The organism is Pseudoxanthomonas sp. F37 (assembly GCF_022965755.1).
GTDB lineage: Bacteria > Pseudomonadota > Gammaproteobacteria > Xanthomonadales > Xanthomonadaceae > Pseudoxanthomonas_A.
In genome coordinates this window covers 57,672-171,648 of record NZ_CP095187.1, presented here as the reverse complement: position 1 = coordinate 171,648, position 113,977 = coordinate 57,672, and the positions used below count along the sequence as shown (strand labels likewise).

Sequence of the window (113,977 nt, the reverse complement as noted above, 5' to 3'; positions counted from 1 at the left end):
CGTGCGCGACGGACTGGGCGTGCTGGTGCTCGCCGACGGCCCCCTGCCCCCGCCGCTGCAACGCCTGCTGGGCGTACCCGCTGTCGGCAACGACGAGACCGGGTTGCGCCTGTCCCGTCCCGCCCCGGATGACGACGCATGGCGCGCCCGGCGCGGCGCGGGCACCGCCGACCTGCCCGTGGATGCCGACGCCGTGCCGGCCGGCCTGCCGCTGCTCACTCGGCGGACGGTGCGGATGCCCGCGGGTGATGGGGTCGCGTTGCTGCGCGACGCCGCCGGCACACCGGTCGCGTGGTGGCACGCGATGGGGCGCGGCCGCGTGGGTCTATGGACGCCGCGCGATACCTACACGCTGGTGCTGGCAGGCCATGCCGACGTGCACGCCACCCTGTGGTCGCAGGCCTTCGCCACGCTGGCGCGCGCTGGCGCACCCACCCTGGCTGCGACTGCCGACGGCGCGCGCGTGGACGAACGCGCGGCGCTGTGCGGCATTGCCGACGATGCACGGGTCGTCGCGCCCGACGGCACCATCACGCAGGTCCTGCGCGATCCTGTCACCGGTAGCGCGCGCTGCGCGGGTTTCTGGCCGCGCAGCGCGGGCTGGCATCAGCTGAGGATGGGCGACGCCGTGGCGCCGTTCTTCGTGCGTGCCGGAGACGACGCGCCCTCGCTGCACCGCGCCGAGCTCCAGGCCCAGACGCGCGCGCGCGCGGGCGCCACGAGCACCGCAGCGGCATCGCCATCGGCTGCGGAAGGCGCGCGCGGCCCCGCGTGGCCATGGTTCCTGGCGTGGCTTTCCGCCAGCGCGCTGCTATGGTGGCTGGAACGCAGGCGCGCGCCGGCCGGTTAACGACTCCCGAATGTCCGGTGCGCAATGCTTGCGGTCATCTCACCATTCCGGAGTTCCGCATGATCCGAACGGCGATTCCTGCCCTGCTGCTGACCCTCTCGCTGGCCGCCTGCTCCTCGCCCGAGGCCGACGAACAGACCGCCGCCGCCGAGCAGTCCCAGGCCGCGGCCAGCGAAGCGGCCACCCCGCCCGCCGCCGAGCCTGCCCCGGCCGAACTCGCCGGCAGCTGCGACGACACCCAGGCGCAGTGGATCGTCGGCAAGACGCCGACCGGGAAGGACATCGAACAGGCCAAGAGCGACAGCAAGTCGGAATCCGTGCGTGCCCTGAAGCCGGGCGACGCCGCGACGATGGACTTCAACCCGAACCGCCTGAACATCATCCTGGACGAGAAGGGCGCGGTGGCCTCGGTCAACTGCGGCTGACGCCTCGCGACAGCCTCGCGGGACCTTGAACCGCTCGCGGCGACGCGGGCGGTTTTTCGTTGTCCGGCGCGCACGTTCTTGTCGCGAAAAAAGTTGCTTCTGCAACCAACAAGTGGTGCGCGAGAGGTGTTGTTGCGGCGTCGCAACATCTATGGTCTAGTCGGATTTCCGGTGACATTTCGAAGTGCCGCTGCGCGGGCAGGGCACGGTGTCGCCGTCAGTCCGGTTTGAGGCACTACATGGCCCCTCGCAATCGCCAAGGCGGCTTTGATCAGGGTCTGTACGACCCCAACGACGAACGCGACGCCTGCGGCTTCGGCATGATCGCGCAGCTCGACGACCAGCCCTCGCGCGCACTCGTCGATACCGCCATCGCCGCGCTCTCGCGCATGACCCATCGCGGCGGTGTCGCCGCCGACGGACTGACCGGCGACGGCTGCGGCCTGCTGATCCGCAAACCGGATGCCTTCCTCCGCGCGCTCGCCGCCGAATCCGGCATCGACCCGGGCGCGCGCTTCGCCGCCGGCCTGGTGTTCCTGCCGCACGACGAAGCGCAGGCCGCGCAGTGCCGCGCCACCCTGGAAGCGGAGCTGTTCCGCGCCGGCGTGGCGGTGAAGGGCTGGCGCGTGCCGCCGACCGACGCCGCGGTATGCGGGCAGCTGGCCAAGGACACCCTGCCGCGCATCGAGCAGTTGTTCGTGGAGGCGGGCACCGAACAGAGCGCGGACGCATTCACGCTGGCGCTGTTCCTTGCCCGCCGCCGCGCCGAGCAGCAGCTGCGCGCCACCGCGCCGGACTTCTACGTGGTCACGCTGTCGCCGCACGCCATCGGCTACAAGGGCATGGTGCTGCCGGACAAGCTGGCCAGGTTCTACCCGGACCTGCAGCGCGCCGAGCTGGCCAGCAGCGCGGTGGTCTTCCACCAGCGCTTCTCCACCAACACGCTGCCGCGCTGGCCGCTGGCGCATCCGTTCCGCCTGCTGGCGCACAACGGCGAGATCAACACCATCGAGGGCAACCGCCGCTGGGCGCAGGCGCGCAGCAAGGTATGGCAGACGCCGCGCTTCGACATCGGCGAATTCGACCCGGTCATCTCCATGCACGGCTCCGATTCGCAGAGCCTGGACAACATGCTGGAGCTGCTGGTCGCCGGGGGCATGGAGCTGATCCAGGCGCTGCGCATCCTGGTGCCGCCGGCCACCCAGTCGCTGGAGTTCAAGGACGCCGACCTGGCCGCGTTCTACGAGTTCTACGGGCTCAACACCGAACCATGGGACGGGCCGGCCGGCATCGTCTCGATGGACGCGCGTTACGCGGCGTGCACGCTGGATCGCAACGGCCTGCGCCCCGCGCGCTGGATGCTGACCAGCGACCGCCACTTCATCGTCGCCAGCGAAGCCGGCGTGTGGGAAGTGCCGGCCGAACGCGTCACCCGCAAGGGCAAGCTGGGCCCGGGCGAGATGATGGCCATCGACCTCAAGCGCGGCGACCTGCTGGACAGCGAGGCGGTGGACCGCATCAACCGCGGCCGCGCGCCCTACAAGCAGTGGCTGCACCAGGGCGTCACCTACCTGCAGACCGAGCTGATCGATCCGTCGCTGGTGGAGGAACCCTTCGACGAGCGCACGTTGCGCGGCTACCACAAGCTGTTCCAGCTCTCGACCGAGGAAGTGGAGCAGGTCCTGCGACCGCTGGCCGAGACCGAGCAGGAAGCGACCGGCTCGATGGGCGACGACACGCCGATGGCGGTGCTGAGCCGGCAGACGCGCCCGCTGTACGACTATTTCCGCCAGGCGTTCGCGCAGGTGACCAACCCGCCGATCGATCCGCTGCGCGAAGACTGCGTGATGTCGCTGACCACCCAGCTGGGCCGGGAGACCAACATCTTCCACGCCGGCCCGGAGACGGTGAACCACGTCATCCTCAATTCGCCGGTGCTGAGCCAGCGCAAGCTGCGGCAGCTGTTGAAGATGCCGCAGTACGTCGAGAAGAACCGCCTGATCGACCTGTCCTACGCGCCGGAGGAAGGCCTCAAGGCCGGCCTGGAACGGATCTGCCGCCAGGCCGAGCAGGCCGCTCGCGATGGCGTGGTCATGCTGCTGCTGTCGGACCGCTACCCGCAGCCGGGCCGGCCGATGGCGCATGCGTTGCTCGCCACCGGTGCGGTGCACCACCACCTGTGCCGCGTGGGCCTGCGCTGCGACGCCAACCTGATCGTCGAGACCGGCACCGCCCGCGATCCGCACCACATGGCCTGCCTGATCGGCGTGGGCGCCACCGCGGTGTATCCGTACCTGGCCTACCAGACCCTGTTCGACCTGGGCCGGCGCGGCATCCTGCAGATCAAGAAGGGCGGCGAGCAGGCGCAGATCGGCCGCAGCTACCGCAAGGGCATCTACAAGGGCCTGTCGAAGATCATCTCGAAGATGGGCATCTGCACCATCAGCAGCTACCGCGGCGCGCAGCTGTTCGAGATCGTCGGCCTGGACCCGGACGTGGTCGAGCTGTGCTTCGCCGAGACGCCCTCGCGCATCGGCGGCGTAGGCTTCGAGCGCCTGGACCTGGAGGCGCGCCAGCTGGATGCGCGCGCCTGGAACGATCGCGAATCGCCCGAAGTCGGCGGCCTGCTGAAGTACGTGCACGGCGGCGAGTACCACATGTACAACCCGGACGTGGTGATGACGCTGCAGCGCGCCACGCGCACCGGCGACGCCCGCGACTGGCAGGCCTACGCGGATGCGGTGAACTCGCGGCCGCCGTCGGCGCTGCGCGATCTGCTGCAGCTGAAGAAGGCCCACACGCCGACGCCGCTGCACGAGGTGGCCGACGCCTCCGACCTGCTGCGCCGCTTCGACACCGCGGCGATCTCGCTGGGCGCGCTGTCGCCCGAGGCGCACGAGGCGCTCGCCATCGCGATGAACCGCCTCGGCGGCCGCAGCAACTCCGGCGAAGGCGGCGAAGACCCCGTCCGCTACGGCACCGAGAAGCGCAGCAAGATCAAGCAGGTCGCCTCCGGCCGCTTCGGCGTGACCCCCGAGTACCTGGTCAACGCCGAAGTGCTGCAGATCAAGGTCGCGCAGGGCGCCAAGCCCGGCGAAGGCGGCCAGCTGCCGGGCCACAAGGTCAACGAACTGATCGCGCGCCTGCGCTACGCCAGGCCCGGCATCGGCCTGATCTCGCCGCCGCCGCACCACGACATCTATTCGATCGAAGACCTCGCCCAGCTGATCTACGACCTCAAGCAGGTCAACCCGACCGCGCTGGTGTCGGTGAAGCTGGTCAGCCATGCGGGCGTGGGCACGATCGCCGCCGGCGTGGTGAAGGCGGGCGCGGACCTGATCACCATCTCCGGCCACGACGGCGGCACCGGCGCCAGCCCGGTCAGTTCGATCCGCTATGCCGGCGTGCCGTGGGAACTCGGCGTGGCCGAGGCCCACCACGCGCTGGTGGTGAACCAGCTGCGCGACCGCACCGTGCTGCAGACCGACGGCGGCCTGAAGACCGGCCTGGACGTGGTGAAGGCCGCGCTGCTGGGCGCAGACAGCTTCGGCTTCGGCACCGGCCCGATGATCGTGCTGGGCTGCAAGTACCTGCGCATCTGCCACCTCAACAACTGCGCCACCGGCGTGGCCACCCAGGACGAGCGCCTGCGCACGCAGTACTTCACCGGACTGCCCGAGCGCGTGGAGAACTTCTTCCGCCTGCTGTCCGAGGAGGTGCGGCAGTGGTTGTCGTACCTGGGCGCGCGTTCGCTGGACGAGATCGTCGGCCGCACCGACCTGCTGCAGCAACTGGACGTATCGCCGCGCGAAGGCGTGAACGTCGATCTGTCGCGCCTGCTGAAGGGCGCGCAGGTCGACGGCGGCGGCTGTGCGGCGCAACGCCTGTACGAATCGCCGGACAGCCTGGCCACGCAGCTCGACGGCCTGCTCGCCGAGCCGATCCGTCACAAGCGCGGAGGCGACCATCGGTTCCTGATCCACAACACCGACCGCAGCATCGGCACCCGCCTGTCGGGCGCCATCGCGCGCCAGCACGGCAACCAGGGCATGGCCGATGCCCCGCTGACCCTGCGCTTCCGCGGCACCGCCGGGCAGAGCTTCGGCGCCTTCAACGCCGGCGGCCTGCACATGGAACTGGAAGGCGAAGCCAACGACTACGTGGGCAAGGGCATGGCGGGCGGCCGGCTGGTGGTGCGACCGCCGCGCGGCGCGCGCTTCGAAGCGCGCAACACGCCGATCATCGGCAACACCTGCCTGTACGGCGCGACGGGCGGCGAGCTGTTCGCCGCCGGCCGCGCGGGCGAACGCTTCGCGGTGCGCAACTCCGGCGCGCTGGCCGTCATCGAAGGCGCGGGCGACCACTGCTGCGAATACATGACCGACGGCATCGTGCTGGTGCTGGGCAAGGTGGGCCTGAATTTCGGCGCCGGCTTCACCGGCGGCCTGGCCTATGTCCTGGACCTGGACCGCGACTTCGTGGACCGCTACAACCACGAGTTGATCGACATCCACCGCATCAGTCCGGAAGGCTTCGAGAGCCATCGCCAGCACCTGCATACGCTGGTCACCCGCCATCGCGAACTGACCGGCAGCATCTGGGCACAGCAGATCCTCGACGAGTTCCGCGACTACGTCGGCAAGTTCTGGCTGGTGAAGCCGAAGGCGGCGAGCATCGATTCGTTGACCGAGACCTTGCGGAGGGCCGCGTGAAGCGGGGAACGGGTGTGGAGAAACGAGGAACGAGTGAAAGCGGAATGCTCATCTCGCCCTCCCATCCGCCGCGCCCGTCGTTGCCGTTGCCCTTACTCGTTCCTCGTTCCTCCCCACTCGTTGCTGACCCGACCTTATGAGCAAGAAGCAGGTATTCCAGTTCCTCGACCTGCCGCGGACCATGCCGCAACGCATTCCGCTGGAGCTGCGCACGTCCGGCGACTGGGGCGAGCTGTACGGCAGGTTCGGCAAGGAGGAAGCGCAGTACCAGGCCGGCCGTTGCCTGGACTGCGGCAATCCCTACTGCAGCTGGAAGTGCCCGGTGCACAACGCCATCCCGCAGTGGCTGCAGCTGGTGCAGGAGAACCGCATCGAGGAGGCCGCCGCGCTCTGCCATTCCACCAATCCGCTGCCGGAAGTCTGCGGCCGCGTGTGTCCGCAGGACCGGCTGTGCGAAGGCAGCTGCACGCTGGAGGAGTTCGGCGCGGTCACCATCGGCGCGGTGGAGAAGTACATCGTCGATACCGCCCTGGCCCAGGGCTGGCGCCCCGACCTGAGCGCCGTGCAGCCGACCGGCAGGCGCGTCGCCGTCGTCGGTGCCGGACCGGCGGGCCTGGGTTGCGCCGACCGCCTGGCGCGCGCCGGCATCCAGGCCGTGGTCTACGACCGCTACGAACAGATCGGCGGCCTGCTCCAGTTCGGCATCCCCAGCTTCAAGCTGGACAAGGGCGTCATCGCACAGCGACGGGAGGTGCTGGAGGGGATGGGCGTGGAGTTCCGCCTGGGCGTGGAGGTCGGCCGCGACATCACGCTCGCACAGCTGCTGGACGACTACGACGCCGTGTTCCTGGGCACCGGTGCCTACCGGTACACCGACGGCGGCCTGCCCGGCCAGGACCTGGACGGCGTGCTGCCCGCCCTGCCCTTCCTGGTGCAGAACGGCCGCATCATCAGCGGCAACGATCCCTGGGGCCGGCCCATCGCCGGCTGGGAAGACCAGCTGCAACTGCCGGACCTGCAGGGCAAGCGCGTGGTCGTGCTCGGCGGCGGCGATACCGGCATGGACTGCGTGCGCAGTGCCATCCGCCTGGGGGCGGCCAAGGTCACCTGTGCCTACCGCCGCGACGAGGCCAACATGCCCGGCTCGGCGCGCGAGGTGGCGAACGCCCGCGAGGAAGGCGTGCGCTTCCTGTTCAACCGCCAGCCGCTGGGCATCGTGGCCGGCGTGGACGGCAAGGTCGCGGGCGTGCAGGTGGTGGAGACCACGCTCGGCGAACCGGACGACCGCGGCCGGCAAAGCGCCGTGCCGATCGAAGGCAGCGAGTCGGTGCTGGAGGCGGACGTGGTGATCATCGCGTTCGGCTTTTCCCCCACCGTGCCGGCGTGGCTGGCGGACGTGGGCGTGGAGGGTACGCCGAACGGCCGCATCGTCGCCGGCGGCGGCGACCGCCTGCCGTTCCAGACCACGCACCCGAAGCTGTTCGCCGGCGGCGACGCCGTGCGCGGTGCGGACCTGGTGGTCACCGCGGTGGCCGAAGGGCGCGACGCGGCCGCCAGCATCGCGACGCTGCTGCTGGCGTAGCGCGCGACCCGCCCCGCTGCTGTCGCTCCCGCCGGCTCGCTGGGTCGGGCCGACCGGGCCCGGCTCTACGCTAGACTCGCGGCTCCTCTCCCCTCCTCATCGATCATGCGCCTGGGCCTGGCCGCCAACCGCCTGCACCACCACACCGAGGACGCGGCGCTGTTCCGCTGGCTGCGCGCCTGCGAACCCGGCATCCGCGACCTGCACTTGGCGCTGCATGCGGTCGGCCGCACGCATGATGCGATCGCCGCCGCCGGCATGCTGCGCGGATACGACGGGCTGAAGCGCTATCCCTACGGCCGCGATGGCGGGCTGATGAAGCTGGTGGCCGAGGTCGTCGGCCTGGAAGGTGCGGAGCGCAGCCTCGACGGCGCGATCTACTTCATCGATCCTGTCGATCCGTCGTCGATCTTCCCCGAAGCCACGGCGCTGAAGCGCCAGTGCGTGATCCACGGCAAGCCGTTCCTGTCGACGGTCGCCTCGGCCCGCGACTGGGTCGAGATGGAGCGCATCCATGCGGGCCTGGCGCCCGATCCGGACGCGGACCGCTTCCATGCGCTGGAATCCCAGACCCTGGCGCTGATCGCGCACGACGCGATGAAGCCGCAGATGCTGGCCTTCGCCGACGCCCACTTCGACGTGCTGTCGCGCTTCGCCCACCGCATGGCGACCGGCACCACCGGCCTGCGCCTCAACGAACTGGCGTGGAGCCGCGGCTGGCCGCAGGACACGCCGTGGGTGGAGCGCTTCCAGAGCGGACCGCTCGGCGGCGACGCGCAGATCGCCGACCGCGTGCTGGAGCACCGGTGCCAGCGGGTGATCTTCTTCGAGGATCCGCACGTGGCGCGCCAGCACGAGGCCGACATCCAGCTGCTGGAGCGCGCCGTCACCACCGTCACCGACGAGGCCGTGTGCACCACCTCGCTGGCGGTGGCCAAGCGCTGGTGCGAGGCGGTGATCAAGCGTGGGATTCTTGTAGGAGCGACGTAAGTCGCGACCGTACGCCCGGACTACCTTCGGACCCGAACCACACGCATCGACAGGACGAGATAGTTCAGTCATTACGGTCGCGACTTGCGTCGCTCCTACAGGTACGGCAGCAGCAATGAGTTCCCCACCCCGCCATCTGCTGAAAGACCTTTCCCTGTCCGCCATCGCGGCCGGCTTCGTCACCGTCCTGGTCGGCTTTGCCAGTTCCGCGGTGATCGTGTTCCAGGCGGCGCAGTCGCTGGGCGCCTCGCCGGAGGAGATCTCGTCGTGGATGTGGGCGCTCGGCCTGGGCATGGGGCTGACGTGCATCGGCCTGTCGGTGCGCTACCGCATGCCGGTGGTGACGGCATGGTCCACGCCCGGCGCGGCCATGCTGATCGGCAGCGCGGCGGGCCTGCCGCTATCCGATGCGATCGGTGCGTTCCTGCTGTCGGCATTGCTGATTGTGGTGTCGGGCTTCTCCGGCTTCTTCGAACGCATGATCAGCCGCATCCCGGTCCCGCTGGCATCGGGCATGCTGGCCGGCGTGCTGCTGCGCTTCGGCATCGACGCCTTCGCCGCCATGAAGACGCAACTGGGCATGGTGCTGACGATGTTCGCGGTGTACCTGCTGACGCGCCGGCTGCTGCCCCGTTACGCGGTGATCCTCACGCTGCTGGTGGGCATCGCCTTCGCCGGCGGACTGGGGTTGCTGCGCGTGGACGGCCTGTCCCTGCAGTTGGCCAAGCCGATCTTCACGCCGCCGACGGTCTCGCTGGCCGCCGTCGTCGGCATCGCCTTGCCACTCTTCGTCGTGACGATGGCCTCGCAGAACGTCCCCGGCGTGGCGGTGATCCGCGCGTCCGGCTATGCGATCCCCATCTCGCCCGTCGTCGGATGGACCGGCGTGGCCAACCTGCTGCTGGCGCCTTTCGGCGCGTTCGCCCTGAACCTGGCCGCGATCACCGCGGCGATCTGCATGGGGCGCGAGGCGCACGAGGATGCCTCGCGGCGCTATGTGGCGGCCATCGCGGCGGGCGTGTTCTATGTCGTGGTCGGCCTGTTCGGCGCAACGGTGGCGGCGCTGTTCGCCGCGTTCCCGAAGGAGCTGGTGCTGGCCATCGCCGGCATCGCCTTGCTGGGCACCATCGGCAACAGCCTGGCGGCGGCATTGCGCGAGGAGGCCGAGCGCGAGCCGGCGCTGGTGACGTTCCTCGTCACGGCCTCGGGCCTGTCGCTTGCAGGCATCGGCTCGGCGTTCTGGGGCCTGCTGGCCGGCGTGACGACCTGGTGTGTGTTCCGGCGCCGGTAACGCCGTTCGCGTTCCGCTCACGCGCGTGAATGCGGCGTGGAAGGTTCAGTTTCGCGCGCGGGGATTCACTCCGGAGTGATGGGGGCCGGGGCAGGATCGGACCCACCATCCCCACAGGAGAACTCCATGACGACCGTTCGCCCCCGCCATCGCCTGCTTGCCCTGGCCACGCTGGCCGCGCTCTCGGGCGCCGTCTTCGCGCAGGCCCCCGCGCCGACCGCCGGCAAGGACGCCCTGAAGGAGCCGCAGGTCCGCGCGCTGCTGACCGAGAAGGGCTACACCCACATCGACGACCTGGATTTCGAGGACGGCATGTGGGAGACCGACGCCACCAGCGCCAACGGCGACCGGGTGGACGTGCGCATCAATCCGGCGACCGGCGAGGTGATGGCCGAGAAGCTGGTGTCCGATCTCAGCGAGAACGACGTGAAAGCCAGGCTGACGGCCGCCGGCTATTCCAAGATCCACGACGTCGACTTCGATGATGGCGTCTGGAAGGCGGAGGCCGAGCGCGCGGATGGCAATGACGTGGAGATCCACCTGGCTGCCAACACCGGCGAGATCATCCACGTCGAGAACGATTGATCCATCGCGCGTGTCGCGCCATGAAGAAGGCCGCCCTTGGGCGGCCTTCTTCGTTTCAGTGCGGCGATGGCGAAGGCGATCTCGCGAATCGCCAACCCACCAGCCAGCCGATGGCGAGCAGCAGCGCCGCCAGCAGCCACGGAGCGCCCGGCAGGTGCGCGGGCGCCGTCTTGCCGATGAACAGGGCGAACGTGCCCGCGAACATCATCGGCCCCACGATGCCGGCCAGGCTGACCAGACTCATCAGCGCGCCCTGCACCCGGCCCTGCACGTCGGCCCCGACCTGTTGGGTGATCAACGCCTGCGTGGCCGGGCCCGCCAGGCCCCACAGCGCGCTGATGGGCAGACCGATCAGGAACATCCAGCCCAGGTCGGCCATCCCGTAGATGCAGAAGCCGACCACGCCGCATGCCAGGCCGAACAGCAGCGTGCGGCGTTCGCCGAACTTGGGCACGACGCGGCCCACCAGCCCGGCCTGCACGATGACACTGCACACACCGACGGCGGCCAGGACCCATGCGACCTGCTGCTCGTTCCAGCGGTACTGGTACTCGGCGAACAGCACGAACACGCTGGGGTACACGTAATGCGCCAGGTTGGCGATCAGCACCACCGCGGCCAGGCCGAAGACCTGGGGGTAGCGCTTCAGCAACACCATCGAGCCGACCGGATTGGCGTGCGACCAGTCGAACTTCGCGCTGCGGCGCTCCTTCGGCAGCGACTCCGGCAGCACGAACACGCCATACAGGAAGTTCAGCAGCGCCAATCCGGCCGCGAACCAGAACGGCAGGCGCAGGTCGATGGCGCCCAGCTGGCCCCCGATGATGGGGCCGATGATGAAGCCCACGCCGAACGCCGCACCGATCATGCCGAACGCCTGGGCACGCTTCTCCGGCGCGGTGATATCGGCGATGTAGGCATTGGCGGTGGTGAAGCTGGCCGAGAACACGCCGGAGAAGATGCGCGCCACCAGCAACCACGGCAGCGACTGCGCCAGCGCCATCAGCACGAAGTCGATGCCCAGGCCCAGGCAGGACAACAGGATGACAGGGCGGCGGCCGAAGCGGTCCGACAGCGCGCCCTGGATCGGCGTGCAGACGAACTGGATGGCGGCGAACAGCATGCCGAAGGTGCCCACCCACCACGCGGCCTGCGCGAAATCGCCACCGGTGAACTGGCGGACCAGACCGGGCAGGACGGGAATGATCACGCCGAAGGACAGGATGTCGATCAGCACGGTGATGAAGATGAAGACCAGGGCGGCACGGCGGCCGGGGACGGCGGGAATCTCGGCGCTCACAGGCGTGCTACTGCGGAAAAGGTGCGCAAGTGTAGGGCATCGGACCGCCGCCCATCGCCCCGCACCCGTAGGAGCGCCCTCGGGCGCGATGCTTCTGCTTTCCAGCCATGGCGAAAAGCATCGCGCCCGAGGGCGCTCCTACAGGGAACTTGCCGAAACCACGTGGCTCAGGCGGTGGCGCTGTCCCGGCTCCAGTTCGATGGCGTCCTCGCCCGCGTTCGCGGCCTCCAGGCAGACGAAGGTGCGCCAGCCGTCGTCCGGCATGTCGGCAATGGCCGCCGTCCCGGCCTGGCCCGGGTTCCACACCACCAGCGACCGGCTGCCGAAGGTGTCCAGCCGGATGCGTCGTCCACCGGCCGGATCGAGCAGGTCGAAACGATGGCCAGTGCCGCTGTAGATCCGGTCGCTGCGGCCGGGATCGCGCGCGTCGTCCAGCGACCACTCGCCGGACTGCACATGGGTTTCGCCGTCGTACTTGTCCGCGTAATGCAGACCCTCCAGGCCCTTGACCCGCACCTGCGTCGCATCGCCGACACGGAAGTAGGTATGCAACGCCTGTGTCAGCATGAGCGGGGCATCACCGCGGTGGAGGGTGTCCAGGCTCTGCCGCAGTTCGCGCCCGACCTGCACGGTCTGGACCAGCTCCAGCGGTACGCCGTCGCGCAGCGGCAGCGCGAGCTTGAGCACGACGCTGCCATCGGCTTCGCGCTTCACCTCCGTCAGCGGCCAGCGAGAGAGGCGTGCATGACCGTGCTGCGGCGCGTCGTCGGCTTGTCCCTGGCGGCCGAAGTAGGGCCAGCACACCGGCACGCCGCCGCGCATCGCCTTCGGTGGCAGGGCCGTGGTGGGCGACAGCCACAGCAGATCGTCGAAGCCCGCGGGCACGAACGAAATCACCTGTCCGCCATGCAGGCTGATGCGGGCGACGGACCACGGCGTCTCGATGCGCAGCACATCGATCTGTTGCCAGACCTCACGGGTAACCCCTTCGGGGAGTGCGCTCATGGCGTTCGCGGCTCCGGCAGAGCGACGGGCGGTCCTTCCGCCTTCAGCGCGGCGAGTATCTTCGCGCCGGCGCGGCCATCGGCGGGCTGCAGGCCCAGGCGCTGCTGTTCCAGGACGATCGCGCGCCGCGTCTGCGTGCCGATCATGCCGTCCGCGCTACCGATCGCATGCCCACGCGCCAGCAGCAGCGTCTGCAGTTCGCGGCGCTGCGGACGGCCCAGGCCCGGGTCGTCCGTAGGCCAGGCGGTCACCAGGCCGGTGCCGCCGCGCAGGCGGTCGGCCAGCAGCGCGATGGCCAGCGCGTAGCTTTCGGCGGCGTTGTAGGAATAGATCGCGTCGTAGTTCTTGAACACCAGGAAGGCCGGCCCCGCGATGCCGGTCGGCACCAGTACCGCCGCATTGCGGTCGTCGGCCGGCAACGGCTGGCCGTCGATGCGGGCGATGCCCTGCGCAACCCATTGGGTCAGCGGCTTGCGGTGGGTGCGCCCGGCCTGTGCGAGGTCGAGGCCTGCAGGCAACTTCACTTCGTAGCCCCAGGGCTCACCGGTGCGCCAGCCGGAGTTCACCAGGTAGTGGGCGGTGGATGCCAGCGCATCGGGAATGCTCTCGGTCAGGTCGCGTCGTCCGTCGCCATCGAAGTCGACCGCGATCCGTTCGTACGTACTGGGCATGAACTGCGTGTGGCCGAACGCGCCGGCCCACGATCCGGTCAGGCCCTCGGCGCGGATGTCGCCGGCCTGCAGCAGCTTCAGCGTGGTGAGGAATTCGCCACGGAAGAACGCCTGCCGCCGACCGAAGCACGCCAACGTGGACAGCGAGACCAGCAACGGGCGCTTGCCGGACACGCGGCCATAGTCGCTCTCCACGCCCCACACCGCGACGACGGTGGCCGGGTCCACGCCATAAGCCATCGACACCCGGTCCAGCAGGTCGCGATGGGTCGCCAGCATGGCCTGGCCGTCGGCGACGCGCGGGTCGTCGACCAGCGCCGCCAGGTAGTCCCACAGCGGCGTGGTGAATTCCGGTTGCGCGTCCAGCAGGTCCAGCACGCTCATGTCCGCGGCCAGGCCCTGCGTATACGCGTCGAATGTGCTCGTCGTGATGCCCTGCTTCTCCGCCACGCCGCGCAGGCTGGTCATGCAGGCGGCGAACACCGGGTCCGCGGTGGGCGTTGGCGGTACCGCCGCCGCCGCCGGGGTGGCCGGCGGGGGAAGCGGTGGCGCTGCGCCAGGCGCAGGCGGCGTCTGTGCGTTGGCGGGCAGCGCCATCGCCATTGCCATCGACAACAGCAGGACGGTCGCGTTGGGCATCATCTCGGCCTCCCTGGCCTTCTGGGGGGAGGCGCCACTTTGCCCTCTGCGCAGCGCGAATGCGACCCTCCAGCGTCGTCAGCGGACCTCGATGCGGTACTCCACCACCTCCACCGGCGGCACTGTCTCCCATGGCCGCCGGTAGACCATGCGCACGCTGGCCTCGCCCGCCCTCTCCGCGCGGAACCACCAGCGCGCGATCGACGAAGCCCCGGGCATCGGTGGCTGCGTATCCATGGGCGGAGGCGTGGCCGGGCCGGTGGTGCGTGCCAGCACGGGGGCGCCATCGGCAGCGAATTCCCACTCGTAGCCCGTGCTGGGATTGGCCACCAGGGCGATCTCCAGCACCTGGCCGACGCGCATCTTCACCGGCGACCCGCCCTGAGGACGGACGATGCCGTCGTCCGGCAGGGTATCGGCGGGCGTGGCCCCACCGGCAGCCGGTCCGCTGGCGCAGGCCGACAGCAGCATGCAAACACTGGTGGCCACCCACATCTTCATGGTCGCGCCCTCGCTGGAGACGGGTGCGTTATACACCGCCGCTTTAGGCCCCGTCCGTAGAATGGACCGCATGAACAACACCCCCCAGGATTCCTCGCTGGGTCGCGAGGTCGCGTATCCCGCGCATTACGACCCCACCCTGCTGTTTCCCATCCCGCGCCAGGGCGCACGCGATGAGATCGGCATCGCCGCCGATGCCCTGCCGTTCGTCGGCCACGACCGCTGGCATGCTTACGAACTCAGCTGGCTGGATGCCCGCGGCAAGCCGCGCGTGGCGACCGCCACGCTGACCGTGCCGTGCACGTCGCCGTGCCTGATCGAGTCCAAGTCGCTCAAGCTCTACCTCAACTCGCTCAACAGCACGCGCTTCAACAGCGACGCCGCGGTGCTTGAGCGCGTCGCCACCGACCTGTCGGCCCGCGCCGGCGCGGATGTGGGCGTGGTCTTCGGCCTGCCGCCGATGGCCGAGGCACCGGAGGGCGAATCGCTCGATGGGCTGGACGTGGAGATCGACCATTACGGACCCCCGCGCGCCGAGTTCCTGGCCGCCGATCCCGAAGTACAGGTCGAGGAGACCCTTTCATCGGAACTGTTGAAGTCGAACTGCCCGGTCACCGGCCAGCCCGACTGGGCCACGGTGGCGATCCGCTACCGCGGCCCACGCATCGACCGCGTCGAACTGCTGCGCTATCTGGTGAGCTTCCGCGATCATGCCGAGTTCCACGAGCAATGCGTCGAACGTATTTTTCACGATGTGCTGATGCACTGCCGGCCTTCGTCGCTGTCCGTCGAAGCGCGCTACACCCGCCGCGGCGGGCTGGACATCAATCCGTGGCGCGCCACGGGCGACATGGATGTCCCGCCGATGATGCGCGACATGCGGCAGTAAGGTCGCACAGCAACCGTTGAGGCCATTTCACGCGCGCGCTATGGTTTCTTAACAGCACGCGTGCAAGGCTTGCTCATCCTACAGCCCGCCAGGAAGGGGTGGTTGCAATGAGCACAGAGAAGAAGGCCGATTTCTCGGGCGTCACCGCCAAGGTGGATAGCACGGCGCCGCAGGTCGAGAAAGCTGATTTTTCCGGCGTCAGCGCTCGCGTGGACAGCACTGCGGAAATCATCGGAGAGCAGAGCTACACCATAGAGAAGGGCGACACCCTCTCGAAGATCGCCAAGACGCATTACGGCAACGCCAATGCGTGGAAGCAGATCTTCGAAGCCAATCGCGACACCATCGACGATCCGGACCGCATTTTCCCGGGGCAGATCATCAAGCTGCCGCCGAAGCCCATCGGCGCCTGATCGTCAACCACTTCATCCACAAGGATCGACACCATGAAGCAGAACCGCATGTCATACGTCCTGGCTGCCGCACTGGTCGGCAGCGTCGCTTTGGTCGGCTGCAAGAAGAAGGAAGAGCCCGTCGCCGCACCGCCCGCCGCGACAGAACCCGCGCCCGCTCCGGCACCGGCGGAACCGGCACCCGCTCCGGCACCGGTCAGCGCCACCAGCGTTACCGTGGGCAACATGGCCGCCGCCGACAAATCGGTCGCCGCGATCAGTACGTTCGGTACGAAGGACAAGATCATCGTCTCCGTTAAAACCGATGCCGCGACGCCAGCCAATGCCGCTATCGATGCCAAGCTGACATTCCAGGATGGCCAGGTTGCCGCCCAGCAGACGGCGAACGTGGTTGCCGGGGGGGCGGATACCACCAATGTTGAGTTCACGAACAGCAACCCCTGGCCCGCCGGCAAGTACAAGGTCGACGTGACCTTGAACGGCCAGCCGGTCGGCATGACCCAGGAAATCGAAGTCAAGTAGTCGGCAAGGCAAGTCTCTCTCCCACGTGTGTGGGGCAAGCTCGGGCGTGGAGGAATCCACGCCCGCTTTTTTTGCCTGAATTGTTAGTTGCTCGGCCCGAACTTCTGAGGCATCTTCAAGTCGTCCCGACGCGGGACTTACACCCAAGGAATGGAACGATATGAAAGAACTCAATGCTTCCGAAGTTCAGATGGTTTCTGGTGGTACCGCGGACTTCTCCGACGTGACGGCTACCGTCACATCGACCGAGCAGATCGTATCGACCTGCAAGCCAGGTACATCGTCGGCCTGGGGCATGCCGTACTACTCGTTCGCTTGCAAGATCCGCTGAGCATAGATTCAACTGCCTGCGGCGAGGAGCGGGCCTGACGGCCCGCTCCTCCTCCCTCCCACTCCGGTCCAAGTCGCCAAATCCAGCTGCGAGCCGTGCCCGCCGAGCCCGCTCCCAGACACCTGTCCCCCGGACAGCGCTGGCGTAGACCGCGTCCCCGTCCATACCCCCTCGTTTTGCCCTGCGTGCGGCGGCGCGCGACAATGGCGCGCTGAGTTCCCCATCGCCCCTTGTCCAGAGCCCTTGTCCCCATGTCGGATACGCCCCGCATCATCTACACCCTCACCGACGAAGCCCCGTTCCTCGCCACCCAGTCGCTGCTGCCCATCGTCGAGGCGTTCACCGCGCCCGCCGGCATCACCGTGGAAACCCGCGACATCTCGCTGGCCGGCCGCATCCTGTCGCAGTTCCCCGAATACCTGAGCGATGCGCAGAAGGTCAGCGACGACCTGGCCGAGCTGGGCCAGCTGGCGACGCAGCCGGAAGCCAACATCATCAAGCTGCCCAACATCAGCGCCTCGGTGCCGCAGCTGAAGGCCGCCATCAAGGAGCTGCAGTCCCAGGGCTATCCGCTGCCGGACTACCCGGACGAGCCGAAGGACGACAAGGAGAAGGACGCCAAGGCGCGCTACGACAAGGTCAAGGGCAGCGCGGTGAACCCGGTGCTGCGCGAAGGCAACTCCGACCGCCGCGCACCGCTGTCGGTCAAGAACTTCGCCCGCAAGCACCCGCACCGCATGGGTGCGTGGAGCGCCGACTCGAAGTCGCACGTCGCCCACATGGCCGCCGGCGACTTTTTCGGCAGCGAACAGTCGGCAACGCTGGCGGCCGATGGCGCGCTGAAGATCGAACTGGTCGCCGCCGACGGCACGGTCACCGTGCTCAAGGACAAGGTGAAGGTGAAGGCGGGTGAGATCGTCGATGCGTCGGCGATGAGCCGCAAGGCGCTGGCGGCCTTCATCGCCGAACAGATCGCCGACGCCAAGGCGCAGGGCGTGCTGTTCTCGCTGCACCTGAAGGCCACGATGATGAAGGTCTCCGACCCCATCATGTTCGGCGTGGTGGTCACCGAGTTCTACAAGACGGCGCTGTCCAAGCATGCCGCCGTGCTGGAGCAGATCGGCTTCGACGCCAACAACGGCATCGGCGACCTGTATGCGCGCCTGGGCGCGCTGCCAGCCGACCAGCAGGAGGCGATCAAGGCCGACCTGCAGGCCGTGTATGCGGACAGCCCCGCCCTGGCGATGGTCAACTCCGACAAGGGCATCACCAACCTGCACGTACCCAGCGACGTGATCGTCGACGCCTCCATGCCGGCGATGATCCGCGACTCGGGCAAGATGTGGAACGCCGAAGGCAAGCTGCAGGACACCAAGGCCGTCATCCCCGACCGCTGCTACGCCGGCATCTACCAGGCGGTGATCGAGGATTGCAAGGCGAATGGCGCGTTCGACCCGGCCACGATGGGCAGCGTGCCCAACGTCGGCCTGATGGCGCAGAAGGCCGAGGAGTACGGCAGCCACGACAAGACCTTCCAGATCCCCGCCGATGGCACCGTTCGCGTCACCGACGACGCCGGCAAGGTGGTATTCGAACAGAAGGTGGAAGCCGGCGACATCTGGCGCATGTGCCAGGCCAAGGACGCGCCGATCCAGGACTGGGTGAAGCTGGCCGTCGGCCGCGCGCGCCTGAGTAAGACCCCGGCGATCTTCTGGCTGGACAAGGACCGCGCGCACGATGCGCAGGTGATCGCCAAGGTCGAGCGCTACCTCAAGGACTACACCACCGACAATCTCGACATCCGCATCCTGCCGCCGGTGGAGGCGATGAAGGTGTCGCTGGAGCGCATCCGCAAGGGCCAGGACACCATCTCGGTGACCGGCAACGTGCTGCGCGATTACCTGACCGACCTGTTCCCCATCATGGAGCTGGGCACCAGCGCCAAGATGCTGTCGATCGTGCCGCTGATGGCCGGCGGCGGCCTGTTCGAGACCGGGGCCGGCGGCTCCGCGCCGAAGCACGTGCAGCAGTTCCTGGAAGAGGACTACCTGCGCTGGGATTCGCTGGGCGAGTTCCTCGCCCTGGCGGCGTCGCTGGAACACCTGGGGCAGCGCTACCTCAATACGCCGGCGAAGGTGCTGGCCAACGCGCTGGACGTGGCCAACGGCCGCATCCTCGACGAGAACCGCTCGCCCGCACGCAAGGTCGGCGAGCTCGACAACCGTGGCAGCCACTTCTACCTGGCCCTGTACTGGGCGCAGGCGCTGGCCGCGCAGGACGAGAATCCCGAACTGAAGGCGAAGTTCGCGCCACTGGCGAAGGCCCTGGCCAACAACGAAGCGACCATCCTGGCCGAGTTGAACGGCGCGCAGGGCAAGGCGCTGGACATCGGCGGTTACTACCATCCCGACCTCGCCAGGACCGCCGCCGCCATGCGTCCCAGCAGGACGTTCAACGAGGCGCTGGCCGCGCTGTAAGGCACCGTCCACCCGCAGCCGCACCACCGACGCCCGGCTTCATGCCGGGCGTCCTGTTCTGGGTCGCTCCCGCGGCAGACGGCCCTCAGCGGAACAGCGACAACGAGGTCATCGCGCGCAGGTGGCGTGCGCCCAGCCGCTGCACCGCCTCGCGATGACGTGCCTGGCCTGCCGCGTCGTGGACGTGGTGTCGCGGCGCGGGTGCCAGCGGCGGGCCGTCGGGGTGGGCGATGTGGCCTTGCAGGAACAGCATGCCCTGGCTCATTCCACCCAGCTGCTGCCACCACTGCTTCCTGGTTCCGGTTTGCATGGGACTGCTCCGTGGCGCCGGTGTCCGGCTTGAAGGACTGCCAAGGTAGGCGCATGATCGGCCGCGAAAAAGCGAAAGCTCCGCAAGCCAGCCTTGAGGTACATTCAAGATGAGCCGACTGCCCCTGGACCAGGTGGACGCCTTCGTCACCGCCGCGCGCCTGCGCAACCTGACCCGCGCCGCCGAGGCCATGCATCTGACCGTGAGCGCGCTGAGCCACCGCATGCGCCTGCTGGAACAGCGGCTGGGCCACAAGCTGCTCGCGCGCGGACCCCGCGGCGTGGAGCTGACGCCCGACGGGCAGCGCCTGTTCGATGCGATCTCCGGGCCGCTCGACACCATCGACCACGCCCTGCGGCGCGCCACGCTGCGCAACGACCACACGGTGACGCTCAGCCTCATCCCCTCCATGGCCACGGCCTGGCTGGTGCCACGGCTGCCGGCGTTCCTCGCCGCGCATCCCGAACTGGGCCTCAACCTGCAGTCGAGTACGCACGTGGTCGATTTCGAGCGCGAACCCGTCGACCTGGCCCTGCGGCTCGGCGGTGGACGCTGGGCGAACGTGCACGCGGAGTTCCTGTTCCCCGAATGGATCACCCCGGTCGCCAGTCCCGACCTTCTGAAGCGGTACGGGCGCCCGGCGCCGGACCAGATGGCGAAGCTGCCGCTGCTGGGCGATCCGGCCAACCGCTGGAAGGACTGGTTCGAGCATTTCGGCGGCCAGCCCCCGGCACGCTACGTAGCCCAGTTCGACGATACCGAAACCCTGCACCAGGCCGCCGCCCAGGGCGTGGGCGTGGCGCTGGCGCGCTGGACGCTGGCCGAGCCGCTGGTGAAGGCCGGGCGGCTGGTGACATTGACGAAGAAGCGCCTGCAGGCCGACTTCGCCCACTACCTGGTGTATCCGGAACGCAGCCTGGGCCATCCGGGCTTCCGCAAGGTGCGCGGCTGGCTGCTCGAGCAGGCCGGCGTGGCGGTGGAGCGATGACTCCAGCGCGGCCCCGCTAACATCGCGCGCATGATTCCCGCCGACGCCATCGCCCGCCTGATCCACGATGCTTTCGCGGACTACCACGCGCGGTTCGCCGAGATCACCCGCCGGGCCAAGCTGCGCTTCGAGACGCAGGACTGGGCCGGCGCGCGCGCCGATGCCGTCGAACGCATCGAACTTTACGACCAGTGCATCGCCGAATGCGCGCTGCGCCTGCAGTCGGCGCTGCTGGGCCACGCCCACGACCGCACGCTGTGGATCGCCGCGCGCGCGGCCTTCGAGGCATTGATCGCCGGACAGATCGACCGCGAGCTCTACAAGACCTTCTACAACACGCTCAGCCGGCGCTTCTTCCGCATCCGCGGCGTGGACGCAGCGCTGGAGTTCGTCGCCCTCGACGTCGAGCCTACCGATGCGATCACCCACCCGGTCGCACGCCACAGCTATGCGGTGTCCGAGCAGCGTCCGACCGAAACCTTCGCGCGGGTGCTGGCCGACTACGGCTTCGACGTGCCCTACGCGCACCGCACCCGCTGCGCGGCGGCCATCGCGGTGCGGCTGCAGGACGACCTGGCGCACTGGGGCGCGCAGCCGGTGCGCGCCATCGAACTGCTGGATACCGTGTTCTACCGCGAGCGGCGCGCCTACCTGGTGGGCCGCGTGTTCGGCGAGCACCGCTTCTCGCCGTGCGTGATCGCGCTGGTCAACGACGGCGGCCGGTTGAAGGCCGAGGCCGTGCTGACCCATCGCGCCGACGTGGCGCACCTGTTTGGCACCTCGCGCAGCTATTTCCATGCCGACCTGGCGACGGTCGGCGATGCGGTGGTGTTCCTGCGCTCGTTGCTGCCCGGCAAGCCCATCGACGAGATCTACACCGTGCTGGGCCGCGCCAAGCAGGGCAAGACCGAGCGCTACCGCACCTTCTTCCACCATTTCGCCGCGCACGGGGACGAACGGCTGGTGCATGCCGAAGGCACGCCCGGCATGGTGATGGCGGTGTTCACCCTGCCCAGCTATCCGCTGGTGTTCAAGGTGATCCGCGACCGCTTCGCCTACCCCAAGGCGATGAGCCGGCAGGACGTGGAGGACAAGTACGACCTGGTCTTCCACCTGGACCGCGTCGGCCGCCTGCTGGACACGCAGGCGTTCCGGTTCCTGCGCTTCCCGCGAGCGCGCTTCGCGCCGGCCCTGCTGCAGGAACTGCGCGAAAGCTGCGGGCAGAGCCTGAGCGAAGACGGCGACGACCTGGTCATCCACCTCTGCTACGTGCAACGCCGCCTGCGGCCGCTCAACCTGTACCTGCGCGAGCAGAAGGCCGAGGCCGCGCGCGCCGCCGCACTCGACTACGGCCAGGCCATCAAGGACATGGCGCGCAACAACATCTTCCCCGGCGACATGCTGCTGAAGAACTTCGGCGTGTCGCGGCACGGGCGCGTGGTGTTCTACGACTACGACGAGCTGCGGCTGGTCACCGACTGCCGCTTCCGCGACTGGCCGCAGGCCACGACCTACGAGGAGCAGATGGCGGACGCGCCGTGGTTCCACGTGGACGCGGGCGATGTGTTCCCGGAGCGCTTCCCGCAGTTCCTGGGCCTGCCCCAGACGCAGGCGAGGGCGCTGAAGGCCGCGCACGGCGACCTGTTCCGTCCGGCCTGGTGGCGCGACCTTCAGTCGCACCTCGCCGCCGGCGACTATCCCGATACTCCTCCCTATCCGGATACGCTCAGGCTGGCGTGACGGCACGCAAGTCCGCGCAACAGGCCGCGCGTTACCCTAGCCGCAACCAGGAGACCGCCTTTCCGCCATGAGCACCTACCGCCTGGACTCGATCTTCCGCCCGCGCGCCGTGGCCGTGGTCGGCAGCCAGTCGCGCCCGCGTTCGGTGGGCCGCGCGGTGGTGGAGAATCTCCGCGGTGCGGGGTTCGCCGGCCCCATCGGCCTGGTCAACAAGCATCCTTCGCCGATGGACGGCGTGGCGACCGTGCGCCACCTGCATGAGCTGCCGTGGACGCCGGACCTGGTGGTGATCGCCACCCCGGCGGCGACGGTGCCGCAACTGGCCGCCGAGGCGGCCGCGAAAGGCGCGGCCGCGGTGGTCGTGCTGACCGCCGCGATGGGCAGCGGCCCGGGCTCGCCCGCGGCACGGCTGGAAGCGCTGACGCGCGAGAAGGGCCTGCGCGTGCTCGGCCCGAACTGCCTGGGCGTGATCGCGCCGCATGCGCGGCTCAACGCCAGCCTGGCCAGCCGCTTCCCGAAGGCGGGCGACCTGGCGCTGATCTCCCAGTCCGGCGCCATCTCCGGCGGGCTGGTGGAATGGAGCATGAGCCAGCCGGTCGGCTTCTCCGCCGTGGTGTCGCTGGGCGATGCGCTGGACGTGGACTTCGCCGACCTGCTGGACTACTTCGCCACCGACAGCCGCACGCGCGCCATCCTGCTGTACGTGGAAGCCATCCGCGACGCGCGCAAGTTCATGTCGGCCGCGCGCGCGGCGGCGCGCACCAAGCCGGTGGTGGTGGTGAAGTCCGGCCATGGCGGCACTGCGCAGGTCACGCCGGCCGGCAGCACGCATACGCAGAACCTGGCGCGGCCCAACGCGGTCTACGGCGCCGCCTTCCGGCGCGCCGGCCTGCTGCGCGTGCGCTCGCTGCACGAGCTGTTCGCCGCGGCCCGCACGCTGGGCCAGGTGCGCCCGTTCCAGGGCCGGCGGCTCGCCATCCTCACCAACGGCGGCGGCGTCGGTGCGCTGTCGGTGGACCACCTGTACGAACAGGGCGGCACGCTGGCCACGCTGTCCGAGGCCACGCGCGATGCGCTGGACCGCATCCTGCCCGTGGGCTGGTCGCGCACGAATCCGGTGGACCTGCTGACCGACATCGATGCCGGCCGCTACGCCGCCACGATCGAGGCCCTGCTGGCCGACCCCGGCAACGACGCACTGCTCGCGGTCAACGTGCCCACCGTGCTGTCCTCGTCAGCGGAAGCGGCGCACGCCGTCACCCGCGTGCTGTCGCAACCGCCGGGCCACGGCACGCGCAAGCCGGTCTTCACCGTCTGGCTGGGCAACGACCCGCAGGCCGAAGCCGTGCTCGACGACGCCCAGGTGCCGCGCTACCCGAACGAATCGGACGCGGTGGCGGGCTTCATGCACCTGGTCCGCCACCGCGAAGTGCAGGCCGCGCTGATGGAGACCCCGCCCAGCCTGCCGGAAGACTTCAGTCCCGACGTGGCGCTGGCGCGCACACTGGTCGACGCCGCACTGGATGCCGGCCAGACCTGGCTGGACCCGCTGGCCACCACCCGGCTGCTCGCGGCGTACGGCATCCCGATGGCGCCGTTGTGGCGTGCCACCGATGCCGACGACGCCGCCCGCATCGCGGCGCCACTGCTGGCCGAGGGCGCGACGGTGGCGGTGAAGATCCTCTCGCCCGACATTCCGCACAAGTCCGATGTGGACGGCGTGCGCCTCAACCTGCCCCATGCCAACGCCGTGCGCGAGGCGGCGGCGGGCATCCTTCAGCGCGCCCGCGAACGCCGTCCCGAAGCGCGCATCGAGGGCGTCCTGGTGCAGCCCACGGTGTTGCGGCCGAAGGCGCGCGAGCTGATCGCCGGCATCGCCGACGACCCCGTGTTCGGGCCGGTGATCGCCTTCGGCCGTGGCGGCACCGCCGTGGAAGTGATCAACGACCGGGCCGTCGCGCTGCCGCCGCTGGACCTGCGCCTGGCGCACGAACTGATCGCGCGCACCCGTGTGTCGCGCGTGCTGAAGGCCTACCGCGACGTGCCGGCCGCCGACGAGCGCGCCGTCGCGCTGGTGCTGGTCAAGCTGGCGCAGCTGGCCGCCGACATCCCCGAGATCCAGCAGCTCGACATCAACCCGCTGCTGGCCGACCGCGAGGGCGTGGTGGCCGTGGACGCCCGCATCGCGGTGGCGCGCGGACGCACGCTGCACAAGGGCCGCGGCCATCCGCGCTTCGCCATCTTCCCTTATCCGAAGGAATGGGAACGCAGCATCGAGCTGGCCGACGGCCAGCCGGCGCTGGTGCGCCCGGTGCGGCCGGAGGACGATGCGATGTTCCGCGAGTTCTTCACCCACGTGACCGACGAAGACCTGCGCCTGCGCTTCTTCCAGTCGGTGCGCCACTTCAGCCACGAGTTCATCGCGCGCCTGACCCAGCTCGACTATGCGCGCTCCATCGCGCTGGTGGCGATCCACCCGCGGACGCACGAGATGCTGGGCGCGGTGCGCCTGCACGCGGACGCGAACTACGAGAAGGGCGAGTACGGCATCCTGGTGCGCTCGGACCTGAAGGGCCACGGGATAGGCTGGAAGCTGATGCAGATCATGATCGAGTACGCTCAATGGCAGGGCCTGAAGGTCATCGAGGGCCAGGTGCTGCGCGAGAACCGCACCATGCTGGCGATGTGCGAAAGCCTGGGCTTCACCGTCAAGCTGGACCCCGACGATCCCACACTGATGAACGTCAGCCTGCCGGTGCCGGCCAGCGCCTAGTTCTTCGTCATTCCCGCGCAGGCGGGAACCCCGTGCCTTCGTGTTCGCGTGTTCGAGTCGCTGGGTCCCCGCCTGCGCGGGGACGACGATCTACAGCTTCACCACCACCTTGCCGAAGTTCTCACCGCGCAGCAGGCCGATCAGCGCGCGCGGTGCGTTCTCCAGGCCTTCCACGATGTCCTCGCGGTAGCGGATCTTCCCGTCGGCCAGCCAGGCGCCCATCTGGCGCAGGAACTGCGGATACAGCGCGATGAAGTCGTGCTGGATGAAGCCGCGCACGGTCAGGTGGCGGGTCAGGATCTGGCTCATCAGCCACGGCATGCGGTCGGGGCCGGGCGGCAGCGCGGTGTCGTTGTAGTGCGCGACCAGGCCGCACACCGGAATGCGCGCGAAATCGTTGAGCAGCGGCACCACCGCATCGAAGACCGCCCCGCCGACGTTCTCGAAGTACACGTCGATGCCGTCGGGACAGGCGGCGCGCAGCTGGTCGGCGAAGTCCGGCGCGCGATGGTCCAGCGCCACGTCGAAGCCGAGTTCGTCGCGCAGGTAGGCGCGCTTGGCCTCGCCGCCGGCGATACCGACCGCGCGGGCGCCCTGCAGCCGCGCGATCTGGCCCACGGTCGCGCCGACCGGGCCGCTGGCGGCGGCCACCACGACGGTCTCGCCGGGTTGTGGCTTGCCGATCTCGTGCAGGCCGACGTAGGCGGTGAAGCCCGGCATGCCGTACACGCCCAGTGCGGTGGTCAGCGGCGCGGTACGCGCATCCAGTCTTCGCTGCAGCGTGCGGCCGTCGGCGACGGCATGCGTCTGCCAGCCGCCGTGCGCCAGCACCATGTCGCCGTTCCGGAAGTCGGGATGGCGCGAAGCGATCACTTCCGACACCGTGCCGCCCTCCATCACCTGGCCGAGCTCGACCGGCCTGGCGTAGGAACGACCGGCGTTCATGCGGCCGCGCATGTACGGGTCCAGCGACAGGTAGCGGTTGCGCAGCAGCACCTGGCCTTCGCCGGGCACGGGCAGGGGCACGTGTTCCAGGCGGAAGTCGTCGGCGGCCGGCTCGCCGCGCGGGCGCGCGGCCAGCACGATGCGGGCGTTCTGCGTGGCGTCGTGGGCGGTCATGCCAGGTCTCCGGAGCAGCCGGGGCCTGCAGTCTAGCGAGGCCCTGTCCGCGTGCGGTGAAGCGTGCCCATGCTGCGACGGCCGCGATGCCCGGTGAACAGACCGCGTGCTAGGCTCCGCGCACCTTTCTGGAGGGCTGACGCATGACGATACGCATTGTTCCGCTGTCCCTGGCGCTGGTGGCCGCACTGGCCGCCGGGCAACCCTCGTTCGCCGCATCGCCGGCCGGGCCCGCGGATGCCGCGCAGGCGCTGCCCGCCGCCGACGCCAGCGCACTGGACGCGGCGTTGAAGGGCCCGTGGCGCGACCCGCAGAACGTGGCGCGCGACGCGTATCGCCATCCGCGGGAAACCCTGTCGTTCTTCGGCGTGACACCCACGCAGACCGTCGTGGAGATCACGCCCGGCGGCGGCTGGTATGCCGAGGTGCTGGCGCCGTATCTGAAGGCGAAGGGCCGCTACGTCGCCGCCGTCGTGGACCCGACCAAGGCGTCCGAGAAGAGCCGCAACTACTACCAGCGCAGCCTGGACGGGCTGCAGAAGAAGTTCGCCGACGGTCCGGCGCAGTTCGACCAGGCCACGGTGGTGAAGTACGACCCGGCCGCGCCGGTGTTCGGCGCGGCGGGCTCGGCCGATGCCGTGCTGACCTTCCGCAACGTGCACAACTGGCGCAGCGCCAGCCAGGCCGAAGGCATGTTCAAGGGCTTCTTCGCGTTGCTGAAGCCGGGCGGCGTGCTGGGCGTGGTGGAACATCGGGCGAACCGGGACGTGGCGGCCGACGACGACACCGGTTACGTCAGCGAGGCGCAGGTGATCGCGCTGGCCGAAGCCGCAGGCTTCCGTCTGGACGCGAAGAGCGAGGTCAACGCGAATCCGAAGGACAGCAAGGACCACCCCAACGGCGTGTGGACGCTGCCGCCGTCCAACAACCACCCGGAAGCCGACCGCGCGAAGTACCAGGCCATCGGCGAGAGCGACCGCATGACGCTGCGGTTCGTGAAGCCGCGTTGAGTCGCGCCAGGTGCGGCCCGTCCGGGGCCGCACCTGCGGTCAGCCGTTCTCCAGCAGGCGCGGCAACGCGCGCGCGGCGGCATCGGCCGCATCGCTGACCAGCGCGAAGCTGGTGTGGCGGTCCGACCAGTACTGCGCCAGCAGGTCGCCGTCGCGGCGCTGGCCCTCGCCTGCCAGCCGGCCGCGCGGCCGCAGGTAGAAGCCCACCCGAGCGCCCGACCCGTCCTGGTAGACCAGCATCGCGGCGGCGCCCTGTTCGGTGGACAGCAGGCGGCCGCCCATCAGGCGGTAACCGGCCTGGCTGAGATCGGGCACCCGTCCGGCCTCGCCGAAGTGACGCAATAGCCAGCGCTGCAGGTCGTCGGCGCGTGCCGTGTCGAATTCCATCGGCGGCGCACCGGCTTCCGCGAACTGGCGATACGCGGCCACCGCGTCCGCCATGGGCAGGGTCGATGGCGGCGGGCGCAGGTCGCGCATCTGCCACCCCGCGCCGCCGCCGATCACGAACGCCAACACCCAGGAGGCGGCGATGCCCAGGCGCCGGCGGCGGCGGGCCCGCAGGCCGCGCCTGACCTGCGCGGGCGCCAGCGATGCGTTCGCGGGCCAGCGCTCGGGATTGGCGGCCAGCGCGCGCAGGCGTTCGGCATCGCGCTTCCAGCCTTCCACCTGGGCCGCGCGCTCCGGATGCGCCTCCAGCCAAGCGGCGACGGCCGCGCGCCGCGCGGGATCGAGCCGGCCGTCGACATAGGCGTGCAGTTCGTCGTCCGCAGGGACGTCGTGCAGGGTATCGAGGGTCATCGCAGGGCCTTCAGGGCGGGCGTGGGCGGCGTTTCCTCCTGCATCGCGCGCAACGCCTGGCGCGCGCGCGACAAGCGCGACATCACCGTGCCCACCGGGATGCCCAGCGCGTCCGCGGCCTCGCGGTAGGCCAGCCCTTCCACGCTGACCAGCATCAGCAGCGCGCGCTGCTCGGGCGTCAGGCAGGCGAAGCCGGCCAATGAGGTACGTGCGTCGAACACATGTTCAGGCGTGGGCGCAGAAGCATCGTCCTCGGCGGAGAACAGTCGTGCGATGCGCTTCCAGCGTGCCATGCGCCGATGCTCGTCGACAAAGGCGCGGTACAGCACCGAGAACAGCCAGGCCTGCAGCGCCGCCGGATCGCGCAGGTCGGCGCCGCGCGTCAGCGCGCGCTCCAGCGCGGCCTGGACCAGGTCGTCGGCGGCCGCAGCATCGCCCGTCAGCGAGCGCGCGAACCGGCGCAGGCGCGGGATCAGCGCGTGCAGGGTCTGGTCATCCAGGGGAGGCGGGCGGGCAGGCATGGGACGGTCATGGCGGGAATGGAGGTAGGACGCACCACGGCCCGGATTATTCCCGTTCGCGGTTCCTTCCGGACGGGTCGGGCCTGCGCGGGGAATAAAACCGCCACCCGCGCGTCCCACCGGCATCCCACGACGCAGGAACCCCTCATGCCGCGCCTCCCCGACGACCCTTCGCCGCCCTCGCCGCCGCCCCGCCCCTGGCGTGCCTGGGCCGCCATCGCCGCGCTGGTGCTGGCCCTGTCGCTGCCCTTCGCCTGGGTGGCGGGGTGGATAGCGCCGGCCGGGCGACTCACCGCGCCGCAGCTGGTGGACGACATCGAGAACGGCAAGCCCTTCCCCGGCTTCCGGCGCGCGCACAGCAGGGGCGTCTGCGTGGCCGGCTACTTCGAACCGAGCGCCGGGGCGGCCACGCTGTCGCGTGCGCGGGTGTTCCGGCAGCCGCGCACGCCGGTGCAGGGACGCCTGTCGATCGGCGGTGGAGACCCCTTCGGTCCCGAGGCACAGGCCCGCGTGCGGAGCCTGGCCCTGTCGCTGCGCACCGACGATGGGCAGGAATGGCGGATGGCCATGAACAGCTTCCCGTTCTTCGCCGTCGCCACGCCGGCCGGGTTCCACGCGCAACTGCTGGCCTCGCGGCCCGACCCGGCCACCGGCAAGCCCGACCCGGCCAAAATGGCCGCCTTCCTGGAACGGTATCCGGAGGCCGCCCGTTTCCAGGCCTGGGCGAAATCGGCACCCTGGTCGAGCAGTTGGGCGAACACCGGATACAACGGCGTGAACGCCTTCCGCTTCATCGATGCACAGGGCCGCTCGCGCTTCGTGCGGTGGTCGATGCGGCCGCAGGCCCCGTTCCAGCCGCTGGCGGATACGACACGCCGGCAGGCCGAAGCGGATTACCTGCAACGCGAACTGCAAACCCGGCTGGCCCGCGGGCCCCTGCGCTGGGACCTGGTGGTCACCGAAGCCGCGGCCAATGACCCGGTGCACGACCCCTCGCAGCCCTGGCCCGACGCGCGGCCCCGGTACGTGGCCGGGACGCTGGTGCTGGCACGCAGCGAGCCCCAGGCCACGGGCGCCTGCCGGGACGTGAACTACGACCCCACCGTGGTGCCCGACGGCGTGGCGCTGTCCGACGATCCCATCCTGGCCGCGCGCGCGGCCGCCTACAGCGTCTCGTTCAACCGGCGCGAGCGCGAGACCGCACGTGGCGACATCGCCATGCCTGCCGATGCCGAAGGAAAGGAGAAGCAGCCATGAACCGCCACGACCATTTCGACGGGTTCGCGCGCGCGCTGCACTGGGGCATGGCGGTGCTGATCCTGGCCATGCTGTTCGTCGGCGCGGGCATGGTCGCCTCGCTGTCGCTGCGCCCGGTCCTGATCGACCTGCACCGGCCGCTGGGCATCGCGCTGCTGGGTCTGGCGGTGATCCGCCTGCTGCACCGCTGGCGCCATCCACCGCCGCCGCTGCCCGTTTCGCTGCCGCGTGCGCAGGCGCTCGCGGCCAAGGCCTCGCATGTCGCGCTGTACGCCGCCATGCTGGCCATGCCGCTGCTCGGCTGGGCGATGCTGTCGGCGGGCGGCTATCCGGTGCGCATGACGCCGGCGTTCGCGCTGCCGCCGATCCTGCCGCAGGATCCGGCGCTGTACAGCGTGTTGCGGCAGGCGCACGGAGGGCTGGGCTATGCGCTGTTCGCCTTGATCCTGCTGCACATGGCCGCCGCGCTGCATCACGCCTGGGTGCGCCGGGATGGCGTGTTCGAGGCGATGGCGCGCGGGAGATCCCGGACGCCGGCGCAGGCCGATCCGGAGCCGGAGGCATCGCCGCCGGCATGAGGGCGATCACGTGCTGGACGCGGCACGCCGATGAGGTTGCAATGCGCGCTGTCGTCTCTCCGGAAAGCGCGGTGTGCTGATCGCGTTCAACAAACCGTTCAACGTCCTGTGCCAGTTCACCGACCGCAGCGATCCGCCGCGACGGACGCTGGCCGGGTTCGGCCTGCCGCCGCGCGTCTACGCGGCGGGACGGCTGGATTACGACAGCGAAGGCCTGTTGCTGCTCACCGATGATGGCGTGTTGGCGAACCGGCTGACCGATCCGCGCCACAAGCAGCCGAAAACCTACTGGGTGCAGGTGGAAGGCACGCCGACGCAGGCGCAGCTGGAGGCGCTGCGCAACGGCGTTGTGCTGAACGATGGTCCCACCCGACCGGCGCAGGTCGAACGGCTCCATCCCGCCCCGACGCTGTGGGAACGCGACCCGCCCGTGCGCTTCCGCAAGACCGTGCCGGATGCATGGTTGTCGCTGACGATCACCGAGGGCCGCAACCGGCAGGTGCGGCGCATGACCGCCGCGGTCGGGCTGCCGACGCTGCGGCTGGTGCGCATGGCGATGGGCGATGCCCGCCTGGGCGACCTCGCGCCCGGGGAATGGCGCCCGCTCTGACGCGGGCGCCCGCCGACATCAGCTTTCGGCAGAACGCGTCGTGCTGCGCGGCTTGCGCGGCGTGCCGGTCTTGCGCGCGGTGGAGGTGCGGCTGGTGCCATTGACCTTGCGCGCTTCCACGCGGCGCGACTTGCCTTCGATCGGCGCTGCGGCCTGGTCGCGCTTGCGCTTGCGGTAGGCCACCAGGGCCAGCAGGCCCACGCCGATGCCGGTGGCCACCGCCACTGCCGGGTTGCGCCGCACGAAGTTCACCGCCAGCTTGCCGCCGGTCTTGGCCACGCCCAGGGCGGCGCCGGTCTGCAACAGCTTGTCGGCGCTGGGAACGGCGTGCTTCAGGCTGGTGCCGGCCTGGCTGGCCAGTTCCAGTGCGCGGTCGGTGATGATGGTCAGCTTGCTCATGGGGCCTTCCCTGAAAAGTGGGTAGGACGCCAGTGTCCGTGCGGGGATGTTTACGCGATGTTAGTTCCTCGCCCACCACCTGAACGGACACGTAGCGTGCACGCTACGTACCGCGAGGTTTCGCCCGGTGGGTGGCCTGGGCGCTCCAGGGGTCATCAGGCCGCGCCGAGTGGAATTCGCCGCCAACGTGGTGCCCGCGCCGCCGCCGCGGCAGGTGGTAATGACGCGCTACGTACCGCGCGGTTTCGCCCGGTGGGTGGCCTGGGCGCTCCAGGGATCGTCGGGCCACGGATGCTTCGGATACCGCCCCTTCATCTCCTTCTTCACCTCGGCGTAGGTCGAGTTCCAGAAGTTGCGCAGGTCGGAGGTCACCTGCAGCGGCTTGCCGCCCGGAGAAAGCAGGTGCAGCAGCACCGGTACGCGCCCGTCGGCCACCCGCGGGGTGTCGGCCAGGCCGAACAATTCCTGCAGCTTCACCGCCAGCACCGGTGGCTGGCCGTGCGCGTATTCGATGCGGCGCTCCATGCCCGAGGGCACGGTGATCCGCGTCGGCGCAAGCGCGTCGATACGCTGGCGCAGCGACCAGTCGAGGCCGGACTTCAGCGCATTCGCCAGGTCGTCCTCGCCCAGCGCATCCAGCCGCGTCCTGCCGGCGAAGGCGGGCTTGAGCCAGTCGTCGAGCGTCGCCACCAGCGCGTCGTCGGACAGGTCCGGCAGGCCGAGTTCCGGCATCCACTCGCGCAGGCAGCGCACGCGTTCGCGCCACTGCCGCAGCGATTCCGGCCAGGGCAAGGCCTCCAGGCCCAGGTCGCGCACGGCGTCGGTCAACGCCGCGGCGGCGAGCGCGGGGTCGACACGGCCGGCAGGGCGCGCATCGAACACGATCTGGTCGAAGCGCGATTCGCGCTGCGCCGACAGCGCACGCCGCGACGCATCCCAGCGCACGGTGTCCTCGGTGACGAAGCGGTCGGCGAAATCGCGGCGAAGGCAGCGTTCGTCCACGGGCGCCGCGCGTTGCACCAGCGCATCGCGTGCTTCATGGCGCAGCTCGCTGACCACGATCCACGGCTCGCCGACCAGCGCGCTGTCGTCGAACAGCCGCGCGCTGCGCCCGTTCGCCAGCAGGTAGCGGCGCGCGTCCTGCGGATGCTGGAAGCCGATGCGGTCCGGGAACGCGTGCATCAGCACGTCGCCCAGGCGGTGCGCTTCCACCGAGGACGGGGGCGCGCCGGCCTCGCGCACGCGGCGGCGCCACTGCTTGGCGGCGGCCTCGATCGCGGCCAGGCCCGACCGGTTGGCGTCCTGCGGCGCGCGGCCGTTGCGGAACGCCGCCAGCGCACGCCAGCGCGCGGCCAGCGCGTCCCCGCCCATGCGCAGCGGATCGCGCGCTTCGACCAGCGCGGCGAGATCGCAGGCCAGCGCGCGGTCCTCACCCTCGCCCGCCGACAGCAGCATCGCCGCGAGCCGGGGGTGCGTGCCGAGCGCGAGCATGCGCTTGCCCAGCGGCGTGATGGCGTTCGACGCCGCCAGCGCGCCCAGCCGGCGCAGCAGGTCGCGCGCGGCATTCATCGCCCCGGGCGGCGGCGCATCGACGAAGCGCAGGTCGTCGCTGCCCCATGCGGCCAGTTCCAATGCCAGGGCACCGAGTTCGACCAGCGCGATCTCCGGCCGTCGCTGCGGATCCAGCCGCTGCGACTGTGGCCACAGGCGGTAGGCCCAGCCCTCGGCCACGCGGCCGGCGCGGCCGGCGCGCTGGTCGGCGGACGCCTGCGAGATATTGGTCACTTCCAGCCGCGAGAAGCCGCTGTTCGGATCGTACGAAGGTTCCCGCGCCAGTCCGCTGTCCACCACCACGCGCACGCCGGGCAACGTCACCGACGACTCGGCCACGTTGGTCGCCAGCACCACGCGGCGGCGACCCTGGGGATCGGGCTGCAGGGCTTCGGACTGCTTCTCCACCGGCAGTTCGCCATGCAGGGCGAGCACGACGATGTCCTGCGGCAGCGCGTCCGCCAGCAGCGCGTGGACCCGTGCGATCTCGCGTTGGCCCGGCAGGAACACCAGCACGTCGCCGGGGTGCGATTGCACGGCGTGTTCTATCGCCCGCCGCGCCTGCACCTCGGTCGTCTCGTCCCTGCGCGCCGGGAAATGCGCGACCTGCACCGGGAAGCTCCGCCCCTGGCTGCTCAACCTGGGCGCATCCAGGAACCGCGCCAGCTTCTCGCCGTCCAGCGTGGCGGACATGACGACGATGCGCAGGTCCTCGCGCAGCTGCGCCTGCACATCCAGCGCCAGCGCCAGGCCCAGATCGCCGGCCAGGTGACGCTCGTGGAATTCGTCGAACAGGATCGCGCCGACCCCCTCCAGCATCGGATCGTCCTGGATCATCCGGGTCAGGATGCCTTCGGTGACCACTTCGATCCGTGTGCGCGGCCCGACCTTGTTCTCGAAGCGGATGCGGTAGCCGACCGTGTCCCCCACCGCTTCGCCCCGCTGCCTGGCCATGAAACCCGCCGCCGCGCGCGCGGCCACGCGGCGCGGCTCCAGCATCACGATCTTGCGGCCCTGCAGCCAGGATTCGTCCAGCAGCGCCAGCGGCACCTGGGTGGTCTTGCCGGCGCCGGGCGGCGCTTCCAGCACCAGGCGCGGATGGTCGGACAGGCGGCGGACAATGTCCGGCAGCAGCGGGGTGATGGGGAAGGTGGGCGACGGCATGCGGCAGGAAGGATAAAGCCTGAGCCTGGCCGGTAAAATGCCGGCATGGATCTCATCGACATCGGCGCCAACCTTACCCACGAAAGCTTCGACCACGACCGCAACGCCGTGCTCCAGCGCGCGCGCGAGGCCGGCGTGGTGCAGCAGGTGGTCACCGGCGCCAGCCGCGAGCATTCGCCGATGGCCCTGCGCCTGGCGCAGGCGCATCCGGGCGAGCTGTTCGCCACCGCGGGCGTGCACCCGCACCATGCCAGCGAATACACCGACGAATGCGATGCCGAGATGCGCGCGCTGCACGCGCATCCGGAAGTCGTCGCAGTGGGCGAATGCGGCCTGGACTACTTCCGCGATTTCTCGCCGCGCCCGGCGCAGCGCAAGGCGTTCGAGCGCCAGCTGCAGATCGCGGTCGACACGGGAAAGCCCCTGTTCCTGCACCAGCGCGATGCGCACGAGGACTTCGTGGCGATGATGAAGAACTTCGACGGCAGGCTGGGCCCGGCCGTGGTGCACTGCTTCACCGGCACCAAGCAGGAACTGTTCGACTGCCTGGACCAGGACTGGCACATCGGCATCACCGGCTGGCTGTGCGACGAGCGCCGCGGCCAGCACCTGCGCGAGCTGGTGAAGAACATTCCGGCGAACCGGCTGATGATCGAGACCGACGCCCCGTACCTGTTGCCGCGGACGGTGAAGCCGCAACCCTCGCACCGCCGCAACGAGCCGATGTACCTGGCCCACATCGTCGCCGAACTGGCGCGCGACCGCAGCGAGGATGTCGAGGTCACGGCCGCGGCGACGACGGCGACGGCGCGTGCATTCTTCGGCTTGCCTGTTGGCAGCTGAGCCCGAACCGTGTCACTCGACCTTGGTGTCCTCGGACTTGGCCTGCCGCATGGCCTCGGGTTCGAGTTCCTCGGCGCTGCGGTTGAGACGGACGAACACGCCCCACGCCACCAGCAGCAACGCCGCCGAGCCGCCGATCGCGATGACGTACGGCAGTTGGCGCGGATCCTCGTGCATCAGCTCGAACGTGGCCACCAGCGTTTCGATCGACAGCGCGATGACGATGACCACCAGGAACCGCGACAGGTAGCGGCGCACGCGGGTGGGACCGCTGACTTTCACGTCGCGCTGCACCTCTTCTTCGAACACCGTCTGCGCCAGTTCCAGCGCGACCAGCCCGATGGTCAGCATGCCGATGCTTTCGAGGATGTTGTCGAAACGACCACGCAGGCCGGCGTCGGTACCCGCCATGATCGCGCCATGCCACAACTCGCTGGCGGCCAGGACGACGAGTGAGACGGCCGCAGCAAAGAACAGGGCGATGATGGCCAGGTGGCCGGCGAGGAAGAGTCTGTGCAGGTGCTTCATGACGGCGCCACCGGAAAGGTGGCGCAGCATGGAGGCAGTCGCCGTCAGGGCGGCGTGAAGCCCCTCGCTCAGGCCGGTCGCTGCGCCTCGTACGCCTGCAGGTGCACCCACGCGGCCTGCAGGTGGGGCGTGGCGATGCCATGCGCCGCCGCGCGATGCACCATGTCGCCGACGATATGCGCGGCCTCGACACGCTGGCCCGCCTCAAGGTCGCGCAGCATCGAGGCCTTCATGGGCGAGCCGGCAGCGGTCAGCGTCTCGCGTGCCGATGCCTGGGCTGCCGCCGGTATCGGATGACCGGACGCGGCCGCAACGGCCAGGCATTCCCCATGCAGCGCCGTCATGAATTCGACGCCGCCCTCGCCCGCCACGAGGGTGCCGATCGGCGCGCGCATCTGGCAGGTGCCCGCGGCCAGCGCGGTGAGGAAGCTGTACTTCGCCCACTGCGCCTGGGCGATATCGGGCGTGTGCATGTGGTCGATGCCGGCCTGCGTGCAGGCGGCGGCGAGCGCCTGCAGGCGCGCGTCGGGCGCCTGGCCTTCGCGTTCGCCGAACGTCATCGAAGCCGGCTTGCCCAGGTGCAGGATCTCGCCGTCGGCCCCCAGCGTGGCGCTGATGAAGCAGAGGCCACCGGGCACGTTGGCGAAGCCGAAGCGCGCGTCCAGCGCTTCGTAGTGGCGCAGGCCGTTGAGCAGGGGCAGCACGCGGGCGCCGGCCGCCACGGCGGGCGCGATGGCGTCCATCGCGCTGTCCAGGTCGTAGGCCTTGCAGCTCAGCAGCACCAGGTCGAACGGGGCGGCATGGACGAGTTCATCCGCCGTGACGGCCTGCACGGCGATGTCGGCGTCGCCCAGTGGACTGCGGATGCGCAGACCGCGCTCGCGCAGCAGCGCCGCGCGCGCAGGGCGCACCAGGAAGGTCGCGTCGACGCCGGCCTGCGCGAGGCGCCCCCCGAAATAGCCGCCGGTGCCGCCGGCGCCAAGAATCATCAGTCGCATGGTTGGCCTGTCAAAGGGCGGTGTTGGCTTGAGCGGGAGGGGTTGCTATAATCACGCCCGGATCGGGGATTCTCGGTCGGCATGAGGCTCTGGCGGAAACGTCGGGGCCTTTTGTTTTTCAGGGGAAGCACTTCAAGCCATAGCCCAGGTAGCGGCCATCGGCATCGTGATCCAATTTCTCCCTGATGACGTCCCAGGCTCGGTTCGGCTGCCCTGGATGCAACTGGCTAAGACCGATGGGACGCGCAACCAGGTCTGCCAGCTGCAAACCGATGGAGTTGTTCCTCTTGTCGCAAATCACGGGCTCGAAAGGCATTTCTGCGCGCGGATAGTTGTCCCCCGCACAGATCCTCCGAAAGGCCAACTCCAGCGATCGATCCTCGTTTCGACCACGCGATTCGCATACGACATGGGTGGTCAGCGCCGCGTGCCCCTGCGCGACTTGGCCTTGCCTGCGCAAAGTGTAGTAGATCCTTTCAAGGCAGAACCTCAACGAGACCTCGTAAGGATTCTCGCCCCTTTCACGATCCAGCAAGCGCCGCTTGTCGATTACCGCAGCGAAGATCTTCATCGGAGAGATAGCAAGTGCGTCTGTCAGCACTTCGAGGAATGCCTGCTTCTTCTCCGGATCGCGCAATACAGAGAACGGGCCTATATCACGACGGATCTCGCGCTCATGGAGCACCGTCGTGTCATGGCCGAATGTCGCGAACTTTATGCGTTGCATTGCGGGAACGATGACGTCGGCATAGTCCCGTTTGCTGATCAGACAACACGACAGTACGAACAAAGGAAAAGCCGGATCGATGCTGGACATTCCATGATCGCCGCTTTCGTCGACGAACACGATGTAGTCGCTGAAAGCCGGCATCAGCTGCGCAGCCCCACGCCCTTCTTCAGCAGCCACAGGCCGAGCGCGGCCAGGCCGAACACGAACGCCAGCATCAGCGCGTACGCCACCCACAGCGGGACGTCGCTGGTGCCCAGCAGGCCATAGCGGAACGCGTTGACCATGTAGAAGATCGGGTTGGCGTGGGTCAGCGCCTCGGCCCACGGCGGCAGCAGCTTCACCGAATAGAACACGCCGCCCAGGTAGGTCAGCGGGGTGAGGATGAAGGTCGGCACGATGGCGATGTCGTCGAACTTCTTCGCGTAGGCGGCGTTGACGAAGCCGGCGAGCGAGAAGATGGTCGCGCCCAGCAGCACGGTGGTGATGGTCACCAGCGGATGCGGCACGCGCACCTTGGTGAAGAACATCGCGATGACCAGCACGATGGCGCCCACCATCAGGCCGCGCAGCACGGCGCCCGCCACGTAACCCAGCAGGATCACCCAGTTGGGCATGGGGCTGACCAGCAGCTCCTCCACGTGCCGTCCGAACTTGGCGCCGAAGAAGCTGGAGCTGATGTTGCCGTAGCTGTTCTGGATGATGCTCATCATCACCAGGCCCGGCACGATGAACTCCATGTAGCTGTAGCCGCCCATGTCGCCGATGCGGCTGCCGATCAGCCCGCCGAAGATCAGGAAGTACAGGGTCATGGTGATGGCCGGCGGCACCAGGGTCTGGCCCCAGATGCGCAGGATGCGGGCGACTTCGCGGCGGACGATGGTGCCCAGCGCGACCAGGTTCTTCTGCAACGGCGTGGTCATGGCAGTCTCCCGTGGATCGACGGCGCTCATGCGGCCTGCTCCCGCTTGGCGGCGGCTTCGTCGCCGGTCAGGCGCACGAACAGCTCTTCCAGCCGGTTGCTCTTGGTCCGCATGGAGCGCACGCGGATGCCGGCATCGCTCAGGGCGGTGAAGACGCGGTTGAGGTCCATCGCGCGCGGCATGTCCAGGTCCAGGGTGTGGCTGTCGCTCGCGGACAGCGTGGTGCCTTCGATCACCGGCAGCTGCGCCGGCAGCTCGCCGTCGATGTCGAACAGGAAGCCCTCCACATCCAGCTTGGCCAGCAGCGCTCGCATCGGGCCCTGCTCGACGATGACGCCACGGTCGATGATGGCCAGGTTGCGGCAGAGGCTTTCGGCCTCTTCCAGGTAATGCGTGGTCAGGATGATGGTGGTGCCGGCCTCGTTGATGTCCTTCAACGTCTTCCACATGCCGCGGCGGATCTCGATGTCCACGCCGGCGGTGGGCTCGTCCAGGATCAGCAGCCGGGGCCGCGTCATCATGGCGCGGGCGATCATCAGCCGGCGCTTCATGCCGCCGGACAGCGTGCGGCTCATCACGTGCGCCTTTTCCCACAGCTGGGCGCGCTTGAGTTCCTCTTCGGCCCGCACCAGCGCCTCGGCACGGGGGATGCCGTAGAAGCCCGCGTAGTTCACGCAGATGTCCAGCGGCTTCTCGAACATGTTGAAGTTGATCTCCTGCGGCACCAGGCCCAGCAGGCGCATGGCGCCGTCGCGATCGCGGTCGATGTCCACCCCGAACACGCCGACCTGGCCGCTGCTCTTGTTGACCAGCGAACTGACGATGCCGATGAGCGTGGACTTGCCGGCGCCGTTGGGGCCGAGCAGGGCGAAGAAGTCGCCGGGTTCCACCTGCAGCGACACGCCCTTCAGGGCCTGCACGCCGTTGTCGTAGACCTTGCGCAGATCGGAGATGGCCAGCGCGGGCGCCGCCGCGGAAGCCGTTGTCGCAGACGCCATGGGGTACCTTGTGGCGCCGCGACGGCGCCCGGGGGGGAATCGAGCGCTTATTATAGGCGTCCCGCCGGGGCCGCCCCGGGCCACACAGTGTTCCAGACGCCTTGGCGATCGTGCATTTCCCGTTGAAGCTCGTCGGCCGCCGTATGCTGGCGCCCAGTGTGGGCCACTACCGGTTCGTCCGCGACGACGGGCAGCCGCTGGACTTCGTCCCCGGCCAGTTCATCCAGGTGCACTTCAGCTACGCCGACGGCACGCCGGCCAAGCGCAGCTATTCGCTGGCGACGATCCACGACCATGCACTGGGCCCGGGCGAAGCGGTGGAGATCGCGGTCAGCTACGTGCCCGGTGGCGCGGCGACCGCGCTGTTCGAAGGCCTGCCCGACGGCGGCCACGTGCAGGCCAGCGGTCCGTTCGGCCGCTTCTGCCTGATGCCCGGCGACCGCAACGCACGCTACCTGCTGATCGCCACCGGGACCGGGGTGACGCCCTACCGCTCGATGCTGCCGCAGCTGCAGGCGCTGATGGCGCAGCGCGGCGTGGAGGTCGTGCTGCTGCAGGGCGCCCGCACCCCGGCCGAACTGCTGTACGGCGACGAGTTCCGCGCCTTCGCCGACGCGCATCCCGGGTTCCGCTACGTGCCCTGCCTGTCGCGCGAGCTTCCGGCCGATCCGCACCCGGACGTGCGCCACGGCTACGTGCAGCAGCATCTGGGCGAATTCGCGCCCGATGCCGCGCGCGACGTCGCCTACCTGTGCGGCAACCCCGACATGGTGGATGCGTGCTTCGAGGCCCTGAAGGAACACGGGCTGCCGGTACCCCTGATCCGCCGGGAAAAATACGTGAGCAGCAAATAGCCGCGGGCACGCCGACCGCCGGTCACATCCGTCCCGCCGCGCCGTCATGGCATGCTGGAACCAGCTCAAACGGGACAGATGCATGGAACACCAGTTTCGTCGAACACTCGCGACCGCCTTGGGCGCCCTGGCGCTCGCCGGCTGCAACGGCGCCGCCCCCGGGCCCGACCAGCAGGCCGTCCGCCACTATGGCGAGCTGGCCTTCACGCCCTGCACGCTGACGGCGCCCTACCTGACCACCAACGTCGAAGCGCAATGCACGAGCTACGAAGTGCCCGAGGATCCGGCCAAGCCCGGGGGGCGGAAGGTCGCGCTCAACATCGCATGGCTGCCCGCGACCAACGAAGGGGCCGCGACGGACGATCCCGTGTTCTTCCTCGCCGGCGGCCCGGGCCAGTCGGCCGTGCAGGTCTGGCCGGCCATCGACGGCGCGTTCCGCGAGGTGCGCAAGTCGCGCCACATCGTGCTGGTCGACCAACGCGGCACCGGCAAGTCCAATCCGCTGGCCTGCAAGGACGGGGAAGGCCGCAAAGCCTACAGCGATCCTGATGACCTCAGCCAGGCCGCCGCGGCCGCCTTTGCGCGCGATTGCGCCGCCTCGCTGAAGGCCGATCCCCGCTTCTACACCACCACCGACGCCGTGCGCGACCTGGACAGCGTGCGCAAGGCGCTGGGCGCGGCGAAGATCAACCTGGTCGGCGGCTCCTATGGCACGCGGGTGGCGCAGCAGTACGCCATGCGCCACCCCGACAGCACGCGCGCGGTGGTGATCGACGGCGTGGTGCCCAACGAGCTGGTGCTGGGCAGCGAGCATGCGCGCAACCTGGACGCGGCGCTGGCGCTGCAGTTCCAGCGTTGCCAGGCGAACGACACCTGCAAGGGCCGCTTCGGCGACGACCTGCGGGGCCAGCTGCGCACTTTGATGGCGCGCCTGGCGGCCACGCCGGTGGACACCGAGTACCGCGAGCCCTCCACCGGCGAACTGGCCACCGGCGAAGTGAACGCCGGCACCGTGGCCGGCATCACCCGCATGTATTCGTACTACCCGCAGGGCGCCGCGCTGCTGCCGCTGGTCCTCAACGAAGCGCAGCAGGGCCGCTACGGCTCGCTGATGTCGCTGTCCAGGCTGCTGGAAGCGCAGGTGGGCGACCAGTTCATGCACGGCATGCAGCTGTCGGTGATCTGCGCCGAGGACGCCGACCTGCTGCAGGCCGATCCCGCCGACGGCGACACCGTGCTGGGCAGCGCAATGGGCGATACGCTGAAAGCGCAGTGCGGCGCGTGGCCCACGGGCAGGCGGCCGGCGGATTTCCACACCGCGTGGACATCCGACATCCCCACGCTGCTGGCCTCCGGCGAGCTGGATCCGGTCACGCCGCCGCGCTACGGCGAGCAGGTGCTGCGCACGCTGTCCAACGGCCGCCACCTGGTGCTGAAGGGGCAGGGCCACGGGACATTCGCCGTGGGCTGCATGCCCAAGCTGCTGGGCCGCTTCCTGGAGACGGCCGACGCCAAGGGCCTGGACGCGAAGTGCCTGGACAGTCTGGACTACGTGCCGCCCTTCACCAGCTTCAACGGCTGGGAGCCGTGAGCCGCGCCCTGCGCGCCCGCCACCTTCAAGGACATGACCGAATGATCATCGCCAACGACCTGCACAAATCCTTCAAGACCAAGACCGGTACGGTCACCGCCGTGGACGGCGTCAGCTTCACCGCCCACGACGGCCAGATCACCGGGCTGCTGGGGCCCAACGGCGCCGGCAAGACCACCACCATGCGCATGCTGTACACGCTGATGACGCCTGACCGCGGCAACGTCACCGTCGACGGCATCGACGCCGCGCGCGACCCGGTCGCCGTGCGGCGTGCGCTGGGCGTGCTGCCCGATGCGCGCGGCGTGTACAAGCGCCTGACGGCGCGCGAGAACATCGCCTACTTCGGCGAACTGCACGGCCTGTCGTCCCAGCAGATCGCCGAGCGCACCCGGGCGCTCTCCGAGGCGCTGGACATGGGCGACATCCTGGACCGCCAGACCGAAGGCTTCAGCCAGGGCCAGCGCACCAAGACCGCGATCGCCCGCGCGCTGGTGCACGATCCGCGCAACGTCATCCTCGACGAGCCCACCAACGGCCTGGACGTGATGACCACGCGCGCGATGCGCGGTTTCCTGCGCCAGCTGCGCGAGGAAGGCCGCTGCGTGATTTTCTCCAGCCACATCATGCAGGAGGTGGCCGCGCTCTGCGACCGCATCGTCATCATCGCCAAGGGCACGGTGGTCGCCGCGGGCACCGCCGACGAGCTGCGCGAACAAGCCGGTGAAGACAACCTGGAGGAAGCCTTCGTCAAGGTGATCGGTTCGGAGGAGGGCCTGCTGGCATGAACATGTTCCGTACCCGTCTTTTGTCCACGGTGTTCACCGTGATGCGCAAGGAACTGCGCGACCTCTCCCGCGACCGCCGCACGCTGGCGCTGGCCCTGTTCCTGGGACCGTTGCTGTATCCGGCGCTGATGCTGGGCATGGGCTACCTGACCGAGAACCGGATCCGCACGCAGGTGGACAAGACCCTGGAGATTCCCATGGTGGGCGCCGAGCACGCGCCCAACCTGGTGAAGTTCCTCGCCACTCACGGCATCACCGCAGCGCCCGCCCCCGCCAGCCTGGACAGCGCGATCCGTTCGCAGGAGATCGACGCGGCGCTGCGCATCAGTCCGGACTACGCCGAAGACTGGCGCAACGGCCGTCCCGCACTGGTGGAGATCATCCGCGACAGCACGCGACGCGACGCGGACATCCCCACCCAGCGCCTGCAGGCCGCGCTGAACGCTTACAGCCAGCAGGTCGGCGCATTGCGCCTGCTCGCACGCGGCATCGATGCCTCCGTCGCACGCCCGGTCAACATCGGCCTGCAGGACATGGCCACGCCGGAAGCCAAGCAGGGCATGCTGTTGTCGGTGCTGCTGCCCTACCTGCTGATCCTGACCTCGTTCATCGGCGGCGCCTACCTGATCCTGGATGCGACCGCGGGCGAGCGCGAGCGCCAGTCGCTGGAGCCGCTGCTGGCGACGCCCGCACCGCGCAGCGCCGTGGTCAGCGGCAAGATCGCCGCGGCCTGCGTGATCGGTCTGGCCACGCTGCTGCTCACCCTGCTGGCCTTCAAGTTCAGCGCGCAGTTCGCGGGCACGCTGGGACGGCAGTTGAACGTATCGTTCCTGGCCATCGGCAAGATGCTGCTGATCCTGGTGCCGATGCTGTTCATCGGCACCTCGTTGCTGACGTATCTGGCCGCCTCGGCCAAGAGCATGAAGGAGGCGCAGAGCCACATGACCTGGCTGATGCTGCTGCCGATGATCCCCACCTTCGCCCTGATGGCCAATCCGCTGAAGAGCCAGCCCTGGCAGTTCGCGGTGCCGTTCCTGGCGCAGAACCAGCTGCTGCTGAAGGTGATCCGCAACGAGTACATCAGCGCGCAGACCTGGGGCATCTACGTGGCGGCGGCCTTCGGCGTGGCGGCGCTGCTCTGGTACGCCGCGGTGCGGCGCTACCACCAGGAAAAGCTGGCGATCGCCGGCTGAGGTACAGGCCCGATCAGGAAGTAGCAACGGCCACCGCAAGGTGGCCGTTCGCTTTACGACGCCGGGAAAGAAAAACGCCGGCACCAGGCCGGCGTCTGTCCTGGTTGAAAGCGGGATCAGCTGCCCGGATTGAACCCGATCGTGCGGCGGGTGGTGACCGGGGCATCCAGCGGCTCGAAGCGCCAGCGACGGACGGCGTTCAGCGCTTCGCGGTCGAACACGCGGGCCGGGGTGGCGCGGACCACGCGCGCGTTGGTGACCGAGCCGTCGGTGCCCACCGTGATCTCCACCAGCACCTCGCCCTGGGTGCCCGAACGCAGGGCTTCCGGCGGGTAGCGCGGGGCGGGCGTGCTGACGGCACGCAGCGTCTGCGCCGGAGCCGCGGCGGGAACGGCGGCGCGCGCGGCAGCGGCCTGGCGTTCGGCGGCTTCGCGCTGCGCGGCGGCCTGGCGTTCGGCCTCCTGGCGCGCCGCTTCCTGGCGCGCGGCCTCCTGCTGCTGGGCCAGCTGCTGGGCGGCGGCGGCCTCGGCGGCGCGCTGCTGCTCGGCCTGCTGGGCCAGGCGCTGCTGCTCCTTCAGCCGCGCTTCTTCATCGGCCTTGCTCTTGGCATCGTCCGTCACCTCGCGCTGGGCGACGGCCTGCTGGGCGGCGGCGATGCTCTGCTGCAGGCGCGGCAGCGCCGGCGCCTTCGGATCGGCCTTCTCGATGATGGCCGACAGGCGCTGGGCCTCGGTGAACTCTTCCCGCGCGATGCTCTGCTCGGCGGCGATCAGCGTGTAGGGCATCAGGTCGGTCAGCGCGCTGGTCACGCCCGGATCGTTGGGCAGTTTGTCGCGCAGCGCCAGGTAGTACTCCATGGCGTTGTCGCCGCCCGGCGCGTAGATGCGGTTCTCGCGCAGCGCCTTGGTGGCGGCTTCGCGCAGGGCGTCGGCATCCATCGCCTGGACTTCGGCCGATACCGCGGGCGGCGGCGGCGCGGCAGGCGTGGCGGCCGCAGGCGTGGTGGCGGGCGCGGCTTCGTCCTGCTTGGAGCACGCCGCCACGGCGACGATCAGCAGCAATGGCGCGACGTAACGCAGGCGTCCGGTCGTGTTGGTCAAGGACATCGGTTTCAACTCCCCCAGGTGCATTTTCTAATGTTGGCGACACGGTCCCGGCCCGCAATCATCGCGGGTCCGGACATGGATGGTCAGCGCAGGCCCTCGCCGCACGACGGCCATGGGCCCGGTGCGAGCGGCACGATGCCTTCCGGGTACCCCTACCCGGTGTTCAGGGTACGTCGCCGCCTTGCCGCCGACACTTGACGTACGTCACAGTTTTGACGGGCTCCGCCCCGCCTGCCTCACTTGCCGATGCAGAAGGTGGAGAAGATGTGGCCCAGCATGTCGTCGGCGCTGAGGCGGCCGGTGATCTCGCCCAGCGCGTCATGGGCCAGGCGCAGCTCTTCGGCCGCCAGTTCAAGCTGTTCGTGCCGCAGCTGGTCGGCGGCGGCAGCGGCGTGCAGGGCGGCGCGCTGCAGCGCTTCCACGTGACGGGCGCGCGCGGAGAACTCGCCATCGCCGCCGTCGCCGGCGGAACCGCCCGCGAGCGAACGCAGACGGGCGTGCAGACGATCCAGGCCGAGGCCGCGCGCAGCCGAGACATGGACGTGGTCGGGCTGGTCCGGCGGCGCCTGCGCCAGCAGATCCACCTTGTTGTGGATCCACAGCACCGCGGGCACGCTGGCGATGTCGTCGGCGACGGCCGCCCGGCCCGCCGCCGGGTCGCGCGCGTCGACCACCGCCAGGGCCACGTCGGCGCGCTGCAGTTCGGCCCTCGCGCGGCGCATGCCTTCGCGCTCGATCGCATCGCCGCCGTCGCGCAGGCCGGCGGTGTCCACCAGGTGCAGTTCCAGACCGTCCAGGCGGATGGTTTCGCGCAACGTGTCGCGCGTGGTGCCGGCGACATCGGTGACGATGGCACGGTCGCTGCCGGCCAAGGCATTGAGCAGCGAACTCTTGCCGGCGTTGGGCGGGCCCACGATCACCGCATGCACGCCATCGCGCAGCTTGCGTCCACGCTCGGCATCGGCGATCAGCGTGGCCAACCGATGCCGCGCGTCCGCCAGACGCGCGCGCACCTGCTCGCCCCCCAGGGTTTCGATGGATTCGTCGGCGAAGTCGATGGCGGCTTCCACGTGCACGCGCAGCGCCAGCAGCGACTGGCCGATGCCTTCCACGCGCGCGGAGAACACGCCATCCAGCGAGCGCCTTGCGGCGCGTGCGGCGCGGGTGTCGGCCGCGGCGATCAGGTCCGCGATGGCTTCGGCCTGGGCCAGATCGAGCTTGCCGTTGAGGAAGGCGCGTTCGGAGAACTCGCCCGGCCGTGCCATCCGTGCGCCGAGCGCGCAGGCGCGCGCGACGAGCTGCTGCAGCACGACGGGACTGCCGTGCGCCTGCAGTTCCACCACGTCTTCCCCGGTGAAGCTCGCCGGGCCGGGAAACGACAGCGCGATGCCATCGTCGATGGTCCCGCCGTCGCCCTCGCGGAAGCGCACGTGGTGCGCACGGCGCGGCGACAGCGCGCGCGCGCAGATCGTCTTCGCGACCGCCTGCGCCCGGGGTCCGGACAGGCGCACGATGCCGACGCCCCCCGCACCGGGAGCCGTGGCGATGGCGACGATGGTGTCCTGCGCTGGCGTCATGGGCCCGGGTTCGATGAAGAGGTTTCAGCGTAACGGAAACACGAAGCCCGCCGGAGGGCGGGCTTCGTGGTGTCGCGACGGGCGGCGGTCACTTCGCGACGGCGGCCTTCGGCGGCGTGGCCGATTCGCCGTGGCGCTTGGTCATCCACCACTGCTGCAGCAGGCCCAGGGCGCCGTTGGTGACCCAGTACAGCACCAGGCCGGAGGGGAAGAAGGCCATCATCACGCCGAACACCAGCGGCATGAACTGCATCATCTTCTGCTGCATCGGATCCATGCCCGGCGCCGGCGTCAGCTTCTGCGTCAGCCACATCACCAGCATGTTGAGCACCGGCAGGATGAAATACGGATCGCGTGCGGTCAGATCCTGGATCCACGCGAACCAGGGCGCCTGGCGCAGCTCGACGGTTTCCACCAGCACCCAGTACAGCGCCAGGAACACCGGCATCTGCACGAGGATGGGCAGGCAGCCGCCCATCGGGTTGATCTTCTCCTTCTTGTACAGCTCCATCATGGCGACCTGGAACTTCTGCTTGTCGTCGCCGTAGCGTTCCTTCAGTTGCTGGATGCGCGGCTGGAACTTGCGCATCTTGGCGAAGCTCTTGTACTGCGCGGCGGACAGCGGATACAGCGCCAGCTTCACCAGGATCACCAGGCCGATGATCGACCAGCCCCAGTTGCCGATGAAGCCGTGCAGGAAGTTCAGCACCCAGAACAGGCCCTGGCCCAGCAGGGCGAGGATCGCGAACTGGCTGTAGTCCACCACGCGGTCGATGCCGGGCGCGTTGATGGCGTGGATCTTGTCGACCAGCTTGGGGCCCACCCACAGGCGCGCCGCGGTGGTGGCCTGCTGGCCGGGGCCGACGTTCACGCCGGGACCCATCTCGCGGATCAATGCGCGCGCGCCATTGGCAGGGCTGTCCAGCGAGATGGTGGTGGTGTCGTCGGCACTGGGAATCCACGCACTGAAGAAGTGGTGCTGCGGGATCGCGATCCAGCCGCCCTTCACCTGTGCGTTGACGCGGCCGTCTTCCAGGTAGTCCTCGTTGAACTTGCGGCGCTGGTAGCTGCCGTCCCACCAGGTGGCGCCATTGAAGCTGAAGGACTCCGGGTTGGTCATGCCGCTCTTGACCTGCGGCGGCGTGCGCAGCAGCTGGCGGTAGACCATGCCCTGCCATGTGCCGGTGCCGGCATTGACGACCTGGTCGCGCACTTCGATCTCGTAGCTGGCGCGCTTGAAGGTGTAGGTACGGCGGATGCTCACGCCCTCCGGGCCCCGCCAGACGAAGGGCACGCTGACGCTGTCGCTGCCCTTGGCCAGCGATACTTCGCCCGCGCCGTTCTCGGGCACGAAGGCGTGGTGGTCCGGCGCCTTCGAACCCGTGCTCACCCACCCGCTTTCCGCCGTATAGAAGTGCTGCGGGTCCTCGCTGAAGAGACGGACCGGGCCACTGCCCGGCGCCTTGCTCTGCGGGTAGTGCAGCAGGTCGGCCTGCAGCACGCTGCCGCCGTCCAGCACCAGGCGCAGCACGTCGGTATTCACCGTCACCCGCGGCGCGGCTCCGGTACGCGGCGTCTGCGTGATGCCGGGGACGGCGGCCGGCGCCGCCGGCACCGTGCCGTTGGCGGGCAGCGCCGTGGTCGCCGAAGGTACGGTCGTGCCGGCCGGCGGCGTTGCGGTCTGCGCCGCGACCGCGGGCTGGGCCGGTGCCGCCTTGTCCCGGCTCCATTCGAACCACAGCAGGGTCGCCACCATCAGCCAGGCGAAGATCAGGAATACACGGGTCTGGTTCATCAGGCAGGCAGTCTCAACCGGCGTCGGAAACCGGTCTGGTCGAAGAAGAAGGAGTGGGAGGCGGCGCGGGGGAATTCAAGCCCGGCGGCATTGTGCCGCCCGGTGCCGGCGCCGGCAATGCGCCGGCGCGCAGCAGCACGCGCTCGAACGTCGCCCGCAGCTGGCCCGGCTCGGCCTTCGCCGCCGGCGGGCGCGCGACGATGACATAGTCGCCGCCGGGCAGCGCGGCACGGAGGCGGCGGAAGTGTTCGCGCAACTGGCGCTTGATGCGGTTGCGCCCCACGGCGCGCGTATCCACCTTGCGCGACACCGCCAGGCCCAGGCGTGCGGCGCCCTCGCCCGGCAACCAGTGCAGGCTCATCAGGGGATCGGAGGTGCGGCGGGCCTGCTCGAACACGCGCGCATAGTCGGCGCTCGCGCGTACCCGTGCGCTGCGCGGAAAAGCCGTGCTCATCTCAGCAAGAAGCCCGCTCGTGAACGGGCGGGCTCCTTTCGATACAGGGAACGCATGGATGCTGGCCGTCGAACGACGGCCAAGCCATCAGGCGGTCAGGCGCTTGCGGCCCTTGGCACGGCGACGGGCCAGGATCTTGCGGCCATCGGCCGTGGCCATGCGGGCCCGGAAGCCATGGTCGCGCTTGCGCTTGAGGTTGCTGGGTTGGTAGGTGCGCTTGGTGGCCATGGGGCCCTCGTGCGTGTTCGGGTGGAAAGAACCGGAAATTCTATAGGAACCGCCGGGTTACGGTCAACTCCCCCCGTGCTTTCGACGCGCGAGCCGCCCCGCGGCGGCGGGTGCGCCGCCGTTCGTCCTTTCATCCACATCTTATGCACAGGATCGTTGGCGGGTCCCGGCGCCGGTGGTAGTCTGGCCGGCCCCATGGATTCCACCCCGCGCTGCCCCCGGCAATGCGGGATGCCCTGTTCGCCCCCACTTTGCGAGTTGTTCCACCTGATGGATGCCTGGCCCCGTTGCCTCGAACGCCTGGAAGCCGAATTGCCGGCCGAGGATGTACACACCTGGCTGAAACCGCTGCAGGCCGAGCAGCGCAGCGACGCGATGGTGCTCTACGCACCCAACGCCTTCATCGTCGAACAGGTGCGCGAACGCTACCTGGGCCGCATCCGCGAACTGCTGGACTACTTCGCGGGCCACGGCGACGTCTCGCTGGAGATCGGTTCCCGCAGCCGGGCGGCCGAGCCCTCGTCCAACGCGGCTGTGCCTGCAGGCGCGGGTGCCGCCGCGCCTGTCGAGCCCTTCGCCGGCAACCTCGATACCCACTATACCTTCGACAATTTCGTCGAGGGCCGCAGCAACCAGCTGGGCCGCGCTGCCGCCTGGCAGGCGGCGCAGAAGCCCGGAGACCGCGCGCATAACCCGCTGCTGTTGTACGGAGGCACCGGCCTGGGCAAGACGCACCTGATGTTCGCCGCCGGCAACGAGATGCGCCGGCAGAATCCCAATGCGCGCGTGCTGTACCTGCGCAGCGAGCAGTTCTTCAGCGCCATGACCAAGGCGCTGATCGAAAAGTCGATGGACCAGTTCAAGCGCCGCTTCCAGCAGGTGGACGCGCTGTTGATCGACGACATCCAGTTCTTCGCCGGCAAGGACCGCACGCAGGAAGAGTTCTTCCACACCTTCAATGCGCTGTTCGATGGCCGCCAGCAGATCATCCTGACCTGCGACCGCTACCCGCGCGAGGTGGAAGGCCTGGAGCCGCGGCTGAAGTCGCGCCTGGCGTGGGGCCTGAGCGTGGCGATCGACCCGCCGGACTTCGAGACGCGCGCGGCCATCGTGCTGGCCAAGGCCCACGAGCGCGGCGCGCAGATCCCCGACGACGTGGCCTTCCTGCTGGCCAAGAAGATGCGCAGCAACGTGCGCGACCTGGAAGGTGCGCTCAATACGCTGGCCGCGCGCGCCAACTTCACCGGCCGCGCCATCACCACCGAATTCGCCCAGGAAACCCTGCGCGACCTGCTGCGCGCGCAGCAGCAGGCCATCAGCATCCCCAATATCCAGAAGACCGTGGCAGACTACTACGGTCTGCAAGTCAAGGACCTGCTGTCCAAGCGGCGCACGCGCTCGTTGGCGCGCCCGCGGCAGGTGGCGATGGCCTTGGCCAAGGAACTGACCGAACACAGCCTGCCGGAAATCGGCGACGCGTTTGCCGGCCGTGACCATACGACCGTGCTGCACGCCTGCCGCCAGATCCGCACCCTGATGGAAGCGGACGGCAAGCTGCGTGAGGACTGGGACAAGCTGATCCGGAAACTGAGCGAGTAAGGCGGCGCAGCCCCGGCGGGCCGTCCGACCGCACGGGGTCCCGGGCAGTCGTATCGCGTGCGTGTCGTCGGGTGGGCCTGCAACTCCCTGCCAGGGCCTCGCAGTTCCCATGGCGCGGCTGACGTGGCATGGAGGGGAACCCTTCTCCGGATGCGCGTGCCTGCTGCTGCCGTGGCGCCTACTGTAGGCACCGCGGCGAAAGCAGGCAACGCACAACTCCGTGGGCAAGTGGGCGTCGCTTCTGTGGATAAGATGTGCGCGGTTTCGGGGCCTGAAGTTGTCCACAGGTTCCTCCACCCTCACGCCCACGCCTGTCCACTGGGTTGGGTTGAGAAAAAAACAAGATAATTCAATTGGTTATGTAGGTTTTCCCGGATTTTGGGGCCTACCATCACCACCAGCTTTTAAGCTTTTAGTCTTCAAAATCCAAAGCGAAGGGGCTCCAACACTCATGCGTTTCAGTCTGCAGCGCGAAGCTTTCCTCAAGCCCTTGGCCCAGGTGGTCAACGTGGTCGAACGCCGGCAGACGCTGCCGGTACTGGCGAACTTCCTGGTCCAGGTCCAGAACGGCCAACTTTCGCTGACGGGTACCGACCTGGAAGTGGAGATGATTTCCCGCAGCGCCGTCGACGACGCGCAGGACGGCGAAACCACCATTCCGGCCCGCAAGCTGTTCGACATCATTCGAGCCCTGCCCGATGGCAGCAAGGTGACCGTCAGCCAGACCGGAGACAAGGTCACCGTGCAGGCGGGCCGCAGCCGGTTCACCTTGGCGACCCTGCCGGCCAACGACTTCCCCTCCGTGGACGAGGTCGAGGCCACCGAGCGCATCGAAGTCCCGGAAGCGACGCTGAAGGAACTGATCGAACGCACGTCCTTCGCCATGGCCCAGCAGGACGTCCGCTATTACCTCAATGGCCTGCTGTTCGACCTCAGCGAACGCACGCTGCGCTGTGTGGCCACCGATGGCCATCGCCTGGCCATGTGCGAGTCGCAGCTGGAAGGCGCGCCGGTGGGCAAGCGGCAGATCATCGTGCCGCGCAAGGGCGTGACCGAACTGCAACGCCTGCTGGAAGGAGGCGATCGCAGCCTGGAGCTGGAAGTCGGCCGCAGCCACATCCGGGTGAAGCGGGACGATGTCACCTTCACATCCAAACTCATCGATGGCCGTTTCCCCGACTACGCAGCCGTGATTCCCATTGGCGCCGATCGGGAAGTGCGCCTGGACCGGGAAGTGCTGCGCGCGGCGCTGCAGCGTGCGGCGATCCTCTCCAACGAGAAGTACCGGGGCGTCCGCGTCGAAGTGTCGCCGGGCCAGCTGAAGATCAGCGCCCACAACCCGGAGCAGGAAGAGGCGCAGGAAGAGATCGAAGCCGACACCAAGGTGGACGGGCTGGCGATCGGCTTCAACGTCAACTATCTGTTGGACGCGTTGTCGGCCCTGCGCGACGAGCATGTCGTCCTGCAGCTGCGCGACGCAAACTCGTCGGCGCTGGTCCGTGAAGCCAGCAGCGAGAAGTCCCGCCATGTCGTGATGCCGCTGCGCCTCTGACGCCGCCTGTTCCACGTGAAACACACCCGATCGCCTGGCCCTGCGCCGGGCGATCCTGTTTCTGGGGTGTTGAATGAGGTGACCAGCCCGTGAGACATGGGCGGGCATGTCGAGTGCGGGATGCCGTGCCTCCACGGTTCCCTTCCTCCGCGCCGCACACGCCGCACACACCACGCACGCTACAATTCGCCATGCCCGCGCGTTCCTCTTCCAAGACCCCTTGTGTTGCGCACTCGCCTAGTGCGCGCCGGGCGTTGCACCACGAGGTCGGTCAGTGGAGGTAGTCCGGCTGGAGGCCAACGGTCTCAGGCGTTTCGAGCAGGTAGCGCTGGTGCCGGAGCCGGGTTTGAACCTGATCACCGGCGACAACGGCGCAGGCAAGACCAGCCTGCTGGAAGCCTTGCACCTGATGGCGTACGGACGCAGCTTCCGCGGCCGGGTGCGGGATGGACTGGTCAGGACGCAGTCCGAGGCCGTGGAAGTCTTCGTGGAATGGCGCGAAGCCGAGCAGATGCGGCTTCGCCGGGGCGGGCTCCGGCATACGGGCCAAGCCTGGACCGGGCGGCTGGACGGCGAGAACGTGGCCCAACTGGGCGACTTGTGTGCGGCGCTGGCGGTCGTGAGCTTCGAGCCGGGCAGCCATGCACTGGTGACCGGAGGGGGCGAACCGCGTCGCCGTTTCATGGATTGGGGCTTGTTCCACGTGGAACAGGGCCGGGAGGCGGGTTTCCTGCCTCTCTGGCGGCGCTATGCGCGGGCACTGAAGCAACGCAACGCCCTGCTGAAGGCGGGTGTCGGTGGCGGGCAGCTCGATGCCTGGGACCATGAGCTGGCCGAGGCCGGTGAGCCTCTCACCGATCATCGCCAGCGCTACCTGGACGCCCTGCAACACGACCTGAGCGCCGTGGTGTCCGATCTTGCGCCATCCCTGGGCGTGGCCACCCTGGTCTTCCAGCCTGGCTGGCGTCGCCACGAACTGGCGCTGGGCGACGCCCTGCTGCTGGCCCGCGACCGGGATCGTGCGGCGGGTTACACCACGGTCGGCCCGCATCGCGCCGATTGGCGGATCGACTATTCCGCCCTGCCCCAACGTGAAACGTTGTCGCGTGGTCAGGCCAAACTGACCGCGCTCTCCTGCCTGCTGGCCCAGGCCCAGGATTTCGCCCGCCGGCGAGGTGAGTGGCCCATCGTGGCCCTGGATGACTTGGCTTCCGAGTTGGACCGTCACCACCAGCGGCGGACCCTGGAGCGCCTGCTGGCAAGCGGCGCCCAGGTCTTCATTACCGGCACTGAACCGCCGGCAGGACTGGCGGGCGCAGGGGTCGTCCCGACGCTGTTCCACGTGGAACACGGTGCCGTGCAGCGCCTCGGATGACCCGACCGGCCGGGCTAAGTGCGCACCAGTGCTATAATTCCGCCTTGATCCCTTGGCCTGCGTAGCGCGCCCACCGACCCGGTGACGCGACGCCCGCCTTGCAGCCGACACGAAGCGAATGACCGACGAAACGACCTCCCCTGCACCGAACGGCAACACGTACGACGCCAACAGCATCACCGCACTGGAAGGTCTGGAAGCGGTCCGCAAGCGCCCCGGCATGTACATCGGCGACGTGCATGACGGCACGGGCCTGCACCACATGGTGTTCGAAGTCGTCGACAACTCCATCGACGAAGCCCTGGCTGGTCATGCCGACCACGTGGCGGTGACGATCCATGCCGATGGCTCGGTCTCGGTATCCGACAACGGCCGCGGTATTCCGGTCGGCAAGCACGCACAGATGAGCGCCAAGCTGGGCCGCGAGGTGTCTGCGGCCGAAGTGGTCATGACCGTGCTCCACGCCGGCGGCAAGTTCGACGACAACAGCTACAAGGTCTCCGGTGGCCTGCATGGCGTAGGCGTCAGCGTGGTCAATGCGCTTTCCGAGAAGCTGCAGCTGGACATCTTCCAGGGTGGGTTCCACTACCGGCAGGAATACAGCAACGGCGCTGCCCTGGGACCCCTGAGCCAGGTCGAAAGCACCCCCAAGCGGGGCACCACCCTGCGTTTCTGGCCGTCGGTGACCGCCTTCCATGGCAACGTCGAATTCCACTACGACATTTTGGCCCGCCGCCTGCGCGAGCTGTCGTTCCTCAATTCCGGCGTCAAGATCGTGCTGGTCGACGAACGAGGCGAAGGGCGTCGTGACGATTTCCACTACGAGGGCGGTATCCGCAGCTTCGTGGAGCATCTGGCGCACCTGAAGACGCCGCTGCATCCGAACGTGATTGCGGTCAGTGGCGAGCAGAACGGCATCACGGTCGAGGTCGCCCTGCAGTGGACCGACGCCTACCAGGAAACGATGTTCTGCTTCACCAACAACATCCCGCAGAAGGATGGCGGCACCCACCTGATCGGCTTCCGCGCGGCCCTGACGCGCACGCTGACCAACTACATCGAACAGAACGGCATCGCCAAGCAGGCCAAGGTCAATCTGTCCGGCGACGACATGCGTGAAGGCATGATCGCCGTACTGTCGGTGAAGGTGCCGGACCCCAGCTTCTCGTCGCAGACCAAGGAAAAGCTGGTCAGTTCCGACGTGCGTCCGGTCGTTGAGAGCACGTTCGGCGCACGTTTGGAGGAGTTCCTGCAGGAACACCCCCACGAGGCCCGTGCCATCGCCGGCAAGATCGTCGATGCCGCCCGCGCCCGCGAGGCGGCGCGCAAGGCGCGCGACCTGACCCGTCGCAAGGGCGCGCTGGATATCGCCGGCCTGCCCGGCAAGCTGGCCGACTGCCAGGAGAAGGATCCGGCCCTGTCGGAACTCTTCATCGTCGAGGGCGACTCCGCGGGCGGTTCCGCCAAGCAGGGCCGCAACCGCAAGAACCAGGCGGTGCTGCCGTTGCGCGGCAAGATCCTCAACGTGGAACGCGCGCGCTTCGACCGCATGCTCGCGTCGGCCGAAGTCGGCACGCTGATCACCGCCCTGGGCACCGGCATCGGCAAGGACGAATACAACCCGGACAAGCTGCGTTACCACCGCATCATCATCATGACCGACGCCGACGTGGACGGGTCGCACATCCGCACGCTGCTGCTGACGTTCTTCTACCGGCAGATGCCGGAGTTGATCGAGCGCGGCCACGTCTACATCGGCCTGCCGCCGCTGTACAAGCTCAAGCAGGGCAAGCAGGAGCTTTACCTGAAGGACGACGCGGCATTGAACGTCTACCTGGCCAACAACGCGGTGGAAGGCGCGGCGCTGGTTCCGGCCGACGGCGAACCGCCGATCTCCGGCGAGGCGCTGGAGAAGCTGCTGCTGGTCTTCACGACCGCGCGCGACACCATCGCGCGCAATGCGCACCGCTACGACCCGGTGCTGCTGGAGTCGCTGATCGACTTCACCCCGCTCGATGCCGAACACCTGCAGCAGAACATCGACGAGCGCCACGAACTCGACGCGCTGGAAGCCAAGCTCAACCGCGGCAGCCTGGGCACCGCGCGCTATGCGCTGACGCTGCAGCCGGCCACCGACCAGCGTCCTGCCGCCCTGCTGGCGACCCGTCGGCACATGGGCGAGGAGCTGGTGCAGGTGCTGCCGCTGTCGGCGTTCGAGAGCGGCGAACTGCGTCCGTTGCGCGAAGCCGCCGCGCTGCTGCACGGTCTGGTGCGCGAAGGCGCGCAGGTCGTGCGCGGCAACAAGGCGCAAGCGGTGGCCACGTTCGCCGAGGCGCAGGCCTGGTTGCTGGAGGAAGCCAAGAAGGGCCGCAGCATCCAGCGCTTCAAGGGCCTGGGCGAAATGAATCCGGAGCAGTTGTGGGATACCACGGTGAATCCGGAAACACGCCGGCTGCTGCAGGTCCGCATCGAGGACGCGGTGGCCGCCGACCAGATCTTCAGCACGCTGATGGGCGATGTGGTCGAGCCGCGACGCGAGTTCATCGAGGACAACGCGCTGAAGGTATCCAACCTCGACGTCTGACGCCGCGATGAGCCAGGTCCGCACGCCGGATGCGGCGACGTTTCCGCTGCCGCTGCGCAGCGTCCTGCCGGCGTTCGGCCTGGACATCGGCATGGCCATCGCGCTGTCGGTGTCCACCATGATGGCGGGCCTGTTGGGGTGGGCGGCATGGCGCGGCATCCAGCTGGCGCAAGCGGTGGAAGGCGCGCCGGACGCCGCCGCACTGCAGTCCCAGCTGGGCACGCCTCCGGTGCTGTTCCTGATCGTCATGACGCTGCTCAGCACGGGAGGCACGGCCCTGGTGCTGTACCTGTGGCGGCGGCGCGCAACGCCGGCCGAACGGCGCGCATCGGCCGAGCGGCTGCGCCGGCCGGGCACCTGGCTATGGGCGGCGGGTGCGGGACTGGCGACGTTCCTTTTCAGTGCCCTCATGAGCGCTGGCGCCCGCGCGCTCGGACTGGACCTGCAGGCCAGCAATCTGGACCTGATCCGCGAGGGCCTGGCGCGGTTCCCGGTGTTCCTGGCGCTGTTCGCCGTGGTGCTGGCGCCGCTGTACGAAGAGCTGCTGTTCCGGCGGGTCCTGTTCGGACGGCTTTGGCACGCGGGATGGCCGGGACTGGGCATGGCGCTCAGCAGCCTGGTCTTCGCGCTGGTCCACGAAATGCCCGGTCTCAACGGCAAGCCGGCGGGCAGCACGGTCTTCCTGATCCTGGTCTACGCCGGCATGGGCGCGATCTTCGCCTGGGTCTACCGTCGCACCGGAACCCTGGGAGCACCGATTGCCGCCCACATCCTGAACAATGCGATAGCGCTGGCTGTCCTGCAGGTTTACGGCAGTGCGCCGGTTTAATGTGATTGACGAAAGTTTAAGACGCGCTTGCCCAGACTCTGGTTCCACGCAACGTTGCAGGGGGCGAGCATGAAACACCGGATTGTCGGAACAGCCATGGCGCTGGCCCTCACCGCCTGCGCCACCACCACCTCGCCCACCGGTCGTACGCAGATGGTCGGCGGCGTTTCCCAGGCGCAACTGGACCAGCTGGGCGCGCAGGCCTTCGCCGAGACCAAGGCGAAGGAAACCCTCAACCGGGATGCCCGCCAGAATGGCTATGTCACCTGCGTGGTGAACGCGCTGGTGCGCCAGCTGCCGCCCGAGCAGCGCCGCGTCGCCTGGGAAACCGCCGTCTTCGCCGACAACGAGCCCAACGCGTTCGCCCTGCCGGGCGGCAAGGTCGGCGTCAACACGGGGATCTTCACCGTCGCCAAGAACCAGGACCAGCTGGCCGCGGTACTGGGGCACGAAATCGGCCACGTCATCGCCCGACACCATGAGGAACGCATCACCCGCCAGTTGGGCGCACAAGCGGGCCTGGGCGTACTGGGCGCGCTGGCCGGCGCGCGCTATGGCGAGGGTGCGGCCAGCACGGTCAACCAGCTGGGCGGAATGACCGCGCAGGCCGCCTTCCTGCTGCCGGGCTCGCGCACGCAGGAGAGCGAGGCCGATGTCGTCGGCCAGCGCCTGATGGCGCAGGCCGGCTTCGATCCCCGACAGGCCGTCGGACTCTGGCAGAACATGATGGCCGCCAGCGCGAACCGGCCGCCGCAGTGGTTGTCCACGCATCCGGATCCGGCCAACCGCATCCGCGAACTCGAACGCGATGCTCCCTCCCTCGTGCCCACGTACGAGGCGGCCAGGAGGGCCGGAAACGTGCCGAAATGCGGCTGACACACGGGTCGGTATTGCTGCTAAGCAGCACCCGAAACGGTATCCGCCCACCCTCGGTTTCTGTTAGTTTTGCCGGCCCCGCACGTCGGCGGGATGCCTTGTCATCTCCCGCACGGCCCCATGAGGTTTAGACATGAAGCTCCGTAATCCCAAGACCACCCTGCTCAGCCTGGCCCTGGTGGCCGCGTTCTGCGGTGGCGCCGTCCTCGATGCGAACGCGGCGCGCCGCGACGAGCAGAAGAAGGAAGAAGTCCTGTTCCCGGACACGACCCGCCAGGAACCCGAAGCCAAGGGCTCCCCCAAGGTACTGACCAAGCTCAACAAGCTGATCGAGGCCTACAACAAGGCGCTCGACCAGGAAGACGAGACCAAGGCCGCCGCCGGTTACACCACCGCGCGCACGCTGGCCGACGAGATCATCGCCAACGGCTCGGCGAACGCGTACGACAAGGCGCTCGCAGCCCAGATCGCCTCGCAGGCCGCGCTGAACACCGACGATGAAGCCGCTGCCGAGGGCTACCTCAAGCAGGCCATCGAGGCCAACGCCCTGGGCAACAACCAGCACTTCCAGCTGATGCTGCAGCTGGCGCAGCTGCAGTTGCAGAAGGACGACTACACCAACGGCTTCGCCACGCTGGACAAGTATCTGGCCGAATCCAAGAGCAAGCGCCCTGCCGATTTCGCGTTCAAGGGCCAGTACCTCTACCAGGCCGACCGTTTCGCCGAGTGCATCCCGCCGTTGAAGCAGGCCATCGAGACCTCGACCAATCCCGAAGACAAGGTCGACAACTGGACGCAGATCCTCATGGTCTGCTACCAGGAAGCCGGACAGCTCGCCGAAGCGGTCAAGGTGGCCGAACAGCTGGCCGCCAAGTCGCCCAACGACAAGCGCGCCCAGATGAACCTGGCCAGCATCTATCTCAACTCCGAACAGGAGGCCAAGGCGGCGGCCGTGCTGGAGAAGCTGCGCACGGCCGGCCTGATGACCGAAGAGAAGGACTACCGCCAGCTCTACCTGACCTACGCCAACATGGAAGGCAAGGAGAAGGACGTGATCGCCGTGGTCAACGAGGGTCTGCAGAAGGGCGTCGTGAAGCCGGATTACCAGACCTACCTGGCCCTGGCGCAGGCGTACTACTACTCCGAACAGATCCCGCAGGCGATCGAGGCCTGGCAGAAGGCGGCGCCGTTGTCCAAGGACGGCGAAACCTACCTCAACCTCGCCCGCGTCCTGTGGCAGGAAGGCCGCATCCCCGAAGCCAAGGTGGCCGCCCGCGCCGCCCTGGACAAGGGCCTGAAGAAGCCCGACGACGCCAAGAAGATCATCGCGCTGCCGTAACGCGGTTCCGTGACACCGAAGGCCAAAAATCCGTACGGATGATGGCACCGGAGCGTCGGATTGGTATAAGCTGAGGGTTCCGCCGGTGAAAACCTCACCGGCAGGGCCCAGAATCAACGAGGCGCCTAGGCGTCCGTATCAACCTTGAGTTAATTGGCGCATGGCTGAACAACTGGTCATCAACAGGTACCGGGAAGAAGAAGAGGACACCAGCCTCAACTGGCCCCGTATCATCGGTATTGCCTTCGTGATCGCGTTGCATGCAGCCGCTCTGCTTGCGCTGTTGATCCCGGCCGTCGCTCCGCCGGCGGAAAAGGAGCAGGAGCGCCGCACCTCGGTCGTCATCGTCGATGCGCCGCCGCCGCCCCCGCCGCCGCCGCCGCCGCCGCCGAAGCAGGACACGCCGCCGCCGCCGGTCAAGAACCTGGCGCCGCCCAAGACCACGCCGCTGCCGCCGCCGCCGGAAGCGCCGCCGGTCGACGTCGCCGAACCGCGTCCCACCGACATCGTGACCCCGCCTTCGCCCCCGGCCCCGCCGGCGCCGATCGCCGACGTCGCCGCCACGGTGGACATCTCGTCCAAGAACATGAACCCGCCGCGTTACCCGCCCGCCGCCGCGCGCGCCGGTATCGAGGGCACGGTCATCCTGATCATCGACGTGGACGCGAACGGCAACGTGACCAACGTGGCGGTGGAAAAATCCAGCCGCAACCGCGATCTGGACCGCGCCGCGATGGAGGCCGCCCGCAAGTGGCGCTTCAATCCGTCGGTGGTCAACGGACAGAAGGCCGCAGGCCGTGTGCGCGTGCCGGTCGATTTCAACATGGGGTGAACGCGGCTTCCTCCGCGTTCTTCCCGTTTAGTTCGTAACCCGCAACACTCTCAATCAACACTTATATAAAGGTAAGCGTCATGCTGCAGGAAACCCTTTTCGCCGCCGCCGCCGGGGGCACCAACGCCGCGAATGCCCTGTCGCAGATGGGCTTCGAGCACATGATCAGCGAAATGATCAGCAAGCCCGGCGAGTTCATCGTCTCCTGGGTCGTGCTGTTGACCCTGGTGATCATGTCCGCGATGTCCTGGTACTGGACCGTCATCAACGTGCTGCGCAGCACCCGCCTGAAGGGCCAGGCCGACCGCGTGACCAGCGCCTTCTGGGAAACCCCGAACGCGCAGGACGCCATCCGCCTGATGGAAGAGCAGCCCAAGAACGAGCCGTTCTCCAAGATCGCCCTCGACGCCGCCCAGGCCGCCGCGCACCACCAGCGTGCCGAAGGTTCGGGCCAGGGCCTGGGTGAAGCCCTGAGCCGCTCCGAGTTCGTCGACCGCGCCCTGCGCCAGGCCGTGACCCGCGAGAGCACCAACCTGCAGGGCGGCATGACGCTGCTGGCCACCGTCGGTGCGACCGCGCCGTTCGTGGGTCTGCTGGGTACGGTGTGGGGCATCTACGGCGCCCTGATCCGCATCGGCGCGACCGGCCAGGCCTCGATCGACGCCGTCGCCGGCCCGGTGGGTGAAGCGCTGATCATGACCGCCATCGGTCTGTTCGTCGCCATCCCGGCCGTGTTCGCCTACAACTTCTTCAGCAAGACGAACGCGGCCGTCATCGCCAAGTTCGACACGTTCGCGCACGACCTGCACGACTTCTTCGCCACCGGCTCGCGCGTTCGCTGAGCCGGCGGTACAAGCAGTCAACGCAACGTTCAGACGGAGCCCGTCATGGCTTTCAGTAGTGGTAATAGCGGTGGCCCGATGGCCGAGATCAACGTCACGCCCCTCGTGGACGTGATGTTGGTGCTGCTGATCATCTTCATCATCACGGCGCCGCTGATGTCGCACAAGGTGAAGATCGAACTGCCCGAGGCGAACCTGGTCCAGGAAAAGGACAAGGAAGCGCCCAAGACCCCGCCGATCACCATCTCCGTGAAGGAGAATGGCGACCTGTTCTGGGGTGACGAACCGGTCAGCAAGGAAATCCTGGAATCGCGCCTGTCCAGTGCGGCCCAGCTGCAACCGCAGCCGAAGCTGAACCTGCGCGGCGACAAGACGACCAAGATGGGCACCATCGCCGAGGTCACCAAGATTGCCCAGAGCCAGGGCATGCTGGACATCGGCTACGTGGCCACGAAAGAGAAGGGGCAGTAAGCCATGGCATTCAGCAGTGGTGGAAGCAAGGGCCCCATGGCCGACATCAACGTCACGCCCTTGGTGGACGTGATGCTGGTGCTCCTGATCATCTTCATCGTCACCGCTCCGATCATGACGTACCCGATCGAAGTGGCCCTGCCGCAGCGCGTGATCAACCCGCCGCCGCAGGTGCGCGAGCCGCCGCCGCCGATCGACCTGCGGATCAACGCCGACGGTAGCGTGTACTGGAACAACAGCCCCGTGAACGTGGCCGACCTCCAGCAGAAGATGGAAGACGAAGTGCAGCGCGATCCGACCAACCAGCCGGAGCTGCGCATCGAAGCGAACTCGGAAGCGCATTACGAAGTGATGGCCAAGGTCCTGGCCGCCGCCAAGAACGCGCAGATGATGAAGATCGGTTTCGTGCAGTAACCCTGACGCGCAACTTACCTTTGAACGCCGCCCACCGGGCGGCGTTTTTTATGGGCCTCTCCGCCCCCCTTGCCGGCGCGCGGGGACGGGCGTAGCGTCGGGGGCACGGTCCGACAGAGGAGGTGTGCCATGGCGTTCTCCGCTCCCGCAAGCCGTCGTGAACTGGCCGAGATCAACATCACCCCCCTGGTGGACGTGATGCTGGTCCTGCTGGTGATCTTCATGGTCACCGCGCCGCTGCTGTCCCGCCCCCTCGATGCCCACCTGCCGCAACCGGTCCCGGATGCACGGCGCGTACCGCCGAACGACCTGGTCCTCAAGCTCGGCGTGGCCGGCGACTACACGCTGGACGACCGCCCGGTCTCGCTGGCCGAGCTGCGGCTCCGGCTGGAAGACGCACGCATCGCCGATCCGGAGACGGTCCTGCAGGTGGAGGCCTCCGCCGGCGCCGATTACCAGCAACTGGTCAGCGCATTGGCGCAGGCGCACGCCAGCGGGATCGGGCACATCGTGATGAGGGACTGACCGGGCCCGGCCGCGGAGCCGCTCAGCCGCGGCCACCGCCCGCCTGCGTCCCGCCCAGGATCCGCAGGTACGCCTTCACGGTGGCATCGAGTCCGGCGTACAGCGCTTCGCCGATCAGGGCGTGGCCGATGGACACCTCCAGCACCCCCGGCACGTTGGCCACGAACATGCCCAGGTTGTCCTGGCTGAGGTCGTGCCCGGCGTTCACGCCCAATCCCAGCCCCTGCGCCTGGCGTGCGGTCGCGGCGCAGCGGGCCAACTCGGCGGCCGCGTCACCGCGGGCGGCGGCTTCGGCAAAGGGGCCGGTATAGAGTTCGATCCGGTCCGCGCCCATGCGTGCGGCCTGCTCCAGGCCTTCGCAGCCGGCGTCCACGAACAGGCTGACCCGGCAGCCCAGCGCCTTCAGCGGTGCCACCAGCGGCTGCAGGCGCGCGGCATCGCGCGCGAAATCGAAACCATGGTCCGATGTGATCTGGCCATCGCCATCCGGCACCAGGGTCGCCTGCGCCGGGCGCACCGCTTCGCAGAGCGCGAGGAAGCCGGGATACCCGTCGCGCGGAGGCGCGAACGGGTTGCCCTCCACGTTCAGTTCCACGCCGTGCTCGCGCGTCAGCGCCGACAGCGCATGCACGTCGGTGCTGCGGATGTGCCGCTGGTCCGGGCGGGGGTGGACCGTGATGCCATGCGCGCCGGCCGCCAGGCAGGCGCGTGCCGCGCGCAGCACATCCGGCTCGTTGCCGCCGCGGGAGTTCCGCAGCACGGCGATCTTGTTGACGTTGACGCTGAGCAGCGTCACGGCGCGGGGGGCTCGGAGGGCGGCACCGCGTTCGCCCGCCGGGCCTCGGCGATCTCGCGCAGCCGGCGCAGTTCGGCGGGGTCGATCATCATGGAGGGATCCTGGCTGCTCTCGCCGACGCGACGTGCGTACCAGCCCATGATCCACACCACGAACAGGGCCAGCGATGCCAGCAGCGACACCACCATCAACGGCGTTGACGTGACGGTGAAACCGACGAAGAGCGCGCCCACCGCCATCAACAGGAACAGCCAGTGCATCATCCACCCCCGGGTTGCTGGCGGCATCTTAACGCCTCGGCCGCCGGCCAAAAACCGCCGTGCTTCACAGCAATGGCGACAGCAGGCGGGCAAGTGCCTCGGGCAGCCGGTGGCGCCAGAGCGAGCGGTCGCGCTGTACCTTCACCGGCTCGCAGGCGGCGATCTCGCCCTCCAGCCATTGCGCCAGGGTGCCCGCGACGCCGCGGTCGCGGAACATCATGGAGATCTCGAAGTTGAGACGGAAGCTGCGGTGGTCGAAGTTGGCGCTGCCGATGACCGCCAGCCCATCGTCGCAGAGCAGCGCCTTGCTGTGCATCATGCGCGGGCCGTATTCGTACACCTTCACACCCGCGGCGATGAGCTCGTCGAAATACGAGCGCGCCGCCAGGGTCACCAGGCGCGAATCGCTGACTTTCGGCACCACCAGGCGCACGTCCAGCCCGCCCAGCGCCGCCGATGTCAGCGCCATGCGCGCAGCCTCGCCCGGGACGAAGTAGGGCGTGACCAGCCACACGCGCTGTTTCGCCTCGTGGATGGCCGCCACCTTCATCCGGTGGATCGGCTCCCAGGCCGAATCCGGCCCCGACACCAGCGCCTGCGCCGCGATCCCTCCGCGGATGTTGGCGTCGCTGGCGCTCCATAGCCGCGTGCCCTGGAAGTCCTTGCGCTGCTGACCCGTGGCGTAGACCCAGTCCTCCACGAACACCTGCTGGATGCTGCGGACGATCTCACCTTCCAGCCGCAGGTGCAGGTCGCGATAGGCGTCCTCGCGCAAGGATTCGTCTTCGTCGTCGGTCACGTTGATGCCGCCGGTGAAGGCGATGCGGCCATCGACCACGACGATCTTCCGGTGCGTGCGCAGGTTGAGCCAGGGCCGGGTGAAGGGCCGGAAGCGGGTCGGGTGGAACCAGGCGTACTCGCCGCCGGCCTCCAGCAACGGGCGCAGGGCGCGTTTCTTCAGCCGGTTGGAACCCACCGCGTCCAGCAGCAGGCGCACCTTCACGCCTGCGCGCGCCTTCGCGGCCAGGGCTTCCAGCACCCGCTGGCCCGTCCTGTCCCCGTTGAAGATGTAGTACTCCAGGTGGATGTGGTTCTCGGCCACGGCGATCGCGTCCAGGATGGCCTGGTACGTCGCACAGCCGTCCACCAGTTGCTGCACCGAGGTGGCCGACGACGGTGGCAGCCCGGTGATCTTCTGCGCGAGCATCGGCAGCTCGGCGCTGTTGCCGTCGGTGGGCGCGAACACCTCGTAGCTCCCCACCCCTTCCCGCGAACGCGTGCGGCGCAGCTGGTGGCGCTTGATGCGCTGGGGGCCCAGCAGGAAATAGATCAGATACCCCAGGTAGGGCAGCAGCGCCAACGACAGCAGCCAACTGAGCGTGGCCACCGGCTCGCGCTTCTGCAGGACGATCCACGCGCACAGCGGTACCAGGTAGAGCAGCCATGCGCCGGCGATCCACCACTGCAGGTGGGGCAGCGAGCCGAGGACGTCGCGGAGGGTGCCGGTGATATCGTGCATGCGGCGATTCTATGCGGTGTCGCCGGGCTTGCGACGCGGGCGGCGTAAGCTGCGCCGATGACCACGCGCACTCGACCGGGCATCAAGGGACGGGGCTCCACCGGCTACCTGCCCGGCCGCTTCGCCGTGACCACGGCGGACGCGGTCGACGATGGCTGGCACGACGCCGACCCCGAAGGCGATGCGGCATCGGCGCCCCGCACCGAGTTGCACGAGGAAGCCGCGCGCAGCGTCATCACCCGCAACCAGTCGCCCGACATTCCGTTCGAGCAGTCGCTCAATCCCTACCGCGGCTGCGAGCACGGATGCAGCTACTGCTTCGCGCGCCCGTCGCATGCCTATCTCGACCTGTCGCCCGGCCTGGATTTCGAAACCCGGATCTTCGCCAAGACGAACGCGCCCCAGATCCTGCGCCAGGAGCTGTCGAAGCGGGGCTACCGGCCCAGCCCGATCTCGCTGGGCATCAATACCGACGCCTACCAGCCGACCGAACGCAAGCTGCAACTGACCCGCCGTATCCTGGAAGTGCTGGCGGAGACGAAGCATCCGGTTTCGCTGATCACCAAGAATGCGCTGATCGAACGCGACCTGGACCTGCTGGCGCCGATGGCACGCGAGCGGCTGGTGCATGTCTACCTGTCGATCACCACGCTCGACAACGGCCTTTCCTCACGGCTGGAGCCGCGTGCGTCGGCGCCGCATCGCCGGCTGAAAGCAGTGGAGCGGCTCAGCGGCGCCGGCGTGCCGGTAGGCGTGATGTTCGCCCCGGTGATTCCGTGGGTGAACGACCACGAACTGGAAGCGGTGCTGGAAGCATCGCGCGATGCCGGCGCCACCGCGGCCGGCTACGTGCTGCTGCGCCTGCCGCACGAAGTCGCTCCGCTGTTCCGCGACTGGCTGCAGACGCACCTGCCCGACCGCGCCGCGCACGTGATGAGCACCGTGCAGCAGCTGCGCGGCGGCCGGGATTACGACAGCCGCTTCGGCACCCGCCTGCGCGGCGAGGGCGTGTACGCCGACCTGCTGGCGCGGCGGTTCGCGCTGGCGTTGAAGCGCTTTGGCTTCGAGGGACGGCGCCATCCGCCGTTCGACTGCACGCGCTTCGTGCCACCCCGCGTGCCGTCGCCGCAGGGCGAGCTGTTCTGAGGCATGGCATGGAGCGGCTGCGACGATCGGTCACGCGGCAGCCCGCCGGCGGGCCCGGACAATCCCTCATCCCCGCCCCGCCCTGCCCCTGTGCCGATGATCCAGTCGCTCTACCTTGCCGGCCCCGACATCTTCCGCCCCGATGCCGCCGCGCGCGGCGAGCAGCTCAAGGCGCTGTGCGCACGCCACGGCTTCGAAGGCCTGTTTCCGCTGGACGCCCAGGTGGCCGGCCACGCCACCGGCGACCCGCTGGAAACCGCGCGCTGGATCTACCGTGCCGATATCGGCCTGCTCGACGCGGCCGATGCGGTGCTGGCGAACCTGGACTTCTTCCGTGGCGCGGAGCCGGACAGCGGCACCTGCTTCGAAGTGGGCTACGCGGTCGCCCGCGGCAAGCCGGTCTACGGTTATGTGCCCGAAGGCGGCAGCCTGGCAGAGCGCATCCGCCGGCGCTGCCCGGAATACCTGGGCGAAGACGCCGGCAACGACATGCAGGGCTGGCAGCTGGAGGAGTTCGGCCTGCCGCTCAACCTGATGCTCGCCGTACCCTGCGTGATGGTGGTGGGCGATGCGGAAGCGGCATTGCAGCGCCTGCGTCGCGACCTGGACGCCCGGCGCAGGATCGCCTGAGCCGCGTCAGCGGCCGCCGTACAGCCGTTCGGCACGCTGGAACAGGATCCAGCTGGTGGCGATGTACTTGTCGCCGCCCACGGGGCGGTTGCCACGGTGGGTGTGGGTGAAGGCGGTGGGCGCGATCAGCAGGCTGCCGGTACGCGGCACGATCCTGCGCTGCTGGTGGAAGAATTCGGTTTCGCCGGCTTCGAAACCATCGTTGAGATAGAGCGTCCACAACACGTGGCGATGCAGGGGTTCGGCATCGGCGCCCTTCGGGAACAGCTCGCAATGCCAGTACGGATACCCGCCTTCGCCGGCCGGGTAGCGCTGCAGGTTGATCCGGCCCGGGACGAACACCGCCATGATCAGCCGCATCAGCGCATCGTCGTCCATGCTGGCGACGTCCTGGTAACCGAGGCGGTGCAACTGCCCGTCCTGGCCCGGCTGCTGCAGCATCAGCGGCGCGATCAGGCTGAAGGGATAGGTGCGCAGGTACTGCTTCAGCCCGGCGAGCACGGCCAGGTTGAGGCGCTGTTCCACGTCGCGCCAGTCGGCCAGCCCGCTGATGCTGATGTCGCGGCTGTGCTTGAGCTCCGGATGGTGGCCGCCCCCGACCTGCCCGGGCCGGTCCTGCCGGCTGGCGTCGAAGCGCGCCACGATGGCGCGGCAGGTCTCCGCGTCCAGTGCGTCGTGATAGACCTCGATGAAATCGGGGGGATGCGGATGCGCCGTCATGGCCGGATTCTAGCCGCCGCGCCGCGGTCAGGCGGCGGCGGTGTCGTGGGCCCGGTGGTAACCGACGGCGGCCTCGACTTCCTTCTTCGACCCCAGGAACACCGGCACGCGCTGGTGCAGCTGGGCCGGGCGCAGCGACAGGATGTCCTCGCGGCCGGTGCTGGCCGCGCCGCCGGCCTGTTCCACCAGCATGCCCATGGGGTTGGCCTCGTACATCAGGCGCAGCTTGCCGGCCTTGCCCGGGTCCTTGCGGTCCCATGGATAGATGAAGATGCCGCCACGGGTCAGGATGCGGTGCACGTCGGCCACCATGCTGGCGATCCAGCGCATGTTGAAGTCCTTACCGCGCGGGCCTTCGCGACCGGCGAGCAGGTCGGTGACATAGGCCTGCATCGGCGCCTCCCAGTGGCGCTGGTTCGACATGTTGATGGCGAACTCTTTCGTCTCCTCCGGGATGCGCATGTCGCGCTGGGTCAGCACGAAGGCGCCCTGCTCGCGGTCCAGGGTGAAGGCGTGCGTGCCGTTGCCGGTGGTCAGCACCAGCATCGTGCTGGGGCCGTAGATGCAGTAGCCGGCCGCCACCTGCTCGCGGCCCGGTTGCAGGAAATGCTCGTCGCCCGGCGTGGTCACGCCCTCCGGGCAGCGCAGCACCGAGAAGATGGTGCCGACCGAGACGTTGACGTCAATGTTCGAGCTGCCGTCCAGCGGGTCGAACAGCAGCAGGAAGCCGCCGCGCGGGTAGGCGTCCGGGATGGGCTGGCTGTGGTCCATTTCCTCCGAGGCGCACGCGGCCAGGTGGCCGCCCCAGGCATTGGCTTCCAGCAGGATGTCGTTGCTCAGCACGTCCAGCTTCTTCTGCGCCTCGCCCTGCACGTTGCCGGTGCCGGCATCCCCCAGGACACCGCCCAGCGCCCCCTTGCTGACCGCGATGGAGATGCTGGTGCAGGCGCGGGCCACCACCGCGATCAGCTGGCGCAGGTCGGCGCTGATGCGCCCGGCGCGCTGTTCTTCGATCAGATAGCGGCTCAGCGAGACGGCGGACGGAGCGGAAGCGGGCATGATGGAGTCCACGGCGAAGGTGCGCGCATTGTCCGGGTTGACGAGACCAATGCAAGACCATTCGCTATGCTCAGGGTCGGCGACAGGAACGACGCGATGGACGAAGCAACTCCGGAAACCTGGCTGGCGCTGTCCTCGGCGCTGGGCCTGGGCCTGCTGATCGGGCTGGTGCGCGAGCGCCGCCCGGGGCGCGCGCATGCCATCGCCGGCCTGCGCACGCACGCGCTGGTGGCCTTGGCGGCCGCGGTGGCCATGTCGCTCGGCGTCCCCGTCCTGCTGGTGGCGCTGGCCCTGACCGGCCTGCTCGCCGCCATGGGCTACCACGCCACGTCGGCAGACGACGCCGGCCTGACCAGCGAGGTCACCCTGGTGCTGACCTTCCTGCTGGGCGCCATGGCCGTGCGCACGCCTGCCTTGGCCACGGGGCTGGCGGTGGTGGTGGCGGTGCTGCTGTACGCCAAGGAGCCTCTGCACGAGCTCACGCGCGAAACCTTCAGCGAGCGCGAGGTGTTCGATGGCCTGCTGCTGCTGGCGTCCGCCCTGGTCATCCTGCCGATCCTGCCGGACCGTCCCATCGGTCCCTACCAGGCGATCAACCTGGCCACCATTTGGAAGCTGGTGGTGCTGGTGATGGCGGTGAGTGCGCTGGGCCACGTGGTGCTGCGCGTGATCGGCAACCGCTGGGGCCTGGCGGCGGCGGGCTTCTTCGCCGGCTACGTGTCGTCCACCGCGGCGACCATCGGCTTCGGCCAGCGGGCGAAGGAAACTCCGTCGCTGCTGCGGTCCGCGGTGGCCGCGGCGCTGCTGTCCAACCTGGCTTCGCTGACCCTGTGCGTGCCCATCCTGTGGGCCGTGTCGCCGCCATTGGTGCGCGGCCTGCTGCCGGAACTGGGCGTCATCGGTGCGGTCCTGCTGGCCGGGGGCTTGCTGGGCCTGCATCGCGGCGAGGACGACGCGGTGAAACCGCCGACGTCGGAAAGCCGCATGTTCCGCTTCGGGCAGGCGCTGACCTTTGCGTTGGTGGTCGCGGCGCTCACCTTCATCGCGGCCGCGCTGGCGGCATGGATCGGCCCGCGCGGCGCGCTGGCCGCCGCCGCATTGTCGGCCGTGGCCGAACTGCACGCGGCCGTGGCCACGCTGGCCAACCAGTTCGCAAGGGGCGGCCTGGAGGCCAGCCAGGCGCGCGGGTGGATGCTGGCGCTGCTGGCCGCCAGTCTGATCGCCAAGTCGGTGATCGCCTGGGTCAGCGGGGGTGCGGCGTACGGGATGCGCGTGTCAGCCGGATTGATGGCGGCGCTGGCGGCGGGCGCAGCGATGGTGCTGCTGGCATAAGGGCCCCTGCCGCCAGATTCCGCTGCCTCTTACGTCTTTGTAGGAGCGCCCCAAGGGCGCGATGCCTTTCGATCGGCCGACATGAAAGCGGAAAGCATCGCGCCCATGGGGCGCTCCTACACCGGCGTGGGGGATGGCGCGCGCGCGGCAGGCGCGGCCTCGTGATCCTCAGCGTGATCGCTTTCAGCACGGCACGGGTGCGGTCGCCGGTGGCTGGCGGCGGGGCACGGCGATGGTGGTGCTGGCATAAGGGCCCCTGCCACCAGATTCCGCTGCCCCTTACGTCTTTGTAGGAGCGCCCCAAGGGCGCGATGCCTTTCGTCGGCCGACATGAAAGCGGAAAGCATCGCGCCCTTGGGGCGCTCCTGCACAGGCGTGGGAGATGGCGCGCGCGACAGGCGCGGCCTCAGATGATCCTCAGCGTGATTGCCTTCAGCACGGCACGGGTGCGGTCGCGGGTGCCCAGCTTGTCCAGGATGGTGGACACGTAGTTCTTCACCGTGCCCTCGGCGAGGAACAGCGTGCGCGCGATTTCCTTGTTCGAATATCCGCCGGCCAGCAGCCGCAGGATTGCGACCTCACGCTCGCCGAAGGTGTCGCTGGGCGGGACCTCGTCGCGGAAGCGGAAGCGGGCGCGCACCGGATCGGTGCTGACCGGCTGCAGCAGCGTCTCGCCGCCCGCCACGCGCCGGATGGCGTCGTGCAGGTCCTCCGGTGCGGCGTCCTTCAGCAGGAAGCCCTGTGCGCCGGCCTCCGTCGCGCGCAGCAGCAGGTCGCTGTCGTCGAAGGTGGTGAGCAGCAGCACCGGCGTGCGGTCGCCGCGCTCGCGCAGCCTGATCAAGGCATCGATGCCGTCCATGCCCGGCATGCGGATGTCGCTCAGCACCACGTCGACGGGCTGCGCTTCCAGCTTCGCCAGCAGGTCGGCGCCGTCGTCGGCTTCGAACACCACGTCCACCTGCTGCGCTTTCAGCAAGGCGCGCAGGCCGGCACGTACCAGGGCCTGATCGTCCGCCAGAGCCACGCGCACGCTCATGCGGGCAGCCTCACGTCCAGGCGCAGGCCACCGCTCGCGCCGACGCCCAGGTGCAGTTCGCCGCCAAGCGCGGCCACGCGCTCCCGGATGCCCGACAAGCCGTTGCCTTCGCGCACGCGACCCTTCAGCCTGCCGTCGTCCTCGATGTGCAGCAGCATGTCCGTGTCCTCTTTACGCAGTGAAACCGTCAGGGTATCCGCGTTCGCATGGCGCGCCGCGTTGGTCAGGCATTCCTGCACGATGCGCAGCAGCGATTCCGCCACCGCGGGGTCTTCCACTTTCACGCCATCGGCGATGGCCAGCCGCAGCGCGGGCCGCGGCAGTGGCGCAGCCAGCGCCCGGATGGCCGTCTGCAGGTCCAGGCCACGCGCATCGCGCAAGGCCTGCACCACGCTGCGGATGTCGTCCAGCAGTTCGGTGGACAGCTGCTGCGCGATGCGGACTTCGTCGCGCGCGGCGAACACGGGATCGCTGGCGAGCGCGCGCAGGTTGAGTTTCATCGCGGTGAGCTTGTGGCCGGCGACATCGTGCAGCTCGCGCGCCACGCGCAGGCGTTCGGCATCGCGCGCGCTGTCCGCCAGCAGGGCGCGCGTGGCCAGCAGGTCCGCATTCACCAGCGCCAGCTGGTCGCGGGAATCCTCTGCGCGGCGCGCGTAGTGCACGCACAGGCCGGCCAGCGCCTGGAAGCCGATGTTGATCAGCGTCATCGTCAGCGGGGCACCGAACTGGTGGTGCACCATCAGCAAGTAGAACGCCACGTTCAACACCAGCGCGGCGCCGACCACCCCGCGTGGCGACACCACGTTCACCGCGCACGCCACCCAGACCACCAGCAGCACTTGGGCGGTGCCCACGCGCGGCGTCAGCCAGGCCAGCAGCAGCGCGAGGCACGCCATCGCCACCAGGGCGATCCGCCGCGGCCGCTCCCAGGTGTCCGGTGCCAGTGCGAACAGGAGGAATCCCAGTGCGTACGCCGCCAGCGCGGCCGCCGCGGCGGGCAGCACCTCCGCCGGCAGGAAGCGCAGGCCCAATGAAACGGCCGCCAGCGTGAACACGCCAGCCAGGGTCATGGGTTCGCGAAATCGGGTCAGGGCCGTCCACATGCGCCCATGCTGTCGCCTGCCTCGCGCCGGGGCAATGGCCCCAGCGCAAGTGGTGACTTCCGGCAGGTCAGCCGGAACCGGTCAGAACGCGTCGCCCGGCACGCGGACCGCGCCTTCCATCAGCACCCGCGCACTGCGGCTCATCACCGCCCTGGTCACCACCCAGGCGCCATCCACCTGCCTGACGTCGGCGCCCACCCGCAGCGTGCCCGACGGATGGCCGAACACCAGCACGTCGCGCGTGCCCCCGCCGGCCGCCGCATTCACCAGCGTGCCCGGCACGGCGGCCGCGGTGGCGATGGCGACCGAGGCCGTACCCATCATCGCGTGATGCAGCTTTCCCATCGAGACGGCCCGGGCCAGCAGGCCGATATCGGCGGCGCTGACCGGCTTGCCGCTGGACGACACGTAGTCCCTCGGCGGTGCCACGAACGCCACCTTCGGCGTCAGCGGACGCTTCGCCGCCGCCGCCACGTCGGCCACCAGGCCCATGCGCACCGCACCGTGCGCGCGGATCGCCTCGAGCTTCGCCAGCGCGTCCCGGTCCTCGTTGATGGCGCCCTGCAGTTCGGTGCCGTCGTAGCCCAGCGCGGCGGCTTCGACGAACACCATCGGCACGCCGGCATTGATCATGGTGGCCTTGAACACGCCCACGCCGGGCACGTCCAGGTCGTCGACGAGGTGGCCGGTGGGAAACATCGCGCCGCCGCCGTCGCCATCGCCCTCGTCCGCCGGATCGATGAATTCCAGTTGCACTTCCGCCGCCGGGAACGTCACGCCATCCAGTTCGAAGTCGCCGGTCTCCTGCACTTCGCCGCCGGCGACCTGCACATGCGCGATGATGGTCTTCTGGATGTTGGCCTGCCAGATCCGCACGGTGCACAGGCCGTCGCGCGGCACGCGTGCCGGGTCGACCATCCCGTTGGCGATGGCGAAGGGCCCCACCGCCGAGGACAGGTTGCCGCAGTTGCCGCTCCAGTCGATGAAGGCGCCGTCGATGGGGACCTGCCCGTACAGGTAGTCCACATCATGACCGGCCTGCGTGCTTGGCGAAATGATCACCACCTTGCTGGTGCTCGAGGTCGCCCCGCCCATGCCGTCGGTGTGCTTGCCGTACGGATCGGGCGAACCGATCACGCGGCACAGCAGCGCATCGCGTGCCGCCCCGGGCACCTGCGCGCGCTCAGGCAGGTCCTGCAGGCGGAAGAACACGCCTTTCGACGTGCCACCGCGCATGTAGGTGGCGGGAATGCGGATCTGGGGGGCGTGCGGCATGGGAAGAATGTCCGTGGTGATGACGGCTCACGCGCCGTCGGGAATCTCGGGTTCGACCAGCTTCGCCAGCAGTTCCAGCGATTCCTGCCAGCCCTGGTAGCAGAAGTCGACCGGGATGGCGGCGGGGATGCCTTCCTGCACGACATGCAACGCGGTGCCGGCCACGCTCTCCTTCAGCGTGACCGTGACCTGCATCTGGCCCGGCAGGCCGGGGTTGTCGAACTGGTCCGTGTAGCGCAGCCGTTCGTTCTCCACCAGCTCCACGTAGGTGCCGCCGAAGGCGTGGCTGGAACCGGTGCCGAAGTTGGTGAAAGACATCTTGTAGCCGCCGCCGACGCGGGCGTCCATCGAATGGACCTTGCCGGTGAAACCATGCGGCGGCAGCCACTTCACCATCGCCTCGGGATCGAGGAAGGCGCGGTAGACGCGCGACGGCGGCGCGCGCAGCACGCGATGCAGGCGGACGGTACCGGGCGTGGCGTTGTCGGACATGATCGGACTCCTGTGCGCTGGGTGTACCGATACGACGAACGGGTCAGGCCGCTTTCGACGCGTCCAGGAAATCCTGGGCGAATCGTTGCAGCACCCCGCCCGCCTCGTAGATCGAGACCTCCTCGTCCGAGTCCAGCCGGCAGGTCACCGGGACCTCCACGGTCTGGCCGTTGCGGCGGTGGATCACCAGCGTCAGCTGGGCGCGCGGCCGGCGCTCGCCCACCACGTCGAAGGTCTCGGTGCCGTCGATGCTCCAGGTCTTGCGCGTCTGGCCCGGTTCGAACTCCAGCGGCAGTACGCCCATGCCGATCAGGTTGGTGCGGTGGATGCGCTCGAAGCCCTCGGCCACGATCGCTTCCACGCCCGCCAGGCGCACGCCTTTGGCCGCCCAGTCGCGCGAGCTGCCTTGCCCGTAGTCGGCGCCGGCGATGATCACCAGCGGCTGCTTGCGCTGCATGTAGGTCTCGATGGCTTCCCACATGCGCACCACCTGTCCGTCCGGTTCGATGCGCGCCAGCGAGCCCTTCTTCACTTGGCCATCGACCACCGCCATCTCGTTGACCAGCTGTGGGTTGGCGAAGGTGGCGCGCTGCGCGGTGAGGTGGTCGCCGCGATGCGTGGCGTAGGAATTGAAGTCCTCTTCCGGCAGGCCCATCTTCGCCAGGTACTCGCCTGCCGCGCTCGAGGCCAGGATCGCATTCGACGGCGACAGGTGGTCGGTGGTGATGTTGTCGCCCAGCACCGCCAGCGGCCGCATGCCGCGCAGCGTGCGTTCGCCGGCCAGAGCGCCCTCCCAGTACGGCGGGCGGCGGATGTAGGTGCTCTGCGGGCGCCAGGCGTACAGCGGTTCGACCTTGCCGCCGTGCTCCACGCGCACGCTGAACATCGGTTCGTAGACCTTGCGGAACTGGTCCGGCTTCACGCTGGCCTTCACCACCGCGTCGATCTCGGCATCGCTGGGCCAGATGTCCTTCAGCGTGACCGGGTTGCCTTCGGCATCGAAGCCCAGCGCGTCCTTCTCGATGTCGAAGCGCACCGTGCCGGCGATGGCGTAGGCGATCACCAGCGGAGGCGAGGCGAGGAAGGCCTGCTTGGCGTAGGGATGGATGCGCCCGTCGAAATTGCGGTTGCCCGACAGCACGGCGGTGGCGTACAGGTCGCGGTCGACGATTTCCTGCTGGATCTTCGGATCCAGCGCGCCGCTCATGCCGTTGCAGGTGGTGCAGGCGAAGGCAACGATGCCGAAGCCCAGCTTCTCCAGGTCCGGCAGCAGCCCGGATTCCTCTAGGTACAGCTGCACGGCCTTGGAGCCGGGCGCGAGCGAACTCTTTACCCACGGCTTGCGCACCAGCCCCTTCGCGTTGGCGTTGCGCGCCAGCAGTGCGGCGGCGACGACGTTGCGCGGATTGGAGGTGTTCGTGCACGAGGTGATGGCGGCGATGATGACCGCACCATCGGGCATCAGGCCCTGCGCCTCCTCCACCCTGCCCGCCTGCAGCTTGCCCTCGTCGGCGATGCCGCGTTCGGCCAGTGCGCTGGTCGGCAGGCGCCGGTGCGGGTTGGACGGGCCGGCCATGTTGCGCACGACGGTGGACAGGTCGAAGTGCAGCGTGCGTTCGTACTGCGCGGTCTTCAGGTCGTCGGCCCACAGGCCAGCGGCCTTGGCGTAGGTTTCGACCAGCGCCACCTGCTGGTCGCTGCGGCCGGTCAGGCGCAGGTAATCCAGGGTGTTGTCGTCGATGAAGAACATCGCCGCGGTGGCGCCGTACTCCGGCGCCATGTTGGAAATCGTCGCGCGGTCGCCGATGGTCAGCGCCGCGGCGCCCTCGCCGCGGAACTCCAGGTAGGCGCCGACCACCTTTTCCTTGCGCAGGAATTCGGTCAGCGCCAGCACCACGTCGGTCGCGGTGATGCCGGGCGCCGGCCTGCCCTGCAGTTCCACGCCGACGATGTCCGGCGTGCGCATCCACGAGGCGCGGCCGAGCATGACGTTTTCCGCCTCCAGCCCGCCCACGCCGATGGCGATCACGCCCAGCGCATCGACATGCGGCGTGTGGCTGTCGGTGCCCACGCAGGTGTCGGGGAACGCCACTCCGTCCTGGACGTACACCACCGGCGACATCTTCTCCAGGTTGATCTGGTGCATGATCCCGTTGCCCGGAGGAATCACGTCGACGTTCTTGAACGCCTGCTTGGTCCAGTCGATGAAGTGGAAGCGGTCCTCGTTGCGCCGGTCCTCGATGGCACGGTTCTTGGCGAACGCGTCCGGATCGTAGCCGCCGCATTCCACCGCCAGCGAGTGGTCGACGATCAGCTGCACCGGCACCACCGGGTTCACCTGCGCCGGGTCGCCGCCCATGTCGGCGATGGCGTCGCGCAGCCCGGCCAGGTCCACCAGCGCGGTCTGTCCCAAGATGTCGTGGCAGACCACGCGCACCGGGAACCACGGGAAATCCAGGTCGCGGCGCCGTTCGACCAGCTGGCGCAGGTAGTCGTCGCGGCGCGCCGGATCGGCACGGCGCACGATGTTCTCGGCATGCACGCGCGCCGTGTACGGCAGCGTGGCCCAGGCGCCGGGCTGCAGGGCATCGACCGCGGCGCGCGCGTCGAAGTAGTCGAGCGCGGTGCCCGGGAGCGAGGTGCGGAATTCGGTATTCATGGCGTGCCGTCTGCTGTGAACGAAGCGCACCGGCACCCGCCGGGCGCGCTCGACTATGCTACCGGAGGGGCACGTTATCGACGGGCGAGGACGCCCCGTTTCGGAAAGAAACCGGCGATGCGTTGACGGAGACCATCAACCTGCCGCTCATCCGAAGGTCAGTGTGCCCTTCATCATGTTCCAGTGGCCCGGGAACGAGCAGAAGAACGTGTACGTCCCGCCCCTGCGCAGGCGCGTGGTGGCGAACACCACCTCGGCGGTCTGTCCGCCGCCGATCACCGGCGTATGCGCGATCACCCGGGCGTCGTTGCGCGGCAGGTAGTCGTCGGCGAGTTTCATGCGCCCGCCCGCCAGGCCCACGTCGCGATGGTGGCGCGCTTCCGTCAGCACCCAGTTGTGCCCCATCGCCTGCGCCGGCATGCGGCCGACATGCTTCAGCGTGACCCGCAGCTGGGCGCAGTCGCCGGGCACGCGGATGGTCTTCAGGTTGAAGGTCATCATGTCCGTGGCTTCGACGGTCACCGCGCAGTCGCGGGCGAGGGTCACAGCGGAGAACGGGAGCAACGCAAGGAGAGCGAGCCAAGGCGACAGGCATCGGGCCATCATCGAAGACCAGCGGGTACCAGGAACGCGCACGAGCAAGGGAACAACGGGTCAAACATCCCCGCCGTCCGCCCAGCCTTCGCCCGTGCCGCGATGGAACACGCGGTCGCCGTCGCGCACATCGCCGGCCGGGATCGCGTCCTGCGCATCCAGTCGCGCGTAGATCGGAGTGAAGTCGGGCGCGGTGGCGTCCATCAGCTGCTCGAAGCTGTCGATGACGAAGTAGGTCTTCTGGAAGGTGTCGATGCGGTAGCGCGTGCGCATGATCCGCTCCAGGTCGAAGCCGATGCGGTTGGGCGCATCCGATTCCAGCGAATACAGCGACTCGCCCTTCGACGACACGATGCCGGCGCCGTAGATGCGCAGGCCGTCCTGGGTGTCGATCAGGCCGAACTCCACCGTGTACCAGTACAGACGTGTCAGGTGCTGCAGCGCATCCGGGCCGATGCCATGCGCCTTCACGCCGCCCTTGCCGTACGCCTCCATGTAGTCGGCGAACACGGGGTTCATCAGCAGCGGCACATGCCCGAACAGGTCGTGGAACAGGTCGGGTTCGGCGATGTAGTCGATCTGGTCCGGGCGCCGGATCCACCAGGTCACCGGGAAGCGGCGGTGGGCCAGATGGTCGAAGAACTCCAACTCCGGCAGCAGCCCTTCCACGCCCACCAGCGTCCAGCCGGTGGAGGCGCGCAGCACCGCGTTCAGGTCGTCGAAGCGCGGGATGCGGTCCGGCGTCATGCCCATGGCGTCCTGCGCCTGCAGGAACTCGTCGCAGGCGCGCCCCACCAGCAGCGCACGCTGGCGCTCGTACAGCGCCCCCCAGGTGGCGTGGTCGTCGGCCGGGTACTCGGCCGGCTGGGCCACGATGGCGGTCGTGTAGACGGGCACGTAGCCCTTGTCGGTCTGCTGGTGCTCGACGCGGCGCGGCTGGTTCACGGCGATTCCCTTCGATCGGCGGGTGATGGGACGATGCTAGCGGCAGAACCGCGCAACAGGCTTGCAAAGTTGCGTTAGATCCGACCTGTGGCGCAACGATCTTGCGTGAACAGGCTATCCTTCGCATCAAATGACCCAAACCTCCCTTCTCGACCGCACCGACCTGCGCCTGCTGGCCCTGCTGCAGCGCGACGGCCGGGCGACCAATGCCGACATCGCCGCCCAGGTGAACCTGTCGCCCTCGGCCTGCCTGCGCCGCATCCAGCGGCTGGAGGCCACCGGAGTGATCGCCGGCTACGCCGCCCGCGTCGATCCCAAGGCGGTGGGGCTGGGCCTGCAGGCGTTCGTGCGCGTGCAGCTGGAACGGCACGACCCGGCCAGCGTCCAGCAGTTCGGCGACCGGGTGCAGGCCTGGAACGAGGTGGTCGCCTGCTATGCGCTGACCGGCGACATGGATTACCTGCTGCACGTGGTGGTGCAGGACCTGGAGCATTTCTCGCGCTTCCTGCTGGACAACCTGCTCAACGCCAGTGGCGTGGCCGACGTGAACTCCAGTTTCGTGCTGCGTGCGGTGAAGACCGACGGCGGGTTGCCGCTGCCGGGTGCCTGACGAGGACATCGCCTGCCCTCGACGCGTGCTACAACGCGCGCAGTTTCCACGAGGACATCCCATGTACGGACTGATCGGCAAGATGCGCGCCACGCCCGGCCAGCGCGAGGCGTTGCTCGCGCTCCTGCTGGAAGGCACCGGGGCCATGCCGGGTTGCCTGAGCTACGTCATCGCGCAGGACCCCACCGATGCCGATGCGATCTGGATCACCGAGGTCTGGACCGACGCGGCCAGCCACAAGGCCTCGCTCTCGCTGCCGGCGGTACAGCAGGCCATCGCGAAGGCGCGGCCGCTGATCGCCGGCTTCGACAGCCATGTCGAGACGATCCCGGTCGGGGGTCATGGAGTGCCGTCTTCCTTGTAGGAGCGCCCTCGGGCGCGATGCTTTTGCGCCGGCCACATCGACAAGCCAGGAGCATCGCGCCCGAGGGCGCTCCTACAATGGGGGGCCCCGCTTGGCCCGGACGACATTCGTGGACAGCTTCCTTCTCTCCTGGCAACGCGCCTGGACCGGCATCGGCGCGGCGGGGGAGGGCAGTGCGCTGTTCGCGCAGCTGATGGCGGCCTACGCCGAAGCGCAGCGCCACTACCACACGCAGCAGCACCTCGGTGAATGCCTGTTGGCGTTCGACGGCGTGCGCGCGCTGGCGGAGCGTCCGGACGAAGTGGAGCTGGCACTGTGGTTCCATGACGCGATCTACGACATCAGGGGCCACCACAACGAACAGCGCAGCGCGGACTGGGCGCACGACGCGTTGCGCGCTGCCGGCGTGGCCGCCGAGGTGGCACAGCGCGTGCACGGCCTGGTGATGGCGACGCGGCATGCCGCCGTTCCCACGGGCCGGGACGAGCAGCTGCTGGTCGACATCGACCTGTCCATCCTCGGCGCGGAGCGGGCGCGCTTCGACGAGTACGAACAGCAGATCCGCAAGGAATATGCGTACGTGCCCGGCTTCCTGTTCCGCCGCAAGCGCCGCGAGATCCTCAAGGGTTTCCTCGATCGGCCCGCGATCTACAGCACGCCGCACTTCCACGACAGGCTGGAGGCGAGGGCGCGCGACAACCTGCGCCGCGCCACCGCCGCGTAGAGCCGGGGCCCGCCCGGCGCCGTACGGTGTCGGCAATGTCGAGCGCTGCGGCCAGGACCCGCGGGGCAGGTTCCGCTCTACTGCTTTACCGGTCGTCCTGCGGCGTCGCATTTCACGTCGCGGCCGAACAGGCGCCCCAGCCGCGAGGGTTCTTCCAGGCAGCGCGGGTCGGGCTTCGGCGGCGCGTGACGCGCCGCGTGCGCGGTGTTGCGGGCGCGCTGCAGTTCGGCCAGCTTGGCCTTGATCTGCGGCATCGCCGCCAGCGCGGCGCGTTCGCCTTCGAGGATGGCGGTGTTCTTCTGTTCGAAATCGGCCGGGCCGATGTCGTTGACCTTGGGCCGGATGACGATGTCGGCACGCGCCAGTTCCTGTTCGCCCAGCCGCTGGCCCATGATGCTGATGGACTGGTTGACGATGCCCAGCATGCTGCCCGGCGTGGTGCCGGGCGCCTTGGTGGAGATGTCCACGGCGATGACGAAGTCCGCGCCCAGCTGGCGTGCCGCGTCCACCGGCACCGGACTGACCACGCCGCCGTCGACGTAGCTGGCCTTGCCGATCACCACCGGCTCGAACACGCCCGGGATGCTGCTGGACGCGCGCACCGCCTGGCCGGTGTTGCCGCGCACGAACACCGTGCGCTCGCCGTTCTCCAGCTGGGTGGACACGGCGGCGAAGGGCTTCTTCAACTGCTGGATGGTGCGCTTGCCGACCAGGTCGTTGACGTAGTCCTGCAACTTCTGGCCCTGCACCAGGCCGCCGGAGAACAGGCGCACGTCGCGGATCTTCGCTTCGTCCAGCGCGAAGGCCTGGGTCTGCAGCCGGAACGGGTCCATGCCGCTGGCGTACAGGGCGCCGACCACGCTGCCGGCACTGGTGCCGGACACGACCTGCGGCTCGATGCCGTTGGCCTCCAGCATCTTGATCACGCCGATGTGCGCAAACCCCTTTGCCGCACCTCCGCCCAGCGCGAGGCCCACCTTCACCCTCGGCGCTGCGGGCACCGGTTTGGCCACCGCCGGAGGCGGCGCGGGCTTGACGTTGTCGCCGCCGCAGGCGGCCAGCAGGGCGACGCAGGCGGCGAGCAGCAGGGGGCGCGAACGCGGAATCGGATGCATGGGCGGGGCGGGGTGGGGCGGGGTGGGGTGGCGATCAGCGGCGGAGCATAGCGCGCGCCGCCGCAATGGAGGCCAACCGCCCTGCGTCCTCAGAAGCTGTTGTCGCCATCCAGGATGCGGCCCAGGCCGCCCAGCACCGAGCCTTCGCCGCGGGCCTGGCCGCCGCCCTGCGGCGCGGCCTGCAGCATGCGGCCGGCCAGGCGCGAGAACGGCAGCGACTGCAGCCACACCTTGCCGGGGCCGGTCAGCGTGGCCAGGAACACGCCCTCGCCGCCGAAGAACATGCTCTTGATGCCGCTGACCGGTCGCACCTCCATGTTGACGCTGGCGTGGTAGGCCACCACGCAGCCGGTGTCCACGTCGATGCGCTCGCCCGCCTTGAGCTCGCGCTCGACCACGCAGCCGCCGGCATGCACGAACACCCAACCGTCGCCTTCCAGCTTCTGCATGATGAAACCCTCGCCGCCGAACAGGCCGGTCAGGATCTTGCGCTGCAGGTGGATGCCGACCGAGACGCCGCGCGCACCGGCCAGGAAGCTGTCCTTCTGGCAGATCAGGCGTCCGCCGTGTTCGTCCAGCTTCATCGCCAGCACGGTCCCGGGGTAGGGCGCGGCGAAGGCGACCTTGGCCTTGCCCTGGCCGGTATGCGTGTACAGGGTGGTGAACAGGCTTTCGCCGGTCAGCACGCGCTTGCCGGCCGAAAACAGCTTGTCCATGAAACCGCCGCCCTGGCCGCTGTGGGAGCCGTCGCCGAACACCGTATCCATCTGCACGGCGCTGTCCTTGAACATCAGCGCGCCGGCTTCGGCGATGGCGCTCTCGCCCGGGTCCAGTTCCACTTCGACGAACTGCATCTCATGGCCGACGATGCGGAAATCGATCTCGTCCGCGCCGCGGCGGCCACCGGCGCCCGGCAGCGGGGGCAGATGCGGGGGAGGCGTGGCGGCGCCGGCCAGTTCGGGCAACTCGCGCACGGACTTCCATTCGCGCATGCCCTCGCGCCAGGCTAGAGCGCCCGGGGTGCGCCGGGCGAAGGCCTGCGCGGCGGCCTCGTCCAGGGGGCCATGGCGCTGGTTGTCGGCAGGGGTATGGAAAAACCATTGGCTCATGGCGGCGATCCTGAGGGCAGGGAGGGCGCCGAGTCTAGCCCGCAACCCCGGCAGGCCGTCACCTGCCGGCGGTCACGTCGGCTGGCTGAACGTACCGGGGGCGGGGCCTGCGGATGGCGCCGCGGGTGGCAACGGGCATTACCTTTGCCGGAACGGGACTTCCAGCCATTGCCCCCCTTGTTGCTGTAATGCAACATTCGCGTGCTAGCGCCACCGCGCGCCCCGCCACCACCCACCCCGGAAGCCCACCGCCATGTCCCGACTCCGCCCGGCCGTCGTCCGGCCGCATCGCCTTGCCTTTGCCATCACCGCCCTGCTGCCGTTGGGCACCGCCTTCGCCCAGGAAACCTCCTCCACCGAGCCGGCCCCGCAGAGCGCCACCACGCTCGACGCAGTGGAAGTGACCGCGCAGCGCAAGGTCGAGAACATCCAGGACGTGCCGGTGTCCATCAGCACCGTCAGTGGCGAACAGCTCGGCGTGCTGGCCTCCGGCGGCACCGACATCCGCTTCCTCTCCGGCCGCGTGCCCAGCCTCAACATCGAATCCTCGTTCGGCCGCGCCTTCCCGCGCTTCTACATCCGTGGCTACGGCAACACCGACTTCCGCCTCAACACCTCGCAGCCGGTCTCGCTGGTGTACGACGACGTGGTGCAGGAAAACCCGATCCTGAAGGGCTTCCCGCTGTTCGACCTGGAACAGGTCGAAGTGCTGCGCGGCCCGCAGGGTTCGCTGTTCGGCCGCAACAGCCCGGCCGGCGTGGTGAAGTTCGAATCGGCCAAGCCGTCGCAGCAGACCAGCGGCTACGGCAAGGTCGGCTACGGCACCGACGACATGTGGAACCTGGAAGGCGCCGTCGGCGGCGCGCTCAGCCCCAACTGGTCGGCACGCGCCTCGGTGCTGTTCCAGCGCCGCGACGACTCGGTGAAGAACACCTACCCGGGCCCCAGCGACGGCTACGAGGGCTACGACGAATCCGCCGGCCGCGTGCAGTTCCTGTACGAAGGCGAGGGCTTCGACGCGCTGCTCAACGCGCATGCGCGCAAGCTCAATGGCACCGCGCGCCTGTTCCGCGCCAACATCATCCAGCCGGGCACCAACAACCTGGTGCCGGGTTTCGATCGCGATGAGGTCACCCAGGACGGCCTGAACTACTCCGAGCTGGAATCGCAGGGCGCCAGTGCGCGCCTCAGCTGGGACATCGGCGAGTACAAGCTGTACTCGATCACCGGCTACGAGAGTGTCGAGACGATGAACCGCGGCGACATCGACGGCGGCTTCGGCGCCCCGTACGCGCCGGGCGGCCAGTACGGCCCGGGCTTCATCCCGTTCTCGTCCGAAACCGCCGACGGCATTCCCGAGCATGCGCAGTGGACCCAGGAGTTCCGCATCGAATCCGCCTACGCGGGTCCGTGGAACTGGCAGGCGGGCCTGTTCTATTTCGATGAGGACTACAAGGTCGAGAGCTTCAGCTACGACTCGATCTTCACCAACGGCGCGCAAAGCGGTTACGAACGCATCCGCCAGACCAACGATTCGTACGCGATCTTCGGTGCCGCCACGTGGCAGGCGACCGACAAGCTGGAGCTGCGCGGCGGCCTGCGTTACACCGTCGACAAGAAGGAGCTGACGGTCGAAGCCTACAACGGCACCAAGGGCGACCTCGCCGGCCTGCTGGCCGCGCAACAGGCCGCCTACGCCGCGGGCGATGCCGCCGACCCGTTCCTGACCGCGTCGCCGGAAGACAAGAAGCTGAGCTGGGACCTGTCCGCCGTCTACAAGCTCAACGACGACACCAACCTGTTCGCGCGCGTGGCCACCGGCTACCGCGGCAGCAGCATCCAGGCCGCTGGCGACTTCAACAACAAGACCGTCGCCGGACCGGAAACCTCCACCTCGTTCGAAGCCGGCGTCAAGGCCGACTTCTGGGACAAGCGCGCGCGCCTGAGCGCCAACGTCTTCTATTACGAGGTGAAGGACCAGCAGCTGACCGCCGTCGGCGGCGCCAACAATTCCAACATCCTGCTCAACGCCGAAAAGAGCACCGGCCAGGGCTTCGAGCTGGACATGCAGGCGTACGTGCTGGACAACCTGCTGCTGACGCTGGGCAGCAGCTACAACGACACCCAGATCAAGGACCGCGACCTGGCCGTATCGGTCTGCGCGCAGTGCACCGTGACCGATCCGCTGGATGCCACCGGCAAGGCGCTGATCGACGGCAACCAGTTGCCGCAGGCACCGAAGTGGGTGCACAACCTGACCGCGCGCTACAGCGTCGGCCTGGGCGACGGCAGCGAACTGTACGTCTATACCGACTGGGCCTACCGCAGCGAAGTGAACTTCTTCCTGTACGACTCCATCGAGTTCACCGGCAAGTCGTCGCTGGAAGGCGGCCTGCGCATCGGCTACGGCTGGGACTACGGCAACTACGAAGTGGCGCTGTACGGCCGCAACATCACCGACCAGACCCGCGTTGTCGGCGGCATCGACTTCAACAACCTGACCGGCTTCCTCAACGAGCCGCGCACGGTGGGCGTGGAGTTCAACGCGAGGTTCTGATCCGCACGGACCGATCGACGCACGGGCGCCCCAGGGCGCCCGTGTTGTTTGTAGCGCGCGCGGCGCGCACGACCTCATGAGCGAGACAACACCGCGGCCGTGCGCGTGGCACACGCGACGGGCACGGGGCGCCCATCGTGGGAGCGACGCGAGTCGCGAAAGGGCGCCGGACCGCCCTCCGGAAGGAGGACGGGCAGACCGGAACGGGCAGCCTTCTCCTTTTTCTGCCGTCGACAACTCGCCCTGCCACCGCGACTGACGTCGCGCCCACAAGAAGCATCAGGACGTCGGCGGCTCGCGCGGTGGGAAACGCAGCACCACGCCGCGCTGTTCTTCCTGCGAAGGTTCGGGGCGTACCCACAGCAGCGGCACTTCGCGTGGAGGGGGCAGTTCGAGTTCGTCGTCGCTGCGAGCGGCGGCTTCCTCTTCCTCGATCTCCCAGCTGTACTTCTTCTTCGGCAGCTCAGGATCCAGGCGCCGGAACAGGAACGCGGCGACCAGGCCCGCCACCGCGCCGCCCAGGTGCGCCTGCCACGACACGCCGGCCTCGCGCGGCAGCACGGTCAGCACCATGCCGCCGTAGAACAGGAAGGCGATCATGCCGGCGGCGATCGCGGCCCGGTCGCGGCGCAGCAGGCCCAGCATGAAGATCATGAACATCAGGCCGTGGGTCAGGCCGCTGGCGCCCAGCGTGTGCGTGCCCGGTTCGGCCAGCAGCCACGGCCCCAGGCCCGCGCCCAGCCACACCAGCGGGATCGCCCACAGCGTGGCCCGCGGATAGACCGCGCCGGCCAGCGTGCCGAGGATCAGCAGCGCGGAGGCATTGGCGGCGATGTGCTCCAGCGAGCCGTGCAGTAGCGGTGCGGTGAGGATGCCGGGCAGGCCGTCCGCCGCCAGCGGCGCGATGGTGAACGGCCGCACGTCGAAGCTGCCTTGCGCCGAATACACGATGACCAGCAGCAGCACGAAGGCCAGACTGAGGTTGAGGGCGCGGAACAGGCGACGGCGGTCGTAGCGCTGCTGGGTCTCCGGGTCGAATGCCGGATCGTCGGGATGCAGGTCCATGGTCCAGTTCTGGCGACGGGGCTGGCGAATGCAAGGGCGCCCGCCCTGGACAGACCATCCCGCGCACGGGATGGTCTGCCGGGATCGCCGTCAGGCTGCCGTGTGGGTCTTCTGCGGCCGCGCCAGGCTCAGCGCCACGGTCACGGCCAGGATCATGGCCACCGTGCCCAGCGACCACAGTACCGGGATCTTGTACACGTCCACCAGCAGCATCTTGCTGCCGATGAAGGCCAGCACCACGGCCAGCCCGTAGGGCAGCAGGTGGAAGCGGTCGGCCATGCCCGCCAGCAGGAAGAACATCGCGCGCAGGCCCAGCACCGCGAACACATTCGAGGTCAGCACGATGAACGGGTCCGAGGTGATGGCGAAGATGGCCGGGATGCTGTCCACGGCGAAGATGACGTCGGTCACCGCGATCATCACCAGCACCACGAACAGGGGCGTATAGCGGCGGCGCTTGCCGCGGCCCAGCCACAACGCGGCACCGTGGTAGCGGTTGATCAGCGGCAGGTGGCCGGTGATCCAGCGCAGCACCGGATTCTTGTCCAGGTCCGGCTCCTTGCCCGCGGCGAACCACATCTTGATGCCGGTCAGCAGCAGGAACGCACCGAACAGGTACAGCAGCCAGTGGAACTTGGCCAGCAGCGCGGCGCCCACGAAGATCAGGATGGCGCGCAGGACGATGGCACCCAGGATGCCGATGACCAGCACGCGCTGGCGCTGCTCCTCGGGCACGGCGAAGTAGGTGAACAGCATCAGGAACACGAAGATGTTGTCCACCGCCAGCGCCTTCTCGACCAGGTAGCCGGTCAGGAACTCCAGGCCCACGCGGTTGGCTTCGGCCGCACCCGCGGTCTGGCCGACGTACCACCACAGGGCGCCGTTGAAGATCATCGCCAGGGCGATCCAGCCCAGGCTCCACCAGGCCGCTTCCTTGAACGTCACCTTGTGCGCGCCGCCGTGGCGCATCAGCACCAGGTCGACCAGCAGCGCGATCACCACCAGGCCGCCGAAGCCGGCCCATAACCAGGGGTTGCCAATCGTTTCCATCGAGTTTCCCGAAAAAAGGTGGAGGACGGCCGCGGGCGCGGACAGCTCGGAAACCGGGAAAACGAGAGTCCGGGGGTGCCTTCGCCATCGCGGCGAAGGTCTCGCTCACAGCCTGGTGGGCTGCCGTGGGACCGGAGCATGGCTGCTCGAAATGACGGCCGGCACGTTGGGAGCTACTCCCCTTCTGCCGCGGATTGTCCGGACGACGCCCGGGCAGGTCAACCGGGCAGGTAAAATGCCGTTCATGAACACGCCCAACGCGACCGTACGCCTGAAGAACGCCTGGCGTTCCAGCCACCCGTGGATCTTCCAGAAGCTGGTCGAGAAGCCCGCCGCCAAGCCCAAGTCCGGCACCCTGGTCGAGGTGGTCGGCGTGGACGGGGAGTGGATCGGGCGCGGCTTCTACAACGGCCATTCGCGCATCGCCGTGCGCATCCTGGAGACCCACCCCGATATCCCGGTGGATGCCGGCTGGTTCTCGCGCAAGATCGCCGAGGCGGTTTCCCTGCGCCGGGACGTGCTGAAGCTGGACGCCGTGAGCGATGCCTGGCGCGTGGTGCACAGCGAGGGCGACGGGCTGTCCGGCCTGGTGGTGGACCGCTACGGCGACCTGATCGTGGTGGAGTTCTTCGCCGCCGGCATGTTCCGCCACCGCGAATGGATCTACGAGGCGCTGCGCGAGCAGTTCCCCGGCTGCCGCTTCCACAGCTTCGCCGACGAACACGTGCAGAAGCAGGAGAGCTTCGACTTCCACGGCAACACCACCACCGAGGCGGCCGTCATCACCGAGTACGGGGTGAAGTTCCGCGCCGATCCCGCCGGCGCGCACAAGACCGGCTTCTTCGCCGACCAGCGCGAGAACCGCGAATGGCTCAGCCGCCAGGTGGAAGGCAAGACCGTGCTGGACCTGTGCTGCAACACCGGCGGTTTCGCCGTGTACGCAGCGGCACGCGGCGCCAGTGAGGTCGTCGGCGTGGACATCGACCAGGACGTCATCCAGATCGCCAAGGGCAACGCCCGGCTCAACAACGTGCGGCCCAAGTTCGTGCAGGCCGACATCTTCCCGTACCTGCGGGATGCGGCCAACCGCGGCGAGCGGTACGACGTGGTGATCCTGGACCCGGCCAAGATGACGCGCGACCGCGAGCAGGTGATCGCCGCGCTGAAGAAGTACCTGGACATGAACAAGCTGGCGCTGGGCGTGGTGAAGCCCGGTGGCCTGTTCGCCACGTTCTCCTGCACCGGCCTGGTCAGCGAGGAGCAGTTCCTGGACATGCTGCGCCGCGCCGCGTATTTCTCGGGCCGCACCCTCCAGATCCTCAAGGTCGCCGGTGCCGGCCCCGATCACCCCTTCATGGCGCACGTGCAGGAATCGCGCTACCTGAAGGCGGTGTTCTGCCGGGTGGTCGACTGAGAGAGGTTATGGCAGATCCCTCCGCATCTGATCTTCTAGAAAGCTTGAATCTGCTCGATGAAAACGAGCGGATAGAAGCTAAACGTGGTTCGGAGCTGGGGAAGTCCATCCTCGAAACAATCTGCGCGTTTGCTAATGAGCCAGGTCTGGGTGGTGGGTGGATTGTACTGGGATTGGTGCGTGAGGAGCTTGCTCTGTTTCCTTCTTACGAAGTAGAGGGATTAGACCAGCCAGATAAGCTGTCTTCTGATATTGCAAGTCAGTGCAGTGCTACGTTCAACATTCCGCTGCGGGTCGATATCACAGCAGAAGTTATAGACGGTAAAGCAGTACTAGTGGTGTTTGTTCCAGAGGCAGCTCCACAGCAGAAGCCGGTGTTTTTCAAGGCAAAGGGACTACCTGCGGGAGCCTTTCGCCGCATAGGAAGCACCGATCAGCGCTGCACCGAAGATGATATGGCTGTGTTCTATCAAGGAAGACAGCAGGAGACTTTTGACGCCGTATCCGTTCCGGACTCGGCGCTGGATGATCTCGCGATCGAGGCGATCTTGGACTATCGGAAGTCTCGTGCTGAAGCCAACCCTGACGCCGAAGAGCTTCGTTGGTCCGATGAAGAGCTGCTGTTGGCCCTTGGTGCCATCCGCAGAGACTCTGATAAGCAGTTGAAGCCAACAGTAGCCGGATTGATTTTGTTCGGAAAACCCCAGGCGCTTCGCCGCTGCTTCCCTATGACTCGGGTTGACTACATTCGGGTGCCCGGTCGTGACTGGATCCCCGACCCTGATCGTCGTTTTGACACTATAGATCTACGTGATTCGATCTTTCGCTTGCTGCGTCGAGCGCAAGCAGCTGTTCTGGATGATCTTCCGAAGAGTTTTGGCTTGGACGAGGGGGAGCTGCAACGTCAGGACAAGCCCGTGATTCCTCAGCGCGTTATTCGCGAGGCCTTGGTGAATGCTCTGATGCATCGTAGCTACCGAGCAAATAGCCCGGTTCAGATCATTCGTTATGCCAATCGGCTAGAAATCCGCAACCCAGGATTTTCGCTGAAGTCTCCGGAGCACCTAGGAGAGCCAGGGTCTCAGCCCCGCAATCCGAAAATTGCGGCAGTCCTGCATGAGACTCGCTTTGCCGAGACGAAAGGTAGTGGTATTCGAGTAATGCGCGACATCATGGAGCAGGCAGGACTGGCGCCACCGTTGTTTGAGTCTGATCGTAATGGCGATCAGTTCGTTGCCAGATTCTTCTTCCATCACTTTCTTGGCGAAGACGACATCGCTTGGTTGGCGCGCTTCCGTGAGGTGCACCTGTCGCCGGAAGAGGCTCGGGCCTTGATCGTGGTGCGCGAAGCAGGGGCCATAGACAACTCAACCTACCGGAACCTGAACAAGGTAGACACGCTGGCGGCGAGTCAGGCTCTGCGCCGGTTGAGAGAGGCGGGTCTGCTAACCCAAAAAGGACGGGGATCGGCCACCTACTACGTCCCAGGCGAGAGGCTTGGCCTTGAGGCAGCCCCCACGGTGCATGATGACCTGCAAGCCTTATCTAGTAAGCCCTCAGGCCTATCAAGTGAGTCTGAAGGCTTGTCTAGTAACCTCGGCGCCTTATCTAGTGACCCCCAAAGCTTAACAAGTAACCCCCTGAGCCATGGGCAACGGTTTGATGATGAAGGTCGACGGGCCCTGTTGAACGGCATTCCCGGAGAGCTGGCAGCCAAAGTCGGAGCACTTGGTCAAAGACACCCGCCAGAGGACGTGAGGCGCATCGTAGTGGAGCTCTGTCAGCTGAGAGCTTGGCGCGCCGAAGAACTAGCTACCTTGCTTCGTCGTAATGCCGAAACAGTGCGTCAAAACTACCTCAGGCCGCTGATGCGTGATGCAAGAATCGTAATGACCAATCCTCAGGAGCCGAATGATCCGCAACAGGCCTATAGAGCCTGCGAGACGGATGAAATTGATATCCCGAGCGAGTAAAAAAGGCGGGCCGAAGCCCGCCTTTCAACTGCCAGTCGAACGCTCAGCCCTCCGGCGACAGCTCGATGCAATCGAACTTCACGTCCGGATCCACGTCGGCGTCGTAGTCCACGTCGTCGCGCTCGAAGCCGAACAGCTTCAGGAACTCGTGCTTGTAGTTGGCGTAGTCGGTCAGCTGGAACAGGTTCTCGCTGGTCACCTGCGGCCACAGCGCCTTGGCCTGCGTCTGCACTTCGGGCTTCAGTTCCCAGTCGTCCAGGCGCAGGCGGTTCTCGTCATCGGTCGCGGCCGGGGCGCCGTCGGTGCGGTACATGCGGTCGCGGAACAGGCGGTCCAACTGCTCGATGGTGCCTTCGTGCAGGCCCAGTTCCTTCATCACCTTGAAGACGATGCTGATGTACAGCGGCATGACCGGGATGGCCGAACTGGCCTGTGTCACCACCGATTTCAGCACGGCCACATTCGCGGTGCCGCCGGTCTTCTGCAGGCGCGCGTCCAGGCGCTGCGCGGTCTGGTCCAGGTCCACCTTGGCGCGTCCCAGCGCGCCATGCCAGTAGATCGGCCAGGTGATGTCGGTGCCGATGTAGCTGAAGGCGACCGTGCGCGCGCCGTCGGCCAGCACGCCGGCCTTGTCCAGTGCATCGATCCACAGCTCCCAGTCCTGGCCGCCCATCACGGTGACGGTGTCGGCGATCTCCTGCTCGGTGGCCGGCTCGATGGTGGCCTGGACGATGGCGTCCTTGTTGGTGTCGATGGCGGTGGAGGTGTACGGGGCGCCGATCGGCTTCAGCGCCGAACGCTTCAGTTCGCCGGTGCCCGGCAGCTTGCGCACCGGCGAGGCCAGCGAGTAGACCACCAGGTCCACCTTGCCGCCCATTTCGTTCCTGATCAGCTCGATCACCTTGGCGCGCGCTTCGTCGGAGAACGCATCGCCGTTGATCGAGCGGCTGTACAGGCCTTCGGCCTTGGCGAACTTGTCGAAGGCGGCCGAGTTGTACCAGCCTGCGGTGCCGGCCTTCTTGTCGTTGCCGGGCTTCTCGAAGAACACGCCCAGCGTGTCCGCGCCGAAACCGAACGCCGCGCTGATGCGCGCCGCCAGGCCGTAGCCGCTGGATGCGCCGATCACCAGCACCTTCTTCGGCCCGTCGTTGCGCACGCCCTGCGCGCGGGTCGCGGCGATCTGGTCACGCACGTTGAGCTCGCAGCCGAGCGGATGGGTGGTGGTGCAGATGAAGCCGCGGACTTTGGGATGGATGATCAACGTCGTAACCCGGGGGATGGTGTGCCTGCGCGGCATCTTAGTGCCGCGGGCGCCGGGAATGAAGCGTTGGCCCTGCACACGCCTGCGTATGGCGTCGTCATCCCGCGCGGTTGCGGGCAAAGAAAAAGCGGGACGGAGCCCGCTTTTCCTTCATGCGTGCCGTGGTGCGATCACGCATCGCCGCCCTTCGCCAGCACGCTGCGCCGCCGGCTGTAGGCCAGATACACCACGAAGCCGACGGCGTTCCACGCCAGGAACCACAGCTGCGTCCTCTGCGGCAGGCTCCAGAACAGGTACAGGCAGCCGAGGATGGCGACCGGACCGACGACCCACGCCAGCGGCGTGCGGAACACGCGCGGGCGCTCCGGTTCGCGGCTGCGCAGCACCAGCAGGCATACCCCGACCGCGACGAAGGCGGCCAGCGTGCCCGCATTGGCGAGTGCGGCGATCTCGTCCAGCCGCGCCACGCCCGCCAGCGCGGCCACCAGGACGGCGGTGAACACGGTGATGGCGACCGGCGTGCCGGTGCGCGCGTTGACCTTCGACAGGCCGCGCGGCAGCAGGCCGTCGCGTGACATCACGAAGAAGATGCGGCTTTGTCCGTAGAAGAACGCCAGCAGCACGGTGGGCAGGGCGATGATGGCGACGACGCCGATCACCAGCGCGGCGGTGCCATGGTCAAGCTCGCGCATGATCAGCGCCAGCGGTTCGGCGCTCTTGCCGAACACCGTGTAGCTCATCGCGCCCACCGCGGCCAGCGCCACCAGCAGGTAGATCAGCGTGCAGCCGATCATCGAGCCGATGATGCCGATCGACAGGTCGCGGCCGGGGTTCTTGGTCTCCTCCGCCGCGGTGGAGATGGCGTCGAAGCCGTAGAAGGCGAAGAAGATGATTGCCGCGGCCGCCATGACGCCGCGCTCCACGCCGGCCGCATCCAGCGACTTCGGGAAGCCGAACGGCATGAACGGCTGCAGGTTGTCCGGATTGAATGCCGGCAGCGCGACCGCGATGAACACCGCCAGTGCGATCAGCTTGAACACCACCAGGATCGCGTTGAGCGTGGCGCTCTCGCGCGTGCCGGCCATCAGCAGGCCGGCGACCGCGAAGGTGATGAGGATGGCCGGCAGGTTGATGACGCCGCCCGCGTGCGGGCCTGCGGCAAGCGCGGCGGGCAGGGTGACGTTCCAGCCGAAGTTCTGCTGCACCCATTGCAGGAACCCGACGAAATAGCCGGACCAGCCCACGGCCACGGTGCTGACCACCAGCGAATACTCCAGGATCAGGCTCCAGCCGACGATCCAGGCGATGGATTCGCCCAGCACGCCGTAGCTGTAGGTGTAGGCGCTGCCGGCGGCGGGCATCATCGTCGACAGTTCGGCATAGGCCAGCGCCGCGCAGGCGCAGACCACGCCGGCGATGACGAAGGACAGCAGCACGGCGGGACCGGCCTTGTCCGCACCCACGCCGATCAGCGTGTAGATGCCCGTGCCCACGATGGCGCCGATGCCCAGCGCGACCAGGTGCGGCCAGCTCAGCGTGGGCACCAGCCGGCGCCCCTCTTCGTGCTGGGTGATCCGGTCGATGGATTTGCGCCGTAGCCAGGTCATGGGAACTCCTCGAATGCGTCAATGGGGCGGCATGCCGGCAACGGGCCGGCAGGGAAAGGTGAGGGGGCATGACCCGCGGGCGCATCCCCGCCCCGGGGCCGCCAGCAGCCTATGCGCGCACGGCCCGGCTGGCAATCGGCGGCGCATCACGCCGCGCGCGGCGCGGGCCGGTTCAGAGATACGACGGGCGCGCCGGATCGAACATCAGCGGGTAGCGGTGCACGTCCAGCAGGTCGAGGAACACGTCCAGGCCCTCGTCCGAACGCACCAGGTCGTATTCGGCGTCGGATATCAGATGCACCGCCAGCGGCTCCACGCCCTGGCCGTGCAGGTGAAGGTTGTCGAACAGGTGGCGGTCGGTCGCCACCACGGGCGGCAGCAGCAGGAAGGTGGAGAACGGCGAGCCCGCCAGCGGAGGTTCCGGCAGCGGCACGGCGTGGCCGTAGCCCAGCCAGCTGCCTTCGGCGAACGGTAGCTTGGCCAACCAGCGCAGCCGTTCGATGAAGGCCGGATGCGGCGCGCGCACGTACCACAGCAGTTCCCGCGCGGCGGACTCGTCGCCGTCGTACCCCTCGGGCATCGTCATCAGCCGGTCGCTCATGCCGCTGGTGACCAGCACGCAGCCCTCGTCCCGGCCCGGGGAGCCATCGGCGGCGAAATCGCGGGCGTACACGTGCACGTCCACCCGGTGGCGCCGGTCGCCGTCGCGGTCGATGCGCTCGGGTTCGCCCAATGCCGCGAGCAGGGCGGCGTCGCGCGCTGCCGCCAGCGCAGGCGCGGGATCGGGCGCGGCGCCCATCAGTGTGCGGAGACGTTGCAGCATGCCGGCCTTCCCCAAGCGGTCAGTGCGCCGCGACTGTGCGTCGCCGCCCCCCGGGGGTCAAGCCGCGCATCCGCGTCCCGTGACGTGGCGCGCGCTTCCGCTGCGAGGGGGTTCGCGCTGTGCCCGCCTCAGGCGCTGAGACGCCAGCGGCTACACTGTCGGCATGGATTCCCAGACCCTGCTCGTCCTCCTGTCGATTCTCGTCGCCATCGCCGTCGTGCTGCTGGCGGTGCTGGTGCTGCGCCGCCCCGAAGCCCGGATCGGCGACCTGCTGGAGCGCGCCCTGCGCGACGAGCAGCGCGAGGGGCGCAGCGAGCTGCGCGAGCAGCTGGAAGGCCTGTCGCGCGCGCAGGAAGTCCGCATCGACGGCTTCGCGCGCAGCCTGGCCGACCTGAGCACCCGCACCGACCAGCGCCTGGACGTGCTGCGCGATACCCTCAGCGAAGACGCGCGCAAGGGCCGGCTGGACGCGTCCGAATCGCAGCAGCGCTTCGCCGATGCGCTGGGCCAGCGGCTCAATGAACTCACCCAGCGCAACGAACAGCGCATCGGCGAGATGCGCGCCACGCTGGAAGGCCGCCTGAAGGAACTGCAGGCCGACAATGCGCAGAAGCTGGAGCAGATGCGGGCGACGGTGGACGAGAAGCTGCAGGCCACCCTGACCCAGCGCCTGGATGCGTCGTTCTCGCTGGTGTCCGAGCGGCTGGAGGCCGTCCAACGGGGCCTGGGCGAAATGCAGCAGCTCGCCACCGGCGTCGGCGACCTCAAGCGCGTGTTGACCAACGTCAAGGACCGTGGCGGCTGGGGCGAAGTGCAGCTGGAGAACCTGCTGGAACAGGTGCTGACGGCCGAGCAGTTCGCGAGTAGCGTGAAGGTGCGTCCGGACAGCAACGAGGCCGTGGATTTCGCCATCCGCCTGCCCGGCCGCCAGGACGGCGAGGTGCCCGTGTGGCTGCCGATCGATGCCAAGTTCCCGCGCGAGGACTACGAACGCCTGATCGACGCGCAGGAGCGCGGCGACGCCGATGCGATGCGCATCGCCGCCACGCAGCTGGAGCGTGCGATCAAGGTGCAGGCGAAGTCGATCAACGAGAAGTACGTGGTGCCGCCGCACACCACCGACTTCGCGGTGCTGTTCCTCGCCACCGAGGGGCTGTACGCGGAAGCCATCCGCCGCCCCGGCCTGGTCGATACGCTGCAACGCGACCATCGCATCGTGATCGCCGGCCCGACGACGCTGGCCGCGCTGCTCAACAGCCTGCAGATGGGCTTCCGCACGCTGGCCATCGAGAAGCGGTCCAGCGAGGTGCGCGTGCTGCTGGGCGCGGTGAAGACCGAGTTCGGCAAGTTCGCCACCGTGCTGGAGAAGGCGCACAGCCAGCTGGATACCGTGCAGAACAGCATCAAGCAGGCCGGCGTGCGCACGCGCGCCATCGAGCGCCAGCTGCGCGGGGTGGAAGCGTTGCCTGGCGAAGAGAGCCAGAAGCTGCTGGGTGGCGACGAGGCGGAGTGAGGATGCAGGCTGGGCACACTCTCTCCGCTGCGCGGGGAGAGGGACCTTGAAAAGAAAACGGCGCCGAAAGGCGCCGTTTCCGCTCAAGGCATCGCGATCGCGCCTCAACCGCCGCCGTTGATCTCCGGCATGGGCATGGCGTCCACCGGCACGGTCGGATTGTTTTCCTCCTGCAGGTATTCCGGCAGTTCGTCTTCGCTCGGCTGCTGCGGGGCCCGGTGGCTCTCGATCTGGTAGTTGCGGCGCTGCAGCCAGGAATCGCGGACCAGCGCGTAGTCGTCCACCGCGCCCTCGCGCAGGCTGTCCAGCGACAGCAGCTGGGCGCGCGTATCCACCAGGTTCAGGCCCTGCAGGAAGATGCGGGTCTTGTCGTCTTCGATCTGCCGCACCGGACTGAGCGGCATGTCGCCGGCCATCCCCAGCACATCGCGGACCGTGCGCGGGCCGAAGAACGGCAGCTCCACGTAGCGCGAGCGCCTCCAGCCCCAGGTACCCAGGGTCTGGCCGAAATCCTCGCTGCGGCGCTTCATCTTCAGGTCGCTGGCCGGGTCGAACAGGCCGCCGATGCCCAGCGTCGAGTTCAGCACGAAGCGCCCGAAGGTCTGCGTGGCATCGCGCGGACGGCCCTGCAGCAGCTGGTTCACCATGGTCAGCGGCTGGCGCAGGTTGTCGAAGAAGTTGCCCACCCCCAGCCGCACCGGCCGCGGTACCGCCGCGACGTAGGCGCGCGCGAGCGGGCGGGCGACGGTGCGGTCGACCGCGTTGTTGAAGCGGTGCACCCGGCGGTTGAACTTCTCCCACGGGTCGTAGGCCACCGGCGACTGCGCCGGCGCGGGCAGGGTGGGATCGGCCACCGGGTCGTAGGTGGCGCCCTGGCCGTAGATGGCGGCGAAATCGTCCTCGCTTTCCGAGGCCACGGCGGTCTGCGCCGGCGCCGGCGCGTCGATGCTGGCCGGGTCGATCGGCGGCTCGGGCGGCAACGCAGCCGCCGCTGTCGCGGTACTGTCGATCACCACCGCATCGGCCGGCGCCGCCGTCGAGGGTGGGGGTGCCGACGCACAGGCGGTTGCCAGAGCGGCCAGCAGGACGACGGTGCTGAGGCGGAACAGATTCATCCTGATTCCTGGTGACTGCGGGGGAGGGGTTACGCCGGGAAATCCAGTTCCGGCGTCAGGCGGTACGCGGCCTGCAGGTCGGCCAGGCCGGTGGGCTGGCCCTCGACGCGGGGCAACGCGCCGGCGGCGCGCGCGCGGGCGGCCAGTTCCGCCAACAGTGCCAGCCCGGCACTGTCGACGGTAGTGACGTTGGTCAGGACGAAGCGTTGCACGCCGGCCAACTGCGCCGAGGCCAGCGGCCAGAGCGAGGCGGCCGCCGCGCGATCCAGCGCGCCGGCGAACACCAGCGCGTCGCCGTCGCGCCTGACGCCGGCATCACTTGCCGTTGGCACTGCCGTTGACCTGCAGCTTGCCGGACTTCAGGTCCGCCGCCACCTGGGCGATGGACTTCTGCCGCAGCGGGGTGTCGAACTGGGTTTTGAAGGTCTGCACGAACGAGACGCCCTCGGGCAGCACGTCGAACACTTTCCACTGCCCGCCGACGTTGCGCGCGTAGAACGTGATCGGCGTGACCGTCTGGTCGGGCTGCAGGAACTCGGTTTCCACCTTCACGCCGCGGCCGCCGGGCAACGGCGACTCGGATTTCACCCGCACCTTCAGGCGGGCGTTGAAGTCGGCCAGGCGTGCGCCGTAGGCGGACAGCAGGCGTTCGGTCAGGGCCTGGCCGAAGAGCTTCACGTCGGCATCGGAGGCGCCGCGGCCATGCACGCCCAGCACCAGGCGGGCGGCGTAGTCGCCGTCGAACAGCGTATTGAACTCGGTGGTGACGTATTGGCGCAGCGCGGCCGGGTTCGACTTGAACTCGGCGCGGCGCTGGTCGAGCGTGGCCAGGATGCGCGTGCTGCTGCTCAGCACCAGCTGGCTGGCGCTGTTCTGCCTGGCCGCGGCGGCGACGGCCTGCGCCGACACGGCCTGCGGCGCGGAGGCCAGCAGGGCCGCCGACAGGGCGGCGGCGAGGAAGGAATGCTTCATCAGGGTCTTCATGGCGTGGGTTCTTCCGTAACGGGGGGCGCGGTCTCGCCGCTGGCCGGGGCATCCCCGGAGCCTGCACCGGCATTGTTGGCGCCGCCGCTGAACATGTACTTGCCGGCCAGCTGCAGCAGATCCACCGCCGGCTGGGTGAAGGCGATCTCATCGCCCGGTTTCAGCACCTCCGGGTCACCGCCCGGCGACAGGCCCACGTAGTTCTCGCCCAGCAGGCCGCTGGTGAAGATGCCGGCGGCGGTATCGGCGGGCAGATCCTTGTATTGGCTGTCGATGGACAGGGTGACCAGCGAGTCGAACTTGACCGGGTCCAGGCGGATGTCGGCCACCTGGCCGATCACCACGCCGCCGATCTTCACCGGCGCCTGCTTGCGCAGCTGGCCCAGGTTGGAGAAGCGCGCGGTCAGCTCGTAGCTGCCGCCGCCCACGCCGAAACGCTTGTTGGTGGAAGCCAGCGCCAGCACCAGCAGCGAGGCCAGGGCCAGCAGCAGGAAGGCGCCGACGGCGAATTCGAGGCGGGGTCCACGGATGGACATGGGTCAGCTCCTGAACAGCAATGCAGACATGACGAAATTGAACATCAGCACCAGCAGCGAGGCGTTCACCACCGCACGGGTGGTGGCCACGGAGGTGCCCTCGATGGTCGGCTCGGCGTGGAAACCCACGTAGGCCGCGACCAGCGCGGCGGTGCCGCCGAACACGGCCGACTTCAGCAGCGCCACGCCGAAGTCGTCCCAGAAATCCACGCTGTTCTGCAACGCGGACCAGAACGTGCCGTTGTCCAGGCCAAGCACGTGCACGGCCTCGAAATAGCTGGCGCTGATCGCCAGCGAGCAGAAAAAGCCGGTCAGCAGCGGTACGGTCAGCACGGCCGCCCAGAAGCGCGGGGCGACGGCCTTGGCCACCGGGTCGATGGCCATCAGTTCCAGCGCCTTGATCTGGTCGGTGGCGCGCATCAGGCCCAGTTCGGCGGCGATGGAGCTGCCCGCGCGGCCGATGAACAGCAGCGCGGTCAGCACCGGGCCCAGTTCGCGGTACAGCGACAGGCCCAGCAGGGTGGACAGCGCGTCGCTGGCACCGAACGTGGTGAGCGTGCGGTAACCCTGCAGCGTCAGCACCAGGCCCACGAACGCCCCGCCCACGGCGATGATCGGCAGCGAACGGCCGCCGATCTTGTAGATCTCCCGGGTCAGCTCGGCCAGGAAGTCGCGGGTCGGCGTGGATGCGCGGAACACCGACAGCGAGAACAGGCCGGCGCGGCCCAGCGAGCGGATGGCGGTGGCCACGGGCATCAGCTTTTCCTCCGCTGGGCGGCGGAAAAGCCGGGAATGGGGAATCGGGAATCGGGATTGGCAGGGGCGAAAGCAAACGCCCAGCGCATGGCAAGCGCGCGGACCACTGGCCCGCCGCAAGCCGCTCCGGCGATTCCCCATTCCCGATTCACCATTCCCGTCGCGCTCATGCCGCCTCCCCGCGCTTGACGGTATCGAACGCGATCGGGCCATCCGGCTCGCCGCGCAGGAACTGCTTCACCAGCGGGTCCGTCGTGGCGTCGAGTTCGGCGGGCGTGCCCGAGAACACCAGGCCGCCATTGGCGATCACCACCGCCTGGTCGGCGATCGGCAGCGTCTCGTGCACGTGGTGGCTGACGATGATGCTGGTCAGGCCCAGCGTGTCGTTCAGGCGCTGGATCAGGCTCATGATCACGCCCGAAGCGATGGGGTCCAGGCCGGTCAGCGGCTCGTCGTAGAGCATCAGCGGCGGGTCCAGGGCCAGCGCGCGGGCCAGTGCCACCCGGCGCGCCATGCCGCCAGACAGCTCACGCGGGTAGGCGTCGGCGGCGGCGCGCAGGCCGACCGCGTTCAACTTCAGGTCCACCAGCCGGCGGATGAGCGCCTCGGGCAGCCTGGTATGCGTGCGCAGCGGCAGCGCCACGTTCTCCGCCGTGGTCAGGTCGGTCAGCAGGCCGTTGCCCTGCAGCAGCACGCCGATGCCCTTGCGCATCTCCAGCAGCGCGCGGCTGCCGTGCGGCACGGGCTGGCCGAACACCTCCACCGTACCCGCGGCGGGCGGCAGCTCACCGGTCAGCGCGGCCAGCAGCGTCGATTTGCCGCTGCCGGACGGACCGAGGACGGCCGCGATGCTGCCGCGCGGCACCGTCAGGCCGATGTCGCGCAGGATGGTGCGGCCGCCGCGGTCAAGGCGGAGGCCGGACAGGTGCACGGCGGGAGCGTCGGCAGGCGTCATGGGCGTCGTCGGCGAGCGGGTCCGCGGACCGGGTCCACGGGTTAACAGAAAAACAACGGTGTAGCTTCGCGGCCAGCGGCTGAACATAACCGTACCGCGCAGTTTGATTATTGTGACATCCGGCTGGCGCCCTCGCGCACGGTCGTGCGGGATGCTGTGGCCCAAACCGTGCGGTCTCCGGCGCTGCGACCGCCATCCGGCACAATGACGGCGCCGATGACCACCGACGCCACGCCCGACTTCCGCCTCTACCACTCCAATGCGCTGGAGGTGCTGGCCGGCCTGCTGGCGCGGGAACTGGGCAGGCCCGTACCAGGCGCGCCGCTGCTGGCGCCGGACACCGTGCTGATCCCGCAGGTGGCGATGCGGCGCTGGCTGCAGGCCACGCTGGCCGAGCGCCACGGCGTGGCCGCGAACCTCGCCTTCGTCACGCCCGGCGAATTCGTCGCCCACGCACTGAAGGCGAACGGGTCAGGCGACGGCGACGATCTGGGCGCCGACTCGCTGCGCTGGCGGCTGTACGCGGCGCTGACCGACCCGTCCCTGCTGGCCCGCCCGGCGCTGGCGCAGATCGCCGCCTATCTGGCCGGCGGCGACCCGCTCAAGCCGTGGTCGTTGGCCGGCGAACTGGCGGACGTGTTCGAGAAGTACCAGGCCTGGCGCCGCGACTGGCTGCTGCGCTGGGAAGGCGGTGCCGATCCGGAGGATCCGCAGGCGATCCTCTGGCGCCATGTCGCCCAGGGCCGCGACCATCGCGCGCGCCGCATCCAGCAGTACCTGGACCGCTTCGAGGCGGCCGGCCGGCCGCTGCCCCAGGGCCTGCCGCCGCGCCTGTTCGCCTTCGCCACGCTCAACGTCTCGCCCGACGTGCTGCGCGTGCTGGCCACCCAGGCGCGAGTGGGCACGCTGCACTTCTACGTGCCCTCGCCGGTGAAGGATTACTGGGGCGACCTGCAGCGCCTGCGCGCCGGCGCCACCGACGCGCAGGCCTCCGACAATCCCCTGCTGCAGGCCTGGGGGGCGGCTGGCCGCGACTTCATGGCGGTGATCGGCGGATACGAACTGATGCACCCCACGCTCGATGTGAGCGGCCATGCCGATCCCGGCGAAGGCGGCGGCTCCCTGCGGGGCAGCCTGCTGCGGCGCCTGCAGTCGGACCTGTTCCATCGCCGCGCGGAACCGGTGGACCTGCTGCCCGCCCCGCGCAGCGACGACCCCAGCCTGCAAGTGCACGCCTGCCACACCCGCCTGCGCGAACTGCAGGTGCTGCACGACCAGCTGCGCGCGCTGCTGGAGGATCCTCGCTTCGACCCGCCGCTGCAGCCGCGCGAGATCGCCGTGCTCGCGCCGGACATCGACCCGTACGTCCCTTATCTGGAAGCCGTGTTCGGCGTGCCCGGCGACGGCGACCGCCTGCCATATGCGCTCGCCGACACCAGCCCGCTGGCCGGCGAACCGCTGGCGGAGGTATTCCTGCGCCTGCTGGGCCTGCCGGTGTCGCGGTTCGGGTTGAACGAGATCCTCGACCTGCTGGCCAGCGCGCCGCTCGCCGACGCCGCCGGCCTGGACACGCCCGCGTTCGAACGTCTGCACGCCTGGCTGCAGGCCGCCGGTGCGCGCTGGGGACTGGACGCGAAGCACCGCCTCGCCCACGGTGCGCCGGCGGATGACGCCTACACCTGGCAGTTCGCGCTCGACCGCCTGTTGCTGGGTCACGCCAGCGGCAGCGAGGGCGACATCGCCGGCGTCGCCGCCTGGCCGGAACTGGAGGGCAGCGCGCTCGACGCGCTCGATGTGCTGGTGCGCCTGCTGCGTGTGCTGGCGCACCAGCAGAGCGCGTTGGGCGAGGCCGGCACCCCTGCGCAGTGGCGAGAACGCCTGCTCGGGCTGCTCGCGGCGCTGCTGCCGCAGGAACCCGCGCTGCCGGCGCGGCAACGCGCCCTGGTCCGCCTGCGCACGCTGGTGGACGAGTTCGCGCGCCATGCCGCCACCGCCGGCTACGACGGCGCGGTGCCTGCGGACGTGGTGCGCGCGCATTTCGCCGCCGTGCTGGCCGAAGCCGACACCCGCGCGCCGCTGCTGACCGGCGGCATCAGCTTCGGCCGCATGGTGCCGATGCGCCTGCTGCCGTTCCGCGTCATCTGCGTGCTGGGCATGAACGATGGCGATTACCCGCGACGCGATCCCGCCGCCGGCCTGAGCAGGCTCACCGCCGAACTGGGGACCGAACGCCGCCGACCCGGCGACCGTTCGCTGCGCGAGGACGACCGCTTCCTGTTCCTGCAGTTGTTCGCCGCCGCGCAGGACGTCTTCTACCTGAGTTACCTGGGCGCCGATCCGCGCGACGGCAGCGCGCGCGAGCCGTCGGTACTGGTCAGCGAACTGATCGACGCCGCGGCGCGCCAGCACGCGGCGCCGGCGACCGCGGCCAAAACGCTGCCCGTGCAGCATCCGCTGCAGCCGTTCGCGCCGGCGGCGTTCGGCGGCGACGGCGAACCGCGGCGCTTCAGCTACCGCGGGCAGTGGCATCCCGCGGCGGGCCGGGTGGCCGCGCGTCGCGCGCCGCTGCCGCCCTGGTTCAGCGGCGAGGCGATGCCGCCCGAGGACGACGCATCGCCGGTGCCGATCGACGTTTTGCGCCGCTTCCTGCTGGCGCCGGCCGAACAGTTCCTGCGCCAGCGCCTGGGCCTGCGGCTGGACGGCATCGAGGACGCCGGCGAGGACATCGAGCCGCTGCGCATGCCGGACCGCGGGCTGGCGCGCAGCGAAGTGCAGGCGGCGGTGTTCGAGGCGCTCCTGCGCGGCGATGACGCGGCGGCCACGCATGCCAGCCTGCGCGCGCGCGGCCTGCTGCCGTCCGGTCCGCTGGGCCGGCGCACGCTGGCGGTGCTGCACGACGAGGTGATGCCGTACGCGCGCGCCTTCGCCGACTGGCGAGGCGACAGCGTGCCCGAACGCCTCCGTGTGGAGATCGTGCTGGACGGCCTGGCGCTGCACGGCACGCTGGACGGCCTGTACCCGCATGGCATCGCCCGCGTTCGCCTCGGCGCGCCCGGCGGCAACGCCGCGATCCGCGACGGCCTGGACTGGCTGCTCGCCAGTGCCGCCGGCGTGGGCATGCCGCTGGTGCAGTTCCACGACGCCGGCGACGCGGGCGTCGGCCCGCACGCGCGCGCGCCGCTGGAGGCGGGACAGGCGCGCCAGGTGTTGCGCCGCCTGCTGGCGCTGCGCCGTGACGGCCTGCGCGAACCGCTGCCGTTCGCGCCGTACAGCGGTTGGGAACTCTTCCGCGCCGCGCCGGACCTGGAGAAGGGCCTGAAGGCCGCCGCCGCCAAGTGGTACGGCAGCGAACGCAGCTGGGCCGAGGGCGAGGGCGAAGCGCTGCGCCTGGCGTTGCGCGGACGCGACCCGTTCGCGGACCCGGCCATGCGGCTGCGCTTCGTCGACCTGGCGATGGCGATCTACCTGGCCGTCACCGAGGGCGTGCTGCATGCGGACACCGATGCCGATGCGCTGCATGCGCTGGCCGGCGCCTTCGAGGCGGAGGACGGCGCATGAGCGGCGCGCGCGATCCCTACCTGGACCTGCCGCTGGAGGGCGTGCAGGCCATCGAGGCCTCCGCCGGCACCGGCAAGACCTTCACCCTGGCCACGCTGGTCGTGCGCCTGTTGGTCGAACGCGGCCTGCGCATCGATCAGATCCTGGCCGTGACGTTCACCGAAGCCGCCACCCAGGAGCTGCGCGCGCGCATCCGCGCCCGCCTGCTGCTGGCGGCGTCGCTGCCCGCCGTGGCGGCCGCCGAGGAGACGCCGGAGGCGGCCTCCACGCGCGCCATCCTCGAGGCGCATGCCGCCCGCAGCGGCGAACCGCGCGACGCGCTGCGGCGGCGCCTGCGCGAGGCGGCCGACGGCATCGACCTGGCGTCGGTGTTCACCATCCACGGGTTCTGCGCACGCGTGCTGCGCGAGCATGCGCTGGAAACCGGCCACGGCTTCGATGCGCCGGAACTGCTGGCCAACGACCTGCCGCTGCGGCAGGAGATCGCCGCCGACCTGTGGCGCGCGCATGGCGCGTCCGACGAGGCCGCCGACGACCTGCTCGCGCTGTGGAAGGGCGGCCCCGATGCGCTGGCCGCCGACCTGGCGCCGCTGCTGCGCGAGGACGTGCTGCGTCCGTCGCCGGTCGAGCCGCCACCGGCCGATCCGGCGCCCGCGCTGCGTGCCGCCGGCGACGCGCTGGCCGCCGCGTTCCGCGCGCACGGCGCCGACTTCCGTGCGGCGCTGGTGAGTGCGGTGGAGGCCAAGGTGCTGAACGGCCAGAGCTACAAGGTTGCCTGGCTGGAGGCGTTGTTCGACGCGTTGGGCCGCTGGTGCGGGAGCGGCCAGGTGCACCTGCCCTTCGACGACGAACGCTTGGCCAGGCTCACCCGGGATGCGCTGGCCGGCAAGACCAACAAGGCGCATGCCGGTCGCACCCCGGATTCGCCGCTGTGCGACGCTGTTCCGCCCTACCTCGACGCGCTCGCCGCGATGGAGGCTTACCGCCAGGCCCGCCGAGTGGCCCTGCTGCACCGCCTGCGCGACGACGCGCGCGCGCGCATGGCGCTGCGCAAGCGGCAGCTGCGCGTGCAGACCTACGACGACCTGATCGACGGCGTGGCCGATGCGCTCGCCTCGGCGCACGCCGGGCACCTGGTGCAGCGCCTGCGCGCGCAGTACCGGGTGGCGCTGGTGGACGAGTTCCAGGACACCGATCCCCGCCAGTGGCGCATCTTCGAGCGCGCGTTCGGTCCTGCCAGCGGCGAGCCGGCGCTGTTCGTCATCGGCGATCCCAAGCAGGCCATCTACGGTTTCCGCGGCGGCGACGTCGAGACCTACCTCGCTGCCAAGGACGGCGCCGCCGCCGCACCGCCGCTGTCGCACAACTTCCGTTCGCGCCCGTCGGTACTGCGTGCGGTCGAGGCGCTGTATGCGCAGGCCGGCGATGCTGCGTTCGTCGATCCGCGCATCGCCTTCCATGCCGTGCGCTCCGGCGGCACGCGCGAGGATGGCGACCATCTGCGCGGTGGCGCGCCTGCGCCCGCACTGACGCTGTGGCAGGCGCCGGCACCGCCGCCGGACGGCACCGGCAAGACGAAGCCGTGGAGCGCAGGCGCCTCGCGCGATCTCGCAACCGCCGCCTGCGTGGCGGCCATCCACCGCGTGCTGACCGAGGCGCGCGCGGGCAGCGCGACGCTCGAGGGCGCGCCGGTGCAGCCCGGCGACATCGCCGTGCTGGTCCGCACCCACCGCGACGCCACCCGCATCCGCCAGGCGCTGGCCGCCGTCGGGATTCCCGCGGTGGCCGCCGGCAGGCTCAGCCTGTTCGCCACCCCGGAAGCGCGCGAACTGCATGCGCTGCTGCGCATGCTGCAGAGCGCCGACGACGGCCTGCTGCGCACCGCGCTGTCCACGGTCCTGCTGGGCGTGGATGCGGGCGGCATCGCCGCGCTGGAAGCCGACGGCGATGCGATGCGCCGCTGGCATCTGCGTGCGCAGGACTGGCGCGAACGCCTGCAGCACGGCGGCCCGCTGGCCCTGGTCAGCGACCTGTGCGCCGAGCACGCACCGCGCCTGCTCGGCCTGCTCGATGGCGAGCGCCGCCTGACCAATTACCTGCAGCTGGCCGAATCGCTGCAGGAAGCCGATGCGCGCGCGCTGGGCCTGCCCGGGCTGGTGGACGCGCTGGCGTCCGCCATCGCCAACGCCGGCCCGGGCGCGGACGACGACGCGCAACTGTTGCGCCTGGAGTCCGATGCCCGCCGCGTGCAGGTGGTCACGCTGCACAAGAGCAAGGGCCTGGAATACCCGCTGGTGTTCCTGCCTTACGCCGGCATCGGCGGCAGGGCGCCCGATCCCGGTCAGCGCGCCGTCGTCACCGGCGCCGAGGGCCGCGTGCTGCAGTGGCGGCTGCAGGCGGAGACGTCCGGCTGGGACGCAGCGCGGATGCAGTGGATCGACGCCCAGCGCGCCGAGGACGCACGCCTGCTCTACGTCGGCCTGACCCGCGCACGGCACGCGCTGTGGCTGGCCACGGGCCCGTTCTACCAGCACGCGCAGTCGCCGCTGACGCCGATGGTGCGCGATCTCGCCGCCCTCACCGGACGTGACCCGGGCATCGTCGTCGACGGCGCGCCCACGCCGGCCTCCGTGCCCTGGCTGCCGCCGGCCTCCGAAGGTCCGGTGCCGCCCGCCCGCATCGCGACCCGCCGCATCGCACCGGACTGGTGGGTCTACAGCTTCACCCAGTTGGCGCGCGCCGAGGGCGGTGGCGATCCCGCGGCCGCGTCCACCCAGGCCGATCCCGGTGGCGGCGACGAAACGCCCGCGCCGGAACTCGATGAAACACCACGCGACGCCACCGTCCCCGCAGCGGCCGATCCGCGCTTCGCCGGCAGCCGCTTCGGCGTGGTGATGCACGCCGCGCTGGAGAACGCGGACTTCGCCGCATGGCGCGCCTGGCAGCCGCGCGATCCGGCGCCCGCCGGCCAGGCCGAGGTCATCGTGCAGGCGCTGCGCGAAGGCGGCTACGCCGAAGCCGACATCGACGACGGCCTTGCGGTGCTGGTGCCGCTGGTGGGACAGACGCTGTGCACGACGCTGCCCGAAGGCGTGCGCCTGGCCGACGTGCCGGCGGCGTTGCGTCGTGCGGAGATCGAGTTCCACTTCGCCATGCGGCCCACCGGCGTGCCGGCGCTGCTCGCGCTGCTGCATCGTCATGGCCTGCTGCGCCATCGCAGCGGGTTCGGCACGCGTGCGCGGCTGGAGGGCCTGATGACCGGCCTGATCGACCTCACCTATGGGCATGACGGCCGCTGGTACGTGCTCGACTACAAGTCGAACCAGCTGCCCGCCTACGACACGGCGGCGATGCAGCAGGCGATGGCGCGCAGCGAATACGACCTGCAGGCGCTGATCTACACGCTGGCGCTGCACCGCTGGCTGCGCTTCCGGCTGGGCGATGCCTACGACTATGCACGCGACTTCGGCGGCATCCGCTACCTGTTCTGCCGCGGACTGGACCTCGCCCAGCCGCGCTCGCCCGGGGTGCATGCGCAACGCTTCGCGCCGGAACTGGTGCAGGCGCTCGATGCGCTGTTCGCCGGCCATGCGACGGAGGCCGCTGCATGAGCCTGCTCGACGCGCTGTACAAGGGCGGTCACCTGCGCACGCTCGACCACGCGCTGGCGCAGAGTCTGCGCCGGCTGGATCGCGATACGCCCGATGCCGTGCTCGCCGCGGCCGCACTGGCCTCGCTGGCGGTGGCCAAGGGCCATGCCGGCGTGCGTCCCGACGCGGCGGGCGCACTGGTCGAGGCCGAGATCGCCTGGCCCGATCCCGCGGCGTGGACACGACAACTGGCGGCCTCGCGCTGGGTCGACACGCCGGACGATGCCTGCGCTGTCGCCGACCCGCACGCTCCGCTGGTACTGGAGGGCGGCCTGCTCTATCTGCGTCGCTACCGCGAGTACGAACGCGCACTGGCGCTGGGCCTGCAGCGCATCGCCGCGCAGCCGGTGCCGGAAGCAGGCATTGAACCGCTCGCGGCACTGTTCGCCCGCCTGTTCCCGCAGGCCGCACACGACGACCGCCAGGCGCGCGCCGCCGCGCTCGCGCTGCGCCATGCGTTGCTGCTGGTCACCGGCGGCCCGGGTACCGGCAAGACCACCACCACCGCACGCCTGCTGGTGCTGCTGCTCGCGCAGGCGCTGCACGCAGGCCGCGCGCCACCACGCATCGCCCTGGCCGCGCCCACGGGCCGTGCCGCCGAACGCATGGCCGAGAGCGTGCGCCAGGCGGTGCAGGCGTTGGCCGCCTCGGGCGTGGACGCGGATCTGCTCGCCGCCCTGCCCACCAGCGGCACCACCCTGCATCGCCTGCTGGGCACGATTCCGGATACGCCGCGCTTTCGCCACGACCGCGACAATCCGCTGCCGTTCGATGTCGTGGTCGTCGACGAGGCATCGATGATCGACCTGCCGCTGATGGCCAGGCTGGTCGACGCGGTGGCCAGCGGTACGCGGCTGGTGCTGCTGGGCGATCCGGACCAGTTGCCGTCGGTGGAAGCCGGCGACGTGCTGGCCGCCATCCTCGCTGCGGCGGGCGCAGGCGATGCCATCGCATGTGCGGATGCGGACGCCCTGCGGCCCCTGCTCGGCGACACGCAGGCGTGCATCAAGGCTCAGGACGACAGGGAAACGGAGTTCCCCGGCATCCGCGTCCACCTGCAAAGGGGCTGGCGGCAGAGCGAAGCGCTGGATCTCGCGCCGCTGGCCGCCGCCGTGCGCGAAGGCGACGCCGACGCCGCGCTGTCGCAGTTGCGCGCGGGCACGTTGTCCAACGTGCGTTTCGACGAAGGGCTGGCCGATCCGCTGGAGGCGCAGCGCGACGTCCTGCTGGCCCACTTCCGCGCGCTCGGCCAGGCCGCCACGCCCACCGATGCGCTAGCGCAGGCCACGCGCCTGCGCCTGCTGACGGCGGTACGCGAAGGCCCGCAAGGCGCGCGCACGCTCAATGCACGCATCGAACGGTTGCTCGCCGAAGGCGGTGGATCGGTACGCGCCCCGCAAGGCCATTTCCACGGCCAGTTGCTGATCGTCACCGAGAACAGCTACCGGCACCGCCTGTTCAACGGCGACATCGGCCTCTGCCTGCGCGATGCGGCGGGTACGCTGGTGGCATGGTTTCCCGGCGACGATGCGGCCCACCCGCGCGCGTTCCATCCGGCGGCCCTGCCCGCGCACGAATCCGCCTTCGCGATGACCGTGCACAAGGCGCAGGGCTCGGAGTTCGACACGGTGTGGCTGCTGCTGCCCGCACGCGGCAACCGCGTGCTGTCGCGCGAGCTGGTCTACACCGGCATCACCCGCGCACGTCGTGCATTGCACGTGGCCGCCAGCGAGGCCGTGATCCGCGAAGCGCTGGCGCGCCACGCGGGCCGGTGGTCGGGGCTCGGGTGGCGGCTGGGCGCACGCTGAACACGCGCCCACGCTGCACGCAGCGACGCCCCGGTGCCCCAGGTTGTTTGCGATAAGCCCCCCAACGGCGTATACCTGTCACTGCTGACGGGCAGTCCCTTTCGCCGCATCTGCTGCTGGCTATCTCCTCTCGGCCCATCCCGCGCGCTCGCGCGTGCCGACGAGGTGTGTGTGGCGAACCATCAGACCCAGGTCTTCATCCTCCATCTGGGGTCCCGGCAATCCATCGGACCGGGCGATCTGCGGGTGATGTGGGCCACCGCCTGCGAGTCGCTCGACATCGCCGTGTCGCGACGACCGCCGGGCCACGGCAACAGCACGGGCAGGCCCTGCTTCGGGCTGTGGGCGGGCCGCGAGTTCCATCGCGCACCGGCCGAACAGCGCATGCGCGCGCTGCTCGAAGCGCGCGGGTTCCTTTTCACGCTTACGCATACCGCCCTGTAGGAGGGTGCATGACCTTTGATGTCGGGATCGGCAAGTGCCGGTCGGTGCAATCGGATTCGGTGGACGTGTGGGTGGACGGTTCCATCGTCCGGCGCCTGGCACCGGAAACCAAATGGCAGCGCGATGGCATCAGCGTCCTGCAGGTACCGGCGAAGCTGTGCAGTACGCGCCACCGCGTGGCGGTCGGCGAGGAAGTGTTCCTCGACACCGGCCTCATCAACGCCAACAGCGCCGGCAAGCTGGATGTCGACGGCAGCGGCGATTTCGCCCGGGCGCGCCTGTCCATGCTGGTGCCCGTCATCGACCCCGCGCCCGCCCCGCCCCCGCCCTCGCGCAAGGCCAGCTGGCGCTGATCCGGTCCGACAGTGCCTGGCGCGCGCTGGCATCTCGTGCAGCGCTCCGGCTCGGGCCATGGTCGGCGCCGGGAACAAGGGAGAGACAGGGCATGTGCCATACCGTGCGATGCGTGCTGGCGTTGGTCGCACTGCTGGCGCCGGGCGCGGGACTGGCCTGCGACACGGCAACCGGGCTTGAAGGGATGGTGTCCATCCCGCAATGCGATCCGACGACGTCCCGGACCTGCATTTCGGGCGGGGAAGCCCTGTACCAGGCCACCACCGCGTTCGATATTCCGGACGCGTTCACCATCGCGCTGCAGACCAGTCCCTGGCGGATGTACGACGCCGAAGATCGCATCGTGACCGTCGAAGAGATGGCGGCCGTGATCCGGGCGAAGCGCTCGGAGACGGATCGCCGGGTCCATCTCGCCGGTTCGTGGACCGCGGCCAGACCCGATGGCGGTGCGGATACGCTGGCGCGGCGGCTGTCGAACGCACTGGATGGTGTTCCCGTGGATGGCAGCGACGGGTTCCTCTGGCTGAGCGCGGCCGGCGAGCCGCGCACCACGCATCAGGCGTTTTCCGTCTGGAAGACCGGTCCGTATGCCGTGGAGCGTGGCGCGGAGGTGCTGATGCCGCTGGTGGCCGGGTGGACCGGGGCTTTCGAGGACCGGTTCGCCAGCGAAGGCAATGCCGCGGCCGTCGTCCGGGCAGGCGTGGGCCATGACGTGTTCATGCTCTGCCCGCAGCGCGCACGCGCCTCCTTCGAACGCGCCGCAGGCATGGGCAGTGCCATCGGGGCCTACAACGCCGGCCTGATGTACGCCGATGCCGGCGACCGCGCGACCGCCATCGCATGGTTGCAGAAGGCGCGGGCACTGGGCGAGCCCAAAGCCGGGCCCGCCCTGGTTCGCCTGGGCGTATCGCCCACGCCTGTGCCTCCCGGGTCTGACGGTCACTGACGTTCGTCTCGACGCCCCCTCCCGACGAACGGCGCGGCAGCGACCGTGCGGGCAGCCGCGCATCGCGCTAAGGTCCGCCCGGGGGTAACCGGGGACGCCACATGGGACGTGGTAGGAAGCACTTCTTCGACGATCTTGCCGCGCTGCCCTGGCCCGTGGGGCTGGCGGTGGGCGTGCTGGGCTACCTGGCCATCGCCCATGGCATTCCCTGGCTGTTCGCGCGCAGCGGTGGGGCGTTCGCGACGACCTTCGGCGCGGCCACGCATCCGTTCATGCCCTTGGCATGGATGTTCCTGGGCCTGTGCCTGATCGCCGCCGGCGTGTCTTTCTTCGGCGCGCGGCGCGCGCGCCGTCTGCTCGACACGCGCCGCGGGCTGGACAGCCTGGCCGCGCTGGGCTGGCGCGAGTTCGAGCGCCTGGTGGGCGAGGCCTATCGCCGTCGTGGCTACACGGTGGAGGAGACCGGCCTGGGGGGCGCCGATGGCGGCATCGACCTGGTCCTGCACCGCGACGGCAAGCGCACGCTGGTGCAGTGCAAGCAGTGGCGGCGCGAGAAGGTGCCGGTCAACGTGGTGCGCGAGATGTACGGCCTGTTGGCTCACCATGGTGCGGACGCCGTGCGTATCGCCGCGCTGGGCGGGTTCACCGCGGATGCGGCACGATTCGCGGACGGCAAACCGATCGAGCTGATCGATGGTGCGATGCTGCTGGGGCTGATCCGGGAGGTGCAGCGGGCGGGCGCCGCGCCCCCGGAGACGGCCCGCAGCTTCGATCGGGGTACTGCAGGGCCGCGCGCGCCGCAGTGTCCCGAGTGCAGTGCCGTGATGGTGCGAAGGACCAACAGGCGAACGGGAGAGGGATTCTGGGGTTGTCCGGCCTTCCCGGTGTGCAGGGGCTCCCGCTGAGCCTGCCCGGGGCCGGAGGCGCCGGTGGGGAACGGTACCGGAACAAAAGGCTGTCGATCCGCAGTTGCCGGCTTCGTCGTCCATACGACCCCAGCCTCGAGGAATGCGCATGAAATATCTCGGCCTTGCCTACTTCGCCCCGGACAAGTTCGCGGCAATGGCGCGCGACGATGTCGAGCGCCTGGTGAGCCAGTGCCCCGCGCTGGACGCGCAGATGCGTGCCACCGGCAAGGTGCTGTTGTCCGCATCGCTGGGCGACGTGGCCGGCTGGGCCACGCTGCGCCCCCGCAACGGAAGGACGCAGGTCAGCGACGGGCCCTACACCGAATCCAAGGAAGTGGTGGGCGGGCTGTTCATCATCGAGGCGGACGACCATGACCAGGCGCTGCGCCTTGCGTCCCTGCATCCTGCCGCCACCCTGGGCGAAGATGCGGGCTGGGCGGTGGAGCTGATCCCCATCGAATTCTTCATGACGCGCTGAAGACGGCGGTGCGCAAGACGCGTCCGGCGGCTGCGGATGGGCGACTTCGTCGGCCTGGCCCGCGTTTCGTCCCCCGCAGGTCCTGTTCCGTCGGCTGCGATTGCCCGCGCCGCTGCATCCATGCACCCTCGGCCCGGTCCTGTCCCTTGCCGGAGTCCGCATGACCCGTTTCCGCACCATCCCGTGGGTGCTGGCCGGCCTGGTGCCCGGCGTACTGACGATGCCCACCCTGGCGTCGGCCGAGTCCGCAGCGGGTTCACCCGAGGCGTGCTTTACCGCGCCGGACGCGCAGGCGCGGCGGGACCGGGTTGCCCAGGGCCTGCTGCCGCGCGTGATGTTCAGCGGTGAGACGGCGCCTGCACCCGTGCAGTCGCGCATGGCCGCACATCGCGTGCCGGCGTTCTCGGTGGCGGTGATCCGTGCAGGCGTGCTGGACTGGAGCGCCGCGTGGGGCCGGCAGCAGGCCGGGGGCGCGTCCGCCACCTGCCGCAGTCTGTTCCAGGCCGGCTCGCTGGCCAAGCCTGCCACCGTCCTGGCCGCATGGCGCATGCAGCAGGCGGGCGCGATCGATCTGGATGCCGACGTGGATACGTATCTGGCGCCGTGGAAACTGCCGGCCGGTCGGCAGGACGCCGGACATCGGGTGACCCTGCGCCACCTGTTCGCCCACACCGCGGGCGTCACCCCCGGAGGGTACGAGGGCTACCCACGCCACGCCGTCCTGCCGACCGACCTGCAGACCGTGCAGGGCCTGCCGCCGTCCAATGCACGCAAGGCGGAAGTGCTGGAGGTGCCGGGCACCACCTTGCGCTACTCCGGTCCCGGTTACACCGTGGCCGAGATCGCCCTGCAGCAGCACCTCGAGCGACCCTTCGAGTCGTTGATGCGCACCTGGCTGACCGGGCCGGTGGGCATGCGCCATGCCGATTTCAGCCAGCCGGTGCCGGGTGAAGGGACCGAGCATGTCGCGCGCGGCCACCGGGCCGATGGCCAGCCGGTGCCCGGGGGCTGGCACGCCCATCCCGAACAGGCGGCGGCGGGCCTGTGGGCCACGCCCGCCGATCTGGCCACCTTGCTGATCGAGTTGCGCAAGGGCTGGCTTGGCACCAGCACGGTGTTCGCCCAAGCGGGCATCCGCGAGCTGCTGGCCCGGCCTTTCGAAGAGCATGCCTATGGCTTCCGTCTGATCGGCGATGGCGAGCAGGTGTTCCTGACCCACTACGGCGGCACGGTCGGCTACCGCGCCGGAATGACGCTCAATCTGCGCAGTGGCGACGGGGCGGTGTTCATGACCAACGCCGACAGCGGCATGGACCTGGGGATGGAATTCTTCGCCGCCGTGTCGGATACCTACGGGTGGCCGAGCTTCGGGCCCACCCGGGTGGAAAGGGCGGCGACGCCGCCGGCCGCCGTCCTGCAGTCGCTCACCGGCCGTTACGGCTTCGAGGATGGCCCGGTGGTGGAGGTGGTGACCGAGGCCGGTGTACTGACGCTGGTATTCCCCAACGGCGACCGCTATCGGCTCAGCCCCATCAAGGGCCCGCCCCGCGCCTTCATCCATGCCGATACCGGCGTGCGCGCCAGTTTCGATGGCGAAGGCGAAGCGACGACAATCCAGCTGTACGGCGACACCGGCAGGCGATTGCGCTAGGGCGAGCGGCACCGGGCAGGCCCGCGTGCCGGATCGCGTGGATCTTCACGCTGGCGACGATACGGACGAGCCCTTCTTCTTCGCGCACCATCCGTGGATCATCCCCGCCTGGTGGAAGCGCAAGGGGGGCGCGAAGCCGCCGGCTTCCGCCAGCGCGGCCACGCGATCCGGCGGGAGGATGGCGACATCGCGGGCGTAGTTGGCGCGGATCTGTTCGAGGGCGGCCGCGTCCAGGCCGGCGCCGGACATGGTTTCCATCCACAGCCGCAGCATCGCCGGATAGTCGGACGCCTCCGTATCCCAGGCCAGGTCGGCCCACACCAGCGTGCCGCCAGCCCGGAGCCGGTGCGCGATGGAGGCGAAGAAGGCGGTGCGCACGTCCGGATCCAGCAGGAACTGGGAGACCAGCAGGCAGGTGGCCCCGTCGAACGCGGCCTCCTCCGGCAGCGTTTCCACCACGCCGGCATGGAACCGGCAACGGTCGGCGAAGCCTTCGCGCACGGCGCGCTCGCGGCAGGCGGCGATCATCTGCGTGGACGGATCCAGGGCGAGGAAGGTCCAGCGCGGAAAGCGCCGGGCCAGGTGGCCGATCTCGGCCCCGGTGCCGGCGCCGACGCACAGCACATGGGCATCGTCCGGCAGGGTGGCGAACACGGTGTCGATCAGGAACAGCAGGCTGTCCCGGATGGGCGCCATGCGCACCCAGCGTGCGTCGTAGCCGGCGGCCTGCTGGTCGAAGAGGGCGTCGAGTTCGTGCTGCTGCATGGCGGTTTCCGCGGTGGCCTCATTCCACCCTACACGGGTCGTCAAGTCCCCCGCGGCGGGGTGTCGCCACCGCGCCCCCGCGATGCGCCCGCCCTCACCACATCAGGTCGTCGGGGACCTTGAACTGCGCGTAGTACGCATCGTCTTCGGAGGTGGCCGCTTCGTGTCCATCCGGCTGGCCGTGGTCCAGCACGATCAGTGCGGCATCGCGTTCGCGCACCTTCTCGGCCGCCACGCGCGGCAGCAGTTCGTAGCGGTCGTCGAGGCGCGCGATGACCAGCGCCCCGGTGGACAGCTTCTTCCTCGCATCGTCGTCCACCAGCAGGGTGCGGATGGCGCCATCGACCGTGAAGCGGTACTCCACCACGCCGCCGCGCGGCAGCTTGCGGTCCTGGATGATCTGGCGCGCCTGCGCATGCAGTTCCGCCGCGCGGGCCTGCGCCCTGCGTCCGGCCTCCAGGGCACGGTCGCGCTCG

General features: G+C 69.1%; 102 protein-coding genes (2 of these 102 only partly in view). 55 read left to right on the top strand and 47 right to left on the bottom strand.

The genetic code is table 11. The annotated features are described in order from the left end of the window. The 7 genes from MUU77_RS00810 to MUU77_RS00780 all read left to right on the top strand — a co-directional run. A protein-coding gene (locus MUU77_RS00810; protein ID WP_245090446.1) for a carboxypeptidase regulatory-like domain-containing protein crosses the window boundary here: on the top strand, positions 1-850 show its final stretch. It extends 977 nt beyond the left edge of the window; 850 of the gene's 1,827 nt are visible here — the last part of the coding sequence; the start codon falls outside the window, past its left edge; the stop codon is at positions 848-850. 59 nt (positions 851-909) lie between these two features. Beyond that, positions 910-1,275, top strand: a complete 366-nt coding sequence (locus tag MUU77_RS00805; RefSeq protein WP_245090443.1) for an I78 family peptidase inhibitor — start codon at positions 910-912, stop codon at positions 1,273-1,275. A 239-nt stretch (positions 1,276-1,514) separates the two neighbouring features. Continuing rightward, a complete protein-coding gene (gene gltB, locus MUU77_RS00800; RefSeq protein ID WP_245090440.1) occupies positions 1,515-5,987 on the top strand; it encodes a glutamate synthase large subunit in 4,473 nt (1,490 codons plus the stop codon). 136 nt (positions 5,988-6,123) lie between these two features. Continuing rightward, entirely contained in the window at positions 6,124-7,569 is a 1,446-nt protein-coding gene (locus tag MUU77_RS00795) for an FAD-dependent oxidoreductase (RefSeq protein ID WP_245090437.1), read from the top strand. A 105-nt stretch (positions 7,570-7,674) separates the two neighbouring features. Next, positions 7,675-8,559, top strand: coding sequence for a methylglyoxal synthase (locus MUU77_RS00790; protein ID WP_245090435.1), 885 nt, complete (start codon positions 7,675-7,677; stop codon positions 8,557-8,559). 115 nt (positions 8,560-8,674) lie between these two features. Then, positions 8,675-9,850, top strand: a complete 1,176-nt coding sequence (locus tag MUU77_RS00785; RefSeq protein ID WP_245090433.1) for a benzoate/H(+) symporter BenE family transporter — start codon at positions 8,675-8,677, stop codon at positions 9,848-9,850. A gap of 126 nt (positions 9,851-9,976) precedes the next feature. Continuing rightward, positions 9,977-10,435, top strand: a complete 459-nt coding sequence (locus MUU77_RS00780) for a PepSY domain-containing protein (protein ID WP_245090431.1) — start codon at positions 9,977-9,979, stop codon at positions 10,433-10,435. A 55-nt stretch (positions 10,436-10,490) separates the two neighbouring features. Here the strand turns inward: MUU77_RS00780 and MUU77_RS00775 are convergent, their stop codons facing one another. The 4 genes from MUU77_RS00775 to MUU77_RS00760 form a co-directional block, all read right to left on the bottom strand. Beyond that, positions 10,491-11,735, bottom strand: coding sequence for a TCR/Tet family MFS transporter (locus tag MUU77_RS00775; RefSeq protein WP_245090429.1), 1,245 nt, complete (start codon positions 11,733-11,735; stop codon positions 10,491-10,493). 138 nt (positions 11,736-11,873) lie between these two features. Then, positions 11,874-12,740, bottom strand: a complete 867-nt coding sequence (locus tag MUU77_RS00770; RefSeq protein ID WP_245090427.1) for a D-hexose-6-phosphate mutarotase — start codon at positions 12,738-12,740, stop codon at positions 11,874-11,876. Beyond that, positions 12,737-14,050 carry a lytic murein transglycosylase gene (locus MUU77_RS00765; RefSeq protein ID WP_245094102.1) on the bottom strand — a complete coding sequence of 438 codons (1,314 nt, stop codon included), beginning with the start codon at positions 14,048-14,050 and terminating at the stop codon, positions 12,737-12,739. Before MUU77_RS00765 ends, MUU77_RS00770 begins: the two co-directional genes overlap by 4 nt. A gap of 78 nt (positions 14,051-14,128) precedes the next feature. After that, positions 14,129-14,587 carry a protease inhibitor I42 family protein gene (locus MUU77_RS00760; protein ID WP_245090424.1) on the bottom strand — a complete coding sequence of 153 codons (459 nt, stop codon included), beginning with the start codon at positions 14,585-14,587 and terminating at the stop codon, positions 14,129-14,131. Positions 14,588-14,612: 25 nt separating this feature from the next. Between MUU77_RS00760 and queF the strand changes: the two genes are divergently transcribed. The 5 genes from queF (at position 14,613) to MUU77_RS00735 (ending at position 19,183) form a co-directional block, all read left to right on the top strand. Continuing rightward, on the top strand, positions 14,613-15,440 hold the full coding sequence (gene queF, locus MUU77_RS00755; protein WP_245090422.1) for an NADPH-dependent 7-cyano-7-deazaguanine reductase QueF: 828 nt from the start codon (positions 14,613-14,615) through the stop codon (positions 15,438-15,440). Between the two features lie 107 nt (positions 15,441-15,547). Then, on the top strand, positions 15,548-15,853 hold the full coding sequence (locus MUU77_RS00750) for a LysM peptidoglycan-binding domain-containing protein (RefSeq protein WP_245090419.1): 306 nt from the start codon (positions 15,548-15,550) through the stop codon (positions 15,851-15,853). A 33-nt stretch (positions 15,854-15,886) separates the two neighbouring features. Beyond that, positions 15,887-16,375 (top strand): hypothetical protein, encoded by a 489-nt coding sequence (locus MUU77_RS00745; RefSeq protein WP_245090416.1) that lies wholly within the window; start codon positions 15,887-15,889, stop codon positions 16,373-16,375. A gap of 160 nt (positions 16,376-16,535) precedes the next feature. Continuing rightward, the gene (locus MUU77_RS00740; RefSeq protein WP_245090413.1) at positions 16,536-16,706 is read left to right on the top strand and encodes a hypothetical protein; all 171 of its coding nucleotides are present in this window, start codon (positions 16,536-16,538) and stop codon (positions 16,704-16,706) included. Between the two features lie 251 nt (positions 16,707-16,957). Next, positions 16,958-19,183, top strand: coding sequence for an NADP-dependent isocitrate dehydrogenase (locus tag MUU77_RS00735; RefSeq protein WP_245090410.1), 2,226 nt, complete (start codon positions 16,958-16,960; stop codon positions 19,181-19,183). Positions 19,184-19,268: 85 nt separating this feature from the next. Here MUU77_RS00735 and MUU77_RS00730 read toward each other — a convergent pair whose 3' ends face one another. Continuing rightward, positions 19,269-19,493, bottom strand: coding sequence for a hypothetical protein (locus MUU77_RS00730; RefSeq protein WP_245090407.1), 225 nt, complete (start codon positions 19,491-19,493; stop codon positions 19,269-19,271). Positions 19,494-19,602: 109 nt separating this feature from the next. Here MUU77_RS00730 and MUU77_RS00725 point away from each other — a divergent pair, with 109 nt between their 5' ends. The 3 genes from MUU77_RS00725 to MUU77_RS00715 all read left to right on the top strand — a co-directional run bounded on the left by MUU77_RS00725 (position 19,603) and on the right by MUU77_RS00715 (position 24,994). Further along, positions 19,603-20,481: a LysR substrate-binding domain-containing protein gene (locus tag MUU77_RS00725; protein ID WP_245090404.1), complete on the top strand. Its 879-nt coding sequence runs from the start codon at positions 19,603-19,605 to the stop codon at positions 20,479-20,481. A gap of 30 nt (positions 20,482-20,511) precedes the next feature. Next, positions 20,512-22,221, top strand: a complete 1,710-nt coding sequence (gene aceK / locus MUU77_RS00720) for a bifunctional isocitrate dehydrogenase kinase/phosphatase (RefSeq protein ID WP_245090401.1) — start codon at positions 20,512-20,514, stop codon at positions 22,219-22,221. A gap of 67 nt (positions 22,222-22,288) precedes the next feature. Beyond that, the gene (locus MUU77_RS00715) at positions 22,289-24,994 is read left to right on the top strand and encodes a bifunctional acetate--CoA ligase family protein/GNAT family N-acetyltransferase (RefSeq protein ID WP_245090398.1); all 2,706 of its coding nucleotides are present in this window, start codon (positions 22,289-22,291) and stop codon (positions 24,992-24,994) included. A 90-nt stretch (positions 24,995-25,084) separates the two neighbouring features. On the opposite strand, the gene MUU77_RS00710 is transcribed toward MUU77_RS00715, so the two are convergent. After that, a complete protein-coding gene (locus MUU77_RS00710; protein ID WP_245090395.1) occupies positions 25,085-26,113 on the bottom strand; it encodes an NADP-dependent oxidoreductase in 1,029 nt (342 codons plus the stop codon). 143 nt (positions 26,114-26,256) lie between these two features. Between MUU77_RS00710 and MUU77_RS00705 the strand changes: the two genes are divergently transcribed. After that, positions 26,257-27,123: a methyltransferase gene (locus tag MUU77_RS00705; RefSeq protein WP_245090392.1), complete on the top strand. Its 867-nt coding sequence runs from the start codon at positions 26,257-26,259 to the stop codon at positions 27,121-27,123. Between the two features lie 39 nt (positions 27,124-27,162). Here MUU77_RS00705 and MUU77_RS00700 read toward each other — a convergent pair whose 3' ends face one another. Beyond that, positions 27,163-27,906, bottom strand: coding sequence for an anti-sigma factor (locus tag MUU77_RS00700; protein WP_245094099.1), 744 nt, complete (start codon positions 27,904-27,906; stop codon positions 27,163-27,165). An 11-nt stretch (positions 27,907-27,917) separates the two neighbouring features. Further along, positions 27,918-28,442: a sigma-70 family RNA polymerase sigma factor gene (locus tag MUU77_RS00695; protein ID WP_245090389.1), complete on the bottom strand. Its 525-nt coding sequence runs from the start codon at positions 28,440-28,442 to the stop codon at positions 27,918-27,920. Between the two features lie 147 nt (positions 28,443-28,589). Between MUU77_RS00695 and MUU77_RS00690 the strand changes: the two genes are divergently transcribed. The 3 genes from MUU77_RS00690 (at position 28,590) to MUU77_RS00680 (ending at position 30,887) form a co-directional block, all read left to right on the top strand. Next, on the top strand, positions 28,590-29,699 hold the full coding sequence (locus tag MUU77_RS00690) for a catalase family peroxidase (RefSeq protein WP_245090386.1): 1,110 nt from the start codon (positions 28,590-28,592) through the stop codon (positions 29,697-29,699). Continuing rightward, positions 29,696-30,277: a cytochrome b gene (locus MUU77_RS00685; RefSeq protein WP_245090384.1), complete on the top strand. Its 582-nt coding sequence runs from the start codon at positions 29,696-29,698 to the stop codon at positions 30,275-30,277. The genes MUU77_RS00690 and MUU77_RS00685 overlap by 4 nt, the downstream gene beginning before the upstream one ends. Before the next feature lie 73 nt (positions 30,278-30,350). Continuing rightward, positions 30,351-30,887, top strand: a complete 537-nt coding sequence (locus MUU77_RS00680; protein WP_245090381.1) for a pseudouridine synthase — start codon at positions 30,351-30,353, stop codon at positions 30,885-30,887. A gap of 18 nt (positions 30,888-30,905) precedes the next feature. Here MUU77_RS00680 and MUU77_RS00675 read toward each other — a convergent pair whose 3' ends face one another. Then, entirely contained in the window at positions 30,906-31,286 is a 381-nt protein-coding gene (locus tag MUU77_RS00675; protein WP_245090378.1) for a hypothetical protein, read from the bottom strand. A gap of 228 nt (positions 31,287-31,514) precedes the next feature. After that, the gene (gene hrpB, locus MUU77_RS00670) at positions 31,515-34,001 is read right to left on the bottom strand and encodes an ATP-dependent helicase HrpB (RefSeq protein WP_245090376.1); all 2,487 of its coding nucleotides are present in this window, start codon (positions 33,999-34,001) and stop codon (positions 31,515-31,517) included. A gap of 45 nt (positions 34,002-34,046) precedes the next feature. Between hrpB and MUU77_RS00665 the strand changes: the two genes are divergently transcribed. After that, positions 34,047-34,844: a TatD family hydrolase gene (locus MUU77_RS00665; RefSeq protein WP_245090374.1), complete on the top strand. Its 798-nt coding sequence runs from the start codon at positions 34,047-34,049 to the stop codon at positions 34,842-34,844. A 12-nt stretch (positions 34,845-34,856) separates the two neighbouring features. Here MUU77_RS00665 and MUU77_RS00660 read toward each other — a convergent pair whose 3' ends face one another. The 5 genes from MUU77_RS00660 to MUU77_RS00640 form a co-directional block, all read right to left on the bottom strand. After that, positions 34,857-35,372 carry a hypothetical protein gene (locus tag MUU77_RS00660; RefSeq protein ID WP_245094095.1) on the bottom strand — a complete coding sequence of 172 codons (516 nt, stop codon included), beginning with the start codon at positions 35,370-35,372 and terminating at the stop codon, positions 34,857-34,859. Between the two features lie 68 nt (positions 35,373-35,440). Continuing rightward, on the bottom strand, positions 35,441-36,370 hold the full coding sequence (gene panE, locus MUU77_RS00655) for a 2-dehydropantoate 2-reductase (RefSeq protein ID WP_245090372.1): 930 nt from the start codon (positions 36,368-36,370) through the stop codon (positions 35,441-35,443). Between the two features lie 118 nt (positions 36,371-36,488). After that, on the bottom strand, positions 36,489-37,241 hold the full coding sequence (locus MUU77_RS00650) for a DUF3800 domain-containing protein (RefSeq protein WP_345779068.1): 753 nt from the start codon (positions 37,239-37,241) through the stop codon (positions 36,489-36,491). Then, entirely contained in the window at positions 37,241-38,020 is a 780-nt protein-coding gene (locus tag MUU77_RS00645; RefSeq protein ID WP_245090368.1) for an ABC transporter permease, read from the bottom strand. Before MUU77_RS00645 ends, MUU77_RS00650 begins: the two co-directional genes overlap by 1 nt. Before the next feature lie 26 nt (positions 38,021-38,046). After that, complete coding sequence (locus tag MUU77_RS00640; RefSeq protein ID WP_245090366.1) at positions 38,047-39,018, bottom strand: ABC transporter ATP-binding protein; 972 nt, start codon at positions 39,016-39,018, stop codon at positions 38,047-38,049. Positions 39,019-39,161: 143 nt separating this feature from the next. On the opposite strand from MUU77_RS00640, the gene MUU77_RS00635 reads away from it, so the two are divergent. From MUU77_RS00635 to MUU77_RS00620, 4 genes are all read left to right on the top strand, one after another. Beyond that, complete coding sequence (locus MUU77_RS00635; RefSeq protein ID WP_245094092.1) at positions 39,162-39,872, top strand: ferredoxin--NADP reductase; 711 nt, start codon at positions 39,162-39,164, stop codon at positions 39,870-39,872. 82 nt (positions 39,873-39,954) lie between these two features. After that, positions 39,955-41,463 carry an alpha/beta hydrolase gene (locus MUU77_RS00630; RefSeq protein WP_245090364.1) on the top strand — a complete coding sequence of 503 codons (1,509 nt, stop codon included), beginning with the start codon at positions 39,955-39,957 and terminating at the stop codon, positions 41,461-41,463. 41 nt (positions 41,464-41,504) lie between these two features. Then, complete coding sequence (locus MUU77_RS00625) at positions 41,505-42,251, top strand: ATP-binding cassette domain-containing protein (protein ID WP_245090362.1); 747 nt, start codon at positions 41,505-41,507, stop codon at positions 42,249-42,251. 2 nt (positions 42,252-42,253) lie between these two features. Then, the gene (locus MUU77_RS00620) at positions 42,254-43,444 is read left to right on the top strand and encodes an ABC transporter permease (RefSeq protein ID WP_245094090.1); all 1,191 of its coding nucleotides are present in this window, start codon (positions 42,254-42,256) and stop codon (positions 43,442-43,444) included. Between the two features lie 116 nt (positions 43,445-43,560). Here the strand turns inward: MUU77_RS00620 and MUU77_RS00615 are convergent, their stop codons facing one another. The 5 genes from MUU77_RS00615 to rpmH form a co-directional block, all read right to left on the bottom strand. Continuing rightward, complete coding sequence (locus MUU77_RS00615) at positions 43,561-44,550, bottom strand: energy transducer TonB (RefSeq protein WP_245090359.1); 990 nt, start codon at positions 44,548-44,550, stop codon at positions 43,561-43,563. A 236-nt stretch (positions 44,551-44,786) separates the two neighbouring features. Beyond that, positions 44,787-46,127 (bottom strand): tRNA uridine-5-carboxymethylaminomethyl(34) synthesis GTPase MnmE, encoded by a 1,341-nt coding sequence (gene mnmE / locus MUU77_RS00610; protein WP_245090357.1) that lies wholly within the window; start codon positions 46,125-46,127, stop codon positions 44,787-44,789. Between the two features lie 88 nt (positions 46,128-46,215). Continuing rightward, the gene (gene yidC, locus MUU77_RS00605) at positions 46,216-47,922 is read right to left on the bottom strand and encodes a membrane protein insertase YidC (protein ID WP_245090354.1); all 1,707 of its coding nucleotides are present in this window, start codon (positions 47,920-47,922) and stop codon (positions 46,216-46,218) included. 13 nt (positions 47,923-47,935) lie between these two features. Then, complete coding sequence (rnpA, locus tag MUU77_RS00600; RefSeq protein ID WP_245090337.1) at positions 47,936-48,376, bottom strand: ribonuclease P protein component; 441 nt, start codon at positions 48,374-48,376, stop codon at positions 47,936-47,938. Positions 48,377-48,463: 87 nt separating this feature from the next. Then, positions 48,464-48,604, bottom strand: a complete 141-nt coding sequence (rpmH, locus tag MUU77_RS00595) for a 50S ribosomal protein L34 (protein WP_027083663.1) — start codon at positions 48,602-48,604, stop codon at positions 48,464-48,466. Positions 48,605-48,874: 270 nt separating this feature from the next. Here rpmH and dnaA point away from each other — a divergent pair, with 270 nt between their 5' ends. The 12 genes from dnaA to MUU77_RS00535 all read left to right on the top strand — a co-directional run bounded on the left by dnaA (position 48,875) and on the right by MUU77_RS00535 (position 61,842). Next, positions 48,875-50,203 (top strand): chromosomal replication initiator protein DnaA, encoded by a 1,329-nt coding sequence (gene dnaA / locus MUU77_RS00590; protein WP_245090334.1) that lies wholly within the window; start codon positions 48,875-48,877, stop codon positions 50,201-50,203. Positions 50,204-50,654: 451 nt separating this feature from the next. Then, positions 50,655-51,755 (top strand): DNA polymerase III subunit beta, encoded by a 1,101-nt coding sequence (gene dnaN, locus MUU77_RS00585; protein WP_245090331.1) that lies wholly within the window; start codon positions 50,655-50,657, stop codon positions 51,753-51,755. A 274-nt stretch (positions 51,756-52,029) separates the two neighbouring features. Next, positions 52,030-53,130, top strand: a complete 1,101-nt coding sequence (recF, locus tag MUU77_RS00580) for a DNA replication/repair protein RecF (protein ID WP_245090329.1) — start codon at positions 52,030-52,032, stop codon at positions 53,128-53,130. Positions 53,131-53,248: 118 nt separating this feature from the next. Continuing rightward, positions 53,249-55,714, top strand: coding sequence for a DNA topoisomerase (ATP-hydrolyzing) subunit B (gene gyrB / locus MUU77_RS00575; protein WP_245090326.1), 2,466 nt, complete (start codon positions 53,249-53,251; stop codon positions 55,712-55,714). Between the two features lie 7 nt (positions 55,715-55,721). Beyond that, complete coding sequence (locus tag MUU77_RS00570) at positions 55,722-56,543, top strand: CPBP family glutamic-type intramembrane protease (protein ID WP_245090323.1); 822 nt, start codon at positions 55,722-55,724, stop codon at positions 56,541-56,543. A gap of 69 nt (positions 56,544-56,612) precedes the next feature. Further along, positions 56,613-57,419 (top strand): M48 family metallopeptidase, encoded by an 807-nt coding sequence (locus MUU77_RS00565; protein WP_245090306.1) that lies wholly within the window; start codon positions 56,613-56,615, stop codon positions 57,417-57,419. 133 nt (positions 57,420-57,552) lie between these two features. Continuing rightward, positions 57,553-58,758, top strand: a complete 1,206-nt coding sequence (locus MUU77_RS00560) for a tetratricopeptide repeat protein (RefSeq protein WP_245090304.1) — start codon at positions 57,553-57,555, stop codon at positions 58,756-58,758. A 160-nt stretch (positions 58,759-58,918) separates the two neighbouring features. Next, positions 58,919-59,590, top strand: coding sequence for an energy transducer TonB (locus tag MUU77_RS00555; RefSeq protein WP_185894659.1), 672 nt, complete (start codon positions 58,919-58,921; stop codon positions 59,588-59,590). Positions 59,591-59,670: 80 nt separating this feature from the next. After that, the gene (exbB, locus tag MUU77_RS00550; protein WP_245090302.1) at positions 59,671-60,432 is read left to right on the top strand and encodes a TonB-system energizer ExbB; all 762 of its coding nucleotides are present in this window, start codon (positions 59,671-59,673) and stop codon (positions 60,430-60,432) included. A gap of 45 nt (positions 60,433-60,477) precedes the next feature. Beyond that, positions 60,478-60,903 (top strand): biopolymer transporter ExbD, encoded by a 426-nt coding sequence (locus MUU77_RS00545; RefSeq protein WP_245090290.1) that lies wholly within the window; start codon positions 60,478-60,480, stop codon positions 60,901-60,903. 3 nt (positions 60,904-60,906) lie between these two features. Continuing rightward, entirely contained in the window at positions 60,907-61,317 is a 411-nt protein-coding gene (locus MUU77_RS00540) for a biopolymer transporter ExbD (protein WP_245090287.1), read from the top strand. Positions 61,318-61,446: 129 nt separating this feature from the next. Then, positions 61,447-61,842: a biopolymer transporter ExbD gene (locus MUU77_RS00535; protein ID WP_245090284.1), complete on the top strand. Its 396-nt coding sequence runs from the start codon at positions 61,447-61,449 to the stop codon at positions 61,840-61,842. Between the two features lie 22 nt (positions 61,843-61,864). On the opposite strand, the gene MUU77_RS00530 is transcribed toward MUU77_RS00535, so the two are convergent. The 3 genes from MUU77_RS00530 to cls all read right to left on the bottom strand — a co-directional run bounded on the left by MUU77_RS00530 (position 61,865) and on the right by cls (position 64,417). Further along, positions 61,865-62,638, bottom strand: coding sequence for a pyridoxine 5'-phosphate synthase (locus MUU77_RS00530; RefSeq protein ID WP_245090281.1), 774 nt, complete (start codon positions 62,636-62,638; stop codon positions 61,865-61,867). Continuing rightward, a complete protein-coding gene (locus tag MUU77_RS00525) occupies positions 62,635-62,898 on the bottom strand; it encodes a hypothetical protein (protein ID WP_245094087.1) in 264 nt (87 codons plus the stop codon). The genes MUU77_RS00530 and MUU77_RS00525 overlap by 4 nt, the downstream gene beginning before the upstream one ends. A gap of 64 nt (positions 62,899-62,962) precedes the next feature. Next, entirely contained in the window at positions 62,963-64,417 is a 1,455-nt protein-coding gene (cls, locus tag MUU77_RS00520; RefSeq protein WP_245090278.1) for a cardiolipin synthase, read from the bottom strand. A gap of 57 nt (positions 64,418-64,474) precedes the next feature. Here cls and MUU77_RS00515 point away from each other — a divergent pair, with 57 nt between their 5' ends. Further along, positions 64,475-65,563, top strand: coding sequence for a PA0069 family radical SAM protein (locus MUU77_RS00515; protein ID WP_245090274.1), 1,089 nt, complete (start codon positions 64,475-64,477; stop codon positions 65,561-65,563). A gap of 96 nt (positions 65,564-65,659) precedes the next feature. Then, on the top strand, positions 65,660-66,193 hold the full coding sequence (locus tag MUU77_RS00510) for a nucleoside 2-deoxyribosyltransferase (RefSeq protein WP_245090271.1): 534 nt from the start codon (positions 65,660-65,662) through the stop codon (positions 66,191-66,193). 6 nt (positions 66,194-66,199) lie between these two features. Here MUU77_RS00510 and MUU77_RS00505 read toward each other — a convergent pair whose 3' ends face one another. Both MUU77_RS00505 and MUU77_RS00500 read right to left on the bottom strand, forming a co-directional pair. Then, positions 66,200-66,913, bottom strand: coding sequence for a 2OG-Fe(II) oxygenase (locus MUU77_RS00505; RefSeq protein WP_245090268.1), 714 nt, complete (start codon positions 66,911-66,913; stop codon positions 66,200-66,202). A gap of 27 nt (positions 66,914-66,940) precedes the next feature. Next, complete coding sequence (locus MUU77_RS00500; protein ID WP_245090265.1) at positions 66,941-67,972, bottom strand: class 1 fructose-bisphosphatase; 1,032 nt, start codon at positions 67,970-67,972, stop codon at positions 66,941-66,943. A 96-nt stretch (positions 67,973-68,068) separates the two neighbouring features. Here MUU77_RS00500 and MUU77_RS00495 point away from each other — a divergent pair, with 96 nt between their 5' ends. Beyond that, positions 68,069-69,304, top strand: a complete 1,236-nt coding sequence (locus MUU77_RS00495; protein ID WP_245090262.1) for a DUF4010 domain-containing protein — start codon at positions 68,069-68,071, stop codon at positions 69,302-69,304. Between the two features lie 406 nt (positions 69,305-69,710). Here the strand turns inward: MUU77_RS00495 and MUU77_RS00490 are convergent, their stop codons facing one another. From MUU77_RS00490 to phhA, 7 genes are all read right to left on the bottom strand, one after another. Then, complete coding sequence (locus tag MUU77_RS00490) at positions 69,711-70,340, bottom strand: response regulator transcription factor (RefSeq protein WP_245090259.1); 630 nt, start codon at positions 70,338-70,340, stop codon at positions 69,711-69,713. Further along, entirely contained in the window at positions 70,337-71,443 is a 1,107-nt protein-coding gene (locus tag MUU77_RS00485) for a histidine kinase (RefSeq protein ID WP_245090257.1), read from the bottom strand. Before MUU77_RS00485 ends, MUU77_RS00490 begins: the two co-directional genes overlap by 4 nt. An 81-nt stretch (positions 71,444-71,524) precedes the next feature. Beyond that, positions 71,525-72,718: a 2-methylaconitate cis-trans isomerase PrpF gene (prpF, locus tag MUU77_RS00480; protein WP_245090255.1), complete on the bottom strand. Its 1,194-nt coding sequence runs from the start codon at positions 72,716-72,718 to the stop codon at positions 71,525-71,527. 27 nt (positions 72,719-72,745) lie between these two features. Next, entirely contained in the window at positions 72,746-73,210 is a 465-nt protein-coding gene (locus tag MUU77_RS00475) for an SRPBCC family protein (RefSeq protein ID WP_245090253.1), read from the bottom strand. Positions 73,211-73,253: 43 nt separating this feature from the next. Further along, complete coding sequence (acnD, locus tag MUU77_RS00470) at positions 73,254-75,869, bottom strand: Fe/S-dependent 2-methylisocitrate dehydratase AcnD (RefSeq protein WP_245090251.1); 2,616 nt, start codon at positions 75,867-75,869, stop codon at positions 73,254-73,256. A gap of 147 nt (positions 75,870-76,016) precedes the next feature. Continuing rightward, positions 76,017-76,415, bottom strand: coding sequence for an azurin (gene azu, locus MUU77_RS00465; protein WP_345779056.1), 399 nt, complete (start codon positions 76,413-76,415; stop codon positions 76,017-76,019). Positions 76,416-76,523: 108 nt separating this feature from the next. Further along, positions 76,524-77,414, bottom strand: a complete 891-nt coding sequence (gene phhA / locus MUU77_RS00460) for a phenylalanine 4-monooxygenase (RefSeq protein ID WP_245094083.1) — start codon at positions 77,412-77,414, stop codon at positions 76,524-76,526. A 124-nt stretch (positions 77,415-77,538) separates the two neighbouring features. Between phhA and MUU77_RS00455 the strand changes: the two genes are divergently transcribed. The 3 genes from MUU77_RS00455 to MUU77_RS00445 all read left to right on the top strand — a co-directional run bounded on the left by MUU77_RS00455 (position 77,539) and on the right by MUU77_RS00445 (position 79,106). Beyond that, positions 77,539-78,018, top strand: coding sequence for an Lrp/AsnC family transcriptional regulator (locus MUU77_RS00455; protein ID WP_245090249.1), 480 nt, complete (start codon positions 77,539-77,541; stop codon positions 78,016-78,018). Between the two features lie 61 nt (positions 78,019-78,079). Beyond that, positions 78,080-78,382 (top strand): putative quinol monooxygenase, encoded by a 303-nt coding sequence (locus MUU77_RS00450; RefSeq protein WP_245090247.1) that lies wholly within the window; start codon positions 78,080-78,082, stop codon positions 78,380-78,382. A gap of 109 nt (positions 78,383-78,491) precedes the next feature. Then, on the top strand, positions 78,492-79,106 hold the full coding sequence (locus MUU77_RS00445) for an N-methyl-D-aspartate receptor NMDAR2C subunit (RefSeq protein ID WP_245090244.1): 615 nt from the start codon (positions 78,492-78,494) through the stop codon (positions 79,104-79,106). A 77-nt stretch (positions 79,107-79,183) separates the two neighbouring features. Here the strand turns inward: MUU77_RS00445 and MUU77_RS00440 are convergent, their stop codons facing one another. Further along, positions 79,184-80,221: a patatin-like phospholipase family protein gene (locus MUU77_RS00440; protein ID WP_245090241.1), complete on the bottom strand. Its 1,038-nt coding sequence runs from the start codon at positions 80,219-80,221 to the stop codon at positions 79,184-79,186. A gap of 89 nt (positions 80,222-80,310) precedes the next feature. Beyond that, positions 80,311-81,330 (bottom strand): TIGR00266 family protein, encoded by a 1,020-nt coding sequence (locus MUU77_RS00435; RefSeq protein ID WP_245090238.1) that lies wholly within the window; start codon positions 81,328-81,330, stop codon positions 80,311-80,313. A gap of 253 nt (positions 81,331-81,583) precedes the next feature. Between MUU77_RS00435 and MUU77_RS00430 the strand changes: the two genes are divergently transcribed. Then, positions 81,584-83,887 carry a TonB-dependent receptor gene (locus MUU77_RS00430; protein WP_245090235.1) on the top strand — a complete coding sequence of 768 codons (2,304 nt, stop codon included), beginning with the start codon at positions 81,584-81,586 and terminating at the stop codon, positions 83,885-83,887. 279 nt (positions 83,888-84,166) lie between these two features. Here MUU77_RS00430 and MUU77_RS00425 read toward each other — a convergent pair whose 3' ends face one another. Further along, on the bottom strand, positions 84,167-84,952 hold the full coding sequence (locus MUU77_RS00425; RefSeq protein ID WP_245090232.1) for a rhomboid family intramembrane serine protease: 786 nt from the start codon (positions 84,950-84,952) through the stop codon (positions 84,167-84,169). A gap of 90 nt (positions 84,953-85,042) precedes the next feature. Further along, complete coding sequence (locus tag MUU77_RS00420) at positions 85,043-86,002, bottom strand: TerC family protein (RefSeq protein WP_245090229.1); 960 nt, start codon at positions 86,000-86,002, stop codon at positions 85,043-85,045. Positions 86,003-86,246: 244 nt separating this feature from the next. Here MUU77_RS00420 and MUU77_RS00415 point away from each other — a divergent pair, with 244 nt between their 5' ends. Both MUU77_RS00415 and MUU77_RS00410 read left to right on the top strand, forming a co-directional pair. Next, positions 86,247-87,416 carry a class I SAM-dependent rRNA methyltransferase gene (locus MUU77_RS00415; protein ID WP_245090226.1) on the top strand — a complete coding sequence of 390 codons (1,170 nt, stop codon included), beginning with the start codon at positions 86,247-86,249 and terminating at the stop codon, positions 87,414-87,416. A gap of 8 nt (positions 87,417-87,424) precedes the next feature. Next, positions 87,425-89,389 (top strand): ATP-binding protein, encoded by a 1,965-nt coding sequence (locus MUU77_RS00410; protein ID WP_245090224.1) that lies wholly within the window; start codon positions 87,425-87,427, stop codon positions 89,387-89,389. Positions 89,390-89,432: 43 nt separating this feature from the next. On the opposite strand, the gene fabV is transcribed toward MUU77_RS00410, so the two are convergent. The 3 genes from fabV to MUU77_RS00395 form a co-directional block, all read right to left on the bottom strand. Next, positions 89,433-90,650 carry an enoyl-ACP reductase FabV gene (gene fabV, locus MUU77_RS00405; protein WP_245090221.1) on the bottom strand — a complete coding sequence of 406 codons (1,218 nt, stop codon included), beginning with the start codon at positions 90,648-90,650 and terminating at the stop codon, positions 89,433-89,435. Positions 90,651-90,820: 170 nt separating this feature from the next. After that, positions 90,821-92,257: an amino acid permease gene (locus MUU77_RS00400; protein WP_245090218.1), complete on the bottom strand. Its 1,437-nt coding sequence runs from the start codon at positions 92,255-92,257 to the stop codon at positions 90,821-90,823. A gap of 172 nt (positions 92,258-92,429) precedes the next feature. Next, the gene (locus MUU77_RS00395) at positions 92,430-93,080 is read right to left on the bottom strand and encodes a suppressor of fused domain protein (RefSeq protein WP_245090215.1); all 651 of its coding nucleotides are present in this window, start codon (positions 93,078-93,080) and stop codon (positions 92,430-92,432) included. Positions 93,081-93,243: 163 nt separating this feature from the next. Between MUU77_RS00395 and rmuC the strand changes: the two genes are divergently transcribed. Further along, on the top strand, positions 93,244-94,593 hold the full coding sequence (gene rmuC, locus MUU77_RS00390) for a DNA recombination protein RmuC (RefSeq protein ID WP_245090213.1): 1,350 nt from the start codon (positions 93,244-93,246) through the stop codon (positions 94,591-94,593). A gap of 104 nt (positions 94,594-94,697) precedes the next feature. On the opposite strand, the gene MUU77_RS00385 is transcribed toward rmuC, so the two are convergent. From MUU77_RS00385 to MUU77_RS00360, 6 genes are all read right to left on the bottom strand, one after another. Further along, entirely contained in the window at positions 94,698-95,708 is a 1,011-nt protein-coding gene (locus MUU77_RS00385; RefSeq protein WP_245090210.1) for an MlaA family lipoprotein, read from the bottom strand. A 29-nt stretch (positions 95,709-95,737) separates the two neighbouring features. Continuing rightward, positions 95,738-96,040 carry an STAS domain-containing protein gene (locus tag MUU77_RS00380; protein WP_245090208.1) on the bottom strand — a complete coding sequence of 101 codons (303 nt, stop codon included), beginning with the start codon at positions 96,038-96,040 and terminating at the stop codon, positions 95,738-95,740. Further along, positions 96,024-96,680, bottom strand: coding sequence for an ABC transporter substrate-binding protein (locus tag MUU77_RS00375; protein ID WP_245094081.1), 657 nt, complete (start codon positions 96,678-96,680; stop codon positions 96,024-96,026). Before MUU77_RS00375 ends, MUU77_RS00380 begins: the two co-directional genes overlap by 17 nt. An 8-nt stretch (positions 96,681-96,688) precedes the next feature. Continuing rightward, complete coding sequence (gene mlaD, locus MUU77_RS00370) at positions 96,689-97,228, bottom strand: outer membrane lipid asymmetry maintenance protein MlaD (protein WP_245090206.1); 540 nt, start codon at positions 97,226-97,228, stop codon at positions 96,689-96,691. A gap of 3 nt (positions 97,229-97,231) precedes the next feature. Then, the gene (locus tag MUU77_RS00365) at positions 97,232-97,984 is read right to left on the bottom strand and encodes an MlaE family lipid ABC transporter permease subunit (RefSeq protein WP_245090204.1); all 753 of its coding nucleotides are present in this window, start codon (positions 97,982-97,984) and stop codon (positions 97,232-97,234) included. A gap of 166 nt (positions 97,985-98,150) precedes the next feature. Beyond that, complete coding sequence (locus MUU77_RS00360; RefSeq protein WP_245090202.1) at positions 98,151-98,939, bottom strand: ATP-binding cassette domain-containing protein; 789 nt, start codon at positions 98,937-98,939, stop codon at positions 98,151-98,153. Positions 98,940-99,155: 216 nt separating this feature from the next. Here MUU77_RS00360 and recC point away from each other — a divergent pair, with 216 nt between their 5' ends. From recC to MUU77_RS00315, 9 genes are all read left to right on the top strand, one after another. Continuing rightward, a complete protein-coding gene (gene recC / locus MUU77_RS00355) occupies positions 99,156-102,497 on the top strand; it encodes an exodeoxyribonuclease V subunit gamma (protein ID WP_245090200.1) in 3,342 nt (1,113 codons plus the stop codon). Continuing rightward, positions 102,494-106,108, top strand: a complete 3,615-nt coding sequence (locus MUU77_RS00350; protein WP_245090197.1) for an exodeoxyribonuclease V subunit beta — start codon at positions 102,494-102,496, stop codon at positions 106,106-106,108. The genes recC and MUU77_RS00350 overlap by 4 nt, the downstream gene beginning before the upstream one ends. Further along, the gene (recD, locus tag MUU77_RS00345) at positions 106,105-107,955 is read left to right on the top strand and encodes an exodeoxyribonuclease V subunit alpha (RefSeq protein ID WP_245090194.1); all 1,851 of its coding nucleotides are present in this window, start codon (positions 106,105-106,107) and stop codon (positions 107,953-107,955) included. The genes MUU77_RS00350 and recD overlap by 4 nt, the downstream gene beginning before the upstream one ends. A 171-nt stretch (positions 107,956-108,126) precedes the next feature. Beyond that, a complete protein-coding gene (locus MUU77_RS00340) occupies positions 108,127-108,399 on the top strand; it encodes a hypothetical protein (RefSeq protein WP_245090191.1) in 273 nt (90 codons plus the stop codon). A gap of 8 nt (positions 108,400-108,407) precedes the next feature. Beyond that, positions 108,408-108,752 (top strand): hypothetical protein, encoded by a 345-nt coding sequence (locus MUU77_RS00335; RefSeq protein ID WP_245090188.1) that lies wholly within the window; start codon positions 108,408-108,410, stop codon positions 108,750-108,752. 122 nt (positions 108,753-108,874) lie between these two features. Continuing rightward, positions 108,875-109,699, top strand: a complete 825-nt coding sequence (locus MUU77_RS00330; RefSeq protein WP_245090185.1) for a hypothetical protein — start codon at positions 108,875-108,877, stop codon at positions 109,697-109,699. A 101-nt stretch (positions 109,700-109,800) separates the two neighbouring features. Beyond that, positions 109,801-110,604, top strand: a complete 804-nt coding sequence (locus tag MUU77_RS00325; protein WP_245090181.1) for a restriction endonuclease — start codon at positions 109,801-109,803, stop codon at positions 110,602-110,604. 109 nt (positions 110,605-110,713) lie between these two features. Next, complete coding sequence (locus tag MUU77_RS00320; protein ID WP_245090180.1) at positions 110,714-111,085, top strand: YciI family protein; 372 nt, start codon at positions 110,714-110,716, stop codon at positions 111,083-111,085. Positions 111,086-111,245: 160 nt separating this feature from the next. Beyond that, positions 111,246-112,736, top strand: coding sequence for a serine hydrolase domain-containing protein (locus MUU77_RS00315; protein WP_245090178.1), 1,491 nt, complete (start codon positions 111,246-111,248; stop codon positions 112,734-112,736). A gap of 45 nt (positions 112,737-112,781) precedes the next feature. Here the strand turns inward: MUU77_RS00315 and MUU77_RS00310 are convergent, their stop codons facing one another. Together MUU77_RS00310 and MUU77_RS00305 are read right to left on the bottom strand one after the other, a co-directional pair. Further along, entirely contained in the window at positions 112,782-113,501 is a 720-nt protein-coding gene (locus MUU77_RS00310; protein ID WP_245090168.1) for a class I SAM-dependent methyltransferase, read from the bottom strand. Positions 113,502-113,595: 94 nt separating this feature from the next. Next, a protein-coding gene (locus MUU77_RS00305; protein ID WP_245090165.1) for a DUF2058 domain-containing protein crosses the window boundary here: on the bottom strand, positions 113,596-113,977 show its 3' portion. 167 nt of this gene lie beyond the right edge of the window; 382 of the gene's 549 nt are visible here — the last part of the coding sequence; its start codon lies off the right edge, out of view; its stop codon occupies positions 113,596-113,598.

What these genes read in the sequence shown, in the direction of transcription:
- MUU77_RS00805 (WP_245090443.1), top strand. Translation starts at nt 910, where the DNA reads ATGATCCGAACGGCGATTCCTGCCCTGCTGCTGACCCTCTCGCTGGCC.
- gltB (WP_245090440.1), top strand. Translation starts at nt 1,515, where the DNA reads ATGGCCCCTCGCAATCGCCAAGGCGGCTTTGATCAGGGTCTGTACGAC.
- MUU77_RS00795 (WP_245090437.1), top strand. Translation starts at nt 6,124, where the DNA reads ATGAGCAAGAAGCAGGTATTCCAGTTCCTCGACCTGCCGCGGACCATG.
- MUU77_RS00790 (WP_245090435.1), top strand. Translation starts at nt 7,675, where the DNA reads ATGCGCCTGGGCCTGGCCGCCAACCGCCTGCACCACCACACCGAGGAC.
- MUU77_RS00785 (WP_245090433.1), top strand. Translation starts at nt 8,675, where the DNA reads ATGAGTTCCCCACCCCGCCATCTGCTGAAAGACCTTTCCCTGTCCGCC.
- MUU77_RS00780 (WP_245090431.1), top strand. Translation starts at nt 9,977, where the DNA reads ATGACGACCGTTCGCCCCCGCCATCGCCTGCTTGCCCTGGCCACGCTG.
- MUU77_RS00770 (WP_245090427.1), bottom strand. Translation starts at nt 12,740, where the DNA reads ATGAGCGCACTCCCCGAAGGGGTTACCCGTGAGGTCTGGCAACAGATC.
- MUU77_RS00765 (WP_245094102.1), bottom strand. Translation starts at nt 14,050, where the DNA reads ATGCCCAACGCGACCGTCCTGCTGTTGTCGATGGCAATGGCGATGGCG.
- queF (WP_245090422.1), top strand. Translation starts at nt 14,613, where the DNA reads ATGGACCGCATGAACAACACCCCCCAGGATTCCTCGCTGGGTCGCGAG.
- MUU77_RS00750 (WP_245090419.1), top strand. Translation starts at nt 15,548, where the DNA reads ATGAGCACAGAGAAGAAGGCCGATTTCTCGGGCGTCACCGCCAAGGTG.
- MUU77_RS00745 (WP_245090416.1), top strand. Translation starts at nt 15,887, where the DNA reads ATGAAGCAGAACCGCATGTCATACGTCCTGGCTGCCGCACTGGTCGGC.
- MUU77_RS00740 (WP_245090413.1), top strand. Translation starts at nt 16,536, where the DNA reads ATGAAAGAACTCAATGCTTCCGAAGTTCAGATGGTTTCTGGTGGTACC.
- MUU77_RS00735 (WP_245090410.1), top strand. Translation starts at nt 16,958, where the DNA reads ATGTCGGATACGCCCCGCATCATCTACACCCTCACCGACGAAGCCCCG.
- MUU77_RS00730 (WP_245090407.1), bottom strand. Translation starts at nt 19,493, where the DNA reads ATGCAAACCGGAACCAGGAAGCAGTGGTGGCAGCAGCTGGGTGGAATG.
- MUU77_RS00725 (WP_245090404.1), top strand. Translation starts at nt 19,603, where the DNA reads ATGAGCCGACTGCCCCTGGACCAGGTGGACGCCTTCGTCACCGCCGCG.
- aceK (WP_245090401.1), top strand. Translation starts at nt 20,512, where the DNA reads ATGATTCCCGCCGACGCCATCGCCCGCCTGATCCACGATGCTTTCGCG.
- MUU77_RS00715 (WP_245090398.1), top strand. Translation starts at nt 22,289, where the DNA reads ATGAGCACCTACCGCCTGGACTCGATCTTCCGCCCGCGCGCCGTGGCC.
- MUU77_RS00710 (WP_245090395.1), bottom strand. Translation starts at nt 26,113, where the DNA reads ATGACCGCCCACGACGCCACGCAGAACGCCCGCATCGTGCTGGCCGCG.
- MUU77_RS00705 (WP_245090392.1), top strand. Translation starts at nt 26,257, where the DNA reads ATGACGATACGCATTGTTCCGCTGTCCCTGGCGCTGGTGGCCGCACTG.
- MUU77_RS00695 (WP_245090389.1), bottom strand. Translation starts at nt 28,442, where the DNA reads ATGCCTGCCCGCCCGCCTCCCCTGGATGACCAGACCCTGCACGCGCTG.
- MUU77_RS00690 (WP_245090386.1), top strand. Translation starts at nt 28,590, where the DNA reads ATGCCGCGCCTCCCCGACGACCCTTCGCCGCCCTCGCCGCCGCCCCGC.
- MUU77_RS00685 (WP_245090384.1), top strand. Translation starts at nt 29,696, where the DNA reads ATGAACCGCCACGACCATTTCGACGGGTTCGCGCGCGCGCTGCACTGG.
- MUU77_RS00675 (WP_245090378.1), bottom strand. Translation starts at nt 31,286, where the DNA reads ATGAGCAAGCTGACCATCATCACCGACCGCGCACTGGAACTGGCCAGC.
- hrpB (WP_245090376.1), bottom strand. Translation starts at nt 34,001, where the DNA reads ATGCCGTCGCCCACCTTCCCCATCACCCCGCTGCTGCCGGACATTGTC.
- MUU77_RS00665 (WP_245090374.1), top strand. Translation starts at nt 34,047, where the DNA reads ATGGATCTCATCGACATCGGCGCCAACCTTACCCACGAAAGCTTCGAC.
- MUU77_RS00660 (WP_245094095.1), bottom strand. Translation starts at nt 35,372, where the DNA reads ATGAAGCACCTGCACAGACTCTTCCTCGCCGGCCACCTGGCCATCATC.
- panE (WP_245090372.1), bottom strand. Translation starts at nt 36,370, where the DNA reads ATGCGACTGATGATTCTTGGCGCCGGCGGCACCGGCGGCTATTTCGGG.
- MUU77_RS00650 (WP_345779068.1), bottom strand. Translation starts at nt 37,241, where the DNA reads ATGCCGGCTTTCAGCGACTACATCGTGTTCGTCGACGAAAGCGGCGAT.
- MUU77_RS00645 (WP_245090368.1), bottom strand. Translation starts at nt 38,020, where the DNA reads ATGACCACGCCGTTGCAGAAGAACCTGGTCGCGCTGGGCACCATCGTC.
- MUU77_RS00640 (WP_245090366.1), bottom strand. Translation starts at nt 39,018, where the DNA reads ATGGCGTCTGCGACAACGGCTTCCGCGGCGGCGCCCGCGCTGGCCATC.
- MUU77_RS00635 (WP_245094092.1), top strand. Translation starts at nt 39,162, where the DNA reads ATGCTGGCGCCCAGTGTGGGCCACTACCGGTTCGTCCGCGACGACGGG.
- MUU77_RS00630 (WP_245090364.1), top strand. Translation starts at nt 39,955, where the DNA reads ATGGAACACCAGTTTCGTCGAACACTCGCGACCGCCTTGGGCGCCCTG.
- MUU77_RS00625 (WP_245090362.1), top strand. Translation starts at nt 41,505, where the DNA reads ATGATCATCGCCAACGACCTGCACAAATCCTTCAAGACCAAGACCGGT.
- MUU77_RS00620 (WP_245094090.1), top strand. Translation starts at nt 42,254, where the DNA reads ATGTTCCGTACCCGTCTTTTGTCCACGGTGTTCACCGTGATGCGCAAG.
- MUU77_RS00615 (WP_245090359.1), bottom strand. Translation starts at nt 44,550, where the DNA reads ATGTCCTTGACCAACACGACCGGACGCCTGCGTTACGTCGCGCCATTG.
- mnmE (WP_245090357.1), bottom strand. Translation starts at nt 46,127, where the DNA reads ATGACGCCAGCGCAGGACACCATCGTCGCCATCGCCACGGCTCCCGGT.
- yidC (WP_245090354.1), bottom strand. Translation starts at nt 47,922, where the DNA reads ATGAACCAGACCCGTGTATTCCTGATCTTCGCCTGGCTGATGGTGGCG.
- rnpA (WP_245090337.1), bottom strand. Translation starts at nt 48,376, where the DNA reads ATGAGCACGGCTTTTCCGCGCAGCGCACGGGTACGCGCGAGCGCCGAC.
- rpmH (WP_027083663.1), bottom strand. Translation starts at nt 48,604, where the DNA reads ATGGCCACCAAGCGCACCTACCAACCCAGCAACCTCAAGCGCAAGCGC.
- dnaA (WP_245090334.1), top strand. Translation starts at nt 48,875, where the DNA reads ATGGATGCCTGGCCCCGTTGCCTCGAACGCCTGGAAGCCGAATTGCCG.
- dnaN (WP_245090331.1), top strand. Translation starts at nt 50,655, where the DNA reads ATGCGTTTCAGTCTGCAGCGCGAAGCTTTCCTCAAGCCCTTGGCCCAG.
- gyrB (WP_245090326.1), top strand. Translation starts at nt 53,249, where the DNA reads ATGACCGACGAAACGACCTCCCCTGCACCGAACGGCAACACGTACGAC.
- MUU77_RS00570 (WP_245090323.1), top strand. Translation starts at nt 55,722, where the DNA reads ATGAGCCAGGTCCGCACGCCGGATGCGGCGACGTTTCCGCTGCCGCTG.
- MUU77_RS00565 (WP_245090306.1), top strand. Translation starts at nt 56,613, where the DNA reads ATGAAACACCGGATTGTCGGAACAGCCATGGCGCTGGCCCTCACCGCC.
- MUU77_RS00560 (WP_245090304.1), top strand. Translation starts at nt 57,553, where the DNA reads ATGAAGCTCCGTAATCCCAAGACCACCCTGCTCAGCCTGGCCCTGGTG.
- MUU77_RS00555 (WP_185894659.1), top strand. Translation starts at nt 58,919, where the DNA reads ATGGCTGAACAACTGGTCATCAACAGGTACCGGGAAGAAGAAGAGGAC.
- exbB (WP_245090302.1), top strand. Translation starts at nt 59,671, where the DNA reads ATGCTGCAGGAAACCCTTTTCGCCGCCGCCGCCGGGGGCACCAACGCC.
- MUU77_RS00545 (WP_245090290.1), top strand. Translation starts at nt 60,478, where the DNA reads ATGGCTTTCAGTAGTGGTAATAGCGGTGGCCCGATGGCCGAGATCAAC.
- MUU77_RS00540 (WP_245090287.1), top strand. Translation starts at nt 60,907, where the DNA reads ATGGCATTCAGCAGTGGTGGAAGCAAGGGCCCCATGGCCGACATCAAC.
- MUU77_RS00535 (WP_245090284.1), top strand. Translation starts at nt 61,447, where the DNA reads ATGGCGTTCTCCGCTCCCGCAAGCCGTCGTGAACTGGCCGAGATCAAC.
- MUU77_RS00525 (WP_245094087.1), bottom strand. Translation starts at nt 62,898, where the DNA reads ATGCACTGGCTGTTCCTGTTGATGGCGGTGGGCGCGCTCTTCGTCGGT.
- cls (WP_245090278.1), bottom strand. Translation starts at nt 64,417, where the DNA reads ATGCACGATATCACCGGCACCCTCCGCGACGTCCTCGGCTCGCTGCCC.
- MUU77_RS00515 (WP_245090274.1), top strand. Translation starts at nt 64,475, where the DNA reads ATGACCACGCGCACTCGACCGGGCATCAAGGGACGGGGCTCCACCGGC.
- MUU77_RS00510 (WP_245090271.1), top strand. Translation starts at nt 65,660, where the DNA reads ATGATCCAGTCGCTCTACCTTGCCGGCCCCGACATCTTCCGCCCCGAT.
- MUU77_RS00505 (WP_245090268.1), bottom strand. Translation starts at nt 66,913, where the DNA reads ATGACGGCGCATCCGCATCCCCCCGATTTCATCGAGGTCTATCACGAC.
- MUU77_RS00500 (WP_245090265.1), bottom strand. Translation starts at nt 67,972, where the DNA reads ATGCCCGCTTCCGCTCCGTCCGCCGTCTCGCTGAGCCGCTATCTGATC.
- MUU77_RS00495 (WP_245090262.1), top strand. Translation starts at nt 68,069, where the DNA reads ATGGACGAAGCAACTCCGGAAACCTGGCTGGCGCTGTCCTCGGCGCTG.
- MUU77_RS00490 (WP_245090259.1), bottom strand. Translation starts at nt 70,340, where the DNA reads ATGAGCGTGCGCGTGGCTCTGGCGGACGATCAGGCCCTGGTACGTGCC.
- MUU77_RS00485 (WP_245090257.1), bottom strand. Translation starts at nt 71,443, where the DNA reads ATGTGGACGGCCCTGACCCGATTTCGCGAACCCATGACCCTGGCTGGC.
- prpF (WP_245090255.1), bottom strand. Translation starts at nt 72,718, where the DNA reads ATGCCGCACGCCCCCCAGATCCGCATTCCCGCCACCTACATGCGCGGT.
- MUU77_RS00475 (WP_245090253.1), bottom strand. Translation starts at nt 73,210, where the DNA reads ATGTCCGACAACGCCACGCCCGGTACCGTCCGCCTGCATCGCGTGCTG.
- acnD (WP_245090251.1), bottom strand. Translation starts at nt 75,869, where the DNA reads ATGAATACCGAATTCCGCACCTCGCTCCCGGGCACCGCGCTCGACTAC.
- MUU77_RS00455 (WP_245090249.1), top strand. Translation starts at nt 77,539, where the DNA reads ATGACCCAAACCTCCCTTCTCGACCGCACCGACCTGCGCCTGCTGGCC.
- MUU77_RS00450 (WP_245090247.1), top strand. Translation starts at nt 78,080, where the DNA reads ATGTACGGACTGATCGGCAAGATGCGCGCCACGCCCGGCCAGCGCGAG.
- MUU77_RS00440 (WP_245090241.1), bottom strand. Translation starts at nt 80,221, where the DNA reads ATGCATCCGATTCCGCGTTCGCGCCCCCTGCTGCTCGCCGCCTGCGTC.
- MUU77_RS00435 (WP_245090238.1), bottom strand. Translation starts at nt 81,330, where the DNA reads ATGAGCCAATGGTTTTTCCATACCCCTGCCGACAACCAGCGCCATGGC.
- MUU77_RS00430 (WP_245090235.1), top strand. Translation starts at nt 81,584, where the DNA reads ATGTCCCGACTCCGCCCGGCCGTCGTCCGGCCGCATCGCCTTGCCTTT.
- MUU77_RS00425 (WP_245090232.1), bottom strand. Translation starts at nt 84,952, where the DNA reads ATGGACCTGCATCCCGACGATCCGGCATTCGACCCGGAGACCCAGCAG.
- MUU77_RS00420 (WP_245090229.1), bottom strand. Translation starts at nt 86,002, where the DNA reads ATGGAAACGATTGGCAACCCCTGGTTATGGGCCGGCTTCGGCGGCCTG.
- MUU77_RS00415 (WP_245090226.1), top strand. Translation starts at nt 86,247, where the DNA reads ATGAACACGCCCAACGCGACCGTACGCCTGAAGAACGCCTGGCGTTCC.
- MUU77_RS00410 (WP_245090224.1), top strand. Translation starts at nt 87,425, where the DNA reads ATGGCAGATCCCTCCGCATCTGATCTTCTAGAAAGCTTGAATCTGCTC.
- MUU77_RS00400 (WP_245090218.1), bottom strand. Translation starts at nt 92,257, where the DNA reads ATGACCTGGCTACGGCGCAAATCCATCGACCGGATCACCCAGCACGAA.
- MUU77_RS00395 (WP_245090215.1), bottom strand. Translation starts at nt 93,080, where the DNA reads ATGCTGCAACGTCTCCGCACACTGATGGGCGCCGCGCCCGATCCCGCG.
- rmuC (WP_245090213.1), top strand. Translation starts at nt 93,244, where the DNA reads ATGGATTCCCAGACCCTGCTCGTCCTCCTGTCGATTCTCGTCGCCATC.
- MUU77_RS00385 (WP_245090210.1), bottom strand. Translation starts at nt 95,708, where the DNA reads ATGAATCTGTTCCGCCTCAGCACCGTCGTCCTGCTGGCCGCTCTGGCA.
- MUU77_RS00375 (WP_245094081.1), bottom strand. Translation starts at nt 96,680, where the DNA reads ATGAAGCATTCCTTCCTCGCCGCCGCCCTGTCGGCGGCCCTGCTGGCC.
- mlaD (WP_245090206.1), bottom strand. Translation starts at nt 97,228, where the DNA reads ATGTCCATCCGTGGACCCCGCCTCGAATTCGCCGTCGGCGCCTTCCTG.
- MUU77_RS00365 (WP_245090204.1), bottom strand. Translation starts at nt 97,984, where the DNA reads ATGCCCGTGGCCACCGCCATCCGCTCGCTGGGCCGCGCCGGCCTGTTC.
- MUU77_RS00360 (WP_245090202.1), bottom strand. Translation starts at nt 98,939, where the DNA reads ATGACGCCTGCCGACGCTCCCGCCGTGCACCTGTCCGGCCTCCGCCTT.
- recC (WP_245090200.1), top strand. Translation starts at nt 99,156, where the DNA reads ATGACCACCGACGCCACGCCCGACTTCCGCCTCTACCACTCCAATGCG.
- MUU77_RS00350 (WP_245090197.1), top strand. Translation starts at nt 102,494, where the DNA reads ATGAGCGGCGCGCGCGATCCCTACCTGGACCTGCCGCTGGAGGGCGTG.
- recD (WP_245090194.1), top strand. Translation starts at nt 106,105, where the DNA reads ATGAGCCTGCTCGACGCGCTGTACAAGGGCGGTCACCTGCGCACGCTC.
- MUU77_RS00335 (WP_245090188.1), top strand. Translation starts at nt 108,408, where the DNA reads ATGACCTTTGATGTCGGGATCGGCAAGTGCCGGTCGGTGCAATCGGAT.
- MUU77_RS00325 (WP_245090181.1), top strand. Translation starts at nt 109,801, where the DNA reads ATGGGACGTGGTAGGAAGCACTTCTTCGACGATCTTGCCGCGCTGCCC.
- MUU77_RS00320 (WP_245090180.1), top strand. Translation starts at nt 110,714, where the DNA reads ATGAAATATCTCGGCCTTGCCTACTTCGCCCCGGACAAGTTCGCGGCA.
- MUU77_RS00315 (WP_245090178.1), top strand. Translation starts at nt 111,246, where the DNA reads ATGACCCGTTTCCGCACCATCCCGTGGGTGCTGGCCGGCCTGGTGCCC.
- MUU77_RS00310 (WP_245090168.1), bottom strand. Translation starts at nt 113,501, where the DNA reads ATGCAGCAGCACGAACTCGACGCCCTCTTCGACCAGCAGGCCGCCGGC.